Origin of the sequence: Variovorax sp. VRV01 (assembly GCF_014852545.1) — a bacterium.
Classification (GTDB): Bacteria; Pseudomonadota; Gammaproteobacteria; order Burkholderiales; family Burkholderiaceae_C; genus Variovorax; species Variovorax beijingensis_A.
Map to the genome: position 1 here is coordinate 1 of NZ_JACVBS010000002.1, position 111,559 is coordinate 111,559.

Here is a 111,559-nt window from a genome sequence, read left to right on the forward strand (position 1 = left end):
CCTCGAGCTTTGCGCTCGGCGTAGCCACGCAAGGCGGCGACTCCGGGCTCAAGAGCGATGGCGCCACCATCTACCTGTACCTGGTGGCCGGCAAGGTCATCGGTTCGACTTCTGCCAGCGAGGCCGGCATCACGGCGGGCAACACCATCTTCGACCTGTCCGTGAGCGCCGCCGGCTCGGTGACGCTGCAGCAGTTCGCCGAGATCGATCATGCGCTGCCGGGTGATTCGTCCAACTACGCGGACCAGGAGGCCACGCTGGCCGACACGCTGATCACCCTGACCAACACGGTGACGGTCACCGACGGGGATGGCGACACCGCGACCGATTCCGAGGTGCTCAACATCGGTGCCAACATCCGCTTCGACGACGACGGCCCGACGGTGACCGCCATCTCCGACCTCACCGGAGCGAACGACGGCCTGCCCATTGCCGGAACGTACAACTTCTTCGTGGGCGCCGACGACGTGGACAACGCGTCGACCGACGGCATCGTGCTGAACACCTTGACCGGCACGACCGGCGGCGGGCGGCCCATCACCGATGCCGTCGTCTCGCACTTTGCCGAAGACGCCACGACGGTTACCTACAACTTCAGCTTCAACTACTACCCCGGGCCCACGTCGACCACCACGCAGGCGGCAACCGGCACGGTCGTCTTCAACAAGACGGACGGTACCTTCGCCTTTGATCTGGACCAGCTCATCGGTGGACAAACGACGTTCTCCACGAGTGCGCCGCTGGCCTCCTTCAACTACGACACCGAAGGCAACAACTCGCCGGAGATCGTGGTCCAGCAGTACAGCAGCGACTTCTTCGGCGTGCTGTCCGCCAGTTCCGCCAGGCCTCCAAGCGACACCGGCGACTTGATGTCGGGCAACGATCACGCGTTTGCGACGGGCGAAATCTTCACCAGCGAGAGTAAGGCTTTCGTCAATGTCGCAACCAACACCCTTGGGGTCAACTCCGACACCGTCCAGGCTGGCGAGTTGCTGAACTTCGACTTCTACAGGTCGAATCCAGTGAGCAACCCCACTTCGACGAGTCCGCCGCAACGGCCTGGCGCGGCCATTGTGGGTACGGACAAGGCCTATGCTGACGCAATCAACATCACGATCGATCAGATCACGGACGGCGAAGACGTGGCGATCCTGCTGAAGTTGTTCGATGCATCAACCAACACCACCACGACCCGGCTGCTGATCGCCAACTCTGCGACGGACTATCAATCGGCCGGAGGAGGCACGAAGATCGTCAGCATCGGCGAGGACGACTACGACAGCGCCACCTACCAGATCGCGGGCGTGCAGGTCCTGAGCAGCACCGAGGACCTTACCGGCACGGGCATCAGCCTGAGTACCCACGACACGGTGAACTTGACCGCGGCCGGAATGAACTATGCCGATACGTCGGACAATGACGTGTTCAAGATCATCAAGATCGATGTGATCACACAAACCACCATCAACTCGGACGTGGACCTGAACTTTGCAGGCCAGCTGGTCGACGGCGATGCCGACTACGCGAACTTCGACTTCGACGTCCACTTGGAGATCGATGGCATCGCCAACCTGATCGCCACAACCAACCAGCCAGAAGCGATCGCGTAGCGCGCTCTGGAACAAGGGGCGGCAGGAATGCCGTCCCCCTTTCCCATCTGGCCTGCGCCAGATGTACAAACACGGGAGTTGCCCATCGGGCACCTGCCGGCCTATCGCTTGCAATTGGATCGCATGCGATATATCATCCGGCCCATGCCTTCCAAGCAACTCCCCCCCAAGTCCGTCGATGCCCCCGAGGGCTATTCGCTGGCGCTGGACGAGCAACTCTGCTTCGCGCTCTATTCGACGATGCTGAGCCTCAACAAGGTGTACCGCGGGCTGCTGCGCGACCTGGACCTGACGTACCTCCAATACCTCGTCATGCTCGTGCTGTGGGAACAGGACGGCGTCAACGTATCTGAAATCTGCACGCGGCTCGCGCTCGAAACGACCACCCTCACCCCGCTTCTCAAGCGGCTCGAAGCGCGCGGCCTCATCCAGCGCGTGCGGTCGGCAACGGACGAACGGCAGGTGATCGTGTCGCTCACCGCCGAAGGCCGCGCGCTTCGCGGCAAGGCCAAGGCTCTTCCTTCATGCGTCGCGCAGGCCATGGAGTTGCCGCCAAAGGACATCGTCAAGCTGCGCTCGCAGTTGCGAACGTTGCGTTCCAACCTCGACAGGAACGCGTGATGGCCTGCCGCATCCGCCTTCCTGCTTCTTTTTCCCCTTTACATCGCACGCGATATTAATACGAACGATAGTTCTAATCCGCATCAACCAAGACGTCAAAAAAGGAACGCACCATGTCCGCAAACAGCAAGAATCTCACCGCCACCCCGACTCGCCGCAGCCTGCTGGCCGGCGGCGCGTCCATTGCAGCCGGAGCCCTCGTGGCGACCGGCTTCTCCAGGGCGGCATCCGCCGCTTCCACCGCCGCGCCGAAAGCCGGCGCGGTTCACGCCTCTTCGAAAGGAAAGCAGACCATGAGCAACACCATCGTGACCAAGGACGGCACCCAGCTTTACTTCAAGGACTGGGGTTCCGGCCAGCCTGTCGTGTTCAGCCACGGCTGGCCGCTCAACTCCGACAGCTGGGAATCGCAGATGCTGTTCCTGGCATCGCAGGGCTACCGCGCCGTGGCGCATGACCGCCGCGGCCACGGCCGCTCGAGCCAGCCCTGGAACGGCAACGACATGGACACCTATGCCGACGACCTGGCGACGGTGATCGAAACGCTGGATCTGAAGAACGTCGTGCTGGTCGGCTTCTCGACGGGCGGCGGCGAGGTGGCGCGCTACATCGGCCGCCACGGCACCAAGCGCGTGGCCAAGGCTGCGCTGATCTCGGCCGTGCCGCCGCAGATGCTGAAGACGGCCGCCAACCCCGGCGGGCTGCCGATGGAAGTGTTCGACGGCCTGCGCGCAGCGCAGCTCGCCAACCGCTCGCAGTTCTATAAAGATGTGCCCTCGGGCCCCTTCTTCGGCTTCAACCGGCCGGGCGCCAAGGTCTCGCAGGGACTGATCGACTCGTGGTGGGCGCAGGGCATGCTCGGCGGCCACAAGAACACCTATGACTCGATCAAGGCGTTCTCGGAAACCGACTTCACCGAAGACCTGAAGAAGTTCGACGTGCCCACGCTCATCATCCACGGCGACGACGACCAGATCGTGCCGATCGGCGCCTCGGGCCTGGCCTCAGCCAAGCTGGTGAAGAACAGCAAGCTCATCGTCTACCCCGGCGCGCCGCACGGCCTGACCGACACGCACAAGGACAAGTTCAACGCCGACCTGCTGGCGTTCATCAAGTCCTGAGCGTACCTCAGGCCTCTTCGTACCACCGGTCCTTCGAGAGCATCACCCGGTGGTGCCCACACCCGGCCGGCATCATCGGAAAGCAGTTCTCCTGCGCCGCGACCTGCACGTCGAGGAAGAACGGGCCTTCGCTGGCCAGGCATTCGGCCAGCGCAGCCTCAAGCGCGGCCGGGTCCGACACGCGGCGCGCTCCCCAGCCGAAGGCCTTGGCCAGCGCCACGAAGTCGGGCAGCGCCTCGTTCCAGCTGTGGCTCAGCCGGTTGCCATGGTTGAGCTCCTGCCACTGCCGCACCATGCCCATGTAGCCGTTGTTGCACAGCACCAGCTTCACCGGCGCGCGATGCTGCACGGCGGTCGAAAGCTCCTGGATGTTCATGAGCACCGAGGCATCGCCGCTCACGCAGACTGTGAGCGCATCGGGGTGGCCGATCTGGGCGCCGATGGCCGCGGGCAGCCCATAGCCCATGGTGCCGGCGCCGCCCGAGGTGAGCCAGCGGCGCGGGCGGTCGAAGCGCAGGTACTGCGCGGCCCACATCTGGTGCTGGCCCACGTCGGTGGACACGATCGCGTCGCGCCCCGCGATGGCGCGCTGCAGCGACGCCATCAGCTGCTGCGGCAGGATCGCATCGCCGCGCGGCGCAAAGCGCAGGCACTGCTCGGCGCGCCAGCGCTGGATGCGTTCCCACCAGGGTGCAAGCCGCCCGGGCGCAAGGCCTTCGGCCGGCAGCAGCGCGAGCACGGCCTCGAGGATCGCGGCGCAGTCGCCCACCATGGGCACATCGACCTTCACCACCTTGTTGATGCTGCCGGGGTCGATGTCGATGTGGATCTTGCGCGCGTGCGGGCAGAACTCGTCGAACTTGCCCGTCACGCGGTCGTCGAAGCGCGCACCGACGCACACCACCAGGTCGGCCTCGTGCATTGCAAGGTTGGCTTCGAGCATGCCGTGCATGCCCAGCATGCCGATGAATTTCGGATCGGACGCGGGGAAGGCGCCGAGCCCCATCAGCGTGAGCGTGCACGGTGCATGCAGGCGCTGCACCAGCTGCGCGAAAGCCTCGCAGGCGGCCGGCCCCGAGTTGATCAGCCCGCCGCCGCCATAGAGCACAGGCCGCCGTGCGGTGGAGAGCAGGTCGGCTGCGCGCTGCAGCATCGCCTTCGGCGGCAGCGCCGCCCTGCCCGTGCGCAACGCGCGCAGCGGCCTCGACGCGGTGCCGTGTGCGAGGCGCGCGAGCTGGATGTCCTTCGGCACGTCGAGCAGCACCGGCCCCGGCCGGCCCGAGGCAGCGATCTCGAGCGCGCGGCGCACCAGCGCCGGCACATCGTCCGCCGCCCGCACCTGCTGGTTCCACTTGGTGACAGGGCGAGACATGCCCAGCGCATCGCTCTCCTGGAAGGCCTGCGTGCCGATCACCGCCGTCGCGACCTGCCCGCTGATGCAGAGCACCGGCACCGAATCGCTCAGGGCGTCGAGCAGCCCCGTGATGGTGTTGCCCACGCCCGGCCCCGAGGTGACCAGCACCACGCCCACGCGCCCCGTGCTGCGCGCATAGCCCTCGGCCGCATGCACTGCGGCCTGCTCATGGCGCACCAGCACATGGCGCAGCCGCGGTTCGCCGTGCAGCGCGTCATACAGCGGCAGCGCGGCGCCGCCCGGGTAGCCGAAGATGGTGTCGACGCCGCACGCGACCAGCGTGTCGAGCAGGGCCTCAGCGCCGTTGCGCACGCGCGCGGCGGGATTGGGAGCCTCATGGGCCGCGGCGTGGAGGGCCAGGGAGGACGGAAGGGGAAGGTCGAGCAGTCGCATGCCGTCGATTCTTCCGGTTCTGATGCAGAATTTGCTTCTTTCTTTTGGCTCTTTCGGTCCAATTCATGAAAACCCTTCGGAAAACAGCCTCCAACGAAGAAGGATCTTTCGACAAGATCGACATGGCGATCCTGCGGGTGCTGCTGCTCGACTCGCGCAAGACCCTGCAGGAGATCGGCAGCGAGGTCGGCCTGTCGCCCACCAGCTGCTGGACGCGCATCAAGAAGCTCGAGGCCCACGGGGTGATCAAGCGCTACACCATCGACGTGGACCCGGCCAAGCTCGGCTACCACGACTCGGTGATCGTTCAGGTCACGCTCGAAAGCCACACCGACGAAACGCTCTACGACTTCGGCCGCGTGCTCGCGACCATTCCGGAGATCCAGGAGGCCTACCTGGTGTCGGGCGACTACGACTACTACATCCGCATCGCGGTGCGCGACACGCGCGACTACGAACGGCTGCTGCGCGAAAAGCTCTACAAGATCCCGGGCATCCGCCACAGCAAGTCGCACTTCGTGCTGCGCGTGCTGAAAGAGACCAGCGTGCCCGTCATCTGAGGCGGCCGGGGCGCGCACGCGGGGCCGGATTGCTGCAGGCGTCAGCGTACGAGCCAGCCGTTGACCTCGTCGATGACCTCGGCTTTGGCACCGCCCGCGAGCGCCTGCAAGCGTATCCGCGACATCAGGTAGACGAAGCGGGCCTGCGCCAGGTCACGCTGGGCGGAGACCTTCTGCTGCTCTGCGTTCAGCACGTCGGGCAAGGTGCGGCTGCCGGCCTCGAACGAGCGGCGATTCGAGATGACGACCTGCTCTGCGGAACGCACTGCCTGTTCGAGGGCCCTGACCCTCAATACGCCTTCCGTCACGCCGCGAAACTCCCGATGCAGCCGTACCCCCAGGTCGCGGCGCAGGGCCTCGAGCGCCTCTTCCGCACGCTGCTGCCCTGCGATTGCCTGCCTCACGGTCGAACTCACATGGCCGCCCGAATAAAGAGGAATGCTGAGCTGCAAGCCGATGGACTTGTTGCTGTAGCGGGTCTTGATGTTGTTGATCGTGTCGCTGTCGTTGCGGGACCACTGGGCAATGGCGTCCAGGGTCGGGTAGTGGCCGGCTTGTGCCTTCTCCAACTCGTATCTGGCCGCTTCCACCTGCGCGACGAGCGACTGGAGTTCCGGGCTGTTGATCTCGGCCTGTTCGACCCAGTCTTCCAGCCGGTCGGGCGACGGCCGAACGAGCCGCATCCTGGACGAATCCAGCGGCGCCAGCCTGTCGATAGGGCGATTGACCAGGCTCTGGATCTGCCTGCGCGTGAAGTCCAGGTTCTGGCGTGCCTCGAGTTCCTGCGCCAGGTTGAGGTCCAGCGCCGCACGTGCTTCGTCGATGTCGGTGCGCGTGCCGAACCCTGCGCCAAGCCGCTTCTGCGCGGCATCGAACTGGGTCGTGTAGGCGGTCTTTTGCGCCAGCACCAGCGCAAGATGTTCCTCGGCCAGGAGCGCCTCGAAATAGGCGCCGCTCACCCGAACGCCGACGTTCTGCGTTTCGCGTTCGAGCGTTGCCTCGGCATCGTCGACCTGGGCCTGCGCCTGGCGGTAGTCGGCCATCTGGTACATGCGGAAGAGGGGTTGCCTCAAGGTCAGCGCCTCGCTGCTGCTGGTGTAGCGCAGGTTGGCCGTGACGAGTTGCCCGGAGGCATCCGGCGACGTTCTTTCCAGCCAGTTCCGGTAGCGCGAGACGCTCGCCGACAAATTGGGAAGCAGTTGCGCGCGGGCCTGCGGCAGGCGTTCGCGCCGGGCGTCCGTGGCCGCCCGAACCGCGCGGATCGTCGAGTCCTGTGCCAGTGCTTCCCCATAGGCCTGCGACAAGTCGAGCGACCAGGCCGGCCCGCAGAGAAGGCCGGCGGCAGCAGCGAACGCCAGCAGGTGCTTCTTCACCTTCATTCTTCCGTCATCGAGGCGGCGATGCGCTTGGTGAGCGGATGCAAGAGGTAGACGAGCAGCGAGCGTTCCCCCGTCTTGAAGACCACCTCGACCGGCATGCCCGGCTGCAGCGAACGCTTGCCGAGCTTCTTCAGGCCCTCCTGCGTCACGGCCACCCGTGCAAGAAAGTAGCTCGCGTTGGTCTGCGGGTCGGTCAACAAGTCGCCGGAGACCGAAACCAGCCTGCCCTGCACCACGAGCTGCGGAGAATGGGCAAAGCTCGAGAAGCGCACATCCACCGGTATGCCGGCGCGGATGCGGTCGATCAGGTGAGGCGGCACCCGGGTCTCGAGCAGCAAGGGCTCGTTGGCAGGAACCACGTCCATCAGCTTTTGCCCCGGCGCGACCACGCCGCCAACGGTCTGCGCCACCAGCGCCACCACCTGGCCCGAAGCGGGCGAGCGGATCTCGGTGCGGCCCAGCTCATCGCGCAAGGCGACGAACTTCTCGAAATCTCCAAGCACTTCGCGGCTGACTTCGGCCTGCTGGGTTTCCACCTCCTTGTGGTACTCCTGCTGCCTCGCAATGGCACGCTGGCGAAGCTCCGCGATCGATCGCCGCGCCCGGCCCATGTTGCCGATGAGTTCGGCGATGGCGGTGTTCGATTCCGCAACCTGGCGTTCCATCTCCAGCTGGCGATTGCGCGGGGCAAAGCCTTCGCCGACCATCTTGCGCGTCTGGCCCAGTTCTTCGTTGAGAAGCGACAGCTGGGTTCGGCGGCTGCCCAACATGCTTGAGTAGGCTTGCGACAGCTCTTGCTGGCCCTGGATGTTCTCCTCGATCGATTGCAGGTCGGCGCGCAAGGCGGCACGGCGTGACCTGAGCAGTTGCTCCTGGTTGAACATCTGCTGCCGGATCAGCGGGTCCGAGGCCGCCGCCTGCAGGTCCGGATGAAAGTCGATGGTGTTCTGGCCGGCCTGTTCCGCCAGCAGCCGGCTCTGTATGGCGCGAAAGCCCAGATACCGCTGCCGCACGGTCTCGAAGCTCGCCCGGGCCGCGGCGTCGTCGAGCTTGAACAGCAACTGGCCCTCCTGGACCTGATCGCCCTCGCCCACCCGCACCTCCTTGAGGATGCCGCCGATCTGGTGCTGGACAGCCTTGCGCTTGGTGTCGATGGCCACCTGCCCCTGGCTCGGCACGCCCTCGTCCAGCGGCGCAAATGCAGCCCACAGCAGAAAGCCGCCGAATCCGGCAGCCAGTGCCCACGCGCCGATGCGCCCTGCACGGCCGAACTCGTTCCTGAGGCCATTTGCATCGTACTGCGACGGGTCGTTGTCCTCGTACGGCGCGGGCTTGGAAGTGACGTCCCTGAGAAGATTCGGTTTGGCCATTTGAAGCTCCCGGAGATGAATCGATGGCTGGAGGAAGGCGCCGGCTCAAGCCGACTGCACTACCAGGGCCGCCGTTCGCACCGCAGGCTGCGGGCGACGAAAAGACGCGAGCACGGCATCGCGCGGCCCGTCTGCGGCCAGCACGCCATCGCTCAGGACCATGAGGCGGTCGGCCACGGAAACCGCGCCTTGGCGATGCGTCACCAGGAACACCGTTTTTCCCTTGGCCTTCAACTGCCGTATGGCGCACACCAGTGCGGCCTCCCCGGCGTCGTCGAGGTTGGCATTCGGCTCATCCAGGACAATGAGCGAAGGGTCGCCATAGATCGCACGCGCCAGCCCGATGCGCTGCCTCTGCCCGCCGGAAAGCAGGCTGCCCGCGTCGCCGATGGGGGTGTCGTAGCCTTTGGGGAAACGCAGGATCGTCTCGTGCATGCCGGCGCTGCTTGCGGCCTCGATCACCTTGCGCGAGTCGGTCTCGCCGAGCCGCGCGATGTTTTCCGCAATGGTGCCGCCGAACAGCTCCACGTCCTGCGGCAGATAGCCGATATGCGGCCCCAGCTCCTGGCGGTTCCAGCCACCGATCGGCACCCCGTCGAGCAGTACCGAGCCGGAAGATGCGCCCCAGATGCCCACCATCACCTTTGCCAGCGTCGACTTGCCCGAGCCCGAGGGGCCCAGCACCGCGACCACGGTTCCTGCGGGAACCACAAACGAAATATTCTTGAGGATCGGTGTCGCTCGCCCCGCCGCCCCCGCAGAGACAGCTTGCAAGCTGATGGTGCCGGTCGGTCCGGCCCGGGAAGGGACACGGTCCCGCTCGGGGAATTCGTCCAGCAGTCTTTCGAGGCGCTGGAATGCGCTGCGGCAAGAGACAAAGCCACGCCACGTGCCGACCAGCTGGTCGATCGGCGCCAGTGCGCGGCTCATCAGCACGTTCGCCGCAATCATGGCACCTGGCGACAACTGGCCATCGATCACCAGCAGCGCGCCTGCCCCCAATGCGAGCGACTGCTGGCTGTAGCGTATGAATTTGCTCCAGCCGGCAACGCGGTTGATGAAGCCCTGCGCCAGGGCGCCCTTGTCCATGAAGGCCGCATGCTGGCGATTCCAGCGCTTCTGCAGATTGGCGACCATGCCCATCGATTCGAGCACCTCGATGTTTCGAAGCTTGCTCTGCAGGTCGCCCATCGTCTCGCCCGCGGCTTTCAGGACCTCTTCCGATGGCGCGACGGTCTGCCTCTGTCCGAACCAGGCCAGTGCCGCCTGGACCAGCGCGAACCCCAGCGCGAGGAGCCCGAGCCAGGGATGAAGAAAGAAGATCACCGCGATGTAGATCGGCGTCCAGGGCGCATCGAAGAGCGCAAAGACACCCGGGCCGGTGAGAAACTGGCGGATCTGGTTGAGGTCTGCGAAGGGCCTGGACTTGCTGGAGGCCGGCTGGCCGAGATAGGCCTGGAAGCTTCCGTTGAACACCCGGGTGCTCAGTTGCCGGTCGAAACGCAGGCTGGCCCGCACCAGGAGGCGCGAGCGCAGCCATTCCGACAGGGCCAGCGCCACGAAGAGGAGCAGCGTGATCAAGGACAGCGCGAGCAAGGTCAGTTCGCTTTGGCTGGACAGCACGCGATCGAATACCTGCAGCATGTAGAGCGTCGGCGCGAGCATGAGCAGGTTGGCCAGGAAGCTCAGCGAGCCGACCAGCAGGAACTCTCTTCGGAACCCCCAAAGAGCGCGCGCCAGTTCGCTGCGGTCGAAGAACGAAGCCTTGTTCATGGCTATGGGCTCGCCTCTGGCGCCACGCTCGCGGCGTTTGCCGCCTTGCGCACGCGGTCCATCGCCTGCTCGCCGGCTTTGCGCAGCGCGGCCAATACCTCGTCGCGTGCGCCGAAGCCCTGCATCGCGCCATCGCACAGCACCAGCATCTTGTCGGCCACCGCCAGCACGCTGGTGCGGTGCGTCATGACGACGAACGTGGTGCCGCGCGCCTTGAGTTTCAGGATGGCGGCCGTCAATGCGGCGTCGCCGGCGTCGTCGAGGCTCGAATTCGGTTCGTCGAGCACCACCAGCGCGGGCTCGCCGTAAAGAGCGCGCGCCAATGCAACCCGCTGCCGCTGCCCGCCCGACAGCACCGCGCCATCGGCTCCGACGGGGCTGTCATATCCCAGCGGAAGGCTCGTGATGTAGGCATGCAGGTCGACGGCCGACGCGGCTTCCCTGACCTTCGAAGGCCGCACCTCCCCAAAGCGCGCAATGTTCTCGGCCAGGGTGCCTTCGAGCAACTCCACGTCCTGGGGCAGATAGCCGATGTGCGGGCCGAGCTCGGCCTTGTCCCACGCGAACACGTCCGCGCCGTCCAGCCGTACCTTGCCGCTCGCGGCCGGCCAAAGTCCGACGATGAGGCGTGCCAGTGTCGTCTTTCCCGCGGCAGAGGGCCCCACGACGGCAAGCACCTCTCCAGGCAACAGGCTGAAGGCCACGTTCTTCAGGATGGCCGAGCCTCCGCCTGGAGCGCCTGCGACGAGGCTTTCGACCTGCAGCGCGCCCTTGGGCGGCGGCAAGGACATCGTCTCGGGCCGCGGCGCGATGGCGCTCAACAGGCTGCCCAGCCGCTGCCATGCATCGCCCGCGTGGACCACCATGCGCCATTGCGCCACCAGCAGCACCAACGGCGCCAAGGCCCGGCCGCCCAGGATCGAGCCGACCACCATCATTCCAGCGTCGCCGTTGAGCTGGTTCTTCAACAGCAGCCAGGCACCCAGGCCGAGCAACAGGGAACCCATGGTGACCTGCATGAACTTGCTGACGGCCTGGTAGGCGCCGGCGTTGTCCGAGGCCAAGGCCTCGCGCTGCAGGAAATCGCGCCGCTTGCCCATCCAGCGGCGATGGACGTCCCGCAGCATGCCCATCGACTCGATCACCTGCGAGTTCCGGAGCGCAGCATCCGCGTACTGCTGCGCTTCGATCGCGCATCGATTGGCCGACACCAACGGCGGCCGCGTGTTCCGGTCGTTGAGCCAGCCCACGAACACCTGCAACAGCGAGCCCACCACGGCCGACCAGCCCAGCACGGGGCTGATGGCAAACATCAGCCCCATGAAGACCAGCGCAACCGGCGCTTCCATCAGCGCCAGCAACGGCGGTGAATACAGGAACTCCCGCAAGGTGCGAAGGTCGTTGAGCGGCTGCACGGTGCCGCCCGGCAAGCGCTTGAGACCGGCTTCGAAAATGGCGGCGAAGACCCGGTTGCGCAGCTTCTGATCGAGCTTCTGCCCGGCCCGGTACATCACTTCGGCGCGCGCCCAGTCGAGCACTTCCATCAGGCCGTAGGCGGCCAGAACCAGCAAGGTCAGCATGGCCAGCGTGAGCGGGCTGCGGCTGCTCACGACCCGGCCATACACCTCGAGCATGTACGCGCTCGGAGCCAGCAAGAGAAGACCCGAGCACACACTGAACCAGGCCGCCCGTACGAAGTAGGCGTTGAGCGCTGTCACCGCCTGGCGCAGTTCGCCAGACTTTTCCTGAGGTTTCATGGCACCTCGCAGGTTCGACAATTGATACGCCTGGGCACAGGCCGGGTGGCAAGGGGGCGCATTCCTGCCGCCCCCTTGCCCGAGAGCTCGCTAGACAGCCTCCGTCTGCTGGGTGGCTGTGCCGATCAGGTTGGCCACGCCATCGATCTCAAGGTGGACATCGAAGTCGAAGTTCGCGTAGTCGGCGTCGCCGTCGATCAACTGGCCTGTGAAGTTCAGATCCACGTCCGAATTGATGGTCGTCGATGTGATCACGTCGATCTTGATGATCTTGAACACGTCGTTGTCCGACGTATCGGCATAGTTCGAGCCGGCCGCGGTCAGGTTCACCGAGCCGTGGGTACTCAGGCTGACGCCCGTGCCGGTGACGTCTTCGGTGCTGCTCATGACCTGCACGCCCGCGATCTGGTAGTGGGCGCTGTCGTAGTCGTCCACACCGATGCTGACGATCTTCATGCCTCCTCCGGCGGACTGATAGTCCGATGCGGAATTGGCGATCAGGAGCGTGGTCGTGGGGGTGCCGGTCGTCTTGTTGACCAACTTCAGCAGGACGGCCACGTCTTCGCCATCCGTGATCTGGTCGATCGTGATGTTGATCGCGTCGGCATAGGCCCTGTCCGTCCCGACGATCGTCGCATCGGGCCGTGGCGGCGGGCTCGTCACAGTGGGGTTGCTCACCGGATTCGACCTGTAGTAGTCGAAGTTCAGCAACTCGCCAGCCTGGACGGTGTCGGAGTTCACGCCGAGGGTGTTGGTCGCGACATTGACAAAACCCGCACTTGCGCTGTTGAAGGTTTCGCCCACCGTGAAAGCGTGATCGTTGCCCGACACCAGGTCGCTGGTGTCGCTCGGAGGCGTGGCCGCCCTCGCGGACAGCACGCCGAAGAAGTCGCTGCTGTACTGCTGGACCACGATCTCGGGCGAATTGTTGCCTTCCGTGTCGTAGTTGAAGGAGGCCAGCGGCGCACTCGTGGAGAACGTCGTTTGTCCTCCGAAGACCTGGTCCAGGTCGAAGCTGTAAGTACCGTCCGTCTTGTTGAAGATGACCGTGCCGGTTGCCGCCTGCGTGGTGGTCGACGTGGGCCCGGGGTAGTAGTTGAAGCTGAAGTGGTAGGTGACCGTGGTGGCGTCTTCCGCAAAGTGCGCGACGGCCGCATCGGTGATGGCCCGGCCGCCGGCGGTCGTTCCGGTCAGGCCGGTCAGCACGATGCCGTCGGTCGACGCGTTGTCCACGTCGTCCGCGCCCACGGAGAAGTTGTAGGTTCCGGCAATGGGCTGGGCGTCGTTCGCGCCGGTGAGGTCGGAGATGGCGGTCACCGTCGGGCCGTGGTCGTCGAACTTGATGTTGGCGCCGATGTTGAGCACCTTGGAATCGGTCGCGGTGTCGCCATCCCCGTCGGTGAGCGTCACCGTGTTGGTGAGGGTGATCAAGGTGTCGACCAGCGTGGCCTGCTGGGCCGCGTAGTTGGACCCCTCGCCCGGTAGCGCGTGGTCGATTTCCGCAAACTGCCGCAAGGTCACCGACCCGGTTGCGCTCACGGACAGGTCGAAGATGGTGTTGCCAGCCGTGATGGTGCCCGCGGTGGCGGCCGTCGAACCGATGACACTCCCGCCCACCAGGTACAGCTTGATGGACGCGCCGTCGCTCGTGAGTCCGGACGCGCCGCCCGGCGTGGACAGGCCGAGCGCGAAGGCCGAGGCGGTGGTGCCCGCCCCGTCGGCGCCATAGCTGCTCGAGGTCACGCCGAAGGCGGTCGAGAAGTCCTGCGTGGCGGAGTCGGTGGCGGCGCCGATGGTGTCGGCGTCCTGCGTGTTGACCAGCGCCGTGTCGGTGGGCGCTGCCAGCACGACGGACGGGCCGTCGTCGTCGAACCTGATGTTGGCGCCGATGTTGAGCAGCTTGGCGTCGCTCGCGGTATCGCCGTCCTGGTCGGTGATCGTCACCGTATCGCTGAGCGTGACCAGGTCGTCGGCCATCGTGGCCTCCTGGTCCGCGTAGTTCGACGATGACCCTGGAAGTGCGTGGTCGATCTCGGCGAACTGCTGCAGCGTCACCGAGCCGCTTGCGCTCACGGCCAGGTCGAAAATGGTGTTGGTGGCAAGAATTCCGGCTTCGGTGGCGGAGGTCGAACCAATGACCTTGCCGCTCACCAGATACAGGTAGATGGTGGCGCCATCGCTCTTGAGCCCCGAGTCGCCACCTTGCGTTTTCACGCCGAGCGCAAAGGCCGGGTTGGTGGTTCCTGCTCCGTCGGCGCCATAGCTGCTCGACGTCGTGCCGAAGGCGGTTGCGAAGTTCGTGGTGGCGGAGTCGGTCGCGGCGCCGATGGTGTCGGCGTCCTGCGTGTTGACCAGCGCGGTGTCGGTGGGCGTCGCCAGCACGATGGACGGCCCGTCGTCCTCGAAGTTCATCTGCGAGCCGACCTCTGCCGTCGCACTGGAAACCTGCAGCAGCCGGAAGCCGCCGATGTCGAAGTCCGCGTGGGTGTTGCCCGAGGCATTGGTGGCCGCCCCGTTTTCGATGAGTACGCGGTTGTGGTCCGCCGACGTCGTGTATTCGATCGAGTAGCCGGCCTTGACGCCGGTGATTGTCGCGACGCCGCCCGTGATGGATATGCCGATGGTCGAACTCGCGCCGCCCTCGGCGCCACCCGAAAAGCTTTCAAGAACCGCTCCGGTGACGGAGTCGAGCACGCGCACGCTCGTGATCGCAACCGTCGTGTCGTTCGCATAGCCGTCGATGAAGCTGTTGCCGGACTCGACCGCCGTGCTGTATGCGGTGACCTTGACCTGGGCAGTCTTTCCGCTTTGCAGCTGCACGACGTCGAAATCGGCAGTCCTCGCTCCGAACATGCCTGTGAAGTCGATGTTCGACTCCAGGTCGGCTTCGTTCTGGTCCAGGTTCGGAATGGTGACGTCCGCCCTGGCGCCGGTCACGAAGGTGAAGCGGACGCCCTCCTGCTCGGTGATCATCTGGCTGTTGGTGCCGAACGTGGTCGGCCCGCCAGCCTTGCTGGTGTTGATCGTGTCACCGGTGGTGATGCTGATGTCGTCCTTGAGGTCGATGGGATCGGGCCCGGACTGGTTTGCCGGGTCCTTGCCCGTCGCGATGATCGTCACGTCGGAAATCCGGCCGTCCACGATCGTCGGATCGGTCTTCGTGAACATCAGGAACAGGTTCTGGCCAGCTGGCGCACCTTCGAGATTGAACTCCGTATCCTGGCTGACACTGACGAAGACCTTGTTGAGCAGGTTGACTGCATCGTCGGGGTTGGCCGCATCGGGGTTCGATATCGCTTCATACTGGACCATCCAGATCTTCGCGCCCGTCACCGGGGTTCCCGTCTCCTCCAGGTAGGCCGCGAACACGACGACACCGGCGGTGGTCTTCCCGTAGACGACGTTGTTGTTGGTCGTGTCGGTGAACAGGAAGATGTCGTCGCCGTCGGCGGTATTGAGGCCGCTGTCCAAGCCAGCGAGCGGAGCGCCGCCCGCGTCCGTGAATGCCATGCCGGAGAAGGCGCCGGTCCCGCTGAGCGTGATTGCGTTGGTGCCGGTGTTGCTCCCGGTATAGCCACTCAAGGCGACTTTGGTCGGGGTTCCCGCACCCTGGGTGGTCAGGCGGCTGGTGAAGGCGGCCGGCAGCGCAAGCGCGGTGTCATTGTCGTTACTGTCTTCCGTTGGGGCAGGGGTAACAAAAAGGTTCTGCAACCCGTCGGATTCGTCCAGGGTCACGGTCGAACCGGGTGTCAAAGTCAGCGGCATAAACGCTCCTTGTTATTAGGAAAAATACGGCCGACGGAGAACAGCGCAACTCGAGAGGAACTGCGTTCACTGGCAATTGACCAGGTTCACTTGTCGGCAGAGGGGAGACGATGCTGAACCGCGGGCCCGCGCACTGTCCATAGGTCGAAAGTTGTCACCCAAAGGATGACGCGCGGCGCCGGCCGTCGCGCTTTGACCCGCCATACATCTCGATACCTTGCAACGCCAGGAATCAATCCTGACAACCATGTACCGCTTTATCATTAATTTGAAGGTGCATTCAACACGCATGCCGGGGGAAACATGGAACAAGTCCCACGCTCGTCTGCGGGGCTGGCTTCTGCGTGGAACGTAGATCCGCGGCCATCGACGCAAGACGCTCGCGCACTGTCGCCATTCGCGTTGCCCGCGCTTCGCACAGCGCACTGCTTTCAACCCGCCCGGCTCGAAACCCCGCCTCCCGGGCCCCACCCTGTACTCGACACCGATGTTTCGGTCCTGATCGCAACCTGCCCAGGCCGCTCATCGACGCTGTGCGGACTGGGCCTGTTGGCATCGAGACACCGGGCTGACCGGACATACCGGGTCGAGCGCTCGGAAATGAGGAGCCTCTCTGACCTGGAATCCTGCTGCCGGCAGCACGCACCTCGTTTGCTGCTCGTGGACATCGCGTTGATTTCGCCAGAGGGTGTCGGCAGATTGGACGATCTGCGCCGCCACTTTCCCGCCACCGACTGGCTGCTCGGCTGGGAGCGGCCCTCGACCCAGGGCCTGGATGCAGCGATCCGAATCCAGGCCCGCGGCTGCATCGAGTGGGCCGCGGGCGCGGAGCAACTCGCACAATCGCTGGATGCCGTACTGGCGGGCGCCTTGGGTTTTCCGGATCCGGTATTGCAGGCGCTGTATCTGGCCGTGCTGCGGTTGATGGCAGCCGGCGGACGGTCGGCATCCGGTGCAACATCGTCTGCAGCCAGGCTGACCGCGCGTGAGGACGAGGTGCTGTCGCTGATGCACCGGGACATGTCCAACAAGCAGATCGCCGAACGGCTCGGGATCAGTGTCAACACAGTCAAGAAGCACCTTGCCCATGTATCCGCGAAGCAGGGGCAGCACAGTCGGCGCTGGCATCTCGCCCGGCCCGGGCTCGTCGGACCGGTTCCGGAAAGATCCATCCCGCATCTCGAACCGGCGCCCTCGCCGCTCCCCATGGGGAAACCCAGGATGGCGACCGCATCGAGTGTCCTGCGCGATGCGGACTGCTTCAAGAACGTGAAGGCAGGCCAGTTTCCGCGGATCTCCTATCACCTGGGCGGGGCCACGGACAACGAACTGCTTGAAGCTGCTGCGTCGAAGATCGACTCGCATCTTTGCTGCTACGCCGGATGGCCCAATGCCTTTTCGACAGTGCCCGCGATGAAGAGCCTCTTCGAGCTTCGGGGCAAGTAGCCATCCGGACCGTCGAGGATCCGCACGCGTCTAGAGGCTCGCCGCAATCCGCTCCCGCAGCCAGCGATGGCCCGGATCGCGATGGCGCCGCTCATGCCACAGCATCGCCATCTCGTAGCCCGGCACTTCCAGCGGCGCCTCCACCACGCGCAGCCCCGGCGCGCCGCGCGCCAGCCGCTCGGGCAGCATCGCGACCATGTCGGTGCCGGCCAGCACCGACATCATGAAAAGGAAATGCGGCACCGACAGCACCACCCGCCGCGCGAGCCCCTGCTGTGCCAGTGCATCGTCCGTGGGGCCGGCAAAGCCGCCACCGCCCAACGACACCACCACATGCTCCAGCGCGCAGAACTGCGCCAGCGTGGGCCGGCGCTTCAGGCGCGGATGGCCGCTGCGTCCGGCCAGCACGTAGCGCTCATGGAACAGCACGCGCCGGTGCAGCCCGGGCGGTGCGCCCACGCTGGTATGGAAGAACAGGTCGATCTCCCCCTGCTCGAGCTGCCGAGCCATGCGCGATGGCACCGCCTCCACCACGGCCAGCCGCGTGTGGGGCGCGGCCGCACGAAGACCGGCGAGTGCCGGCAGCAGGATCGCCGATTCGGCATAGTCGGCCGCGGCCACGCGCCAGGTGGTGGTCGCCTCGGCGGGGTCGAAAGGTTTTGTGGGCGCCACCGCGCGAGCCAATGATTCCAGCGCTTCGCGCAGCGGCTCGCGCAGTTCGTCGGCCCGCGCGGTGGGCCGCATGCCGCGCTGCGCGGGCACCAGCAGCGGATCGTTGAACACCTCGCGCAGCCGGGCGAGCTGCACGCTCACCGAGGGCTGGGAGAGGTTCAGGCGCTCGGCAGCACGGGTCACGCTGCGTTCGGCCAGCAGCACATCGAGCGTCAGCAGCAGGTTGAGGTCGATCCGCTTGAAATTGTCCATCGCTATTCCTGGAATTCCGAATATTCATTTCCAATATAGCTCGGCAACTCCTAACCTGCCTGCATGTTCATCCGACGAATCATGCAGCCATGAAAATCCTTCTTGTCCATGCCCACCCCGAAGCCCGCTCGCTCAACGGCTCTCTGAAGCAGTTCATCGTGGATCGCCTCGTGCAGTCCGGGCACGAAGTGCAGGTGTCCGACCTGTACGCCATGCAATGGAAGGCCACGCTGGCGGCCGACGACTTCGCGCACCTCGAACCCGGCGCGCCCTTCGATCCCATCACCGATTCCCAGCACGCCTTCGAGGCCGGCACCCAGCGCGAGGAAGTCGCTGCCGAGCAGGCCAAGCTGCTCTGGGCCGACACCGTGATCTTCCAGTTCCCGCTGTGGTGGTACACGATGCCGGCCATCCTCAAGGGCTGGGTCGACCGTGTCTACGCCTATGGCTTTGCCTACGGCGTGGGCGAGCACTCCGACAGGCACTGGGGCGACCGCTTCGGCCAGGGCGTGATGGCCGACAAGCGCGCCATGCTCGTGGTCACGACCGGCGGCTGGGCCTCGCACTACAGTGCCCGGGGCATCAACGGCCCGATGGACGACCTGCTGTTCCCGATCCACCACGGCATCCTCTACTACCCCGGCTTCGAGGTGCTGCCGCCTTTCGTGGTGTACCGCACCGGCAAGGTCGATGCCGCGGCCTATGCGCGCATCACCGAAGAGCTGGGCCGCCGGCTCGACACGCTGGCAACCACCGAGCCGATCCCGTTCCGCCCGCAGAACGCCGGCGACTACGAGATCCCTGCGCTCACCCTGCGCGACGACATCGCGCCGGGCGAGGCCGGCTTTGCAGTGCACGCCGCGCCGGCCGGCAGGAACGCGCGCTAAGGCAGCACCGGCTTCGCCGCCGCGCTGGCAATGGCCGCATCCGCATCGGCGCGCAGCATGAAGCGCCTGGCGACCAGGTCGTTGGCCGCGGTGGCCACGGCCGCGACGTAGCCGGCCTGGTCGATGTAGCGCTCCTGCAGCGAGGGCCGCGGATCGCCGCTGCCCGAACGCTCGGCCGCCGTCTTCGCAAAGGGAAAGTACGAACCGAACAAGCCCGCCAAGTCGATGGTGCCCGGCTTGCTGGTGTAGTTCCAGCCGGTGTTGGTGCCCACGGGCACCGCCACGTCGAGGCTGCGGATGCCCGCGATGTCGTTGCCGTCGGCATCCACCTGCGGCACGAGGATGGCGTAGTCGCGGCCAAGGTAGGCGGGCGGCACCTGCGTGGCGATGCCGCTCTCGTCCTGCGGCCGGTAGTTCGGCCCCCAGTCGAGCAGCGAATAGGTGTTGACCAGGCCCGTGTAGTTCGCGCCCGGAATGGACGGGAACTTCAGCTGCTGCGGGCGCACCAGCGTGGCGTCGGCCAGCTTGGGCACCTGGCTGTCGGGCGGCGCCGTGCCCTTGACGACCCAGTCCTCCAGGTTCTGGTAGAGCGCGCGCACCACCGGCACCACGCCGGCGTTCGCGTTGGTGGCGTAGAGCGCCCCCGCGGTCGCGCCCGGCAGCGAGGGCAGGCCCAGCAGGTGGTGCGTGCTCGCGTAGTAGTAGATGCGCGCGTTGTCCGGCTGCACGAGGTCGGCCGTGCCCCAGGCGTCGGTCAGCAGCGGCGAGCCCTGCAGCACATAGAACTCCGTGCCGCTGAAGCCGATGAAGAGCTTGGGGCAGGTGCCGCTCGCCTCGCAGCGCGACAGGATGCCGCCGCGGCGCTGCGCCACGTCGTCCACGTAGTCCTTCGAAAGGCCGCGCGTGCCGGCCTGGCCGAAGGCCGTGTGGTCGGTGCGCACGCCTCCGCCGCCGCCCGGAATCGCGAAGCGCATGTTGATGTTGGTCTGGCGCGCCGCAATCTGCGCGAACACGCCGTCGAACACCTTGCGTCCCGCGAGGTCCTGGTTGAAGCCGAGGTGCACGAAGGTCTTCATGAAGTTGCCGCATTGCGACACGCCCGAGGCAATGGTGTTCTTGATGGCGGCCGCCACCGGGTTGGCGGTGCCCGCGGCGTCGCTCGCCTCGCGATGGAAGAAGGCGATCATGTCGCGCACGGCCGCGAGCCCCAGGCCCATGACCTTGGGGTCCTTCGCGACGTAGACCAGCTCGTACATGTAGGCCGGATCCCATTTGTCCCGGAGGCACACGTTCGTCTCGTCGGGCGTGCCGGGGAACGGTGCGGCGGCGCTGCACCTGGCAAACTTCCAGTCGCTCGCGGGAATGAGCTGGCGCGCATCGGCTTCGTTGATGCGCCGCGTGAGCACGTAGCCGGGCTGCGTGTTGTCCAGGCTCGCCGTCGCGTAGGCCTGCATGGCCGCATTGAACGGGCCGCCGGGCAGCGGCAGCGAATCGTTGGTGGCCGCCGTGGGCAACAGCTCGGCCCGGTAGGTGCCGGTGATGCTGCTGCCGTCCGCATTCCGGGCCACGGGCACCTGGAGCGTGAGCTTGCCCGCCGCGGCCGGCACGTCGCCCTGCCAGGCGGCCGTGAGGAACACGTAGCCGCGCGACGCAAAGTACGGATCGAGGTTGACGATGTTGCCGCGGTTCGGCGCGTCGTAGCGCAGCACGCCGCTGGCCTTGCTCATGTCCTTGGGCTTGAAGAGCACGAAGTCGGAGCTGTACTCGACCTTGCCATTGGCATTGAGCGGCGCGAGCGGCAGGTCCTGGATGATGGCGTTGCGCGCGTCCTTCGGATCGACCTCGCCCGTGAAGGTGCCGGTGATCTTCTCGTAGGTGCCGACGCTGCCGAAGCTGCCCGCAACGTCCTCGGTCTTCGAGATGGCGAGCTTGAACTTCGGCGCTTCGGCAGTTGCCGGCGGGGGCGTGGTTGCGGCCGGCGGCGGCAGCACGAAGCCACCGCCTCCTCCACCACCGCTTCCGCCGCATGCGCTCAGGAAAAGGGCGGCCGAAGCCACCGTGGCAGCCAACAGGCTCCAGCGTTTCATGGTTTGTCTCCTTCGTTGTGTGTCTGCGCGGCGCCGATCCCCGCTGCGGCCGGCGCGCGCCCTACTCGGCTTCGATGCCGGCGGCCTTGACGATGCGGCCCCACTTCTGCGACTCGGCCGTCTGGAACCTGGCGAGCTCTTCGGGCGAGGTGGTGAACACCTCGGTGCCGGTGGGTTCGTAGAAGGCCGTCTTCGCGGACTCGCTCTTCGCGGCCTTCACCAACAGTTCGTTGAGCCGCTTGACCACAGCCGGCGGCGTCTTCGCGGGCGCATAGGCGGCGAACCAGTAGCCCATTTCATAGCCCTTCACGCCGGCCTCCGAAATGGTCGGCACGTCGGGCGCGAGCGGCGAACGCGCCGCGCTCGAAACGCCCAGCGCGCGCAGCTTGCCGCCCTTGACCTGCGGCAGGCCGGTGGCCGCGTCGGTGATCATCATGTGGATCTGCCCGCCCAGCAGGTCGGTGACGGCGAGCGTGTTGCTCTTGTAGGGCACGTGCAGCAGCTTGATGTCAGCCATCTGCTGCAGCAGCTCGCCCGCCATGCGGCTGGACGAACTGCCGCTGCCGAAGCTGTACTTGCCCGGCTCCTTCTTCGCGAGCGCCACGAACTCGGCCACGCTCTTGGCGGGGAACGACGGATTCACCACCATGATCTGCCCGCCCTTGCCGAGTGCGGTGATGGGCACGTAGTCCTTCACAGGGTCGTAGGGCAGCTTCTTGAACAGGTGCTCGTTGGCGGCATGCGTGGTGTTGGTGGTGATCAGCACGGTGTAGCCGTCGGCCGCGGCCTTGGCCACCTGCTGCGAGGCGATGAAGCCGCTGGCGCCGGCCTTGTTGTCGATCACGACGGGCTGCTTCGTTTCGGCCGTGATGCTGTTGCCCAGCGCACGCGCGATCTGGTCGGTGGCGGTGCCGGCCGCAAAGGGCACGACGAAGGTGATGGGCTTTTCTGGAAAGGCCTGCGGCTGCGCGTGGCCCAGCAGCGGCACCAGTGCCAGCGCGGCGGCCGAAAGGGTCAGGGAACGTCGTTTCATTGTTTTGTCTCCGAATGGATGGCTGAGGAAAAAATGGATGGCTGCTACGGCCCTGCCAGCAGCGGCGCCAGCGCGCGCGGCACGCGGATGGGCATGTCGAGCAACAGGAAGGACAGCGCCTTGCCGTGCGCATCGAGGTTCAGTGCATCGTTGACGCCGCCGTCGAGCACGGCATCGAGCACGAAGTTCATCGCATGCAGCCGCGGCAGCAGGAAACGCTGCACCCGTGCCGGTGCGCGGTGGCGGAACTGCATCGACACGCGCTCGGGCGTGAGCTGCTCGGCCAGCACCGGGTAGAGGTCCGCGTGCCAGGCGATCACGCTGATGTTGGAGCGGTCGCCCTTGTCGCCGGTGCGGCCGTGGGCCGCGCGGTAGAGCGGCACTTCGATCATGTCTGCTGTCGTGTTCATGCCAGTTTTCCTCCACGCTGGCGCGTGAGCAGTTCGAAGCGCACCGGCACCGCTTCCCGCGGCAGCAGGCATGACAGGGTGTTGAGCCGCGGCGTGAGCGCCGTGCGCACACCGCCGCCGCCCGCAGGCCCGCAGGTGTAGAGCGCCATGACCTCGCGCGCCAGGCGCTCGGCCTCGGCGCGCTCCGCATGCGTGGTTGCCACGCGCAGGCGCACGTCGCGCAGGCCGGCGTCGGGCGTGTCCGCCAGCATGCGGCCGGCGTCGTCGCCCAGGATGCTCAGCGCGCCGATCAGGTCCACACGCAGCGCAAGCCCGTCGAGCCGCTGGCGCAGCACCTCGGCCGCGAGCCGCGCACGCGCTTCGGCCCGCGGTCCCGCATAGGAGATTTCGCCCTCGGCGAGCCAGCCGCCTTCATGGCAGACGTTGACCTTGTAGTGGCTCGGCCGCGCATGGCCGCGCACGCCGGAGAGTTCGACCCGGTCCCTGCCGGGCAGCGCGCGCACCTCGGCTTCGGCGATGTCGGCCACCACGTCGGGCGTGAGGTAGGCGCTCGGGTCGTGCACCTCGTAGAGCAGTTGCTCCTTCACGGTGGCTTCGCTCACGAGGCCGCCGGTGCCGTCGGCCTTGCCGATGGTGCAGTGGCCGTCGGCATCGATCTCGGCAATCGGGAAGCCCACTGCGTCGAGCCCCGGAACGTCCTTGTAGCCGGGGTCGGCAAAGTAGCCGCCGCACACCTGCGCGCCGCATTCGAGCAGGTGGCCCGCCATGGTGGCGCGGCCCAGCCGGTGCCAGTCGTCGGCGCGCCAGCCGAAGTGCGACATGGCCGGGCCGACCGCAAGAGAAGGATCGGCCACGCGGCCGCACACCACGATCTGCGCGCCGGCGTCGAGCGCGGCGGCAATCGGCTCGGCGCCGATGTAGGCATTGGCGCTGACGATGCGCAGGCCCTCCATCTGCGCGCCCAGCGTTTCATGCAGCAGCGCGCGGTGCGCGGGGCCGGAAAGGTCGTCACCCTCCACCACCGCGATGCGCGGCGCGTCGGCGCCGAGCTCGCGCGCCATGCGGGCGATGTGGCGGGCCGCGGCGCGCGGGTTGGCCGCGCCGAAGTTGCTCACGATGCGGATGCCGTGCGCGAGGCAGCGCGCCAGCACGGGCCGCAGCATGGCGTCGAGCAAGGGCTCGTAGCCGGCCTCAGGGTTGTCGCGGCGGCGCAGCTGGGCGAGCGCGAGCGTGCGTTCGGCCAGGGTTTCGAAGATCAGGAAAGCGCGCTGCCCCGCCGGGCCGCTGGCAAGCCGCGCGATCAGCGTATCAACCACCGGCCCGGCCGCATCGGTGCGATCGCCGGAAAAGCCGGCCGCGCAGCCGATCAGCAGTGGGGGCGGTGCATTGGCATTCATCGAGGCGGACTTTAGGCAGGCCGCCGTCATCCGTAAAATCGAAAATTCGGATCAATTGATCTGAATTTCAGATCGTCCGAGAAATCTCACTGGTCGAGCCGGATGCCGCGCCTGGCGATGATCGCGCCCCACTTGCGGCCTTCGCTGTCGATGAACGAGCTGAACTCCTCGGCGGAACCGCCGCCCGCCACCAGGCCCTGGCTGGCCAACAATTCGCGCACGGCAGGCTCCCGCAGCACGGTGTTCACGTCGGCGTTGATGCGGCGAACGACGTCGGGCGGCGTGCCGCTCGCGGTGAACAGGCCGTTCCACGCCAGCGACTCGAAGCCCGGATAGCCCGACTCCGCCACCGTGGGCAGATCCTTCATGAGCTCGGAGCGCTTCGCGCTCGTGACCGCGAGCAGCTTGAGGCGCTTGCCCTGGATGAGCGGCAGCAGCGCCGGTGCCACGGTGAAAAGCGCCTGCGTGTCGCCGGCTGCCACCGAGAGGCCCGCGGGCGGCGATCCGGCATAAGGCACGTGCACCGCCTCGATGCCCGCAACGCTGCGAAACAGCTCCATCGTCAGGTGCGACGAACTCCCCGCGCCCACCGAGGCATAGCTGAACTGGCGGCCCTGCGTCTTCGCCCACGCCACGAACTCAGGCAGCGTGTTGGCCGGGTTGCCGGCCTGCACGGCCAGCACGTTCGGCTGCGAGGTCGTGAGCACGATCGGCAGCAGGTCGCGCGCGGGCGCGTACGGCATGCGGCTGTACATGTGGGGCCCGAAGGCGATCGGACCGTTGAAGCCGATGCCCAGGGTGTGGCCGTCGTTCGGCGCCTTGGCCACGGCGTCCATGCCGATCAGGCCGCCCGCGCCGGCCCGGGTCTCGATGACGATGGGCTGCTTCCACATGGGCCGCAGCCGGTCGGCCAGCGTGCGCGCAATCAGGTCGAGTGAACTGCCGGCGGGCGCGGGAACGATCACGCGCACGGGCTTCGTCGGCCACTCCTGGGCGGAGGCGGCCATCGCCGATGCGCAGGCAAGGAGGAATGCGGCGAGCCTGATCTTCTTGTTCATGTTCGATCTGTGCTTGGGGCCGCAACCTTACATCGGCGCAAAAAAACCAGGCCCGCTTTCGCAGGCCCGGCCTTCTTTCTCGTACCCGCATCCTTGCGGACGGGTTGCTTGCAACTACAGCGGCAGCGCATTGCCGCGTGCGGCGGCATAGGCTTCGGCCCGCACCGTCGCGCGGTCCACCGCACCGGCGACGACCGGCGCCGTGCCCGACGAGGCACCTTCGGCGTACGGGTCGGGCGCGCGGGCAGCGGCCACCGCTTCGGCACGCACGGCATCGCGGCTGTTCATGGCAACCGGCGGATAGATCGGGCCGGCATCCGCACCCGTGGCATAGGGATCGCCCGTGTGCGCGGCCACCACGGCCCCGGCGGCCACATTGGCGCGGCTCTCGGCGGAGGTCGGGGGATGGACGCCTTCATAGGTTTCGGCATGGGCGGCGCCGGCGGCGGCCGCGAGGGCCACTGCGGCGGCGCAGAGAAGCCTGGCGCCGTGTCTGGAGCTGGAGAGGGTCATTCGGGTTTCCTTCGATTCAATGAATGGATGGAGGGAGGCTGCGAACCGTTCTTGCTTTTTTTGGGCCGGTCCGTGAAATCAATTTTGCGACGGCATCCAGGTACAACCTCATGCCGCACGCAATCCCGGCAATCGCGACGTGGAAACAGCCGGCCGCGCTTTGAAGCGATGCGCGAAAGCTGCTAGCGGCCGGCTTGCGCTGCGCACCACTTCACGGAGCACGGCAAGGCCCTTTGCGCAACGCAGGCATGATCGGGGTCTACCAGATCGGCCCGGAAAGCCTGAGGGCCTTCCTCTCGACCCGCCCGCTGGACCCGACGGAGCGGTACCAATGAAAGCACCACCACGACTGCAGTCGCTGGTCGACGAAGGCCTGATCGACACGGTGGTCCGCCAGCTGATGAGCGGCAAGGAAGCCATGGTCTACGTGGTGCGCTGCGGCGAGGAGACGCGCTGCGCCAAGGTCTACAAGGAAGCCGACAAGCGCAGCTTCCGCCAGGCCGTCGACTACACCGAGAATCGCCGCGTGCGCAATTCGCGCGAGACGCGCGCCATGGCCAAGGGCACGCGCTTCGGCCGCCAGGTGACCGAGGCCATCTGGCAAAGCGCCGAGGTCGATGCGCTCTATCGCCTGGCGGCGGCCGGCGTGCGGGTGCCCGTTCCCTATAACTTCCTCGAGGGCGTGCTGCTGATGGAGCTGGTGACCGATGCCAACGGCGATGCGGCGCCGCGGCTCAACGACGTGGCGTTCACGCAGGGCGAAGCCGTGCAGCACCACGCCAGCCTGCTGAAGGAAGTGGTGCGCATGCTGTGCGCGGGCGTGGTGCACGGCGACCTGTCGGAGTTCAACGTGCTGCTCGCGGCCGACGGCCCGGTGGTGATCGACCTGCCGCAGGCGGTGGATGCGGCCGGCAACAACCATGCGAAGCGCATGCTGCTGCGCGACGTGGAGAACCTGCGCAACTTCTTCGGCCAGTTCGCGCCGCAGCTGCTGGACACGCACTACGGCGACGAGATCTGGCACCTGTACGAGCGCGGCCTGCTGCGCGTCGAATCGGTGCTGAGCGGCACGCATGCGCGCGACACCGGCCCCGTCGACCTGGGCAACGTGCTGCGCGAGGTGGACGATGCGCGCGAAGAGGAAGCGGCGCGGCGCCTGCGCATGCAGCTGCCCAGGCTCTGACGCGCACCGGCGCGGCTGTCAGGGCCGCTCGTTCTTCAGCTCGCGCAGCTGCGCCTCGGCATGCTCGAGTTCGGCCCGCAGCGCGCGGATGTCGTGCTCCAGCTTGTCGATGCGCGCCGCGCGGCTTTGCGGCGGTTCGGACGCCCGGCAGCGCGCCCGCAGCGCGTCCAGGTTCTCGGCGAGCTGCCGGCGGCGCAGCATCTGGCCCCTGGAGCGGGCCAGGTCCATGTCGCGCTCCAGTGCGGCTTCTTCCGCTTCGCAGGATGAAGAAGCGGAAGATGCGCCCTCTCCCGTCTGCGCGGGTTGTGCGAATGCAGGCGAGGCCAGCGCCAGCATGACGAGCCAGCGCCAGGGCTTCATGTGCAGCTCCCGCCGTGCCCTCGACGGCAGCCATGCCAGGCGAAATCCATTGCAGCAACTCCCGTTCCATCGGCCGCGCCAACGCACGCCGTGCCGCATTCTGTCTCAGGCCAGCGTCTCCACGCACAAGGCGGTGAGCTTTCCCGCGACCGAAGGATGTGCCTGCAGGGCCTGCAGCGCCAAGTCCATCGTGCCCTGCCGCACCGGCTGCGTCAGCACCAGCAGCTGCGCGCCCATGCCGGGCTGCGCAGCCGCCAGCGCCACCTGCCGCACCGGCACCTGCTGCCCCGCCAGCCAGCCCGACACCGCCTCGACATGGCTCGCGGCACGCACGGGAATGCGCAGGTAGTGCGCGCAGCATGCCTCGGCGCGGGGCAGCACCGGCAATGCGCTCATCGCATGCGCATGAAAGCCCAGGTGCGGCACCCGCTGCGCGGCATGGGTGCCATCGAGCCGCGCCACGTCGACCAGGTCGGCAATCACCGCCGATGCGGTCTCTTCGGAGCCGGCGCCCGCGCCGTAGTACATCGTCACGCCGGACGCATCGCCCTTGACCATGACGGCATTCATCGACCCGTTCACATGCGCCATCAGGTGCGACGCGGGCACCAGCGCGGGCTGCACGCGCAGTTCCACGCCCTCCTCCCGGCGCCGCGCCAGGCCCAGCAGCTTGATGCGGTAGCCCAGCTGCTCGGCGCAGGCCACGTCCACCCGCTCGAGCGCCGTGATGCCTTGCACCTGCACGTCGGCAAGCCGCACGGCGGTGCCGAAGGCATTGGCGGCCAGCAGCGTGAGCTTGTGCGCAGCATCGATGCCCTCGATATCGAAGGCCGGATCGGCTTCGGCATAGCCGAGTGCCTGGGCCTGCGCGAGCGCCGCGGCGAAGTCCAGGCCTTCATCGCGCATCTTGCTCAGGATGAAGTTGGTGGTGCCGTTGATGATGCCCGCCACCCATTCGATGCGGTTGGCCGCGAGGCCCTCCCGCAGCGCCTTGACGATGGGAATGCTCACCGCCACCGCGCCCTCGTAGGCCACGGCCACGCCATGCCGCCGGGCCGCGGCAAAGATCTCGGCACCATGCACCGCGAGCAGGGCCTTGTTGGCCGTGACCACATGCTTGCCGTGCGCGATGGCGGCCAGCACCCATTCGCGCGCCGGACCGGTGCCGCCGGCCACTTCCACCACCACGTCGACGTCGGGCTGGGTGGCCACGCGCAGCGGGTCGTCCGTCAAGGGAATATCCCCGCCCACGACGGCGGCGGCGCGCACCAGGTTGCGCGCAGCCACCATCGCCAACTCGATGGGGCGGCCCGCCCGTCCCGCGATCTCGGCCTGGTTGCGCGCCAGCACCCGCAGCGTGCCGGAGCCGACGGTGCCGATGCCGATCATCCCCACGCGCAGCGCACGAATGGCCGCAGGAGGGCTGGGCAGGGGTTCGAGGGACTGGACAGGATCGCGGTACATGGACATCTCCGGATGAAAAACAAGAAACCCAGCTGCCAGAGCTGGGTTTCATTCATTCGGAGAAGAAGAGCGATACACCAGGTGGCTGCCGAAACGGCCACCTGCGCGTGCTCAGGTGACCGCGGTGGTAATGGTGGTAATCATTCGTGCAACCAATGACCCCTCCGCCCGCGCGCAGGCAGGCGGCATCATGCGGGCCATGGAGGCTGCGCAGACGGTGGCGGGGAAGAGATGGCACGGCATGAGGATGGGAGTGTACAAGAGCCCGGCCGGCCGGCGCCGCGACTGCCGCGCCAAACCTGCGGGAATACGGGGAGCAGGCCTACAGCGCCCCGCCGGCAGCAGGCCTAGTGTTGTGGGCAAAGAACTGCATCACCAGGAGGCAGCATCATGAAGAGTTTCGTCCTAGAGCCCCGCATGCGCTCGAGCATCGGCGGTGCCTTCTACCCCACAGGCTATTCGATGGTGATGTTTCCAAGCGCGGAAGACGCCAACCGCATTGGTCACAAACTGATTGAAAACGGCGTGAGCGGCGACGAGATCTACCTGCTTCCCGCGGCCACGATCCTGGAAGAAATCACCCCCACCGTGCGGGAAGCCGACGAGCCGCTGCCGTCGGCCGGAACCGACGCGGCCACCGTACGCGCCTACACCAAGCTCGCGCGCGAAGGCCACACCGGCCTCCTGGTCAGGACGAAGAACGAAGAGGCAGCCAACCACCTGATGGAGGTGGTGCGCACCGTGCCCTATTCGATCGCACAGCGCTATCGCACGCTGGTCATCGAAGACCTCTGAGACTTTTCTTCGGCCGAGGACGGCTCAGGCGGCCGCCGCCGCTGCGCGCCGCACCACGTCGCGCGCCATGGCCTGCGCCAGCTCCTGTTCGCCCAGGAAGACCGTGGCGGCCATCTCGCGCGTCAACAGCTGCGCTTCCTCTTCGTTGTGGCTGCGGATCACGGTTTCGATGGCCGGATTGAGGGTGCGGGCGGTCTCCATCATCTGCCGCACGTTCATGGTGTCTGGTATGGCCACCACCAGCACGCGGGCGCGCGCGATGTGCGCCTGGATCAGCACGGCCGGATCGGCCGCATCGCCCCAGACGGCCGCAACGCCGGCCTCGCGCAGCTTCTCCACCATTTCGCGGTTCTGCTCCGCCACCACGTAGGGAATGTCGTGCGCCTCCAGCTCGGACGCGATGCGGCGCCCGACGCGGCCGTAGCCCACGAGCACCACCTGGCTGGAGAGGTACCGGGCTGCGGTGGTGGTCGGCAGCTCGGCCAGCGGATGGTCGTGCGATTCGAGGCTGCGCGCCAGGGGGAAACGGCCGTGCAGCCATTTCTGCAGCGGCGCGATCAGGCTGAACCACAGCGGATTGGTGGCAATGGAAATCAGCGCGCCGGCCAGGATCAGGCTCTGGCCTTCCACCGGCAGCAGGCCGAGCGAGACGCCAAGGCCCGCAAGAATGAACGAGAACTCCCCGATCTGCGCGAGGCTCGCGCTCACGGTGAGCGCCGTGCCCAGCGGATAGCGGAACGCCAGCACCAGCGCGCAGGCGGCCAGCGACTTGCCCAGCACGATCACGCCCACCACTGCCAGCACCTGCAGCGGCCGTTCGATGAGCACCGAGGGATCGAAGAGCATGCCCACCGACACGAAGAACAGCACCGCGAAGGCATCGCGCAGCGGCAGCGACTCCTGCGCCGCGCGGTGGCTGAATTCCGATTCGCGCATCACCATGCCCGCAAAGAATGCACCGAGGGCGAACGACACGCCGAACAGCGCCGCCGAGGCGAAGGCGATGCTGACCGCGGCCGCGATCACGCACAGCGTAAACAGCTCGCGCGAGCCGGTGCGCGTGACCTGCCAGAGAATCCACGGGAACGCGCGCCGCCCCACCACCAGCATCAGCGCCACGAACCCGCCCACCTGCAGCAGCGTGACGCCGAGCGTCTGCCACAGCGGGTCGGCGGGGTTGGCCGAATTGCCGGCATGGCCGCCCAGGGCCCCTGCGAGCGGCGGCATCAGCACCAGGACCAGCACCATGGCCAGGTCCTCGACCACCAGCCAGCCGACCGCGATGCGCCCGGTGAACGAATCGAGAATGCCCAGGCTCTCGAGCGCGCGCAGCAGCACGACCGTGCTTGCCACCGACAGCGCCAGGCCGAAGACCAGCGCCTCGCCCCATGACCAGCCCCACCAGAGCGCCAGCACACCGCCCAGCAGTGTGGCCACCGCGATCTGCGCCAATGCGCCCGGCAGCGCGATCTTGCGCACCGCCAGCAGGTCGTCGAGCGAAAAATGCAGGCCCACGCCGAACATCAGCAGCATCACGCCGATCTCGGCCAGCTGTGCCGCAATGCCCGCGTCCGCCACGAAGCCCGGCGTGAAGGGCCCGATGATCACGCCCGCGAGCAGGTAGCCCACCAGGGCCGGCAGCCGCAGCCGCAGCGCCAGGAAACCCAGCACGAGCGCCAGTCCCAGGCCGGCGGCAATCGTGTTGATCAGGGAAACGCTGTGGGGCATTGCTCCATTTTGCAGGAACGATGCGCCCCTCTGGTTTCACACGGGCATCGTCAGTCGGCCATCTTGCTGATGCGCGCGGCTTCGAGCACTTCGGGCTCCTGCGACTCCACCCAGCTCTCGTTGTTGAGCCCGGCGTGCAGCCGCTCGGTGTCGAGCTCGTTGGTCCACTTGGCCACCACGATGGTGGCCACGCCGTTGCCGATCAGGTTGGTCAGCGCGCGGGCTTCCGACATGAAGCGGTCGATGCCCAGGATCAGCGCCAGGCCCGCCACCGGCACGTGGCCCACGGCCGAGAGCGTGGCCGCCAGCACGATGAAGCCGCTGCCCGTGACGCCCGCCGCGCCCTTGGAGGTGAGCAGCAGCACGGCCAGCAGCGTGATCTCCTGGGTCAGCGTCATCGGCGTGTTGGTGGCCTGCGCAATGAACACGGCCGCCATCGTCAGGTAGATGGAGGTGCCGTCGAGGTTGAACGAATAGCCGGTGGGAATCACCAGGCCCACGCAGGTCTTGTTGGCGCCCAGGTTCTCCATCTTCTCCATCATGCGCGGCAGCACCGATTCGCTCGACGAGGTGCCCAGCACGATCAGCAGCTCTTCCTTGATGTACTTGATGAACTTCCAGATGCTGAAGCCATGGAAGCGCGCTATGAGCCCGAGCACCACGAAGATGAACAGCAGGCAGGTCAGGTAGAAGGTGCCCATCAGCTTGCCGAGCGAGAACAGGCTGCCCAGCCCGTACTTGCCGATGGTGAAGGCCATGGCGCCGAAGGCGCCGATGGGCGCCAGCTTCATGATGTAGCCCACGATCACGAAGAGCACGTGAGAGCCCTTCTCGATCACGTCGAACACCAGCGTGCCGCGCCCGCCGAAACGGTGCAGCGCAAAGCCGAACAGCACCGCGATCAGCAGCACCTGAAGGATCTCGCCCTTGGCGAAGGCGTCGACCAGCGTGCTCGGGATCACATTGAGCAGGAAGTCGACCGTGCCCGTCATCTTGCCCGGACCGGTATAGGACGCGAGCGCCTTGGTGTCGAGCGTCGACGGGTCGATGTTCATGCCCGCGCCGGGCTTGAGCAGGTTGACCAGCACGAGCCCCACCACCAGCGCGATGGAGCTCACGATCTCGAAGTACAAAAGCGCCAGGCCGCCGGTCTTGCCGACCTTCTTCATGTCTTCCATGCCGGCGATGCCCACCACCACCGTGCAGAAGATGATCGGCGCGATGATCATCTTGATGAGCTTGATGAAGCCGTCGCCCAGCGGCTTCATGGCCTCGCCGAGCGCGGGCTGGAAGTGGCCGAGCAGCACGCCGATGATCACCGCCGCGATCACCTGCACGTAGAGCGAACGATAGAGCGGGAGCTTTCTGGTGGGTGTGATTGTTGTGTCTGCCATGTTGCCTCCGGAGGGGTTGGAAACTGTAGAACCGAATCGAAAGCTTCTCATACGTAGAAGCCACATCGCAGAAATGAAAAAACCCGCCTCGGCGGGTCTTTTCGATCAGCTTCCCGTCAGCATGATCAGTGCATGTGCAGGCCGCCGTTGACCGAGAAGTCGGCCCCTGTGCTGTAGCCGCCCTCGTCCGTAGCGAGCCACGAGATGATGGAGGCAATTTCGCTCGGCTCGCCCAGGCGCTTGACCGGGATGGTGGCCACGATCTTGTCGAGCACTTCCTGGCGGATGGCCCTGACCATGTCGGTGCCGATGTAGCCCGGGCTCACGGTGTTGACCGTGACGCCCTTGCTCGCCAGTTCCTGCGCCAGCGCCATCGTGAAGCCGTGCATGCCGGCCTTGGCCGCCGAATAGTTGGTCTGCCCCGCCTGGCCCTTGGCGCCGTTGACCGAGCTGATGTTGATGATGCGGCCCCAGCCCTTCTCGACCATGTCGCCCACCACCTGCTTGGTGACGTTGAACATGCTGTTGAGATTGGTCTCGATGACCGCGCTCCAGTCCTCGGGCGTCATTTTCAGGAACATGCGGTCCCGCGTGATGCCGGCGTTGTTGACCAGCACGTCGATCGGGCCGTGCGCTGCCTTGGCGGCGGAAAAGGCCTCGACGGTGGATTGCCAGTCGCCGACATTGCCGACCGAGGCGTGGAACTCGAAGCCCAGGGCCTTCTGCTCGGCCAGCCATTTGGCATGGTCGCGCGTGGGGCCGCAGCCTGCGACGACAGTGAAGCCGTCCTTGTGAAGGCGCTGGCAGATGGCTGTTCCGATGCCACCCATGCCTCCGGTGACATATGCAACTTTCTTGCTCATGAATTTTTCCTTGATGTATGCGAAAAGCCTGAACGGCCGCCTTCACTCTAGCGAGTTTCAAGCCGTCGAACTCTGAGGAAAACACTGAGCCGAGCTTGCAACCAGCTGTCACGGCACGGCCGCATGTGCAACCATATTGCATAAGTCCGTACCGTCCCCACACACCCCTATTGCTTCCAAGGAGTTCGAAAGTATGAATTTCGGAATCGCCAGGCGGCGTCCCCATGTCTGACGGCGCCGGCCTCGAGCCGCTTTCCATCCTCGCCGGCCGTGTCGGCGCCGTCCTCCGCGAGCGGCGCCAGACGGTGGCGGTGGCCGAATCCTCGGCCGGCGGCCTCGTGTCGGCTGCCCTGCTCGCCATCCCGGGCGCGTCGGCTTTTTTTCTCGGCGGCGCGGTCGTCTACTCGCGCCGGGCCGCAAAAGCGCTGCTGGGCCTGGGGGCCGAAGACATGGCGGGCATGCGCGCGGAAACCGAACCCTATGCCAGCTTCATTGCAGGCAGGATCCGGGACAGCCACCGCGCCACCTGGGGCATTGCCGAGAGCGGCGCGGCCGGCCCTTCCGGCAGCCCCTACGGCGACGCGCCAGGGCATGTGTGCCTGGCCATCGCCGGAGAGGCTGCGGCGAGCAGGACGATCGAAACCGCCCATGCGGACCGCGCGTCGAACATGGACGCCTTTGCGCGGCAGCTGCTCCTGCTGTTCGATGAGACGCTGCGGGCCCATTCAGGAACGTCTGGCTGAACCACGAGGCGCCGATGAAGAAACCGACCACCCAACCTCATGTGCAATACCACAAGGACGGCAGCGTCTGGGCGCGCGGGCAGAAGACGCCCGAGGGTGTCCTGACGGGCTATTGGGAATGGTTCCGCAGCGACGGAACCCGGATGCGCTCCGGCCATTTCGAGAACGGCGAACAGACCGGCGAATGGACGACGTACGACAAGGAAGGCGCCGTGTACAAGGTCACGCGCATGAAGCCGAAGAAGCCGCCGACCGGCGCTTGAGCCTCCGTCTGCGGCCGGCGTGTCTGGTCAGCGGTATCCGGCCCGCCGTGGGCCAGGGAGCCCGGGCGGACCGAGGATCGCTCAGCCGTGCTAATCCGCCTGCACCCCCGCCGCCTTGATCACCTTCCCCCACTTCTCGGTCTCGGCCGCCAGGTGGGTGCGCAGCGCTTCGGGGGTCACCTTGTCCATGGGGACCGCCTCGGTGCTCAGTTCGGCGAAGCGGTGCTTGACCATGTCGTCCTGCAGCGCAGCGCGCAGGGCCTTGTTGAGCTTCTCCATCACGGCCGGCGGCGTGCCCTTGGGCGCGTAGATGCCGTGCCACACCTTCACGTCGAAACCCTTCAGGCCCTGCTCGTCGAGCGTGGGGATGTCCGGCATGCTGGACAGGCGCTTGGACGTGGTCACGCCGAACACCTTGACGCGGTTGCCGTCCTTGATGACCGGTGCGGTCTGGGTGGTCTGGTCGCACAGCAGATCGACCTGCCCGCCCATCAGATCGTTGAGCGCCGGGCCGGCGCCCTTGTAGGGCACGGTGGTGAGCTGCACCCCGATCTGGTGCGCCAGCAGCATGCCGCACAGCTGCGACACCGCGCCGATGCCGGCGTTGGCGAGCGTCACCTTGTCCTTGTTGGCCTTCACGTAGGCCAGCAGTTCCTGAAAATTGTTGGCCGGAAAATCCTTGCGCGAGAGCAGGGTCATGGGCACGTCCATCACCTGGCCCACGTATTCGAAGTCCTTCAGCGGGTCGTAGCTGAGCTTCTTGTAGAGCGCGGGCGCGGTGGCCATGCCCATGTGGTGGATCAGGATGGTGTAGCCGTTTGGCGCCGCCTTGGCCACGCGCGCGGGCGCAATGGTGCCGCCCGCGCCCACGGTGTTCTCGACGATCACGGTCTGGCCGAGCGACTTGCCCATGGGAATCGCGAGCATGCGCGCGACCACGTCGGTGGGGCCGCCGGCCGAATACGGCACCACCATGGTGATGGGCTTTTCCGGCCAGGGCGCCTGTGCGGCGGCCGGCGTTTGCGCGGCCAGCAGGCCTGCGCCCAATGCCGCGGCCAGCAGGGTGCGGGCCTTCCAGTTCTTCTTCAGATTCATCGGGTTGTCTCCTGGGTTGTTGGATGTGTGTCTTGTTCTGCGGCGAGCGCCAGCAGCCGTTCGGCCAGGCGAACCACCGGCGCATCGACCATGCGTCCGTCGAGGCTGGCCACGCCGCCGCCGGCCGACCGCACGGCCTCGATCACGCGGCGCGCCCATGCGAGCTCGCCGGCGCTCGGCCCGAGCGCCGCCTGCACCGGCGCGACCTGGTCGGGGTGGATGCACAGCTTGGCGCCGAAGCCGCCGCGCCGTGCGCGCGCCGTGTCGGCGGCCAGGCGCTGCGTGTCGCGCCAGTCGGCCGTCACGCCGTCGACGGGCGCGGGCAGGCCGGCGCGGCGCGAGGCCAACAGCAGCGCGAGGCGCACCGGCACGAGTTCAGCCTCGTCCGCATCGCAGGCCAGCCCGACATCAGCCTGGAAATCCAGGTTGCCGAAGGCGAGCCGCAGCACCTGTGGCACTGCCGCGAGTTCATCGACTGCCGCAAGCCCGGCGGCCGATTCGACGAGCGGCACGAGCAATCCGTTCGGGCCGACGACTTCGGCCAGCCGCCGCAGGTCGCTGTCCCGCTCCGCCTTGGGCAGCACCACGCCCACGGCCAGCCCTTGCGAGACCAGCCCGGCCACGGCCGCGCGGTCGTCCTCGTGCCAGGGGGTGCCTGCGGCATTGATGCGCACCAGCAGGCGCTGCCGGCCGGCCGCGGGCAGCGCGGCGAACGAGGCCGCGAGGCCTTCGCGCGCCGCAGCCTTTCGTTCGGGCGCCACCGCGTCCTCCAGGTCCACGATCACCGCGCCCGCACCGGTGGCCAGCGCGCGCGCATGGCGTTCAGGCCGGTCGGCCGGCACGAAGAGAAAGGCGCGGGCCAGCGCGAGCGCTGCCGTGCTCACACCGCGCCCGCCTCGCGCAGCGCCGCAATGTCCGCCTCGCTGCGGCCGAGGCTGCGCAGGATGGCGTCGGTGTGCTGGCCGACCGCCGGTATCGCGTCCATGCGGTAGTCGAAGGCGCTCTGGCGGCCGGCCGGCAGCAGCGCCGGAATGTCGCCGGCCGGCGAGCCCACCTGCCGCCAGCGCTCGCGCGCCTGCAGCTGCGGATGCGCCCACAGCCCGGCCATGTCGTTCATGCGTGCGTTGGCGATCTGCGCCGCATCGAGGCGCTCGACCACCTGCGCAGTGCCGATCGCGGCAAAGGTCTCCACGATGATCGCGCGCAGCGCGTCCCGGTGCTCGTTGCGCCGTGCGTTGCTGTCGAAGCGCACGTCGGTCGCGAGCCCCGCCTGCAACAGCACCTTCTCGCAGAACACGCGCCATTCGCGCTCGTTCTGCAGGCCCAGCATCACCGTGCCGCCGTCGCCCGCGGGAAACGGACCGTAGGGATAGATGGTGGCGTGCGATGCGGCGCTGCGCGGCGGCGGCGGCGCGCCGTCGTAGGCGTAGTACATCGGGTAGCCCATCCACTCGGCGAGCGATTCGAGCATCGACACATCGATGTGCGAGCCCTTGCCGGTCTTGCCGCGCTGGAGCAGCGCCGCAAGGATGCCGGTGTAGGCGTACATGCCCGCCGCGATGTCGGCAATGGAATTGCCCGACTTGCACGGATCGTCCGGCGTGCCCGTGACCGAGAGAAAACCCGCCTCGCTCTGGATCAGCAGGTCGTAGGCCTTCTTGTCGCGGTACGGGCCGTCGTCGCCATAGCCCGAGATGTCGCAGACGATGAGCCGCGGATGCATTGCCTGCAGCGCCTCGGCGCCCAGGCCCATGCGCGCGGCGGCGCCCGGCGCGAGGTTCTGCACCAGCACGTCGGCATCGGCCACCAGCTCCTGCAGCACCGCGAGCGCGGCGGGCTGCTTGAGGTCGAGCGTGAGGCTTTCCTTGGAGCGGTTCACCCACACGAAGTGCGAGGCCTCGCCGCCCACGCGTGCATCGTAGGCGCGCGCGAAATCGCCGGCGCCGGGGCGCTCCACCTTGATGACGCGGGCGCCGAGGTCGGCCAGCTGCCGGGTGCAGAAAGGCGCGGCGATCGCGTGTTCGAGCGAAACCACGGTGATGCCGTCGAGAGGTCTTGTCATGGGCTTGTTTTCCAGTTTTTCATGCGAGCACGGCCGTGGCCTGCATCGTGAGCCAGCCGTCGGCGTCCTCGCCCCAGAGGCTGAAGGTCTTGCCGTCCGTGCTGCCTTCGGCCGGCTTGCCATGCACGCGGAACGGCGCGGTGTCGAAGGTCGGCCGCACGGCACGGAACTCGAAGCGCGCGAGTTGCGCGCCCGGCACGTTGCGGCGCAGCAGGTCGACCAGCAGCGTGGCGATCAGCGGCCCGTGCACGATCAGGCCCGGATAGCCCTCGACCTGCGTCACGTAGCGGCGGTCGTAGTGGATGCGGTGGCCGTTGAAGGTCAGCGCCGAATAGCGGAACAGCAGCACGTCGTCGGGCACGATCTCGCGGCTGAAGGCGGCGTCCTTCGGCGCCGGCGTGGGCGGCGGCGCCTTCTCGCCGGGCGCGGCCGCGGCGCGGTAGACGATGTCGTGCTCCTCGGTCAGCGCGAGGCCGCGTTCGTTGCGCACTTCATGGCGCACCAGCACGAACATCAGCTCGCCGGTGCGGCCGGCCTTGTGGGTGACCGAAGCGATGGTCGAGGTGCGCTCGGCCCTGTCGCCGACCTGCAGCGGGTTGCCCTGCTCCCACCTCAGCCGTCCGCCGGCCCACATGCGGCGCGGCAGCGGCACGGGCGGCAGGAAGCCGCCGCGCTTCGCATGGCCGTCCTCGCCGATCTCGGACTGCCGATGGTGCGGCAGGAAGTAGAGCCAGTGCCAGAGCTCGGGCAGGCGCGTGCCGGCGGCGGGCGGCGCGTCGTCGCGGTCGAGCGTGGCCGAGAGCGCGCGCACGGGGGCCGCGGTGATGTCGTCGGCCAGCGTCTCGCTGCGGCCCTGCCAGGCCTGCAGCCTTGCCAGCATGCCGGCATCGATCGCGCCGGAGGGTTTTTCCTGCTCGGTGTTGGTCATGGGTTCCTTCAGTCGACCGCTGCGCCGGAGGCCTTGACGATGCGCGCCCACTTGGCGAGGTCGTCCTGCAGCAGTTTCGAGAATTGATCGGGCGTGGTGGGCGCCGCGATCTCGACGCCCTGCTGTTCGAGCTTGTCGCGCAGCTCCTTCGCGGCCAGCGCCTTGCGCGTGGCGTCCTGCAGCATGGCCAGCACCTCGAGAGGCACGCCCGCGGGCGCGAACAGGCCGATCCAGAGCGTGCCGTTGTAGCCCGGCACCGCCTCGGCAATGGCGGGTACGTCGGGCAGCACCGGCGAGCGCTTCTCGCCGCTCACGGCCAGCGCGCGCAGCTTGCCGGCCTTGATGTGCGAGAGCGCCGAGGGCAGGCTCGCGAACACGATCGGCAGCTGCCCGCCCAACACGTCGTTGAGCGCGGGCGCCACGCCCTTGTACGGCACGTGCTGCATCGAGATGCCGGCCATGCTGTTGAGCATTTCACCCAGCAGGTGGTTGAGCGTGCCGTTGCCGGCCGAGGCGTACTGGTAGTTGGCGCCCTTCTGCCGCGCGAGCTTCAGGAATTCGTTGAAGTCCCTGGCGGGAAACGAGGGATGCACCAGCAGCACGTTGGGCACCGCGCCGACCAGGCCGACGGGCTTGAAGTCCTTCACCGGATCGAAGCCCGGGTTCTTGTAGAGCGCCGGGTTGATGGCCTGGCTGCTGCTGATGGTCATGAGCAGCGTGTAGCCGTCCTTCGGCCCCTTGGCGACCAGCTGCGTGCCGATGTTGCCACCCGCGCCCGGCCGGTTGTCGACCACCACGCTGGCATTCATCAGCTCACCGAGCTTCTGGCCCACGAGGCGGCCCACGATGTCGTTGGTGCCGCCCGCGGCCTGCGGCACGACCAGCGTGACGGGGCGCGAGGGGTAGGGCTGCGCGGCAGCCGGAACCGCAGTGCAGAGCGCTGCCGCGGCAAGGGAAAGAAGCGCCAGTGCGCGGAATTTCATTGTCTTTGTCTCCATGTCCGCATGGTGTTCTGCCGTGGCAGTGCGCGCAATCTGCGATTTCGGAAGCCAGCCTTCTGAGATACCGAAGGCTTGGGCTTTCGGCTTTACGATGGCGCCATGCTTTTCGACTTGACGGATCTGCGCCTCTTCGTTGCCACGGCCGAGCTCGGCAACCTCACGCGCGCGGCCGAACGGCAGCATCTGTCGCTTGCGGCGGCCAGCGCGCGGATCAAGGCGCTCGAAAACCAGGCCGGGCTGCAGCTGCTGCAGCGCGAAGCCCGCGGCGTGCGCCTGCTGCCGCCGGGAGAAGCCTTCCTGCACCACGCGCGCCTCGTGCTGCACCAGACCGAGCAGCTGCGCGCCGACCTGCTCGAATACGGCGGCGGGCTGCGCGGCCATCTGCGCGTGTTCGCCAACACCACGGCCGTGACCGATTTCCTGCCTGAAATCCTGCCGGGCTTTCTTGCACGCAACCCGCGCATCAATGTCGACCTTCAGGAAAAACCGAATGCTCAGATCCCGCGCGGCGTGCTCGACGGCCGCGCCGACATCGGCATCGTGGCGGGCCGCGTCGACACGCTGGGCCTGGAGGCGATCCACTTCAGCACCGACCGGCTGGTGCTCGTCACCTCGCGCCAGCACCGCTTTGCGAAGCGCCGCAGGATTTCATTCGCGGAAACGCTCGACGAAGACGCGATCGGCATGCAGCAAGGCAGCACCTTGCAGACCTTTCTGGCGCAGATCACCGACAACCTCGGCAAGCGGCAGAAGCTGCGCATCCAGCTCGGCAGCTTCGACGCCATGTGCCGGATGATCGGCAGCGGCGTGGGCATCGGCGTGGTGCCGGAGTCGGCCGCGCGGCGCAACCAGGAAAGCATGCAGCTCGCGCTGATCGATCTCGGCGATGCGTGGTGCGTACGGGAGCGCTACCTGCTGGTGCGCGACCGGGCCGCCCTGCCGATCTACGCACAGGCGCTGGTCGAGACGCTGTGCCAGCACTACGCGGGCGAGCAGGCCGCCGTCGATTGAGCGCCCAAAAACAAGGACTTGCGGGCGAATTGTGAAGAAGTCGCCGCCGTCCCCAGTTTCCGTGGACAACTTTGGGGATAACTGATGTTCTTCCTTGTAAAGGTGATCTAACTCATTGTTTTACAAGGGGAATAATCAGTTTGCTCAAAATTTGAGCGGTGAACAAAGTGGCCCGTCGGCGGGAGCGCGCTCTGAAGGCGCGCCCCCAGTGGAACCTATCGCTCGATCGTCAGCGCCACGCCCATGCCGCCGCCGATGCACAGCGACGCAATGCCCTTCTTCGCGTTCTGGCGCTGCATCTCGTGCAGCAGCGTCACGAGGATGCGGCAGCCCGACGCGCCGATCGGGTGGCCGATGGCAATGGCGCCGCCGTTCACGTTGACCTTGTTCACGTCCCAGCCCATTTCCTTGTTCACGGCGCAGGCCTGCGCCGCAAAGGCTTCGTTGATCTCGAGCAGGTCAAGGTCGGCGGCCTTCCAGCCGGCGCGCTGCAGCGCCTTGGTCGACGCGGGCACCGGGCCCATGCCCATGATGGCCGGATCGAGGCCGGCCGTGGCGTAGCTCGCGATGCGGCCCAGCGGCTTGAGGCCGAGCGCGGCGGCCTTCTTGGCCGTCATCACCATCACGGCGGCAGCGCCGTCGTTCAGGCCCGAGGCATTGCCCGCGGTCACGCCGCCGGCCTTGTCGAAGGCGGGGCGCAGGCCGGCCAGGCCTTCGGCGCTGGTCTTGCGGTTGATGAACTCGTCCTTGTCGAAGACGATCGGGTCGCCCTTCTTCTGCGCAATGCTCACGGGCACGATCTCGTCCTTGAACTTGCCGGCGTCCTGCGCGGCCGCGGCCTTGGTCTGGCTGCCGAGTGCGAGCTCGTCCTGCGCGGAGCGGTCGATGCCGTACTTCTTGGCCACGTTCTCGGCCGTGATGCCCATGTGGTACTGGTTGTAGACGTCCCACAGGCCGTCCACGATCATGGTGTCGACCAGCTTCCAGTCGCCCATGCGCTGGCCGTTGCGCGAATTGGGCAGCACGTGCGGCGCGGCGCTCATGTTCTCCTGGCCGCCGGCAATCACGATCTCGCTGTCGCCCGTGGCCACGGCCTGCGCCGCGAGCATCACGGCCTTCAGGCCCGAGCCGCAGACGGCGTTGATGGTGAGCGCCGGCGTTTCCTTGGTGCCGCCGCTCTTGAGCCATGCCTGGCGCGCGGGGTTCTGGCCCGCACCGGCGGCCAGCACCTGGCCCATGATGGCTTCGCCGACCTGGTCGGCCGTGAGATTGGCGCGCGCAATCACTTCCTTGATCACGAGGGCGCCCAGCTCGGTGGCTGCAATGCCCGCGAGCGAGCCGCCGAACTTGCCGACCGCCGTGCGTGCAGCCGAAACGATGACGATGTCTTCCATGAGGTTCTCCGTTGAAGTGATTTGAAGTCAGGGTTGTGAAGGATCGGGGATCAGGCTCTTGCCTTGACGTAGCGTCCGGGCGCCGGCTCGATCGCCTTGTAGGCCTTGCCGTTGCCGTAGGCCTTGGGCGCCAAAACCTGCTTGCCCGCATGGCCCTTGAGCCATTGGGCCCAGTCGGTCCACCAGCTGCCGGGGTGCTCGGTGGCGCCGGCCAGCCATTCGGCATGGGTCTTGGGGAACTTGCCGTCTTCGCGTATCCAGTGGCTGCGCTTTTTCTTGGCGGGCGGGTTGATCACGCCTGCGATGTGGCCGGAGGCGCCCATGACGAAGCGCTTCTTGCCCGGCAGCAGCTGCGTGGACGCATAGGCGCCGCCGATCGGCACGATGTGGTCTTCGCGCGAGCCGTAGATGTAGGCCGGGATGTCGATCTTTCCGAGGTCGATTTTCTCGCCGCAGACCGTGAGCGCATTGGGCTTGGCGAGCTTGTTCTCGTGGTACGTGTTGCGCAGGTACCAGGCATAGAACGGGCCCGGCAGGTTGGTGGCGTCGCTGTTCCAGTAGAGCAGGTCGAAGGGCGGCGGGGTTTCGCCCTTCAGGTAGTTGCCGACCACGTAGTTCCAGACCAGGTCGTTGGGCCGCAGGAAGCTGAAGGTCGAGGCCAGGTCCATGCCCGGCAGCAAGCCGCCCTTGCCCAGCTGCATTTCGCGGTACGCCACCATCGCCTCGTCGACGAAGATGTCGAGGATGCCGGTATCGCTGAAGTCGAGGAAGGTGGTGAGCAGCGTGACCGAGGCGGCCGGCTTTTCGCCGCGCGCCGCGAGCACGGCCAGCGCGGTGCTCAGGATGGTGCCGCCCACGCAGAAGCCCAGCGCGTTGATCTGCTTGCTGCCGCCGATCTCCTGCACGAGGTGGATCGCCTTGATGGCGGCGTTCTCGATGTAGTCGTCCCAGGTGGCGTTGGCCAGCGACTCGTCGGGGTTGCGCCAGCTCACCACGAACACGCGGTGGCCCTGCTCGTTGGCATAGCGGATCAGCGAGTTCTCGGGCTGCAGGTCGAGGATGTAGAACTTGTTGATGCACGGCGGCACCAGCAGGAACGGCCGTTCGTACACCTTGGTCGTGAGCGGCTTGTATTCGAGCAGCTGGAACAGCTCGTTCTCGAACACCACGGCGCCCTCGGTGGTGGCCACGTTGCGCCCCACTTCGAAGGCGCTTTCGTCGGTCATGCTGAGGTGGCCCTGCTTCACGTCGTGCAGCAGGTTCTGGATGCCCTTGGCGATGCTCTCGCCCTGCGTGTCGATGGCCTTTTTCTGTGCCTCGGCATTGAAGGCGAGCGAATTGCTGGGCGACGCCGCCGCCATCCACTGCTCGACTGCGAAGCGCATGCGCGCCTTGGTCTTTTCGTCAGCGTCGATGGCCTCGGCCATGCTGAGCAGGGTGCGGCCGTTGAGCAGGTAGACGGCCGCGGAGAAGGCCGCGAGCGGATTGCTGCCCCAGGCTTCGCCGGCGAAGCGCCTGTCGCCCTCGGGCCTGGCATCGAGGCCGCGGCGCCAGAGCTCTGTGGCTTCGGCCATGTATTGCTGCTGGATCGCTTGCAGCTTCTCGGGCGCAATGGAGACTTTGGGCAATTCAGGCAGCTTCGCCCCCGGCGGCAATTGCCACAGCGGCGTGCCGCCGCCGTTGAAGGCCGAGGCCCCCTGTACGGCGGACTGCTGGAGCGATTCCAGCGCCTGGGTCCATCCCTCTGAAAGAGCCTGCTGGAAGGGCGCGAACGCATCGGCCCCCGTGGCTTGTTGCTTCATCATGTCTCCTGGTCCTCGCCTGAATCGGTACGGATGGCTTGCGTATTTTGAGTATCCTGCATTTCGCAAGGCGCCCACAACGCTCCCCGCTCACTTACCGACTGAAACTTCTTGTGTTTATCCACCTGATCGTGATTGGCTGGCTCTACGTCGCCCTGATGATGGCCGTGGCCGAAGCCACCAACACCACCGGCACCGTATTGGGTGCCATCTTCACATTTCTTTTGTACGGATTGGCGCCTGTCGCACTGGTGGTTTACCTGATGGGCACCCCGGGGCGTCGCCGCGCGATCAGGCAGCGCGAGGAAAAGGCGCAGGAAGAAGCGCGCCGCGCCGCAAGCGAGGCGGCCGCGGCGGCAGGCACGGACTCAGACCTTCCAGACCAGCGCGGCGAAACGCCCGCTGACCTCGTCCCGCCGGTGCGAAAAGAACCGTGACGGGTTGGCGACGGTGCACCACGCGTCGCTGCCGTCGTTGCCGTGCACCGACGCCACGCCGGCCGCGCCGAGGCGCTGGCGCGCGAGCGCAGGCAGGTCGGCCAGCCACTTGCCGGGGGCCGGCGCGGGCCGGAAGCAGCGTGCGGCCTCGCTCGCATGCGCCTCGAACGCGGCCTTGACCTCGGGCCCGACCTCGAAGGCCCGGGGGCCGATGCAGGGGCCGAGCCAGGCCATGACCTTGCCGGCCGCCTGCGCGGGCTCGAAGCAGCGGACCGCCGCCTCGAGCACGCCGCCGGCCAGGCCGCGCCAGCCGGCGTGCGCGGCTGCCACCCGCTGGCCCGATTCGTCGGTGAAGAGCACGGGCAGGCAGTCGGCCACCATGATCGTGCATGCCACGCCGACGGCCGTGGCGGTGCAGGCGTCGGCCGGCGTGCCATCGCCCACGATGCCGGCTTCGGCATCGAGCGCCACGAGTCCTGTGCCGTGCACCTGCTGCAGGAAGACCGGGCGCGCGCCGCCGATGGCCTGCGCCAGGCGATGGCGGTTTTCGGCAACGTGGGCGGCCAGGTCGCCCACGTGGTCGCCAAGGTTGAGGCTCCGGTAGCGGCCCTGCGAAACACCGCCGTGGCGCGTGGTGCACACGGCCCGCACGTTGGGCGGCGCCGGCCAGCGGGGCACGAGCCATTGCGCGTCGTCCATGGCGGCGGGCTCGCTCAGGCTTCCGCGTCGGGGCACTGCGAAGGCTGGGCGCGCTGGAAGGCGTCGAGCTCCATGCAGGCCTCGAAGGCGGCCATGGTGCGCGGCAGCCCGCTGAAGTCGCAGTCGAAGCGGCGGCCGTTGAAGATCTGCGGCACCAGGCAGCAGTCGGCCAGCGTGGGCGTGTCGCCATAGCAGAACCGGCCGCCTGGATGCTGCGCGAGCTGGCGCTCGAAGGCCAGCATGCCTTCGCGCACCCAGTGGCGGTACCAGGCGTTCTTGGCCTCGTCGTCGAGCTTGAGTTCCTTCACCAGGTACTTGAGCACGCGCAGGTTGTTGAGCGGATGGATCTCGCAGGCGATGGAGTCCGCGAGTGCGCGCACATGGGCCCGGCCCACCGGATCGTGCGGCAGCAGCGCCGGCTCGGGATAGGTCTCGTCCAGGTATTCGATGATGGCCATCGACTGCGAGAAGCGCTCGCCCTCGTCCTCGAGCAGCGGCACCAGCATGTCGGCCGAAATGGCCGAGAACGGTCCCGTGCGGTGCTCGCCGCGGGCGATGTGCACCGGGATGTAGTCGAACTCCAGGCCCTTCAGGTGGAGCGCGATGCGCACGCGGAACGAGGCGGACGATCGGAAGTAGTTGTGCAGCTTCATCATCCCGCAAGCATAGCGCCGCACCGGCAGCCCGCGCCTGCCTCTGGCACACTGCCGTTTTTTCTCCGTTCCGCTGAAAAGGACAGACGCAATGGCTTCCGAGTTTGTTTTCGCCCCGCCCGCGACCGTTTCGATCCCCGTGGTCGGCCAGGCCGCCCGTTTTCCGGTGCACCGCATCTACTGCGTGGGCCGCAACTACGAGGATCACGCCAAGGAAATGGGTTTTACCGGCCGCGAACCGCCTTTCTTCTTCATGAAGCCGGCCGACGCGCTGGTGGTGGTCGATGCGGACCAGACCGGCACCATGGCCTACCCCACGCTCACCAAGAACCTGCACCACGAGATCGAGCTCGTGGTGGCGATCGGCACCGGCGGCAAGAACATTGCGGCGGCCGATGCGCACAAGCACATCTACGGCTATGCGGTGGGCCTGGACATGACGCGGCGCGACCTGCAGAACGACATGAAGAAGCAGGGCCGCCCCTGGGACATCGGCAAGGGCTTCGAGCAGAGCGCGCCCATCGGCCCGATCGTGCCGGTGGCCGAGGCCGGCGACGCCGAGAACGCCGAGATCTCGCTGCAGGTGAACGGCACCGACCGCCAGCGCAGCACCGTGAGCAAGCTGATCTGGAACGTGGCCGAAACCATCGAACACCTGTCGGCCGCATGGGAGCTGCAGCCCGGCGACCTGATCTACAGCGGCACGCCCGAAGGCGTGGCGGCGGTGGTGGCGGGCGACACGCTGGTGGGCGAAGTGGCCGGCCTGCCGAAGCTCACGATCAAGATCGCCTGATGCCGCGGTTTCCCGCTCCATGATCCTGCGCGTACCCATCAAGCACTGCAAGAACTGCGGCACCGCAGTGGTCTACCGCGTTCCCGACGACGGCGACACCAAGGAGCGCGCCGTCTGCCCGGCCTGCAGCACCATCCATTACGAGAACCCGCTGAACGTGGTGGGCACCATTCCCGTGCTCGGCGACAAGGTGCTGCTGTGCAAGCGCAACATCGAGCCGCGCTGGGGCAAGTGGACGCTGCCCGCGGGCTTCATGGAGCTGGGCGAGACCGCGGCCCAAGGCGCGGCCCGCGAGACCGACGAAGAGGCCGGCGCCCACTACGAGATGCAAGGCCTGTTCGCGGTGATCAGCGTGGTGCGCGTGGGCCAGGTGCACCTGTTCTACCGCGCCCGCCTGCTCGACGACCGCTTCGACCCCGGCCACGAAACCATCGAGGCCCGGCTCTTCACCGAGGAAGAGATTCCCTGGGAAGAGATCGCCTTTCGCACGGTGCGCGAGGCGCTGGAACACTTCTTCGAGGACCGGCGGCGCGGCAGCTTCGACCGCGTGCACGAGCTCAGCATCGTTTGAAACAACACCCATGACCCAGGCCCCCCGCGCTCCCCTCCTCCTTCGCGGCGCCTTCGCATGCGGCATGGCGCTGCTGGGCCTTGCGCTGGCCTCGGCCTCGCATGCGGAAACGGTGGGCGACGTGGACACCGCGTTCAAGCTCATCGGCCCCGACCACAAGATCGTGGTGGAGGCCTACGACGACCCCAAGGTCAATGGCGTGACCTGCTACGTCTCGCGCGCCAAGACGGGCGGACTGGCGGGTGCCTTCGGCGTGGCGGAGGACAAGTCAGAAGCCTCCATTGCCTGCCGCCAGGTCGGGCCGGTCAGCATCACGCAGCCCCTGCCCAAGCGCGAAGAGGTCTACAGCGAGCGGCTGTCCATCCTGTTCAAGCGGCTGCGCGTGGTGCGCATGGTCGACGCCAGGCGCAACACGCTGGTCTATCTCACGTACTCCGACCTGCTGATCGAAGGTTCGCCGAAGAACAGCGTGACGGCGGTGCCGATCGACCGCGGCACGCCGATCCCGCTCAAGTAGATCCGGGTCCGGCCGAGTTTGCTAGCATGGGCAGGGCCTGTTCACACTACTAACGGAGTCGCGAAGGCATGCCAAAGCGGACAAATCAAGGCGCACGACGCCGCGTGTGCGTCGGCACACGCAAGAAGTGCAACGCGGAGTTGGCCGCTTTGGCATGCCTTCCCTTCGGGTTGTTCGGCAAAGGGGCCGTCTGCGGCGTTGCCTGCGCTTGCAAGGAGTGAGCCTTGCTGCGCACAGGCGCCTTGCAGCCCGCCCCTTTGCCGAACAACGCGATCTCCGTTAGTAGTGTGAACAGGCCCTAGGTGGCTCGCCCGGCGCGCCGACCGCGGGAACCCTCAGCAACGAATTCGTTCCAAAAGAGCCATGCACCTCCAGACTTTTGCCTTTCGTACCGGCGCCGCGCTTCTGCTGGCCGCCGGCCTGGCCGCCTGCACCACGCCGCAGCCGCCGGCGCGGCCCGGCGTGACCATTCCGCCGCCCGTGCAGCAGCCCCAGGCCATGTTCATCCGGCCCGCCGCCGGCACCACCATTGCCCGCTTCGACGGCGTGCGCAACAAGGGGCTCGACATTGCCGGCAACCTGGGCGACCCCATCGTGGCCTCGGCGGACGGCCGCGTGGTGTACGTGGGCGGCGAGCTGCGCAGCTACGGCAACATGGTCATCATCAAGCACAACGAGACTTTTCTTACCGCCTACGCCCATGCGCAGACCATCCTCGTGAAGGAAAACGCGGTGGTCCGGCAAGGCCAGAAGATCGCCGAAATGGGCAAGAGCGAAGCCGACCGCGTGAAGCTGCATTTCGAGATCCGCAAGAACGGCACCGCCGTCGACCCCGAGCCCTATTTGAGCGGTCGCCTGCAGCAATAGCACCTGCACGGGCCGCCGACGCGCGGCCTACAGCAGGCTCTCGGGCACCAGCGGCGCGAATAGCTCCAGCTTCCAGCGCGACCAGAAATCCGTTTCCGGCTCCACATGCAGGATGGTGTCGGCGCCGTCGCCCGTCGCCGGGCTCACCCATTCGATGCCGCCGCGCGGCCCCAGCTGCAGCTGGTAGGCACCGTCCAGCCGGATGAAGCCGATCAGGCTGGTGAGCTGCTGGGCAATCTGCGGGCTGAAGATGAACAGGCCGATCTCGGTGTTGTGCAGCATCGAGCGCGGATCGAAATTCATCGAGCCGATGAACACCATGCTGCGGTCGACCACGGCCGACTTTCCATGCAGCCGGCCGCTGGCCGAGCCGTAGATGCCGAAGCGCCTGGTCTGCTCGACGCGCTTGGGGCTCAGCTCGTAGAGCTCCACGCCCAGCGCAAGCATCTCGGGCCGGTAGCGGCGGTAGCCGATGTGCACCAGCGATTCGTCGGTGGCGGCCAGCGAATTGGTGACGATGGTGTAGCTCACGCCGCGCTGCCGCACGAGGCGGATCGTCTCCATGCCGCCGCGGCCCGGAATCAGGTAGGGCGTGGTCTGCAGGATCTCCTGTTGCGCGCCGCGCAGGTAGCGCCGCACGTTGTAGAGCACGCTGTCGGTCGATTCGTCGGCCGGCAGTCCGCGGGCTTCCGGGGGGCCCAGTGCCTTGGCGGGCGCGTCGGCATAGGCTTCGGCGCGCGCCCAGACGAGCGACAGTGCGCCCTCGCCCAGGTCCTTGCCGAGCGCGTTGTTGCCCAGCAGGTCGGTGGAGGTCAGCGGCTCGGGATGCAGCGTGTCCGGTCCGGCGGTCATCTGCTCGAAGCGCTCGCGCAGCTGCTGCGGCGTGGCCCCGCCATTGGAGACCAGCGACTCGATCGGATAGACGTACGGGCTGTTCCAGTACATATCGAACAGCGACGACAACCGCGGCACGACCGTGCCGGCTACCAGCGTATCGATGTCGATGAAGTTGGAGCCGCCATCGCGCAGGAAGTATTCGTTGGCGATGTTGCGCCCGCCCATGACCGCCATCGAGTTGTCCACCACGAAGAGCTTGTTGTGCATGCGCCGGTGCACGCGGTCGAAGTCGAGCAGCGACGCCGCCCAGCGCGTGCCCAGCAGGCCGCGGCCGGCCGGAAACGGATTGAAGAAGCGCACCTCCACGTTCGGATGCGCCGCGAAGCCCGCGAACAGCGGATCGGCGCCCGCGGTGTAGAGGTCGTCCACCAGCAGGCGCACGCGCACGCCGCGGTCGGCCGCGTCGCCCAGCGTGCGCAGCAGGTAGTGGCCGGTTTCGTCGTTCTGCACCAGGTAGTACTGCACGTCGATCGAGCGCTGGGCGCGCCGCGCGAGCTCGACGCGCGCATGCAGCGAATACTGCGGCATCGGCAGCAGACGGAAGCCGCTCAGCCCCTGCCCCGGCGGCGAGGCCGCCGCCACCAGGCGCCCGAGCATGGTGTCGGCGCCATCGGTGATGGCCACCGATGGCTTGCGCTCCACGCCGGCCGGCAGCCCCGCGCAGCCGCCCATGAACAGCAGGGCCAGGCCGAGCAGCAGCAGCCAGGACGCACGCGCCAGGCGGGAGCCGGGGCCGGTCGGCATGACGTGATGTCGTGGATTGAGGGAAAAGTCTTCTGCCATCGGTTCGATGCAATGCGCGACGTGCGCAGGGTGGCCGGTTTCTACCACGGCTCCGGGCGAAAACTCCGCTCATGGAGTCCTCCTACACCATCGGCAAAGGCGAGCTGACGCATCCGCCGGCGCGAGCGCGCCACATTCCCGCGAGGAACCGACGAGGCCGGCCCGTCGGGCGCGACTCAGAGAGGTGACGGATGACGAAGAAGAATGAACCGCTGGCTCGCCTGGACGGCAGGCTCACGATGATCGGCTTCGGCTCCATCGGCCAGGCGCTGCTGCCTTTGCTGTTCCGCCATTTCGCACTCAAGCCGGCCGACGTCAGGATCGTGAAGCCGGGCGAGGACCGCAGCGGCCTGGCGAGGGAGCTGGGCGTCGAGGTCATTCCGGTGCGGCTCGAGGAAGGCAACTTCGCCGCCGTGCTGGAGCCCCTGGTGGACAAGGGCGACTTCCTGGTCAACCTTTCGGTCGAGGTGTCGAGCCTGGCGCTCATCAAGCTCTGCCGCGAACGCAGCGCGCTCTACCTGGACACCTGCAACGAGCCCTGGGGCGGCCGCTACGACGACCCCGGCCTTCCGCCTTCGCGCCGCTCGAACTACAGCCTGCGCGAGGAGGTGCTGGCCTGGCGCCTCGACAAGCGCGGCGGGCCGACGGCGGTGATCACACAGGGTGCGAACCCGGGACTGGTCTCGGCGCTGCTCAAGCAGGCACTGCTGAACATCGCGGCCGACACGCATGCCGAGCTCGAAGCCATGCCCGCGAGCTACGAAGACTGGGCGGCACTCGCGCAGCAGCTCGGCATCAAGGTGGTGCACATCGCCGAACGCGACACCCAGGTTGCGAAACAGCGAAAGCAACGCGGCGAATTCGTCAACACCTGGTCGGTGCAGGGCTTCGTCGACGAGGGCCTGCAGCCCGCCGAGCTGGGCTGGGGAACGCACGAGCGGCACTGGCCGGCCGATGCCGCGCGGCACGGCTTCGGCAGCGACGCGGCCATCTACCTTGAGCGCCCCGGCGTCGGCACGCGGGTGCGCAGCTGGACGCCGCTGGAGGGTCCGTACCACGGCTTCCTGGTGACGCATGCCGAATCGATTTCCATTGCCGACCACCTGACGCTGCGCAAGGACGGCGAGGTGGTGTACCGCCCCACGGTGCACTATGCCTACCACCCCTGCGACGATGCCGTGCTCTCGCTGCACGAGATGGCGGGAAAGAACTGGCGGCTGCAGCACCGCCAGAGGATCGTGCGCGACGAGATCGTCGAAGGCATGGACGAACTCGGCGTGCTGCTGATGGGCAATCCCAAGGGCGCCTACTGGTACGGCTCGCGGCTCACCATCGCGCAGGCGCGCGAGCTGGCGCCCGCCAACAGCGCCACCAGCCTGCAGGTGGTGGCCGGCATCCTGGGCGGGATGTCGTGGGCGCTGCGCCATCCCGATGCCGGCCTGGTGGAGCCGGACGACCTGGATCACCGCGTGGTGCTGGAAGCCGCCATGCCCTACCTCGGCGAAGTGGCGGGCGTGTATGGCGACTGGACGCCGCTGAAGGAACGGTGCCCGCTCTTCAATGAGGAGAAGGATGAAGACGACCCCTGGCAGTTCATCAACTTCCGGGTGGCCTGATTGCTGCTGCGCAAAGAACTCGGCGTCGTCGAGAACTCCTACTACGAAGCCAGCGTGCAGCGGGCGGCGCGCTTCGAGCCTGCGCGCCCGCTCGAAGGCATTGCCACCGCCGATGTCTGCGTGGTGGGCGGCGGGCTCGCGGGGCTGTCGGCCGCGCTCGAGCTCGCCTTGCGCGGCTACGCGGTGGTGCTGCTCGAGGCGCAGCGCGTGGGCTGGGGCGCCTCGGGCCGCAACGGCGGCCAGGTGATCGTGGGCTTCGGCGCCGACGGCGAAGAGGCCCTCGAAAAGCAGTTCACGCCCGAGGACGCGCACCGCGCCTGGAACATCTCGGTCGAGGGCCTGGACCTGCTGCAGGACCGCATCGCGAGCCACGCGATCGACTGCGACTGGCAGGCCGGCTACCTGAACCTGTCGGTCAAGCCCGCGAAGTCGCGCGCGCTGCGCGAATGGATGGAGCATGTGGGCCGCGTGCACGGCTATCCGCTGCAGTGGCTCGGGCCCGGCGAGGTGGCGCAATGGGTGGACAGCAAGCGCTTCGACGGCGGCACCTTCGATGCCCGCTCGGGCCATCTGCATCCGCTGAAGTATTCGCTGGGCCTCGCCTCCGCGGCGCGCGCGGCCGGCGCGCAGCTGCACGAGAACTCGGCCGCGCAGGTGATCGAGCGCGGCGCGCGGCCCGTCGTCAAGACCGCGCAGGGCGAGGTGCGCTGCAGCTTCGTGGTGCTGGCGGGCAACGTCTACCTGGCGGAGTACGGCGACGACGTGGCGCCCGAGGTGTCGTCTCGCATCATGCCCGTGGGCACCTACATGATCGCGACCGAGCCGATGGAGCCGGCGCGCGCCGATGCGCTCATGCGCGGCAGGCCGGCCGCGTCGGACACGAACTTCGTGCTCGACTACTTCCGGCTGAGCGCCGACCACCGGCTGCTGTTCGGCTCGGGCGACAGCTACAGCGCGCGGACGCCGCGCAACCTCATCGAGAAGATCCGCAAGAGCATGCTCGCGGTGTTTCCGCAGCTTGCCGACCTGGGCATCGACCACGCCTGGGGCGGCTTCGTCGACATCACGATGAACAAGGCCCCCGACTTCGGGCGCATCGGAACCAACATCTACTACCTGCAGGGCTTCTCGGGCCACGGCCTGGCCCTCACGGGCATGGCGGGCAAGCTGGCGGCGGAGGCCATCGCGGGCCAGGCGGAACGCTTCGACCTGTTCGCGCGCATCGGCCACCACGCCTTTCCGGGCGGCACCCTGCTGCGCACACCCGCGCTGGTGCTGGGGATGATGTACTACCGGCTGCGGGACCTGCTGTAGCGGTCTTGGCCCCACCGGGGCCATCGCCGCCTCAGGCGGGCGGATCCGGCGCCTGGAATGCGGCGCGCGCGGATTCGGGCGCGGCGGGCAAGCGAATGCGGGTGTCTTCGGGCATGGGACGGTGTCTCCTTCCTCCTGGCACCGCTGTCGCATGGCAGGCACCGGCGCGCTCAGGCGCGCGCCTGATGCCAGCGCAGATGGCCGGAACGCCGCGCGAGCAGCAGCCCGGCCGCAGCCAGCCCGACCCCTGCGATCGCAGCCGTGTTGCCGGATGCCGCACGGCCCATGTCGAGCGCGATCTCGCCGGTGCGCGGCCTGGCAACCGGTCGCCCCGGCAAAGCCGGTTCCACGGGTGCGCCGGGCTGGGCCGTCGCAGGTTGCGTGCGGTCGGTCAGGCGGCTGCGGTGAGTTCTTCCATGAGCTCTTCCTTGCGCGCGGCGAGTTGCTCGCGCATGGCCATCAGGTCGAGCCCCCTGGCGGCGCGTGCCTTGACGAAGATCTCGTTGCGCTCTTCCTTCACATGGTGGTCGATGTATTCGCCCAGCACGATGACCTTGGCATCGAACTTGTCGTCCACCTCGGTGGCGGCCTCGATCTGCGCGATCAGTTCCTTGGCGCTGGCGTGCTCGACCTCGGCTTCGTCGAGAAGATCGGTTTCGCTGATCGCCTCGCGCACGGCCGGGTAGAAGATTTCTTCCTCGATCTGCGCATGAACGGTCAGCTCGGTACAGATCTGGTTGGCGAGTTCGCGCTTCTTCTGCTGCACGTCGGCAGCGCGCGAATGGGTCAGTTCCTCGTACTCCTTGAACATCTTCTTGACGTTGCGGTGGTCGGTATCGAGAAGGCTGCATGCATCGGGTGCTGCGCGCTTGGTGGAGTTGGGCATCGTGGGCTCCGGTTGGGTTGATGGAAGCCGAACGATGAAAGGGCCGCCGGCGCGGCGGCGTAGGAAAGCTGCCTGAGTGCGCGTAGCAAGGCGCACTACTCGTGCGCGGTACGGCACTACTCGTGCGCGGTACGGCGCTGGGTCAGCAGGCATCCGGCCGCCAGGCCCACGGCGAAGAGTCCGTAGACCAGCCCCATCGAGCCTTTGGACAGGTGGTGTTCGAAGCCCGGCCTGAGCCGGTGCGGAGTGATCGTGTAGTCCACCGCGCAGGCCAGCGCAGTGGCGGCGCCGGCGCTCGCGAGCGCCGCGGGAGCCGACTGCGCGGGATGCCGGCTGGCATGCAGCCAGCCATAGATCAGCGCCCAGAAGATGGCGCTCGCATGGTGCGTGGCGTAGCCCAGCGCGGTGTGCTTCAGCGTGGGGCCGCGCACATCGAAGGCCTGGTCGCCCCAGAGCCAGTGGCTGGTGGCGTTGGTCGGCGCCACCATGCTACCGGCCTCGCGCCGGCCGCACAGCATCAGCGCGGCGGTGGAGGCAATGCTTGCGAGCGTTCCCGCGACGAGGCCGGTCCGCAGCGTCGAGCGTTGTCTTTCGCTCAGGGTCAGGGCGAGGGTCTGCATGGGAAACCTGTCTTTCTATGCGGGACTCGCGGAAACGGGCCGCGTCATGGTGCCGGTCGCCCGGGCACCCAGCGTCATTTCCGTCATCCAGGAGACCAGGAGTTGTCCATAGGCCTGGCGGTGCGCCTGCTTCGACAGTGCATGGTCGGCACCGGAGAGGACCCGGTAGGTCGCGGAGCGCACGCGCTTGAAGGCACCCAGGTAGTTCTCGATGACCGGGTGCGGCACGATCTGGTCGTGCTCGGACTCCACGATCAGCACGTCGCCCGTGAATGCCTCGCAGGCCGCGAGCGCCCGGTTGTCACGCGGGCCCACCAGGGTGCGGCGATAGGCCACGAGGTCGGGCCTGCTCAGCTGGCCCTTGGGCGCGAGCCACTCGCGGTCGCGGTAGAGCGCCGGCGCCCGCAGCGCGAGCCAGCGCACCGGCCGCATGGTGCTGACCAGCGCCGCCAGGTAGCCGCCGTAGCTGCTGCCGACGATGGCAATGGCCTGCGGGTCGACGGTCGGATGGCTGATGAGCGTGTCGTAGGCCGCGAGCACGTCGCGCAGGTTGTCCTCGCGCGTGACCTCCTGGCGCAATGAGGCATGGCGCGCATGGCCGCGCAGGTCGAAGGTGAGGCAGACGCAGCCGAGCGCGGCAATCTCGTGCGCGCGCGCGATGTACTGCTCCTGGCTGCCATCCCAGCCATGGACCAGGAGAACGCCGGGCACCATCGTGGAGGCGGCAACCAGCGTTCCGGCGATGTGCTGGCCGTCTACGGAGATGTCTATGAAGTTATGTCGTGTCGCTGTCATATGGCTGGAACAATGCGTATTTGGCGAGCGGCCCGATCTGCGAATCGACGCCGCGATAGTGCACCGTTGCGCCCGCCGGGATCGCCGGCGCCTCACCATACGCCTCGAAGCAGGAGATGCGCACGCGCTCGAGCGCCGGGTCGCGCCAGAAGCATTCGAGCGCGACCATTTCGGCCCCGGTGGCGCCGCCCACGCGCCACGACTGCTCGAGCACGCCCGAGCGCCAGGCGCCGTCCGCGCCCAGCCCCTGCGCCACGTCGTAGTTCACGCGGGAGGCAAAGAAACCGGGGTAGCAGTCGATCACCGCATGGTGGTAGCGCCGCGCCTGGTCGATGGCCAGGCAAAGCGCGGGCGGCGGGCTGGTCATGGCCAGCAGCGCATCGAAGTTGCCGCGCACGAGCGTCAGGTCGGAGCCGCCGTAGACGTTCTGGCCGGTGTTGTCGCGCGTCATCCGCTGGCGGCCGAAGTAGCTCAGGATCATCTGGTCGACCAGCACCTGCCCGACGCTGTAGGTCTCCGGCCTGGCGAGGTTTTCTTCGAGCACCACGCCGTGCAGCGCAATCTCGCCCTCGTCCATGGCCGCGAGGCAGCGGTCCAGGGCATCGGCATCGGCGGCCACGGCCTGGCCACGCCCGCCGGTGGCGCACACCGGCTTGATGCGCACCGCGCCGCTTTCCAGCAGGTGGCGCCCAGCCCATCGCGCGTCTTCGAGCGAGAACGCCGAAAAGCCGCCGAGCACCGCCTGCGACACGGCAGGGGCGAAGGCCGGCTCCCATCCTTCGGGGCAGACCGCCGCCCTGCCCACCAGCGGGTGCGTGATCGCCTTGGTGGCGACGAAGGGGTGCGGAACCACGCCGCCGAACAGGTCGTGCAGCGTCGAGATGCCGAGCGAGCGCGCCAGCTGCGTGCTGGCGATGGTGTCGCTCGGCACGAAGTACAGCGGCGTGTTCTCGTGCGCGCGCGAGGCGTCGTATTCGCCCGCGTAGCGGAACTGCTTCAGCGCCGCGAGCCGCTGCGCGAAATTGCTGCGCGTGGCCCGTTCGTGATCGCTGCCGTAGGCCTGCGGATCCGCGCTCCAGACCACGACGCTGCCGCCAGTGCTCTTGAGGACCGTGTCCACGAGGGCGACTCCCGAGCTGAAAAGTGTGTCCATGGCATGGGCCCGGGCTTAGCGGTGCGCCTCCAGGCGGATGCCGGAGGAAGCGCCGGTGACAAGGGCAAGAGGCCGGGTGAAAGCGGATCTGTTCATCGGGAGCACTCCTTGTGAACGGTTGGCTGGGTGCATGGGGGCTATCCGTGCATCTCGATGAGGCCGGCTCCTACAGAAGGCCCTCCTGCACGGGCCTAGCTTGTGGCTTCTTTGCAGCAGGCCCCAAGCGGGCGTCGTCCTCGCAGCAATGGTCGGACAGGTTTCGGCCCGGCGGGGCGGGATAACGCGCGTCGTCGTGAAAGAGGCCTCCTACGCGGCCTGCTAAACCGCCCTTCTTCCGCCGGCGCATACTCCGTTTCGTCGCAACCGAGGACGAACATGCCCGCTCCTTCCAACCCGGAGTCCCGTGCGCTCGCCAAGCTGGCCTGGGAGGCCGCCTGGGAACGGCTGGGCAATGCGCTGCAGCCGCCGGCCGGCTATCCGCCGGCCACGCCGGAGCAATTGGCCGAATGCTTCGAGGTCGCGCAAGCACGGCTCGACGAGGTGCGCGCGGCCTACGGCGTGCCGCAAGCCTGCTGAGCAACGGCCCCGGCCGGCCCCGACCAGCGCGCGTGGCACCGACTTTCGCCGCCACGCGGGACTTTCCTACGGCCGCGGCGCCGGCCATTGGGAATGGTGGGACGCCATGGCGCCTCCCCGCTCCCGCTCGCAGCCCCCCGCCCTCGCACCGGCTCCCGCCGCGGGCCACACGGCCCTCCTGATCATCGACATGATCAGCTGCTGGGATTTTCCCGACGCCGAAAAGCTGTTGCCCGGCGCCCATGCCATTGCGGGGCGCATCGCGGCGCTGAAGGCGCGCTGCACGCGCGCCGCGGTGCCCGCCATCTACGTCAACGACAACCGCGGACGCTGGCGCTCGGACTTTCCCAGGCTGGTGGAACTGTCGCTGGCGTCCGGGGGCGCCGGTGCGGAGATCACCTCGGCGCTGCTGCCCCAGGAGACCGACTACTTCGTGCTCAAGCCCAAGCAGTCCGCCTTCTTCGCGACGCCGCTCGAACTGCTGCTCGCGTACCTGAAGGCCAGGCGGCTGATCGTGACCGGCGTGGCGAGCGACCAGTGCATCTGGGCCACCGTGGCCGACGCGGGCATGCGCGACCTGCAGGCCATTGTTCCGCGCGATTGCGTCGCCTCGCAGACGAGCGCACGCAACCAACGCTTCCTGCGCCAGGCGCAGGAGGCGCTGCGCGTCTCCACCACGCCCGGGCCGCGCATTCGCCTGCCCGTGAAGCGCTGATGCGGCCCGAGGACGACCGTTGATGTTTGCGCACATCCAGCTCGGCGTGCAGGACCTTCCCCGCATGACAGACTTCTACGACGAAGTGCTGCGCCACTTCGGCATGGTGCGCTTCACCGATCTCGCGCGCGTCGGGCCGGCGGGCGTGCTGTGGCGGCACCCGGGCGCGCGTTGGCCGCAGTTCGTGATCGACCGTCCGTTCAACAGCGAACCGGCCACCGCCGCCAATGGCTCGCAGGTGAGCTTTCTGGCCGCCTCGCGAGAGGCGGTCGATGTCGCCTGGAAAAGTGCCCTGGCCCATGGCGCCACGGACGCCGGCCCGCCCGGCTTGCGGCCGCGCTATGCCGAAGACTTCTACGCCGCCTACTGCCTGGATCCCGAAGGGCACAAGCTGTGCTTCGTGCACACGCCGTAGGCGGGCGGAACCCGCCGCGGATCATCAGTTCGGGGACATCAGTTCGGAGACCCGCGTCATCGCATGTTTTGCCGGGGATCAGCCGCTGCGCCGCTCGGCGTTGCGCTTGCGCGTGGCCGCAGCCTTCTTCGCCGATGCCGATCGTTCGGCGGCCGTGCGGGACGCTGCCGCGGCGCCGCCCTTGTGGCCGCCGCTGCGCGAGGGCGCGTGGTTCTCCGCCTTGCCGCGGCCGCTGCCGCTCTTCTTGCCGCCGCCGGTCTCGGCATTGACGGTGGCCCAGGCGCGCCTTTCGGCTTCGCCCTTGCCCACGCCGCGATGCTCGTAGCCTTCCTCGATGTGCTCGGCCTTGCGTTTCTGCTTGTCCGTATAGGACGATTTGTCACCTCTTGGCATTGCTTTCTCCTGGTCGTGAAGGAGCGTTTCATGCTGCGCGATCCGTCCTCGCTGCGGGTCGGAGGACACAGGCCTTGTGCGTGGGAGCAGTCTGGCGAGGGCCATTGTGGGATTGCGCCGACGGTGCCTGAGGCCGATTGAACGACATCCGCAGGCGCGACGCGCGCGGAACATCGCGCGGCAGGTGGCCGCCCTCGCCGCCGAAGGGCACATATGAACCTGGCCGACTTGTTCTCCCCCGACCAGCCGCTGCTGGAGATGGTGATCCGCGGCAGCGCCGTCTACTGGTTCCTGCTGATCGTCTTCCGTTTCGTCCTGCGGCGCGACATCGGCTCGATGAGCATGGCCGACCTGCTGTTCATCGTGCTCGTGGCCGATGCGTCGAGCAGCGCGATGCAGGGCGAATACAAGTCCATCACCAATGGCGTGGCGCTGCTGGGCACGCTGATCGCCTGGAACTACCTGCTCGACGTGCTCGCCTACCGCTACGAACTCGTCGCGCGGCTCCTGGAGCCACCGCCCGAGCCGCTGGTGCGGCACGGCAGGCTGGTCGCGCGCACGCTCAGGAAAGAACGCATCACGGTCGACGAGCTGATGGGAAAGCTGCGCGAAGAAGGCGTTGACGATCTCGGCAAGGTCCGCATCGCCCGGCTCGAGAGCGACGGCAAGGTCAGCGTCATCCGCAACGAATGAAACAACAGCCGCCGGCACCCCCCGGCAACGGATTGGAGCCTCGATGAAGAAGACAGTCAGCGATTTCGTGGTCCAGCGCCTGCACGACTGGGGCGTGCGGCGCGTCTACGGCTACCCCGGCGACGGCATCAACGGCCTCATGGGCGCGCTCGACCGGGCGGACGGCGCCATCGAATTCATACAAAGCCGGCATGAGGAACTGGCTGCCTTCATGGCCTGCGCGCATGCCAAGTTCTCGGGCGAGGTGGGCGTCTGCCTGGCCACCTCGGGACCGGGCGCGATCCACCTGCTGAATGGCCTCTACGACGCGAAGCTCGACCGCCAGCCGGTGGTCGCCATCGTCGGCCAGCAGCAGCGCAGCGCGCTCGGCGGCGACTACCAGCAGGAGGTGGACCTGGTTTCGCTGTTCAAGGACGTGGCGCACGAGTTCGTGCAGATGGCCACCAGCGCGGAGCAGGTTCGCCACCTGATCGATCGCGCGATGCGCATCGCGCGCGACCGCCGCGCCGTCACCTGCGTGATCGTGCCCAACGACGTGCAGGAGCTGCCGGCGGTGCCGGTGCCGCCGCGCAGGCACGGCACCGTGCACAGCGGCATCGGCAGCACGGCCAGCGCCACGGTGCCGAACGCCGCGGCGCTGGGGCAGGCGGCGGACATCATCAACGCGGGCGGCAAGGTGGCCATCCTGGCGGGCGCAGGCGCCCTGCATGCCACGGACGAACTGATCCATACAGCCGAGCGGCTCGGGGCCGGCATTGCCAAGGCCCTCCTCGGCAAGGCGGCGGTACCCGACGACCTGCCCTTCGTGACCGGCGCCATCGGCGTGCTCGGCACGCGGCCCAGCTCGCGCATGATGGAGGACTGCGACACCTTGCTGATGGTGGGCTCGTCGTTTCCGTACGCCGAATTCCTGCCGCCCGAGGGCCAGGCCCGCTGCGTGCAGATCGACACCGACCCGCGCGCCATCGGGCTGCGCTACCCCGCGGAACTGGGCCTGGTCGGCGACAGCCGTGCCACGCTCGCGGCGCTGCTCCCGCTGCTCGATCACAAGGAACACGGCGCCTGGCGCCAGGGCATCGAGGCCGACGTGGCGCGCTGGTGGCGGGTGCTCGAGGCGCGCGCCCATGTGGAGGCCTCGCCGGTCAATCCGCAGCGCGTGTTCTGGGAGCTGTCGCCGCGCCTGCCCGAAGAAGCGGTGCTCACCTGCGACAGCGGCACGGCCGCCAACTGGTACGCACGCGACGTCAAGCTGCGCCGCGGCATGAAGGCCAGCCTGTCCGGCGGCCTCGCCACCATGGGCCCGGCGCTTCCCTATGCGATTGCGGCCAAGCTGGTGCATCCCGACCGGCCCGTGGTCGCGATGCTGGGCGACGGCGCCATGCAGATGAACGGCCTCAATGCGCTCATCACCCTGGCGCGCATGTGGCGCGGCTGGGCCGACCCGCGCCTCGTGGTCATGGTGCTGAACAACCGCGACCTCAACCTCGTGAGCTGGGAGCAGCGCGTGCTCGGCGGGGATCCGAAGTTCAACGCCTCGCAGGAGCTGCCCGACTTTCCCTATGCGCGCTTCGCCGGGATGCTCGGGCTTGCGGCCCTGCGCGTCGACACGCCCGAAGCCGTCGGCCCGGCATGGGACGCCGCCTTTGCGGCCGACCGCCCGATGCTGCTGGAGATGGTCACCGATTCCGCCGTGCCGCCGCTGCCGCCCGATGTCTCGCTCGCCCAGGCCAAGGCCTACCTGCTGGCCCTGTGGCAGGGGGATCCCGAAGCCATGCGGACCATCAGGGCCACCATGCGGGAATACTGGGCCAGCGCGACAGCGTGACGAGCCTTCTCTCCTGCTACTGCCCGGTCTTGATGCCCGCCCTGGCCTTCGATTCTTCCTCGCTCGCGCGCGACAGGCATGCGGCCTTGTCGCCGTCCTGCCGCTCGTTGCACTTCTCCCTGGCAATCTCGTAGTTCACCGCCACCCGCGTTTCGGCGAGCCTGCGGGCATTGGCGTCGCTGGGGCTGCGCTGGTGGTCGAGTTCGGCAAGTGCAATCCTCTGGCGGCCCTGCGCTTCCTTGATGCAGACCGCCCTGGCGGGCTCGACCTGTTTCTCGCACTGTTCCAGCGCGGCCTTCAGGTTGGCGCCGATCCGCTCCCGCGCAGCGCCGTATTCGACGATGGCCGGATCGATCTCGGCCGGATGCGGCGGCGAAGTCTGCGCACCCGCCGGAATGATCATCGCCGCCCACAGCAGCGCGGCGGCGAACAACGCGTGAAGCCTTTGCATGGCGATCTCCTGTCAGTCGCTCTTGCCGCAGTGTGGGCGCCGCATCGTCCGCGCCGGTAGGACGTGCGCCCAAGCCCGCCGGAGGCACCGCCGACGCCCCCGCCGATGCATGCCCGCACGCGCGGGCAGCGTCAGCATGTGCTTACGACCGCTTCGCAAGGCGTCCTACCGCTTCGCAGCGGCCGACTTCTATATTGGCCTCGGACGCCGGATCTTCCCCCTGCAAGAAAAACCACCGGTGTCAAGGAGTTCAACCATGAAGAAACTGCTATTGATGTGTGCCGCAGCCTCCTGCATGGCGGTGGTCCAGGTGCATGCGCAAGTGAACACGCCTCCTGCGGCGGCCACCGATCCGGCCATGGCCGAATACAAGGCCGCGCGCGACAAAATCGCGGCCGACTACAAGGCCGACAAGGCGGCATGCGATGCCATGAAGGACAACGCCAAGGACGTCTGCATCGAAGAAGCCAAGGGCAAGGAAAAGATTGCCAAGGCCGAACTCGACCAGAAGCAGAAGCCCAGCGACAGCAACGCGCGCAAGGTGGCCGAAGCCAAGGTGGAAGCGGCCTATGCGATCGCCAAGGAAAAGTGCGACGACCAGAAGGGCGACGCCAAGAACGCCTGCGTGAAGGAAGCCAAGGCCACCGAGGCCAAGGGCAAGGCCGACATCAAGGCGATGAAGAAGTAAGCAGTGGCGCACAGCCCCCGGCACCGGACCCGAGAAGCGGTGAAGCCCTTGCAGACGCTCGCCATCTCCGAAGCCCTGCGCGCCCAGCTGTCGGCCGACAACCTCCTGGCCATCAATTCGCATGGCCAGGAGGTTCTTCATGGGCTCGACTTCGACGAGTCGCAGCTTCTCGTGGATTGCAGCGAGCAGCAGCCTACGGATCCTTCCATGCGCGAGCGGTGCGCGCAGCTCGTCATCAAGCACGAGCGGGCCCGGCTGCGCATTGCCACGGTCGACGACGAACGCAACGCGGCCAAATTCTAGAAAGGCTCAGCGCAGCGCCGCCAGGTAGGCGGCGATGTCGCGCGCGTCCTGCTCGGACACGCCCATCTCCGGCATGGCCGTGAGCGGATCCACCTCGCGCGTATGGCGCAGCCAGCGCACCATGTTGTCCGGCGTGTTGGAGAGCTTTCCCGCGATCAGCGAACGGCCGCCCATGCCCGCGAGCGGAGGCCCCACGTTCGGCGACGAGCCCGTGATGCCCGGGATCGTGTGGCAGGCGCTGCATGCGTACTGGTACAGCGCGCGCGCGCCGCGCTGCGCATCGGCCACCCGCAGCGGTGCGGCGCTCTCTGCCGGCCCGCATGCCGGCCGCGCCACTGCGCCCTGCGCGCGGGAGGGCTCCGCGCGCGTTGCTTCGGCGTACTGCTGCGGCGTGAGCTCGGGCAGGCGCGCCATGAACGCCACCACCGACCACAGGTCTTCCTCGGACAACCTGAACTCCCAGGCCGGCATGCCGCTCATGCGGATGCCGTGCTTGGTCAGCCAGTAGAGTTCGCGCGGCTTCCAGTGGTGCCGCGCATCCACCAGCGGTCCCGGCAGCGGCTGCATGCTCTTCCCGATGTCGCCCTGCGCGACGCCCGGCGCGCCATGGCATTGCACGCACTTGTCGCGAAAGCAGGCCGCGCCGCGCATCACCAGCCGCTCGTCGTCGAGCCGCGGCGGCTCGATGTTGCGCGCGCGCATCCTCACCGACTGGTGCATGGCGGTTTCCAGCAGCGAATAGACCGGCTGGAAATGCTGCTGCGTGGCCGCCACGTCGTACAGGCCGCCATACACCACCAGCGCGCCCGCTGCCGCGCCCGCGAGGCCCAGCGCGGCGACAGTCAGCAGGACGGTCTTGGGTGCACCCATCGGCAGCATTCAATTGGCGGCATTGTCCGACGCGCACCAGCGCCGCCGTGTCGGCGCAAGCCGCATTCCAATCCGCAGAATCGCGGCATGGTGGCCGCCCCCTCATGCCCTGCCGTGTGTCCGCTCGCCCTGCTGTTGCTGACGATGCTCGCGGCCGGATGCACGCCGGGAGAAAGCGGCCCCGTCTTCGAGCGCGCGCCGCCCGCGCAGCGCGAGCGCGGAAGGCTGCTGCTGGCGCAATACCAGTGCGGAAGCTGCCACACCATTCCCGATGTGCAGGCCGCGCGCGGCCGCACCGGCCCCACGCTCGCCGCCTTCGGCCGCCGCAGCTACATTGCCGGCCAGGTGCCGAACGGCCCCGACGCTTTGGGGCGCTGGATCGTGGCGCCGGCCGCCATGGTGCCGGGCACCACCATGCCCGCGATGGGCGTCTCGCCCCAGGACGCGCGCGACATGGCGGCCTACCTGCTCGCGCTCGAGAAATGAACGCGGCGAGCGAGGGCGCATCCCAATCCGCCCTGCGGGCCGCCGGCCCCGTTGCGCAATCGCTGCTCGAAGTGAGCGGCGTGCTGGCGGTGGGCGGCGCGGTGATCTTCGCCGGGGTCATGCTGCTGCTCGTGCTCGCCGTTGCCCGCCCGGGGGGCGACGGGGTGAGCACGCGCCGGTGGCTGCTCGGCGGGGGTCTCGCGTTTCCGACGGTAGTGCTCTCGGCGCTCTTCGCCTACAGCGAATTCCACCGGCCGCCGTGGCGGCCCATTCCACCGCCCGGTGCGCTGATCGTCGGCGTCACGGGCCACATGTGGTGGTGGGAGGTGCGCTATCGCGACGCCGCCAGCGGCGCCGAGGTCGTCACCGCGAACGAGATCCGCATTCCCGTCGGCCGGCCAATCTATTTCGGCCTTGGCAGCGCCGACGTGATCCACAGTTTCTGGGTGCCTTCGCTCGGCGGCAAGATGGACATGCTGCCCGGCCGCGTGCAGCACCTGCTGCTGCAGGCCGACCGGCCCGGCACCTGGCGCGGACAGTGCGCCGAATACTGCGGCGAGCAGCATGCGCGCATGGCGCTGCATGTGGTGGCCGAGGAACCCGCGGCCTTCGATGCCTGGCTCGCAGCGCAGGCCAGGCCGGCGGCCGCGGCGTCGCGCGAGATCGAACGCGGCCGCGAGGCCTTCCTCGCGCACCGCTGCAACGCCTGCCATACGGTGCGCGGCGTGAGCGAGCAAAGCCGCCTCGGACCCGATCTCACGCACGTGGGCAGCCGGCTGCATCTGGGTGCCGGCACCGTGGCGAACGATGCCGCGCAACTCGCCGCATGGGTGGCCCATACGCAGCAGCTGAAGCCAGGCGCGCGCATGCCCTCCGCCGGCGATCGCATCGGCGAGGCCGACCTGCAATCCATCGCGGCCTGGCTCGCGCAACTGAAATGACGGCGCAGGTTCCCGAGGAAGGCCGTACCAGCGCGCAGCCGCGCCCCGCAGGCGAGCGCGAGGCGCTCGAGCGCGCGTGGCGCCCGCCCGTCGGCTGGCGGCAGCTCTCGGCGGTGAACAACACGCGCATCGGCGTGTTCTACATCGCCACCGCCATGCTCTTCTTCGTGCTGGCCGGCATCCTCGCGCTGATGATGCGCACGCAGCTCGCGGTGCCCGACAACCACCTGATCGACGCGGGCACCTACAACCAGCTCTTCACGATGCACGGCACCGTGATGATGTTCCTGTTCGCGGTACCCATCGTCGAGGCCGTGGCCATCTACCTGCTGCCGGGCATGCTGGGTGCGCGCGACCTGCCCTTTCCGCTGCTCTCGGCCTATGCGTTCTGGGCCTATGCCATCGGCGGCATCGCCTTCTTCTGCACGCTGTTCTTCGGCGTATCGCCCGATGGCGGCTGGTTCATGTATCCGCCGCTGACCGGCAAGGAGTTCTCGCCGGGGCGCGGCGCCGACTGGTGGCTGCTGGGCATCGGGTTCATCGAGATCTCGGCCATTGCGGGCGCCATCGAGCTGATCGTGGGCGTGCTGTTCACGCGCGCGCCCGGCATGACGCTGATGCGCATGCCGATCTTCGCCTGGGCCATGCTGGTCACCGCGCTGATGATCGTGATCGCGTTTCCCGCCGTGATCGCGGCCACCATGCTGCTGGAGCTGGAGCGCGCGTTCGACTGGCCCTTCTTCATTCCCGCGCGCGGCGGCGATCCGCTGCTGTGGCAGCACCTGTTCTGGTTCTTCGGCCACCCGGAGGTCTACATCATCTTCCTGCCCGCGGCCGGCATGGTGTCGATGATGGTCGCCACGCTCGCGGGCACCCCGCTGGTGGGCCACCGCGCGGTGGTGCTCGCGCTCATCGGCGTGGGCGTGGTGAGCTTCGCGCTGTGGGTGCACCACATGTTCACTGCGGGCCTTGGCAACCTCTCGCTGCTGGTGGTGTCGGCCGCGAGCTTCATCGTGGCCATACCGAGCGGCGTGCAGATGTTCGCATGGATTGCCACCTTCTGGCGCGGCCGCGTCACGCTCAATGCGCCCACGCTGTTCCTGCTCGGCTTTCATTTCATCTTCGTGCTGGGCGGCCTCACCGGCGTGATGGTGGCGGTGCTGCCCTTCGACTGGCAGGCGCACGACAGCTACTTCATCGTCGCGCACCTGCACTACGTGCTCATCGGCGGCATGGTGTTTCCGGTGTTCGCGGGCTTCTACTACTGGGCGCCGGTCTTCAACGGCCATCGGCTTTCCGAGCGCTGGGGCCGCTGGGTTTTCGGGCTGATGTTCGGCGGCTTCAATCTGGCGTTCTTCCCGATGCACATCGCGGGCATGCTCGGCATGCCGCGGCGCGTGTACACCTATGCCGGCGATCTGGGCTGGAACGCGCTCAACATGCTGTCGACCGTTGGCGCCTACACGCTCGCGGCCGGCGTGCTGCTCTTCATGGTGGACGCGGCGCGCATGCTGCGCCGGCCCCGGCAGGACCACGGCAATCCCTGGCGCGCGGGCACGCTCGAATGGCTGCCGCCGCGTGAATACGCCGTGCGCAGCATTCCGCAGGTGGATTCACGCTATCCGCTGTGGCGGCAACCCGCGCTGCCGCAAGAAGTGGAGGCCGGTCGCCACTGGCTGCCGGGCACGGTGTTCGGCGGCCGCGAGACGCTGGTGACCAGCCCGCGCGACGCGCGGCCGATGCACCTGCTGCGCCTGCCGACCGACAGCTGGTGGCCGCTGGCGGCGGCGGCCGGCACCGCGGGCTTCTTCCTGCTCCTCACGGTGTCGCAGACGCTGCCTGCGTTGACCTGCGGCGTGATCGCGGTCGCATGCATCCTGCGCTGGCTGTGGGACTCCGACCGTCCGCCGCCGGTGGCGACGGTCGACGTCGGCCATGGCGTGCACCTGCCGGTCGGTGCGCATGGCCGGGCATCGCACTCGTGGTGGGCCATGATCGTGCTCATTGCAGTGGACATGACGATTTTCGTGTCGCTGCTCTACACCCACGTGCACCTGTCGATGGCCAGCGACGTGTGCCCGCCGCCCGGTGCCGCGCTGCCGCCCCTGCGCTGGCCGCTGGGCGCGGCGCTCCTGCTTGCGGCCGGCTCGACCGCCATGGCACTGGCCGCACGCAGGCTGCACGCGGCCGATGTGCGCCGCCAGCGCGGGCTGCGCCTGCTTGCTGCGCTGGCCATGGCCTGCGCTGCCGGCGCGGCGGCGCTCGACATCGGCGGCCATCAGCTCGCCGGGCTCGATCCGCGCGCGCAGGGCTGGAGCGCATCGGTCGGCATGCTGCTGGGCTACCAGGCCTTCCACATCGCGGTGCTGATGCTGATGGGCGGCTATGTGCTGGTGCGTTCGTGGTCGGGCCGGCTGCAGCCTGCGGCTCGCGCGACCATCGACAACACCGCGCTGATGTGGCACTGCGTGACTGCGCAGGGAATCATCGGGGCGCTTGCGGTGCAGGGCGTGCCGCGGCTTTTGGGCTGAGCTGCCGCTACGCAGCCGGCGCCCGGGCACCGATCATCCAGCAGGCGGCGGTGAAGCGAACTTCGCTGCCGTGCACATAAGGCTCGAACGCCGCGCGCACGGCCTCGATGACCCGTGTGCGCGTTCGCTCGTCCGCATCCTGCAGAACCAGGCCGACCGGCCCGAGCCGCGTGAGATAGCCATGCAGCGCCTTCTCGGGCAATGTGCACGCCACATCGATCGGCCGGATGTCGATGCCGGCCCAGCCGCTCTCCTCCAGGATGGACACAACCCGATCGCGGTCCGCAAGGGAGAACTGTCCCGGCGCGCCCGGCTTGCGTGCCGGCAGGTTCGGCAGCAGCGGCGCGGCGGCGCGCTCGGCCGTGGTCATGAACGGGTTCTCCGCGGCGCTGCGCCATGCGATGGCCCGGAGCGCGGCGCCGTCCTTCGCGGCATGCCGCAGGTTGGCGAAAGCCTGCACCGGGCTGTCGAAGAACATCACGCCGAAGCGCGAAACGATCAGGTCGAAGCTTGCGGGCTCGAAGGCCTGCCTCTGCACGTCGCCGCAGATGAAGCTTGCCGGCGCGCCCGCCTGTTCGGCACGCGCGCGGGCCGCGGCGATCATCGGCTCGGAGATGTCGGCACCGACGCAATGCCCTGCCGCGCCGAGCACCCGTGCAATGGCCAGCGTGGTGGCGCCCGTACCGCAGCCGACGTCGAGCACCCGGCGCGCGGACGCGGCGCGCGCCTCGTCCACGAGCAGGTTCTCGAACGGCGCGAACAGCTGGTCGAGCGACTCCTGCGCGTCGACCCAGGCGCGGCCGCCGCGGCCATTCCAGAGGGCGGCTTGTTCGTTGTGTTGCTGTTGCGTGATGTCCATGATGGTTTGTCCTTGGCTTGTCTGTCCGGCGAAAGCTAGACTGTGCAACTTCAAGTCGACTTGAGGTCAAGAGGTGGCGGCACAACATTTGGACATCGCCCAAGTGGCACGGCAATCGGGCGTTCCCGCATCGACGCTGCGGTTCTACGAAGACAAGGGACTGATCGCCTCGAGCGGCCGGCGCGGCCTGCGCCGCCTGTTCGATGCCGGCGTGCTGGAACGCCTGGCGCTGATCGCCGTGGGACGCGCCGCGGGCTTCTCGCTCGACGAGATCGCGCGCATGTTCGCGCCCGAGGGCGGGCCGCGCATCGACCGGCAGATGCTCGCGGCCAAGGCGGACGAGCTCGACCGCACCATCCGCAAACTGAGCGCCATGCGCGACGGCCTGCGGCACGCGGCCGCCTGCCCCGCGCCCAGCCACATGGAATGCCCGACCTTCAGGCGCATCGTGCGCGCCGCGGCCTCCGGGGCCATTGGCGCACGCGAAAAAAAGGCGCGGCAGTTGCCGAATTAGGCGGCGCCTCACGCCGTGCGAGGTGCCAGACAGCCTCCTACAACACGACGGTCTCCCGGCCGATGCGGCAGAAATTTTCTAGATCGAAAGTTGCAATCCTGGGCACTGCAATCTATGCCGCCATTGCCCAGAAATGGCGGCCGGAGACTTTTCCATGGTGAGCGCCAATCCAGTTATTTCGTCAGAGCGTGTCGAGGGGACATCCGTCTACAACACATCGGGAGACAAGCTCGGCAGCATCGATGAACTCATGATCGACAAGATCTCGGGCCAGGTCCGCTATGCCGTGCTGGAGTTCGGCGGCTTCCTGGGCATGGGCACGGACCGCTATCCGATCCCCTGGTCCATGCTGAAGTACGACACCTCGCAGGACGGCTACGTGGTGCCGTTGACCAAGGCGCAGATCGAGGGTGCGCCGAAGTACGCGAGCGACCGCGTGCCCGAGTACGACGATGCGTACAGCGGGACGGTGGACAAGTACTACGGGCTTTGAAAGCACACGGCCGCAGGCCCCGGACACGGCGGCCGCGGCCATCGCCGCCGCGCGATGATCATTCGCCGAACCAGAACACGAGCCAGGACGACAGTGCCATCAAGGTGGTCATCAGGAGGAGCGCATCCTTCTGCCGCAACAGGCCGCGGCGGCACAGTTGGCTCAAGCTGAACATCATCTTGGTCTCCTCGCGGGTTTGGCCCTTTCCGGCAGTGTCGATCGCTGGGTTGATATTCGTCAATTAGGGCGATAGTTCAAAGGCCCGCGCTCGAAGGGCGAGGCGGCCGGCCTAGCGAATCGGATTCTCCGGTCTCAATGCCGCCCAAGGCACGCAGCCGAACACCTCTTCGAGCGGCACGGCGCCGCCATGGATCCTGAGGGATTCCCCGCTCAGCAGGCTCTCCCACTCCCTGCCTGCGACACCCTCAGGCAGCACCACCCTCGTCCCTCGCCACGCATCCGCATCGGGGAGTGCCGGCACACCATCCGACCCCATGCGCGCAATCCCGGCAAACAACCGCCCGGCCATCACCACCAGCGTCTCCCCTTCGTGCCTGCGCGCAAAGGCCACCACGTGCCGCGCCAGCGGTCCTTCGACCGCGAGCCCTTCATAGCTGCCTTCGCGGAACAGCTCCGCATGCTCGCGCCGCATCGACAGCAGCCGCCAGATGAACCAGAGCTTCGCGCGGCCATCGTGCGGCGCCTTTGCCAGCGACTGCACACGCGCGGCAAGATCGGGCCCGCCCGCCATCGCCTGGAGTTCGTCGAGCCGCCGGCTGCGCAGTTCATAGTCCACCGGGCGGCGGTTGTCGGGATCGACCAGGCTCAGGTCGATGAGTTCGCTGCCCTGATAGAGATCGGGCACGCCCGGCGAGGCGTACTTCAGCAGCGTGAGCGTCAAGCCGTTCCACGCGCCGAACCATGAGAGGCGATTGGCCATGCGCTGGATGTCCGCAAGGCAGCCGCCCTCCGACAAGTCCGACAGGATCCGTTGCACCAGGCCCTCGAGCGCCGCCTCGTACGGTGCGTCGGGCTGGGTCCAGCGCGTGTGGAGCTTGGCTTCGCGCGCGGCCTTCTGCATGTACTGCCACACGCGCGCGGCGTAGGCCGGCGCGGAGGCGGCATCCAGGCCGCCGAAGGGCAAGGTGCCGAGCAGGGTCTGGTAGAGCAGGTATTCGTCGGCGCGCGAAGGCGCCGCGTCCGCCGGCTCGCCGCCGCGGCACAGCGCGTGCCAGCGCGCGAGCGCGTCGCGCCACTCGCCCGGCATTTCGGAGAGCACGTCGATGCGGTTGCGTACTTCCTCCGAACGCTTGTTGTCGTGCGTGGAGGTCGCGAGCATGGTGTGCGGCCAGTGCCGTGCGCGGTCGGCGCTCAATGCATGGAACTCTGGCACGTCGAAACCGAATTGGTCGGGCTCGCCGCCGACCTCGTTGAGCGAACTGAGCGGAAAGTAGCGGTAGAACGAAGTGTCCTCCACGCCCTTGGCCGCGACCGGCGCGCTGAACTGCTGGAAGCGCATCGCGAACCGGCGCACGCGCTCGGCCAGCGCCGGTGGCGCATGTGCGGCCGCGGCCTCGCCGCGCAGCGAGCGGCGCACGAAGGCGAAGACGGAGCGGTCGGCATCGACGCTCTGGCGCTCGGCGGCCTCGGTGGCGGCGTCGATGAAATGCGCATCCTGCGCGGAAGGCGCGTCGACGATGTAGGTGCGGTAGACCGGCATGCAGGCTGCCACTTCCGCGAGCGCGCGGCGCAGCGCGTTGAGCGTGTAGTCGCGCGTGCCGCGGTCGGCCCGCGCGATGCGCAGCAGTTCGGCGGAGAGCACGTTGAGTTCCGACGACAGCGCGCTGCGCATGACCTCGCGCTTGCCGGACCTTGCCACCGAATCGAAGTCCTGCGCCTCGCCCGTGAAGCCGTGCCAGGCCTGCCGCAAGGCGTCGGCTGCGGCGGTGTCCACGAGCACGCCGTTGGCCACGTTGGCAAAGCGGTAGCCGGTGGTGCCGTGCACATGCCATTCGACCGGCACCTCTTCTTCCGAGGCCGCGATCTTCTCGGCCACCACATACAGCGGGCGCGGCGGCCGGCCGTCGGGTCCGGTGGCCGGCAGCACGATGCCCGCGCGGCGCGCATAGCCCTCCTGCAACTGCCGGAAGTAGCGCGCGGGGTCGTACAGACCGTCGGGATGGTCGATGCGCAAGCCGTCCACCACGCCGGCCGCAGCAAGGTCGAGCGCGAAGGACTGCGTGGCCTCGAACACCTCGTCGCGCTCCATGCGCACCGCCGCCAGGTCGTTGATGTCGAAGAAGCGCCGGTAGTTGATTTCGTCGGCCGCCACGCGCCAGTAGGCGAGCCGGTAGGCCTGCAGGTCGATGAGCCGGTGAAGCTGGTCGCGCGCCTCGTCCGAGGCCAGATTGAACTCCGCCACCGCCGCCAGCACGGCGCGTGCGAGCGACGGATGCGCCTCGGCCAGATGCGCGAGGCGGGCCTTGAAGAGCTCCTTGTCGCGCACGCGCTCGGTGCACTCCGAAGGTGTCTGCGCGCGGCGGCCCGGCAGATGGCCGAAGGCCGCCGACAAGCTGGCGAGCTGCGCCGCGAGCGCGGGGTCCTTCAGATGCTGCAGCGCTTGCCCGAGAACCACGGGATAGCTTTCGGGTACCAGCGGAAACCGGTGGTCGAAATAGCGCAGCGCGAAGCTGCCCTGCGCCGCTTCGAAGTGCAGCACCAGCTCCCCGCCAGCAAGCACTTCGCCATAGTGCCCGCCGAGCACCGGCAGCAGCACCTTGCCGGCCAGCTCCTTGTTGAGCGGCTGCCAGTCGATGTCGAAGTGATGCGCGAACAGCGAAGCCGGGCCGTTCTCCAGCACATCCATCCACCAGGCGTTGTCGGCACCGAGCACACCCATGTGGTTGGGCACCATGTCGAGCAGCTGCCCCAGGCCGTGCGCCTGCAGCGCCGCGACGAAGCGCGCAAAGCCTTCGGCGCCGCCGAGCTCGGGGTTGACCTCGGCATGGGCCACCACGTCGTAGCCGTGCGTACTGCCCGCGCGCGCGCGCTGGATGGGCGAGCAATACACATGGCTCACGCCGAGCTGCGCCAGATAAGGCAGCACGCGGATGGCATCGTCGAAGCCGAAGCCCTGGTGGAACTGCAGCCGGTAGGTGGCCCTCGGCACGCGCGCCTGCAGCAAGGGCGGCGCCGCTTCCGCGCCCACGCTGCGGCGCGGGCGCGCCGCGCGCAGCTGTTCCGTGAGCCGCCGCATCGCATCGCCCGCCGCGAGCTCCTGCACGGTGGGCGCCAGCTTGCGCCGCCAGTTGGGATGCGTGTCGGTGGTGCCGGGCATGTTGGCCTGCTCCACCTCGCCGGCCACGTCCTCGAGCTGGAACACCATCAGCGCCGACGGCGCCGCGGCAAGAAAGGCATGGACCGCCTGCATGACGCGCGGCGAAGGCACTGCGAGCGACAGCGCCTGTGCCGCCTCGTCGGCGGAGAGCAGCCCCGCCTCTCGCACCGCCAGCATCAGCCGGATGCGTTCCTGCGCGCGGTCCAGCAGCTGCGCATCGAGCAGCCGGGGTTCGGGGAAGAGCCCGAGCGCCAGCCGCAGCCGCAGGTCGTGGCCCGACCACCAGCCCGCGAGCGTGGCGAGATCGTGCGTGCTGATGGCCACCAGCGCGGCCGCCGGATAGTCCGCAGGCGGCGTGAACCCGCCGCCCTGCTGCTTCTCGAAATAGAGCAGCCGGTAGGAGAGCACGTCGGCGCGTGCGAGCGCTTCGCGCATGGCGTCTTCCACCGTACCCAGGTCTTCGCCCACCACCATGCAGCGATGCCGGTGGCTCTCGACCGCCACGATGGCCAGCATCTCCTCGACCGGGTAGCGCACGTAGGCGCCGTCGTGCGGCGAGCGGCCCGGCGGAATCCAGAACAGGCGCATCAGCCCCATCACGTGGTCGATGCGCAGCGCGCCGGCGTGCCGCATGTTGGCGCGCAGCATCTGCACGAAGGGCTGGTAGTGGTGCGTGCGCAGGTGGTCGGGGCGCAGCGGCGGCAGGCCCCAGTTCTGCCCGGCCGGATTGAACTCGTCGGGCGGCGCGCCAATGCTCGCGCCGACCGCGAAGCAGTGCCGCGCGGCCCAGGCGTCGGAGCCGCCGCGGTCCACCGAAACAGCCAGGTCCAGGTAGAGCCCGATGCCCATGCCCAGCGCCTTGCAGCGTTCGCCCGCGCGCGCAAGCTGGCGTTCGGCCACCCATTGCAGGTACTGGTGGTATTGCAGCCGCTCGGCCTGCTCGGCCGCGAAGGCCTGCACCTCGGGCGAATCCGCCTGCCTGTAGGCTTCAGGCCAGGCGAGCCAACCCCAGCATTGCGGATCGGCGGCGGCGAAGTGGGCTTGCAGCGTCTCGAACAAGGCGTGCTGGTGCAACGGCTCGCCCTGCGCCGAGACAAAGGCCAGGAAGGCCTCGCCGCGCGCATCGGGAGCGCCGGCCGGCGAAAGATGCCGCGCGCGGAAATGCTCGAACAGCAGCTCCAGCACCTCGAACTTGGCGGCGGCCACGCCGGCATGGTCGACCAGCGGCGCGGCCCGCAGCGCCGCGAGCCGGCCCTGGAACCCGGGCGATTCGACGTGCCGGCGCGCGGCCTCGCAGGCGGCGAAGTCTTCGACCGCCTCGACGTCGACGTACAGCACGTTGATCCATTGCCGCGACGAGGGGCTGTAGGGGCTGGCGCGCGGCGGATCGGTCGGGAACAGCGCATGCAGCGGATTCAGGCCGATCAGGTCGGCGCCCTGCCCGGCCATGCGGTCGACGAGCGCCTCCAGGTCGCCGAAATCGCCGATGCCCCAGTTGCGTGCCGAGCGCAGCGCATAGAGCTGCAGCGCCGGCCCCCAGACGCGGCCGCCATCCTGCACGGCGGCTGGGCGGTAGCAGCGGCCGGGGGAAGCGATGAGCATGGTCTCGCCGGCCAGCCCGTCGATATGCAGCCAGTGGTAGCCGGGCGCGAGCGGCTCGGCCAGCTGCAGCGTGCAGCTGCCGTGTGGCCAAGGCTGCGCATCGGCTTCGCCCTGGCGCACAAGCCCCTGCTCGTCGCGCAGCCGCCAGCGCAGGCTGCCTGAGCGCTGCGGCAGCTGCAGCGACCAGTGCGATGCATGCGCCTGCACCACCTGCGCCGCCGGCATGGCGGACGCGGAGGACGCATCGGCCTCTTCGCCGACTGCGGCACCGGGCTGCACGCCGAACTCGGCCAGCAGCGCGGCCAGGTTCTCAGGCGTTGCATGGCGCAGCGTTCCAAAGGCGTCGTGGTAGGCCGCCGAGATGCCGTAGTGCCGGCACAGGCGCTCCAGCACATCGTGAGCCCAATGACCCGGATCAGCCACCGGCCATGTCCTCCAGCGTGGCATGCACGGCGCCGCGCTCGAGCCGCAGGCCCGCGGCAACGGCCGCGGCGCCCCGGCTGTGGAGCACCATGCCCGCAGGCGCGGCGGCTTCCACCGCAGGCTGCGCGCCAAGGTTCGCAAGCAGATGAAGACGCTTGCCCGAGAGCTTCCACTGAACCCGGACCAGCCCCTCTTCGCAGCCATGGCTTCCCGCGCCGTGCGTACCGGCCAGGTGCGGCACCAGCAGGCGATGGCGCGCATCGAGCAATTGCTGCACCTCGCACAGCTGCGCGAAATGCGCCCGCGTGCCGCGCTCGCGCCAGCGCAGCTTCGAGGCCTGGAAGGTCTGCTCCGCATTGGGGTCGGGAATGCGCGCGCGTGCGGCTTTGTCGGCAAAGGCCGCGAAGCGACCGAACTCCGCGCGGCGCCCTTCGGCCACGGCCGAGGCCAGCTCGGGGCCGAAATCGCAGAAGTACAGGAATGGCGACGACGCCGCGAATTCGTCGCCCATGAAGAACATGGGCACATGCGGCGACAGCAGCACGCAGGCCAGCGCGGCGCGCACCAGCGCCGGATCGCCCAGCGCATGGATGCGCTCGCCGAACGCGCGGTTGCCGACCTGGTCGTGGGTCTGCAGGTAGGACACGAACGCCACCGGCGGCAGCTGCGTGCTGGGCTCGCCGCGCGGCTCCCCGCCGCGGAAGGCCGAGGGCTGCCCCTGGTAGATGAAGCCTTCGGCCAGCGCGCGCGCGAAGCGGGCCGCGGCGTCGTCTGCATAGTCGGCGTAGTAGCCGTCGCGCTCGCCGGTGGCCAGCACGTGCGCGGCGTGGTGCAGGTCGTCGTTCCACTGCGCCGTGCCCGCCACGGGCAGGCCGTTGCCGTCGCGCGCCAGCAGCGAGGCCTGGTTGGCGTCGTTCTCCAGCACCAGGTGCACCTGGCGCTCGCGTGCCGGCCCGGCGTTCAGCGCCTCGCGGATCTCCTGCACGATGTGCCTGGGCGATGAATCGCGAATGGCGTGGATCGCATCCATGCGCAGGCCGTCGAAATGGAACTCCTCCACCCAGTACAGCGCGTTGTGGATGAAGAAGTCGCGCACGGTGCGCGAGCCCGGTCCGTCGAAGTTGATGGCCGCGCCCCATGGCGTGTGCTCGCTCGCATCGAAGAACTCGGGACAGCATGCATGCAGGTAGTTGCCCTCCGGCCCGAAGTGGTTGTAGACCACGTCGAGCAGCATCATCAGGCCCAGCGCATGCGCAGCGTCGACAAGGGCCTTGAGCTCATCGGGCGTGCCGTAGCTGGCATCGGGCGCGAACTGCAGCACGCCGTCGTAGCCCCAGTTGCGCGCACCGGGAAAATCCGCGAGCGGCATGAGCTCGACCGCGGTGATGCCCAGCTCCGCCAGCTCGCCGAGCCGTTCGCGCGCGGCCCGGAACGTGCCTTCCTCGGTGAAGGTGCCCACGTGCAGTTCGTAGACCACGGCCTCGTGCCACGGGCGGCCGCGCCAGGCGGTGTCGGCCCATGCGTAGCGGGCCGGATTGACCACCTGGCTCGGGCCGTGCACGTCCTGCGGATTGAAGCGCGAGGCCGGGTCGGGCATGGTGGTGCCGTCGGGCAGCCGATAGGCGTAGAGGTCGCCAGCGCGCGCTTCGGCGAGCGTGAGGCGGTGCCAGCCGTCCGCGTCCTGCGCCATGGCGTGCAGGGCCTCCTTCCCGCCGGCCGGCGTGTGCACCAGCGTGACGCCGTGCATGGCCGGCGCCCACAGCGCAAAGTCCACGCCGCCATCGGCGCGCAGCGTGGCGCCGAACGGCATGCGGTGGATGCGGCTGCACGTCATGGCCGCACGTCCGGCCGGCTCAGCACCACCAGCGAGCGGCACTGCAGCGGATAGGCGGGCTCGGACCAGGCGGGCGCGAGCGCGGCCACGTCCTCCGTGGCGGGCGGCGGGGTGCCGCTGGCGGTGTCGAGCAGCAGCCGCCATGCGCCGTAGGGTGCGGGCGGCAGGGTGAATGAAATCTCGTCGTGGTGCGCGTTGAACAGCACCAGGAAATCATCGTCGTGCAGCGCCTCGCCGCGCGGCCCGCGGTCGGCAATGCCGCCGCCGGACATGTACATCGCCAGGCAGCGCGCGTTGGCGTCGCTCCAGTCCTCGGGGCGCATTTCGGCGCCGTCGGGCCGGAGCCAGACCACGTCGGTCACGCTCTCGGCCTCCGAGGGCTTGCCGGCAAAGAAGCTGCGGCGCCGGAACGAAGGATGGGCGCGCCGGAGCGCGATGGTGCGTTCCACGAAGGTGATCAGCGCCTGCCGCTCGGGCGTGGGCGTCCAGTCGATCCAGCTGATGTCGTTGTCCTGGCAGTAGGCGTTGTTGTTGCCGTTCTGCGTGTGGCCGCGCTCGTCGCCGGCCAGGAGCATCGGCACGCCCTGCGACAGCAGCAGCGTGGCCAGCAGGTTGCGCTTCTGGCGCTCGCGCAGCGCCGCGATCTCGGAGTCCTCCGCCGGCCCTTCGGCGCCGCAGTTCCAGGAGATGTTGTGGTTGCTGCCGTCGCGGTTGTCCTCGCCGTTGGCCTCGTTGTGCTTGTCGTTGTAGGAGACCAGGTCGTTGAGCGTGAAGCCGTCGTGCGCGGTGATGAAGTTGATGCTCGCGTTGGGCCGCTTGCCCGACCAGCCGTAGAGGTCTTCCGAGCCGGTGAGCCGCTTGCCGACCTCGCCGATCACGCCCGGATCGCCTTTCCAGAACCCGCGCATGCCGTCGCGGTAGCGGTCGTTCCATTCGGCCCAGCCGAGCGGGAAGTTGCCCACCTGGTAGCCGCCGTGGCCCAGGTCCCAGGGCTCGGCGATGAGCTTGACGCGGTTGAGGGTCGGGTCCTGGCGGATGGCGTCGAAGAAGCCGCCCAGGTTCTCGACCTTGCCGGCCTCGCGTGCCAATGCCGATGCCAGGTCGAAGCGGAAGCCGTCGACATGCATTTCCTCGGCCCAGTAGCGCAGCGAATCCATCACCAGCTGCAGCGCATGCGGATGCTCCAGGTTGACGGTGTTGCCGCAGCCGGTGAAGTCGTCGTAGTAGCGCCGGTGCTCGGCGTTGATGATGTAGTAGGAGGCGTTGTCCACGCCGCGCATCGAGAGCGTGGGCCCGAGCTGGTTGCCTTCGCAGGTGTGGTTGTAGACCACGTCCAGGATCACCTCGATGCCGGCCGAGTGCAGCGTCTTCACCATGGTCTTGAATTCCTTCACCTTGCCCGAAGCGCTGTAGCGCGTCTCGGGAGCGAAGTAGGCCAGCGAGTTGTAGCCCCAGTAGTTCTGCAGCCCCTTCTCCGCCAGGTGCCGGTCATTGAGGAAGCTGTGCACCGGCAGCAGCTCGATGGTGGTCACGCCCAGGCGCTTGAGGTAGTCGACCACGGGCGCGCAGCACAGGCCGCCGTAGGTGCCGCGCAGTTCGGGCGGCACGTCGGGGTGGCGCATGGTGAAGCCGCGCACGTGCAGCTCGTAGATCACCATGTCCTGCCAGGGCACCGAGGGCCGGCGGTCGTCGCCCCAGGTGAAGGCCGGCTCCAGCACGCGGCCCTTGGGCACGAGCGGTGCGCTGTCGCGGCGGTCGAACGAGAGATCTTCGCGCTTGCTGCCGACCGTGTAGCCGTAGAGCGCATCGCCCCAGCGCAGCTCGCCCACCAGGTCTTTCGCGTAGGGATCGACCAGCAGCTTGTGCGGATTGAAGCGATGGCCCTCTTCCGGCTTGTAGGGGCCGTGCACGCGATAGCCGTAGGCCTGGCCAGGGCGGGCCTCGGGCAGGTAGCAGTGCCACACGCCGTCGGTGCGCTCCCGGATCGGGATGCGCTGGATTTCATGGCGGCCCTTGTCGTCGAACAGGCACAGGTCCACCCCTTGTGCATGCTGGGAGAAAAGCGCGAAGTTCACGCCCTCCCCGTCCCAGTTGGCGCCCCTCGGATAGGGGCGCCCCGGCCAGACGGCAGAGATCGGATTGCGTTGGCTGCTGCGTGTCATCAAATGGGATGTGGGAGATAAAAATTTCAGCGCGGCGGGCGCTCGTCGAGCGGATTCGGTTTGGGCCTGGCCGCGCCGCTGTTGTTGCTGTCCTTCGGCAGGCGCGGCCACCAGCGCTCGATCTGCTCGGCCGCCCAGTCCTTGCCGGCCAGGCCGAAGGCCAGCGCCAGCGCGAACACCACGCCCGCCAGGATCACCAGGAAGCTTTCGCGCACGATGTCACCGCCCACCTTGACCTGGTCCAGCGCGATCAGGATGACGAAGGCCATGACCGCATAGCGCGCGATCTGCCCCAGCAGCATGGCGTCGCGCATCTGCGCGCCCCGGAAGTAGCTCGACACCGCCTCTCCCACGAAGCGGGCAAAGTAGGAACCGAAGGCCAGCACCAGGAGGGCCACGAAGAGGTTCGGCACGAACCACACCACGCGCCCGAGCAGGTCGGCGATGTAGCTCAGGCCCATGCCGTTGAAGGCCAGCAGCAGCGCCGCAAAGATCACCAGCCAATAGGCCAGCACGCCGAAGAGGCTGCAGGTGTCGCCCGGCCATCCGCCCTGGCGCAGGAAGTTGTCCAGGCCCGCGCGCTCGGTCAGCACGTTGAAGTTGATCGCGCGCAGCGCCTTGGTGACCGCAAAGCGCGCGGTCTTGGCGATGAGCCAGCCGGCAAGCACCACCACCAATGCAATTGCGAGGCGGGGCACGAAGGCCCCGACCTGGTAAAGCATTGCGTTCAGCGGCTCCAGGTGAATGCCAAATCGGTCCATGTGTCTCTCCGGTAGGTGGTTGCGGTGGCGGACGAAGGCGGTGGATGCGGTGCAAGCATCAACCGGGCCGCTCCACCTGCAGCAGGGCGAGCACGCCGTTCAGCGGCACCTGCGCCCAGTCGATGCGGTTGTTGAGCTCGTAGCGCAGTTCGTACAGCGCCTTCTCGGTCTCGAACAGCGCGAGCAGGTCGGCGTCGATGCGGATGGCCTGCTCTCCCGCGCCGGCCTCCATGTAGCCGTCCAGGAAGGCCTGGCGTGCCGACTGCTCCCAGGCGGCCGCCGGCGGCCCCAGGTAGGCGGCCTCCTCCACGCTCTGCGCCACGCGCCGCAGCGCGGCCCAGCGCGCATAGTTGAACGAGCGCAGCATGCCGGCCACGTCGCGCAGCGGCGAGCCCTTGGCGCGGCGCTCATCGAAGCTGCGCGCGGGCTCGCCTTCGAAGTCGATGATGACGAAGTCGTTGTCCCGCAGCAGCACCTGCCCGAGGTGGAAGTCGCCGTGGTAGCGGCTCTTGATGCCGCCCTGGGCCTGCGGCCGGCGCGCCGCGATGGCGCCCTGCAGCGCGTCCTCCATGGCGAGCAGGGCCTGGGCGTCGGGCTGCGCCGGTGCCGGCAGCTGGGCCAGCCTTTCGCGCAGCAGTGCCAGTGTGGCGGCGGCGTCGGCGCGGGCTTGCTCCGCGTAGCGCACGATGTCGCTGTCCAGCAGCGGCTCGGGGTCGAAGGCGGCCGCGCCGGTGCGCAGCGCCAGCGCCTTGTGCAGCTCGGCGGTGCGCCGGCCCAGCGTGGCCATGAGCGCGAGAAAGCCGCCGTGCACGGCCATCGGGTCCGGCAGCGCGCCGTCGGTGGTGGCGAAGTCGCGCAGGAAGCGCTCCAGGTAGCCCAGCGTGTGGTCCCAGCCGTCGCCCTGGTTCGACACATAGGACTGCACCATGGCGAGCGTCATGGTGCGTCCGTCGTTGCCGGTGTATTCGAGCGCGCCCAACACCGGAACGCAGTGCGGATATCTGGCCACCTCGGTCAGGAAGCGGCCCATCTCCAGTTCGGGGTTCAGGCCCTCGCGCAGGTGGCGGTAGCCCTTGAGGAACAGGGTCTCGTCGAGCGTGACCACGGTGTTGCTGCTCACGCCGCTGGGCCGGCCGACCGGCAGGCTCGCGATGTCGGCCTCCACCTCGGCGAAAGCGGCCGTCGCGCGGAACCTGAGCCGTCCCTGCGCGGTTTCCAGATCCAGGCCGCTGCGGATGGCCAGCACCAGCTCGCGGCAGAAGGCCTCGTCATAGAACGCATCGCCCATCAGGCCCACCTGCGCCTGCTGCCGCACCTTGGCGAGCGCGGCCTGCGCGACGCCGGCCATGCGCTCCTCGTCGCGTTCTTCCCAGGCCAATGCCAGCGGCATGAAGTAGGTGGCGCCGCCGGGCGGGCCGTCGAGCTCGAGCAGCGGCAGCATCCAGCTGAGCGGGCCTGCCTCCCAGATGACGTGGTCGGCCAGACGCGCGCGCTCGATAGCGGTGCCCTTCGATGCATACCAGCGCTGGATCTCGATGTGGCGCGGCAGCGTCTCCAGTTCGAACTGGTTGCGCATGCGCTCCGACATGCCGATGCGCCAGGGCATCACGCGGTCGCGGAAGAAGCTGGTCCAGCCGTCGAACAGCACCAGCGTGGGCCATTCCTGCAGCGCCACGCCCTCCTGGTGCCAGCTGGGCATCTCGGCATCGGAGGTGAGCCTGAACCAGTAGAAGCCATACGAGGCCAGCGTGAGCAGGTAGGGAAGCTCGCCGATCGGCGGGAACGGCGCGCGGCCCAGCATCTCGATGGGCACGCGGCCCTTGAAGGCCGAGAGGTCCAGCTCCACCGGCTGCGCGGCGCGCGACAGGTTGAACACCGTGAGGATGATGTCCTCGTCGTATTCGCTCAGGTAGGCCAGGATCTTGCGGTTGCCCGGCTTCAGGAAGCGCCGCTTGCCGCGGCCGAAGGCATGGCTGGTCTTGCGCACGGCCAGCATGCGCTTGGTCCAGTTGAGCAGCGAGCTGCTGTCGCGCGCCTGCGCCTCCACGTTGAGCGCCTCGTAGCCGAACATCGGGTCCATGATGGGCTGCAGGTACAGCCGCTGCGGGTCGGCGCGCGAGAAGCCGGCATTGCGGTCGGGGCTCCACTGCATGGGCGTGCGCACGCCGTTGCGGTCGCCCACGAACACGTTGTCGCCCATGCCGATCTCGTCGCCGTAGTAGATGATGGGCGAGCCCGGCATCGACAGCAGCATGCCGTTCATGAGCTTCACGCGGTCGATGTCGTTCTCCATCAGCGGCGCGAGGCGCCGGCGAATACCCAGGTTGATGCGCGCGCGCAGGTCGGCCGCGTACATGGTGTACATGTAGTCGCGCTCCTTGCTGGTCACCATCTCGAGCGTGAGCTCGTCGTGGTTGCGCAGGAAAATGGCCCACTGGCAGCCCTCCGGGATGTCGGGCGTCTGCGCCATGATCTCGACGATGGGGTGCCGGTCCTCCTGCGCGATGGCCATGTACATGCGCGGCATCAGCGGAAAGTGGTACGCCATGTGGCACTCGTCGCCATCGCCGAAATACTCGCGCACGTCTTCCGGCCACATGTTGGCCTCGGCCAGCAGGAAGCGGTTCTTGTACTGTGCATCGATGGCGGCGCGCACCTTCTTGATCACCGCATGGGTCTCGGGCAGGTTCTCGTTGCTGGTGCCGTCGCGCTCCACCAGGTAGGGAATGGCGTCGAGCCGGAAGCCGTCCACGCCCATGTCGAGCCAGAAGCGCATCACCTTGAAGATGGCTTCGAGCACGGCCGGGTTGTCGAAGTTGAGGTCCGGCTGGTGGCTGAAGAAGCGGTGCCAGTAGTAGGCCTTGGCCACCGGGTCCCAGGCCCAGTTGGAAGTCTCGGTGTCGGTGAAGATGATGCGCGTGCCCTGGTAGAGCTGGTCGGTGTCGCTCCACACGTAGAAGTCGCGTTCGGGCGAGCCGGGCGGTGCGCGGCGCGCGGCCTGGAACCAGGGGTGGTCGCTCGAGGTGTGGTTGATGACCAGCTCGGTGATCACCCGCAGCCCGCGCTCGTGCGCGGCGTCGAGCATTTCGCGGAAGTCGTCCAGCGTGCCGTACTGCGGGTTCACGTCCTCGTAGGCCGAGATGTCGTAGCCGTCGTCGCGCAGCGGCGACGGATAGAAGGGCATCAGCCAGATGGTGTTGACGCCCAGCTCCTTCACGTAGTCGAGCTTGGCCGTCACGCCCTTGAAGTCCCCCATGCCGTCGTTGTTGGAGTCGAAGAACGCCTTGACGTTGAGCTGGTAGATCACCGCGTCGCGGTACCACAGCGGGTCGTCGCTGATGTCGATCTCTACCGTTTCGAGCGCAATGTGGGAGACAGGGGCGTTCATCGTTGCGGCCTCACAGGAAGTAGTCGAAGTCGCGCTCGTCGCCGTGGCGCCGGCGCACGACGAAGATGTGCGCGGGCACGCTGTGCGGATCGAGCTTGACGTAGTGCCAGCCGCCCTGCCAGATGAAGCGCTGCCCGCTCAGCAGGTCGTGCATCTGGAACGGGCGCGAACGCTCGACGTTCACGCTTTCGGGGTCGAGCTCGAGCCAGCCCGACTGCACGTTGTGCGGATCGAGGTTGACCACGGTCACGACCACGTTGTCGCCGCCCTCCGAGACCTTGGCATAGGCCAGCAGCTGGTCGTTGTCGATGCGCAGGAAGCGCAGGCCGCGGTCCCGGTGCAGCGCCGGGTTCTCGCGGCGGATGTGGTTCACGCGGGTGATGAACGGCGCCAGGCTGCCCGGGTCGTCGTGGTTCCAGTGGCGCAGCTGGTATTTTTCGGAGTCGAGGTATTCCTCGCTGCCGGGCGAGCGCGGCCGGTGGTCGCGCAGCTCGTAGGCCGGCCCGTAGATGCCGTAGTTGGCCGCGAGCGTGGCGGCAAGCACCAGCCGCGCCATGTACACCGAGGCTTCGCCGCCCTGCAGCTGCTCGTGCAGGATGTCGGGCGTGTTGGGCCACACGTTGGGCCGGAAGTAGTCCACGCCGGGCGGCGTGGAAAGCTCGGTGAAGTATTCGACCAGCTCCTGCTTGGTGTTGCGCCAGGTGAAGTAGGTGTAGGACTGCGAGAAGCCCAGCTTCGCAAGCCGGTGCATCACCTTGGGCCGCGTGAAGGCCTCGGCCAGGAAGATCACTTCCGGATGCGCGCGCCGGATCTCGCCGATCACCCACTCCCAGAATGCGAAGGCCTTGGTGTGCGGGTTGTCGACGCGGAAGATGCGCACGCCCTCGCCGATCCAGTGCTCGATCACGCTGCGCAGCTCGGCCCACAGGCCGCGCCAGTCCTCGCTCTCGAAGTTGAAGGGATAGATGTCCTGGTACTTCTTGGGCGGGTTCTCCGCGTACTGCACGCTGCCGTCGGGGCGCCAGCGGAACCAGTCGGGATGCGCCTTCACGTAGGGATGGTCGGGCGCGCACTGGAAGGCGATGTCCAGCGCGATCTCCAGCCCGTGCGAGGCGGCCTCTGCGCAGAGGTGGCGAAAGTCTTCCGCCGTGCCCAGCGCCGGAAGAATGGACTTGTGGCCGCCCTCGGCCGCGCCAATGGCCCAGGGGCTGCCGACATCGTCGGGGCCGCTGGCCAATGCATTGTTGGGACCCTTGCGCTGGAGCCGGCCGATCGGGTGGATCGGCGGAAAGTACAGCACGTCGAAGCCCATGGCCGCGATGGCGGGCAGCCGCGCCTCCACGTCCTTGAAGGTGCCGTGCACGCCGGGCGTGGTGCCGGCCGAACGCGGGAACAGCTCGTACCAGGTGCTGAAGCGCGCACGCTCGCGCTCGGCCTCCAGCGGCAGCTCGAGGGAAAAGCGCACCTCGTGCCGGCGGTCGGGGTGCCGGCGCGCCAGCATGGCCAGCTCTTCGTCCAGCGCCAGCGCCTTGAGCGCTGACACGTCCGCGCCGGGGTCGGCTGCCACGGCATCGAGCTCGGTGGCCCAGTTGGCCAGCGCCTGCCGGTCCGCGCCCTCGGCCCGCTCGGCCGCGCCCGCCACCTCCAGCGCGCCCACCTGCGAGGCGATGCGCACGTCGTCGGGGTCCACGCGGCGCGTCATTTCATGGCGCCACGACTCGAAGGGATCGACCCAGGCCACCACGGTGTAGAAGTAGCGTCCGAGCGCGGGCGGCGCAAACGAGGCCTCCCACACGTCGTTGACGAGCGGCTTCATCGGCACCTCGCGGAACTCGGCCTTGCCCTGCGGACGCCAGCACAGCTGCACGCGCAGCACGTCGTGGCCGTCGGTGAAGCAGTGCGCCTTCACCTGCACCCTTTCGCCGACGATGCACTTCACGGCGAAGCGGCCGTGGTCCACCGACGGCAGCACGGCATCGATGACCGCGCGGCGGTTGCCGTCGCGCACATCGGGCGCCACGGAAGCCGCGGGCGCCTGCGGGTTTGCGAACAGTTTCATCATGATGGCCGGTGTTCGAGAATCAGCGTGGACAGAGGCGGCAGGGTCATGCACACCGAGTGCATGCGGCCATGCGAACGCACGGGGGCGGCCTCGACGCCGCCAAGGTTGCCCCACCCCGAGCCGCCGAACTCGACGGCGTCGGTGTTGATGAGCTCGCTCCAGAAGCCGGGCAGCGGCACGCCCAAGAGGTAGTTGGTGCGCGGCACCGGCGTCATGTTGCTGACGACCAGCAGCGGCGGATGGCCGTCGCGCGGCTTGCGCAGGAAGGCGAACACGCTGGCGTCGGCATCGTCGGCCGCCACCCATTCGAAACCCGATGCGGAGAAATCCTGCTGGTAGAGCGCGGGCGCGCCGCGGTACACGCGGTTGAGCTGCGCCACCAGCCGCTGCAGGCCGCCATGGTCTTCGAGCTCGCAGACCCACCATTCGAGCTCGCCGTCGTGCGTCCACTCGCGCCGCTGCCCGAACTCGCCCCCCATGAACAGCAGCTTCTTGCCAGGATGCGCCCACATGAAGCCGAACAGCGCGCGCAGGTTGGCGAACTGCTGCCATTGGTCGCCGGGCATCTTGCCGAGCAGCGAACCCTTGCCGTGCACCACCTCGTCGTGCGACAGCGGCAGCACGAAGTTCTCGTGGAAGGCATACACCAGCGAGAAGGTCATCTTGTGGTGGTGGTACTTGCGGTGGATGGGCTCTTGCTTCATGTAGGCGAGCACGTCGTGCATCCAGCCCATGTTCCATTTCTCGCCGAAGCCCAGCCCGTCCATGTCGGTCGGCCGCGAGACGCGAGGCCAGGCGGTGGATTCCTCGGCCACCGTGATCGCGTCGGGGAACTCGCGGTAGACCGCGCGGTTCAGCGTCCGCAGGAAGTCGATCGCCTCCAGGTTCTCGCGGCCGCCATGGCGGTTGGGAATCCATTCGCCGTGCTGGCGCGCGTAGTCCAGGTAGAGCATGGACGCGACCGCATCGACGCGCAGCCCGTCCACGTGGTACCGGTCGAGCCAGAACAGGCCCGACGACACCAGGAAGCTGCGCACCTCCGCGCGGCCGTAGTTGAAGATGCTGGAGTTCCACTCCGGGTGGAAGCCCTGGCGCGGATCGGCATGCTCGTAGAGGTGCGTGCCGTCGAAGAACGCAAGGCCGTGCTCGTCGGTCGGAAAGTGCGAAGGCACCCAGTCCAGCAGCACGCCGATGCCGTTCTGGTGCAGCTGATCGACCAGGTACATGAAGTCCTGCGGCGAGCCGTAGCGCGCCGTGGGCGCGAAGTAGCCGGTGGTCTGGTAGCCCCAGGAGCCGTAGAACGGATGCTCCGTCACGGGCATGAGCTCCACGTGCGTGAAGCCCATCTCCTTCACGTAGGCCGCGAGTTCATTCGCGATCTCGCGGTAGCCCATGAAGCGGCCTTCGCGGCGGCGCCACGAGCCCAGGTGCACCTCGTAGACCGACATCGGCGCATCGAGCGCATTGCGCGCGCCCCGCGTGGCCATCCAGTCGGCGTCCTTCCAGTCATAAGAAAGTTCGCAGATGCGCGAGGCCGTGGCGGGCGGCAGCTCTGCGCAGAACGCGACCGGGTCGGCCTTGTCGACCGTGTAGCCGCCGAAGCGCGAGCGGATGCGGTACTTGTAGGCCTGCCCCGGCGCGGCATGGGGCGCGCGGCCCAGCCAGATGCCGGTGCCGTCCGCGGACGGCGCCAGCGGATCGGCGTCGCCGGACCAATGGTTCCAGTCGCCGACCACCGCCACCGATTCCGCGTTGGGCGCCCACACCGCGAAGCGCGCGCCGCCCTCCTTCAGAAGATGGCAACCCAGGAGGTCGTACAGGCGGGAATGCGTTCCTTCGCGGAACAGGTAGGCGTCTTGCGCCTCAGGCTCTGAAAGCAGTTGGGTCACTGGCACCGGTGTTCCTTGCTTGCATGAAGGCCAGCGACCGGGTGTCCAACGGAACACGCTTTCGGCATCTACAAGGCCTGATCACACAATTTGCAAAGAATCCGGGCGCAGCGGGTAAGGCTGAAACCTCCTTGCCGTGTCGGAGAGTTGCCCATCGCGCGATGGGGGTGAAAACCGGCCGCGCACCGGGCGCGGCGTTTTTCAGGCAGCGAGCGGCGTGGCCTGCGGTGCGGTTTGCGAGCCCCCGGACCGGGGAGAAAGGCGCCGCGGAAAATCGTCCACGGTCAGCACGATCGGCTGGTTCGGGTTGGCGCGGTAGCGCTTGAGCGCCGCGGCGCCAATGACATCGAAGTGCGCCTTGCAGGTTTCCAGCAGGCGGTCGCCCAGGTTCTTGGTGCCGAACACGTCGTGCAGGGTTTCCTCCGAAATCTGCCCGATGATGCGTGCACCATCATGGCCGTCCGGGTAGATCGCGAAGCGGACGGCCGCCGTGTCAAAGCAGTAGATGCCTTCGAAGTCCATGTCTGTCTCCTGATGAATTTCTCGCTTGCATGAGCGAATCGGATTCAGCGCGGAACCACGCAGACGGCGGCATGGTTTTGCGCGCATGTTCAGGAAGGATGCGGCCTACAAGCCCTGCGAGGGGCGCGAATCGCGGCTTCGCACCGGTAAGACTTGCTGCAATGCATGTCCGAAGCGCCTTGCGGCGAGCCAGTTCCTCCGGCCCCGGGAGCCGGTTTCATGCTGCGGCAGCTCGCCCGGGTAGCGGATCCGCGCGAGCTCCTCGCGTCCTTTCTCGGTGAGGGCCAGCACCTGCGCCGCGGGCTCGCTGCCCGCGAGCTTCAGAGGGTCGGCTGGCGCCGGAATCAGTGCAATCACGAGCCCCGCCTGGCGCAGGATCCTGACCTCGTCGATCTCCTTGGGCGTGCGGAAAGACACGGGCAGGCGGGATGCGGCAATCTGCTTGAGCAGGTCCATCGGCATGGCAAATCTCCTTCAGGTTTGGAATGACGATTGACGATTTCGACGAGGATCGATTTAGGTCCGCGCGGCGCACGTTCAAGAGGCCTCGGACCGGGTTTTTTCAATGGCGGCACCAGCCTTCATAGCACCCGGGCGATCGGGGTACCACCCCCCGGACATCCCCTCTTGAAAACCTGCCGCCAGCGCCTATTTCGCTGATCGGAAGCGCCTGGAGACACACGCTCCGGCGCGCCGTTCAACCTGTTCTTGAATGGAGGTTTTCGCCATGTACCGATCCTTGTTTCCGCGCGACATGTTCGCAGAGATGGATCGCCTGCAGCGCGAGATGCAGCAGGCCTTCGATCTGTCCCCCACCATCCGGGGCTTCGGCCGCAACGGCTTCCCGGCCCTGAACATCGGCGGCACGCCGAAGACCGTGGAGATCTACGCGTTCGCGCCCGGCGTCGACCCGTCCAGCCTCGAGGTGAACCTGGAGCGCGGCCTGCTCACCATTGCCGGCCAGCGCGCCAACAACCTGCCCGAATCCGATGCCAAGGCAGCCGTGCACATTAACGAGCGCTTCGAGGGTTCGTTCCGCCGCGTGCTCACCCTGCCCGACGATGCCGACCCCGACGCCGTGAGCGCCAAGTACCGCGACGGCGTGCTGCACATCACCGTGCAGCGCCAGGCCTCGTCGCAGCCGCGGCGCATCACCGTCCAGTGATGACGGTGATGCGACCATGAAATGAAGAAAGGAGAGACGATCATGGACAACAGCAACACCCCCACCACTTCGTCCCGCGCGGCTGGATCGAAGGAGCTCGCGCGCAAGGAAGACAGCACGCGCTACAGCGACGCGGCGCTGACGCCGCCGGTGGACGTGGTCGAGGACAGCGGCGGCATCACGCTCTTTGCCGACCTGCCGGGCGTCTCGCGCGACAAGCTCAGCCTGCAGGTCGCGTCCGACACGCTGACCATCGAGGCCGAGTCGGGGCTCTCGGTGCCCGAGGGGCTGGAATCGAGCCATACGGAGGTGGGCCTGGGCCGCTTCCGCCGCGTCTTCACGCTCAGCAAGGAGCTCGACACCAACGCCATCTCGGCCGAGCTTTCGCAGGGCGTGCTGAAGCTGCGCATTCCCAAGGCCCAGCATGCGCAGCCGCGGCGCATCGAGATCCAGACAGCCTGAGCGAGGGATGCCGCATGCCATGCTCCGGAGGTGAGAGAAAAGAGACGGCGAGCGGCACCGAGTGCCTGGCGCGCCTGCGCGCCGACGCCGCAGCCCTGAGCCCGCGCGCCGCGCACATCGCGCTGGCGCTCCTGCCCGCTGTCGATCACCTGCCGGATGCATGGAAGGCGGGCCTGCGCAAGACGCTGACCCACCGCGCCAGCGCGGCCGCGCCGCTCTCCCCCATCGAGTTCGACGCGATCCGCGTGACCGCGGCCAGCCTTCCGCATGCGTATCCGGAATGGGTGGTTAGCGACCCCGAGCATCCGAAGGCGCGGGCGCTGATCGTGAATGCATGGCGGGAGGCGCAGCGACATCGGCGGGGTGGGTTGGGGGCCGGCGCCTAGCTGTGATGTTTCAGTAGGTTGTTCATAGCCGGGATGCGGCTCATGGGCGGCTGGTGGTTCAAGGCCAGCCTCCATTGCCGCCCATGGACACATAGGCCGAGCTGCATTGCGCCCTGTAGGGCGCCGATCTGCCGTCGCACTCGGCGGCGAACACCACGCGCTTCCAGCGTGGCGCGTTGCGGATCGCTTCGAGGGTGCGCACGCGGTCCAGCACGCCCACCGGCGGCGCAAAGACCATCAGCGACTCAGGTGCAAGGCCCTGCGCATAGGCAGGCTGCCATCCACCCAGAAGGTACGTTCGAGTTCCCACCGTTCTTTCTCTTGCTTCGGCGGCTCCGCCGCACGCCCCGGTGGCAGTGCACACCTACGCCAATGTGGGCATCGCCCTACAACATCCATGCGCCGGCAAAAATAAGGTGGCCGCAAGGACATTCGAGAAATGGCGTTCCAGTCTTTCAGAAACCGGCAGCAGGCGGGCCGGGCGCTCGCCCGGAGCTTGGCAAGCTATGCCAACCGGCCGGATGTGATCGTGCTGGCCCTGCCGCGCGGCGGGACGCCGGTGGCCTACGAAGTGGCCAAGGCATTGAACGCGCCGCTCGACGTGCTCGTGGTGCGCAAGCTCGGCGTGCCGGGGCACGAGGAGTACGCGATGGGTGCCATCGCGGGCGGCGGCGAGCGGGTGCTGGATGAAGACCTCGTGCGCGAACTCGGCATCGGCGCAAAGGAGGTCGACGAAGTCGTGCGCAATGAGCAATACGAACTCGAGCGGCGCGAGCGCGCCTACCGCGGCGACCGGCCCGCGCCCGACCTGCATGGCCGCACCGCCATCCTGGTGGACGATGGCCTGGCCACCGGCTCGACCATGCGCGTGGCCATTCGCGCGGTGCGCCGGCAGGCGCCGGCTCGCGTGGTGGTTGCAGCGCCCGTGGCGTCGCGCGAAGCCTGCGCGCTGCTGCTCGGCGAAGCGGATGACGTGATCTGCGCCGAGACGCCGGAGCCCTTCCTCGGCGTGGGGCGCTGGTACCTCGACTTCTCGCAGACCAGCGACGAGGAGGTCTGCCATCTGATCGAAGACGCCAACCCTCATGGCGCGCTTCCTGCCTGAGGACCGTGGACGATGAATCCCTCACGCATTTCGGACGAGGCGCAGGCGCTGCGTGCCGTGGCGCATCCGATGGATGGATCTTCCAGCGATCATGACGCGCTGCTCGAACTGATCGGCGATGCGCACTACGTGCTGCTCGGCGAGGCTTCGCACGGCACGCACGAGTTCTATGCGGCGCGCGCGGACATCACGCGGCGCCTGCTGGCCGAAAAAGGCTTCAACGCCGTGGCCATCGAAGGCGACTGGCCCGATGCCTATCGCGTGAACCGCTACGTGAGGGGCGCCAGCGACGACGCCAATGCGCGCGATGCGCTCGCGGGCTTCCGGCGCTTTCCGACCTGGATGTGGCGCAACGAGGACGTCGCAAGCTTCGTCGAATGGCAGCGCGCCTTCAACGACGCAGGCCCGCCGCAGGGAAAGACCGGCTTCTACGGCCTGGACCTCTACAGCCTGCACGCCTCCATCGAAGCCGTGCTCGACTATTTCGACCGCACCGATCCGGTGGCGGCGCGCAGCGCCCGCGAACGCTACGGTTGCTTCGACCGCTTCGGCGACGGCGGACAGGTCTATGGCCTGATGGCCGGGCTCGGCAACACGCCCTCGTGCCAGCGCGAAGTGGTCGAGATGCTCGTCGAGATGCGCCGCGCCGCCGGCGACGCATGGCGCAGCGGCAGCGCAGCCAATGAGGAAGAAGCCTTCGACGCCGAGCAGAACGCGCGCCTGATCAAGAACGCCGAGGCCTACTACCGCTCGATGTACCTGAGCGACGTGTCCTCCTGGAACCTGCGCGACCGGCACATGGTGGAGACGCTGGGCGAGATCGAGCGCCACCTGTGGCGCGCGAGCGATCGGCCGAAGCTCGTGGTGTGGGCGCACAACTCGCACCTGGGCGATGCGCGCGCCACCGAGATGGGCGAACGCCGCGGCGAGCTCAACGTCGGCCAGCTGGTGCGCGAACGCCAGGGCCGCGATGCGGTGCTGGTGGGCTTCACCACGCACACCGGCAGCGTGATGGCAGCCTCCGACTGGGGCGCAGCGGCCGAGCGCAAGCAGGTACTTCCATCACGCGCGGACAGCTACGAGGGCCTCATGCACGAGACCGAGCTCGAGCGCTTCATGCTGCCGCTGCGCGGCGAGGGAAGCCATTTCTTCGCGCTGCGCGAGGCGCGGCTCGAGCGCGCCATCGGCGTGATCTACCGGCCCGAGACCGAACGGCAGAGCCACTATTTCTTCGCGCGGCTGCCGGTGCAGTTCGATGCGCTGCTGCACTTCGACCGCAGCCGCGCGGTCGCGCCGCTGGAACGCGATGCGGTGGCCATGGACGCGGAAGTTCCCGAAACCTACCCCTCGGGCCAGTAGCCGCGTCTTTCCCCGCACCGTCTTTCGCGCACCGATCAGTGCGTGACGATCACGCCTTCGAGCGGCTGCAGCACCAGTTCGCCGGCCACCGCGCCGGTGCAGTCCGCATGGGTGGAAGCCAGCACGACCACTTCCGCCGGCAGCAGGTCTGCAGCCACCCGGGTTTCGGTGGTGGCGAAGTTCAGCAGCACGACCAGCCGCCTGTCTCCGGAGGTTCTTGCATAGGCCAGCACGTCGGCGCCGGCATCGAGCTGCTCATGACTTCCTTCGTGCAGCGCGGACTCGTTGCGCCGCAGCGCGATGAGCCGCTTGTAGAGCTGCAGCATCGAGGCCGGATCGGCCAGCTGCGACTCCACGTTGCGCATGCCCCAGTCGCCGCCAAGGCGCAGCCATGGCGTGCCATCGGTGAAGCCGGCCGCATGTGCCCGGCTCCACTGCATGGGCGTGCGCTGCGGATCGCGCCCGAGGCCCTTGCCCGGCTCGTTCTTCTCGAACGGGTCCTGCACCTCATCGGGCGGAATGGGAACGTCGGTCAGGCCGATCTCGTCGCCGTAGTAGAGCGTGGGCGTGCCGCGCAGCGTCAGCAGCAGCATTGCCGCGAGCCGCGCCCGCTCCTGCCCCACGCGGCTCGCGATGCGCGGCTTGTCGTGGTTGCCGAGCACCCAGTTGGGCGCCGCGCCGTGCGGCAACGCCGCCTCGTAGTTGCGCACGATGCGGTCGATTTCGGCCGCATGCCAAGGCGCCGCGATGAGCTGGAAATTGAACGGCAGCTGCACGCCCTGCAACAGGCCTTCGGAGGTGCGCCCGTAGTAAGCCATGAGCCGCTCGAGCGGAAGATAGAGCTCGCCGATCAGCACCCGCGCCGAAGCCTCGTCGCTGAACGCGTCGACCACGCGGCGCATCTCGACCACGATGTCCTGCATCTCCGGCCGGTCCGTCGTGTAGAGCGCCAGCAGCCGGTGCGAGGGGTCCTGCCCCGGCTGGAACGACGGGTTGGGCGGGTTGTCGCGGAACTGGTCGTCCTTGACGAGGTGGTAGAGCACGTCGACGCGGAAACCGTCCACCCCGCGCCGCAGCCAGAAGCGCAGCACCTCGTACATCGCCTCGCGCACCTCGCGGTTGCGCCAGTTGAGGTCGGGCTGCTGCTTCAGGAAGGAGTGGCAGTAGTACTGGCCGCTGGCTTCGTCGAAGGTCCATGCCGGACCGCCGAAATTGCTGAGCCAGTTGTTGGGTGGGCCGCCATCAGGCGCAGGATCGCGCCACAGGTACCAGTCGCGCCTGGGGCTCGTGCGCGAGGCGCGGCTCTGCACGAACCAGGGGTGCTGGTCGGAGGTGTGGTTGGGCACGAAGTCCAGCACCAGCTTGAGGCCGCGCGCCCTGCATTCCGCCGCGAGCGCATCGAAGTCCTCGAGCGTGCCGAAGCGCGGATCGATGTTGCAGTAGTCGGATATGTCGTACCCGAAGTCGGCCATTGGTGAGGGGTAGATCGGCGATATCCAGATGGCATCCACGCCGAGCTCGACCAGATAATCGAGCCGCTTGCGGATGCCTCGCAGGTCGCCGATGCCGTCTCCATCGCTGTCCTGGAATGAACGCGGATAAATCTGGTAGACGATTCCGTTCTTCCACCAAGCATCGGCCGACATCGGGTTTCCTTTCGTGTGTTCCGGGTTTGCGAGGTTCCGATCTTCAGGAGGTTCCCCGCCATGATCAACGACCTTTGGTACAAAAACGCCGTGGTGTATTGCCTCTCCGTGGGAACCTTCATGGACTCCAACGGCGATGGCTGCGGCGACTTCGAGGGGCTGACGCGGCGGCTGGAGTACCTCCACGGCCTGGGTGTCACGACCCTGTGGCTGATGCCCTTCCATCCGTCGCCGAGGCAGGACGATGGCTACGATGTTTCTGACTTTTACAACGTCGATCCCCGGTTCGGCACGCTCGGCGATTTCGTCGAATTCACGCATTCGGCTTCGCGCCTCGGCATGCGCGTGCTGATGGACCTGGTGGTGAACCACACCTCGGACCAGCACCCGTGGTTCCAGCAGGCGCGCAGGGACCGCAAGTCAAAGTATCACAACTGGTATGTGTGGTCCGACAAGAAACCGCCTCGCTACACCGATGGTGTGGTCTTCGCCGGCGTGCAGAAATCGACCTGGACCTTCGACAAGCTCGCAAGGCGCTGGTACTTCCACCGCTTCTATGAATTCCAGCCCGACCTGAACACCGCCAACCCCGAGGTGCAGGCCGAGATCCTGAAGATCATGGGCTTCTGGACCCAGATGGGCGTGTCCGGCTTCCGCATGGACGCCGTGCCCTTCGTGATCGGCGCAAAGGGCCCGAGGGTCGTGCGCCCGACCGAGAAATTCGACATGCTGCGGCAGTTCCGCGAACTGCTCCAGTGGCGCCGGGGCGATGCGATCATCCTTGCCGAGGCCAACGTGCTGCCCAGCAGCAACATGGCCTACTTCGGCGAGGAAGGCGAGCGGCTGCACATGATGTTCAACTTCCAGGTCAACCAGCACCTCTTCTATGCAATGGCCGCGGGCAACTCGCGGCCGCTGGCCAAGGCGCTGGAGGCGACCCGGGCGCGTCCCGCCACCTCGCAATGGGGCATCTTCCTGCGCAACCACGACGAGCTCGACCTGGGCCGCCTGCGGCCCGCGCAGCGCCAGCGCGTGTTCGCCGCCTTCGGCCCCGAAAAAGACATGCAGCTGTACGACCGCGGCATACGGCGCAGGCTGGCACCGATGCTCGGCGGCAACCGGCGGCGCCTCGAGCTGGCCTACAGCCTGATGCTCACCCTGCCCGGCACGCCGGTGATCCGCTACGGCGACGAGATCGGCATGGGCGACGACCTGAGCCTGCCGGAACGCAACTGCGCGCGCACGCCGATGCAGTGGTCCACCGAACGCCAGGGCGGATTCACCACCTCCTCGAAGCCGGTGCTGCCCGTGATCACGGGCGGTGCCTATGGCTTCGAGCACGTGAACGTGGCGGCGCAGCGGCGCGATCCCGAGTCGCTGCTCAACTGGATGGAGCGCGTGTTCCGCATGCGAAAAGAAGTGCCCGAGATCGGCTGGGGCGATTTCGAGGTGATTCCGAACGAGGAGCGGGCCGTGCTCGTCATGCGCTACGAATGGCGCGGCAACGCGGCGGTCTTCGTGCACAACCTCAGCGAAAGCCCGCTGGAAATAAAGCTCGCAGCCACGGCGCTCGGCAGGCATGGCGGGCAGTTGGTCAACCTGCTCTCCAACGCGCACAGCCGCGCCGATTCGAGGGGAAAGCACTGCATGCTGCTGGAGCCCTACGGCTACCGCTGGTTCCGCGTCGGCCCGCTCGACTATCTTCTCAAGCGCGAGGAAATGTGAGGGTGCGGCGTGGGCGAGCGGCATATGGGGGATTGCGCGCAGCGGCCCGGTTCCCGGTTCTGACACACTACGTGCAGGCGCAGCGCGGACCTCATCGCGGTGCACGTCCATGCCAATGAACTTACCCGGTCTTCGGAACATCCGCATCAGCCTGAACACACGCCTCGGCCTGGGCATTGCCGCGGTCGTCCTGGCAGCCACCCTCGCCATTGCGACGGTCGCCCTGCAGCTGGTCAAGACCAGCATAAAGGCCTCCATCGAAAGCGAAGCCTTCGCCCGCCTGTCGGCCATTGCGAACACCATCGACCAAAAGTTCGTGAGCCGCCGCACGCTGCTGGAGACCTTCGCCGACAGCGTGGCACTCAGCGAGTTCCCCGACACGCCGGCGCTGCAGGCCTTCCTCGAAAAGCACCCGTCGCTTCGCAAGGCGTTCAGCAACGTCGCCTTCTTCACGGCCGAAGGCGACCTGGTCGCGAGCCTGAGCGGCCCGCAGCAGCCCGGCAAGGTCAACATCAAGGACCGTGCGTACTTCCAGCAAACGCTCGCGGCCCGCGCCGGCGTGATCTCCGAGCCCTACCTCAACCGGCTCACCGGCCTGGCGCAGATCGCCATGACCGAGCCGGTGCTCGACGCCGCCGGCAACGTCAGATACGTGATCTCGGGCGCCATCAACCTGAAGGACCGGAACATCCTGGGCGAGCTCGCCGACGTGAAATTCGGCGAAACGGGCTACCTGTTCATCACCAGCACGGAAGGCGTGGTGATCGACCATCCGCGCACCGAGCGCATCATCAACCAGACGGGCCTGAAGGGGGTCGGCAATCCCGAGATCGAGCGCCCGGTCGAAGGCTACGAAGGCGCGACCGAAGGCTTCAACCATGCGGGCGTGCACGGCCTCTACGCCTTCAAGCGCATCCCGCAGACCAACTGGGTGCTCGGGTCCATGTACCCGAGCACGGAAGCCTTCGCCCGGGTCGACGCCATCGAGCGCTCGGCATGGATCGGCGCGGTGGTGCTCGCCATGCTCGCGGGTGCCGCGGTGCTGGGCTTCGTGCGCCAGCAGCTCACGCCGCTCAGGCACCTGCACCGGCACATGCTGGACGTGGACAACCCGGCCCTGCAGACGGCCGTGCCGCGCACCTACCGGCACGACGAGATCGGCGATCTCGCGCGCACCTTCGACACGCTGATGCAGCAGCGCAAATCGAGCGAGAAGTTCCTGCGCGACATCACCGACAACCTTCCCGCGCTGGTGTCGCACGTGGATGCGCAGGGCCGCTACACCTTCGTGAACGCCCCGCTGTGCAGGAAGTTCGACCGCGGTGCGGCCCAGCTGATCGGGCGCACGGCGCAGAACATCGGCGAGGACGAGACGGTGGATGCCGCCGTGCGGCGCGTGCTGGCCGGCGAGGCCGTCAGCTTCGAAAGCCGGGGCGAGGCGAAGCGCGGCGAGGAAGACCGCTACTTCCAGACCGAACTCATCCCCGACCGCGACCAGGCCGGCCAGGTCCGCGGCTACTACGCCATGACCTCCGACGTGACCGAGCGCAAGCGCATCGAATTCAGCCTTGCCCACAGCGAAGCGCAGGTCCGCGTCATTGCCGACAACATCCCCGCGCTGGTCTCGCACGTCGATTCCTCGCTGAGATACACCTTCGTCAATGCCCAGGTGAAGGCCCTGCACCAGGACCGGGCCATGGTGGGGCAATCGATGCCGGAGGTTCGCGGCCCGTCGGACTTTGCCATCGTGGCGCCGGCCTACGAGCGCGCGCTGGCCGGTGAAACGGTGGTGGTCGAGAAATCCGGCGATCCGGCGCTGGGCATCGGCGACCGCACCTTCAAGGCCCACTACATTCCCGACCGGGACGCGAGCGGCGTGGTGCAGGGCGTGTTCGCGATGACCTTCGACATCACCGACGAGGTGAACATACGCAAGGCCCTGACCGAACAGCAGAAGCGGCTGCGCGACGTGACCGACAGCATCCCGGCGCTGGTGGGCTATTTCGACAGCGCGGAGAACTGCCTCTTCGCCAACAGCCGCGCGCGGCAGATGGCGGGGCTGGGCAGCGGCCCGCTCGAGAACGTCACGCTGCGCTCGGCGCTGGGCAAGGCGGTGCACCGGCAGATCCGGCCCTACCTTCCGCTGGTGCGCGAGGGCAAGTCGGTGCGCTTTCCGGTGCAGGCGCCGCTGGGCGGGAAGGACGGCTTTTTCCAGGTCAACCTGGTGGCCGACATGGACCCGCAGGGCGGGCTCGTGGGTTTCTATCTCATGACTTTCAACATCACCGCGCTTAAGCGCGCGGAGCTGCGGCAAGCCGAAAGCGAAAGGCGCCTGCGCACCATCACCGACAACCTGCCGGCACTCATCACCTACATCGACCGCGAGGAGAAGATCACCTTCGCCAATGCCACCTACCGCGAATGGTTCGGCGTGGAGCCCGACGCCGTCCTGGGCCGCCACGTGAGCGACGTCGTGGGGCCCGACGTGTATCTTTCGCGCAAGCCCATGATCGCGCGCGCGCTGGCGGGCGAGCGCGTGGAGTTCGAGGCGCAGACCAGGACCACCGGCGCCGAGCGCACCACGCGCGTGAGCTACGTGCCCGACATCGGCCCCGACGGCATCACGCGCGGCATCTTCTCGCTGAGCCTGGACATCAGCGCCCTGAAGGCGGTGGAGCGCAAGCTGATCGACCTGGCGCGCATCGACACGCTCACCGGCCTGGCGAACCGGCTCGCCTTCAACGAGTTCCTGCCCGGCGCCATCGCGCGCGCGCAGCGTTCGGGCAACGCGCTGGCGGTGCTGTTTCTCGACATCGACTACTTCAAGACCATCAACGACACGCTCGGCCATGCGACCGGCGACGGCGTGCTGGTGGAATATGCGCAGCGCCTGCTGGCCAGCGTGCGAAGCACCGACACCGTGGCGCGCCTGGCGGGCGACGAGTTCGTGGTCGTGCTGGAGAACGTGCACACGCGGGAAGCCGCGGTGGCGGTCGCGCGAAAGATCGTCGAGCGGGTAGGCACCGTCCCCTTCGAACTGGACGGCCGCAGCCTGAACGTCACGACCAGCATCGGCATCGCCTTCCACCAGGCCGCGGACGCCTCGGCCGGTGCCGCCGACCTGCTGGCACGCGCCGATGCCGCGCTCTATCGCGCCAAGGCCGCGGGACGCAACACCTTCGGCTTCTCCGATTGAGAACTTTGGTAGTGGTTGCGCATCACCCTTGCCGCTGGCGGGGGGCGCATTCCTGCTGACAAGCCCGCCCTGGCGGCCTCAGAATCCCCTTCACAGGAGAAACCATTTCATGTCCCCCACCGAAGTCGTCACGCCCGAGCAATTGCTGCACGCACTGGAAGTCCAGAGCCGCATGCCCATCCTGCGCATTGGCCAGGCCCTGATGGCGCTGGGCATGCTCACGGAAGAGCAGCTGCGCGCCGGCCTTGCGCAGCAGCAGCTCGACCGCAGCGTGCCGCTGGGCGAGACCCTGGTGCGCATGGGCGTGGTGACGCGGGCCCAGCTGCAGGCCGCGCTGGTGCGCAAGATGGGCTATCCGCTCGTGAACCTGCACGAGTTCCCGGTGGCCGTGGACGCCCTGCGCACCATCAGCCATGCCGTGGCCCGCCGCCTGCAGGTGATGCCGCTCATGATCCACGAGGGGCGCCTCATCCTGGCGCTCGACGATCCGGCCAGCCGCCACTCGGCCATCGACGAGGTGGAGTTCATCTCCCAGAGGAAGGTGGTGCCGGTGATCGGCGAATGCCTGGTGCTGGACACCGTGCTCTACAAGGCCTACGGCAAGATCGGCACCGATTCGGCCGACCCGACCATCGTGCACGATCCCTCGCGGCCGCTGGACTTCGACATGGGCGGCGGCGCGGGCCCCGGCGGCAGCGCCGGTCCCGGCACCAGCCTGGGCACCAGCGACCTCCTGGTCACGCTCGAGAAGGAGGGTCCCGCGCCGGCCGTCGAGGAGACGGCCATCGAGCAATCGGACAACTCGCTGGTGCGGATGATCAACAGCATGATCGTGGACGCGCACCGCGAAGGCGTGTCGGACATCCACATCGAGAGCTATCCGGGCAAGGAAAAGACCCGCATCCGGTTCCGCCGCGACGGCCGGCTGCACACGCACCTGGAGCTGCCGGCCAGCTACCGCAACGCGGTGGTCGCGCGCGTGAAGATCATGTGCGACCTGGACATCAGCGAAAAGCGCAAGCCCCAGGACGGCAAGATCAATTTCGCCAAGTACTCGCCGCAGCACCGCATCGAGCTGCGCGTGGCCACCATCCCCACGGCCAACGGCCTGGAAGACGTGGTGATGCGCATCCTGGCCTCGGCCAGGCCGATTGCGCTGGACAAGCTCGGGCTCTCGCCGCGCAACCTCTCCGAGCTCACCAAGGCGGTGGAGCGCCCCTACGGCATGGTGCTGTGCGTGGGGCCCACGGGCTCGGGCAAGACCACCACGCTGCACTCGGCCCTGATGCACATCAACACGCCGGAGCGAAAGATCTGGACCGCCGAAGACCCGATCGAGATCACCCAGCCCGGCCTGCGCCAGGTGCAGGTGAATCCGCGCATCGACTGGACCTTTGCCAAGGCGCTGCGGGCCTTCGTGCGCGCCGATCCGGACGTGATCATGGTCGGCGAGATCCGCGACGAGGAAACGGCCAAGACGGCGATCGAGGCCTCGCTCACGGGCCATCTGGTGCTTTCCACGCTGCACACCAACAGCGCGCCCGAAACCGTGACGCGGCTGCTGGACATGGGCATGGACCCCTTCAACTTCGCGGACTCGCTGCTCGCGGTGCTGGCGCAGCGCCTGGTGCGGCGCCTGTGCAGCCACTGCATCCAGAGCCGCCCCATGCGCCCCGATGAAACCGAGGAGCTGCTGGCCGACTACATGCACGCGTTCGCGGGAAAGGAGACACCGGACGAACGCGAAGCCGTACGCAGCGGCTGGCTCGGCCAGCACGGCCGCGACGGCCAGCTGCAGGCCTTTTCGAGCCCCGGATGCGTGCATTGCGACAACACCGGCTTCAGCGGCCGCGTCGGCATCCACGAGCTGATGGTGATCTCCAGGACGCTGCGCCGCCTGGTGCAAGGCGGCGCGCGCGCCGAGGAACTGCAGGAAGCCGCCCTGCGCGAGGGCATGCGCACGCTGCGCCAGGACGGCATCGGCAAGGTCCTGTCGGGGCAGACCACCATCGAGGAGGTCCGCGCCACCAGCAACGCCTGAGCTGGCTCTTCAGGCGGCGTCCCACGCCACGGCCGGCAACGTGGCGATGCCGGGCCTGGCGAACAGGTAGCCCTGGAACAGGTCCACGCCCAGCGCCCGCAGCGCGTGCACCTCTTGCGAAGCCTCGACGCCTTCGGCCACCACCCGGATGCCGAGTTCGCTGCAGGTGCCCACGAAGCCCTTCACGATGCTGAGCCGGACCGCGTCGTTGTGGATGTTGCGCACCAGGCCCATGTCGATCTTCACCACGTCGGGCTGGAAGCCCGCCAGCAGCTCGAAGCCCGCATAGGCGGCGCCGAAGTCGTCGATGGCGGAGGTGAAGCCATAGCCCTTGTAGGTGCGGAAGGTCGCCGCCAGCGCCGGCAGGTCCGCCACGCGTTCGCCTTCGGTGATCTCGAACATCAGGTGGTCCACCGGAAAATTGCAGCGCTGCGCGGCCACCATGGCGGTATGGAAGCACTCGTCCTGATGTCCCGCCACGTCGTTGGGCAGGATGTTGAGGCTCAGCCGCGTTTCCATGCCCAGCGCCGAGGCGGTCTCGATGGCCTTCACGCGGCAGGCCTCGTGGAACGCGAAGCGGTGCCGCGGGTTCACGCGCGAGAGCACCTCGAAGGCGCCCTCTCCCGAGGTGCCGCGCACCAGGGCTTCGTGCGCGAACACTTCGCGCCGCTGGAAATCCACGATCGGCTGGAAAGCCATGACGAACCCGTCATCGAAGCCGGGAAAGCAGGCATCCGCCGTTGTTCCGATGGTCACTGGAGTGGATCTCGCGGGAAAGGGGACGCGTCGTTCAGGCGGCTTGATAGGTAGTTAAATGTAACCTCTTTGTTCACGGCCCCTCCTTCGATCAACCCGCGGGCAGGTCCAGCAGGGCCCAGACCGGCGCGTGGTCGCTCGCGCCGGGCCGCCCGCGCACCTCGCGGTCCACGTTCGCATCGGCCAGCAAGGGTGCGAGTTCGCGGTTGAGCAACAGGTGGTCGATGCGCAGGCCCGCATTGCGCGGCCAGCGGTTGCGCCAGTAATCCCAATAGGTGTAGATCGCCTCATCGGGATGGCGCGTGCGGATCGCGTCGGTCCATCCCTGCTTCAGCAGGCGGGCGAAGGCCGCGCGGCTTTCGGGCTGCAGCAGCGCATCGTCCTGCCAGGAAGCCGGGTTGTAGATGTCCGCATCGGTGGGCACCACATTGAAGTCGCCGGCCAGCACGGCCGGCATGCCGCAGCCATAGAGAAGGCGCGCATGGGCGTTGAGCCGCTCGAACCATTCGAGCTTGTAGTCGAACTTGGGGCCGGGCTGCGGATTGCCGTTGGGCAGGTACAGGCAGCCGACGATCACGCCGTTCACCACCGCTTCGAGATAGCGGCTCTGGCTGTCCTCGGCGTTGCCGTCGAGCCCGCGGCCGGTTTCGATCGGCTCCCTGCCGCGCGCCAGAATGGCCACGCCGTTCCACGCGCGCTGGCCATGGAACAGCACGCCGTAGCCCGCGTCGCGGATCGCCGCCGCCGGAAAATTCTCGTCCGGGGATTTCAGCTCCTGCAGGCAGGCCACGTCCGGGCGGGCCTCGGCCAGCCATGCGAGCAGCAGCGCAAGCCGGCTGTTGATGCCATTGACGTTGAAGGTCGCGATCTTCATGGGCGCTGCGTCGAACACAAGCAGATGCGCCGGATCATGGCCCCAAAGCCCACCGGCCCATGTCGGAGAACACGCCCTGCGGACCGTCAGGCGGCCCGCACGCCTTTTTCATACCAGCCCTGCGACCGGTTGACCACCGCCACCACCAGCAGCATCACCGGCACCTCGATCAGCACGCCCACCACCGTGGCCAGCGCGGCGCCCGACTGGAAGCCGAACAGGCTGATCGCCGTGGCCACCGCGAGCTCGAAGAAATTGCTCGCGCCGATCAGCGCCGACGGCCCGGCCACGCAGTGCGCCACGCCCAGTTTGCGATTGAGCACATAGGCCAGGCCCGAATTCAGGAACACCTGGATCAGGATCGGCACCGCGAGCAGCGCGATCACCAGCGGCTGCCGCAGGATGGCTTCGCCCTGGAAGGCGAACAGCAGCACCAGCGTCAGCAGCAGCGCCGAGATCGACCAGGGCCCGAGCCGCGCCGCCACCGCCTGGAAGTGCGCCGTTCCGCGCTTGAGCAGCTGCCTGCGCAGCAGTTGCGCAATGGCCACCGGCACCACGATGTACAGGCCCACCGAGGTCAAGAGCGTGTCCCAGGGCACCGTGATCGACGACAGCCCGAGCAGCAGTGCGACCACCGGCGCGAAGGCCACCACCATGATCGCGTCGTTCAGCGCCACCTGCGACAGCGTGAAGTACGGGTCGCCCCTGCACAGCTGGCTCCACACGAACACCATCGCCGTGCAGGGCGCCGCGGCCAAGAGGATCAAGCCCGCGATGTAGCTGTCGAGTTGCGAGGGCGGAAGCAGCGGCGCGAACACGTGGCGGATGAAGATCCAGCCCAAGAGCGCCATCGAGAACGGCTTCACGGCCCAGTTGATGAAGAGCGTGACGCCGATGCCGCGCCAGTGCGCCTTCACCTGCCCGAGCGCCGCGAAGTCGATCTTCAGCAGCATCGGGATGATCATCACCCAGATCAGCACGCCGACCGGCACGTTGACCCTGGCCACCTCCAGCGAGGCAATGCCGCGGAACACGCCCGGCAGCCACTGGCCCAGCGCAACGCCCGCCACGATGCACAGCGCCACCCACACCGTGAGGTAGCGCTCGAAGAAGCCGATGGCGGGCGGCGGTGCGGAAGACGCCACGGCGGCGGCGGTGTTGGAGCTCATGGAAAGATCAGCTTTCGGAAATCGCGGCCAGCGCCGCCTGGAGTTCGGCGTCCGCCATCGATTCGATCGGCAGCGCCAGCAGTTGCAGGAGACGGTAGGCCAGGGCCTGGCGCGTCAGCTCGAAGGCCACCCGCCGGCCTTCGTCGCCGCCGGGCGCGTTCGACGGGTCGGGGTAGCCCCAATGCACCTGCACCGGGCTGCCGGGCCAGTAGGGGCAGGCTTCCTGCGCGGCACTGTCGCACACGGTGATGACGATGCGCATGGCCGGCTTGCCTTCGCCCACGAACTCGTCCCAGCTCTTGCTGCGGAAGGCCGACACGTCGACGCCCGCATTGGCGAGCGCCTCGAGCGCGAAAGGGTTCAGCCGGCCGCTCGGCGCGCTGCCGGCGCTGTAGGCCCGCACGTCCCTGCCCGCCTTTTGCGCCAGGTGGTTGAGCATGCCTTCGGCGAGCACGCTGCGCGCCGAGTTGTGCGTGCACAGGATCAGCACGTTGACCGTCATCGCGCGGCCTGCTGGACCTTGCCGATGTCGTGGAGCCGCGGATGAATGGTCACGGCTTCGCTGCGCGGTGCGCAGCATGCGGTGCCCTGGCTCGCAACCGCCCTCGTCTCCCCATATACCGGCACATTGCCCAGCGTGTGGAAGTGCTCCCAGGCAATGCCCTGCGGATCGGTGATCCAGTGCTTTTCGCTGCGTGCGTAGCAGCAGGTGGTCGCGCCTTCGTCGAAGGTCTCGATCTCGGCCTGGGCGGCGCGGGCCTTGAGTTCCGCGAGTTCTTCCTCGTTCTCGGCCTGCAGCCCCAGATGGTCGATGCCCGTCGCGCCGGCGCGCGTGGACACCGCAAAATTCACCGGCGGATCGTCGAGCATCCACTTGGCGTAGTCGCTTTCCACCCGCGCCGGCTCCGAGGCGAAAAGCCTGGAGTAGAAGGCGATGCTCGCCGGCAGATCCTGGACGTTCAGATGCACATGGAATCGCTTCATGGCTGTTTCTCCTTCAGCATGGACAAGCCTGCGCCGCCTGGGGCAGGCAAGCCTCGCCCTGGCAGCAGTTTTCGGTGAGGTAGCCGATGAGCGCGTTCATTTGCCCGAAGGCCGCGCGGTAGATCAGGTTGCGGCCGCTGCGCTCCTGCGTCACCAGCCCCGAATGGGTCAGCTCCTTCAGGTGGAACGAGAGGCTGGTGGCCGGCACGTCGAGCGCCTCCACCAGCGCACCGGGCGTGAGCCCCGCCGGGCCCGCCACCACCAGCGCGCGGAACACCTGCAGGCGCACCGGCTGGGCCAGCGCGGCCAGGGATCTGACGATGACTTGTTCTTCCATATTTCAATAATAGTTGCATAATCGTAAGAATGCAATCGACCAGCCCCTCCATCACCATCTTTCACAACCCCGCGTGCGGCACCTCGCGCAACACGCTGGCGCTGATCCGCAACAGCGGCGAAGAGCCCCGCGTCATTGAATACCTGAAGACCCCGCCCACCAGGGAAACGCTGCGCGAGCTGCTCGCCGCCATGGCCATGGCGCCGCGCGCGCTGCTGCGCCGCAAGGGCACGCCCTGCGACGAACTCGGGCTCGACGATCCGAAGTGGTCGGACGAACAGCTGCTCGATTTCATGCTCGCGCATCCGATCCTCATCAACCGCCCGATCGTCGTCACGCCGCTCGGCACTCGGCTGTGCCGGCCTTCGGAAGAGGTGCTCGACATCCTGCCCTCGCCGCAAAAAGGCCCGTTCACCAAGGAAGACGGCGAGCAGGTCATCGACGCGGAGGGCCGCCGTGTCAGTCGCGCTGCCTGAGCTTCCGAACATCGACGCCGAGCTGTTCGACCGGCCCTCGCCCGAGCGTTTCTCCAGCGCCGCGCCGGCGCGCCACGCACCGCGCTTCCTGCTGCTGTACGGCTCGCTGCGCGAGCGCTCCTACAGCCGCCTGCTGACCGAGGAGGCCGCGCGGCTGCTGCAGGCCATGGGCGGCGAAACGCGCATCTTCGATCCGGCCGGCCTGCCGCTGCCCGACAGCGCGCCGGACGATCATCCGAAGGTGCAGGAACTGCGCGAACTCGCGCAATGGGCCGAAGGCATGGTGTGGTGCTCGCCCGAGCGCCACGGCGCCATGACCGGCATCATGAAGGCGCAGATCGACTGGATTCCGCTCAGCGTGGGCGCCGTGCGGCCCACGCAGGGCAAGACGCTGGCCGTCATGCAGGTGTCGGGCGGATCGCAGTCGTTCAACGCCGTGAACCAGCTGCGCGTGCTCGGGCGCTGGATGCGCATGCTGACCATTCCCAACCAGTCGTCGGTCGCCAAGGCCTTCCTGGAGTTCGACGAGGCCGGTCGGATGAAGCCCTCCGCCTATTACGAGCGGGTGGTCGACGTGATGGAGGAACTGATGAAGTTCACCTTGCTCACGCGCGATGCGGCCGCCTACCTGGTCGACCGCTACAGCGAGCGCAGGGAAAACGCCGAGCAGCTTTCCAGGCGCGTGAACCAGCGCGCGATCTGAAGCATTGCCGCGCGGCGTCCTACGCCCGCATGCAGGCTGTCCGACATCGGTGCGACGCGGCCGCGATAAGGTGATTCACGCAAGGAGGTCAGCATGAGCCCATCCAGGTCGAAAGAAGGCCGCGCCCCGCGGCTGGTGCGACCCGCACCGAGCCGGCGCGTGCCGGCGACCCCAAAATCCGAAGGCCCCGTCGCCACGCCCAAGGTCAACGAGGGCGCATCGCTCGGCAAGTCCGCCAACTCCAGCGCCGGCGGCGCCGCGGGGCAGCTGACGCCCAAGGACTGAAGCGCGGCTGCGCGGCACGGGCCCGCCAATCTGGCCCGACAATCGGCGCCCATGAATGCCAAGCCTTCGACGACAACGGCCCCGCCGGGCCCAGCGCCGTCCCTGCCGCGCCCCATCCGCGTCGCGGCCTCCCTGATCCTGCTGCGCGACGGCGCCGACGGCATGGAAGTGCTGCTGCTGCGCCGTGCCGAGAAGGCTGACGACCAGAACAGCGGCGCCAGCGTGTTTCCGGGCGGCGTGGTCGATGCGCACGACCGCCGCCTGCACCTGATGTGCAAGGGCCTGGACGACGCCGCGGCCAGCGCACGCCTGGGCCTGCCCGATGGCGGCCTCGACTACTACGCCGCCGCGGTGCGCGAATGCTTCGAGGAAGCGGGCGTCCTGTTCGCAAGCGACGCCGGCGACCGCCTGGCCGAACTCGACGGTCTGCCGCCGGGCCGGCTCGAATCCATGCGCCATGCCGCCGAGCAAGGCACCGATGCGCTACTCGCCATGTGCGAGGCGCAGGGCTGGCGCCTGGCGATGGACCGGCTCGCCTATTTCAGCCACTGGCTCACGCCGCCCGGCATGCCGCGCCGCTTCGACACCCGCTTCTTCATTGCGCAGATGCCACCGGGCCAGGCCGTGAAGCCCGACGGCCGCGAGACCGTGGCGCACATGTGGCTCAAGCCCGCGGAGGCGGCGGACCCGCGCCGCGGCCTCAAGCTGATGAACGTGACGCGGCGCACGCTCGAAGAACTCGCAGGCTTCGGCAGCGCCGCCGACTGCATGGCGCATGCGCGGGCGCTGACGCGGATCGTGCTGAACATGCCTCGCCTGGCCGACGGGCCCGCGGGCCGCCGCGCGGTGAACATCGACGAGGCCGCCTACCAGGAGATCGGCCACCTCGATCCCGAAGGCAAGGGCCATGCGCACTACGCGCTCGAGCCCGGCCTCGTCACGCGGCTGTCGGCGCGCGTGCAGCGCGTGGCCGGCGCAGCGGATTCGCCTCACGGCTATTTCGTCGGCGGCGAAGGCGGCCACTGGGCATTGATCGACCCCCTGCCGCACGGCCTGGCGCAGAACGCGGCGCCGGGCCAGGTGAAGTGGCTGCTCTGGACAGGGGCGGGTACACAGCCCTCGGCCGCGTCGCTCGAGGGGCTTCGATCGGCATGGCCCGATGCCGCCGCGCTGTGGCCGCAGCCCGGGGACACGCTGCGCCTTGCAGGCGCCACGCTGCATGTACAAGAGCCGGGCCCGGCCGGCCAGGGCGGGCCCGCGCGGCAATTCCTGCTGGCCGAGGAACGCATGCTCTTCACCGGCCGCGCCGCGGCGCACGCAGCGCACGCCACTGGCGAGGCCGAATGGATCGCGCCGGCCAGCGGTTTCATCTACCGCGCGCCACGCTAGCGCAAGCTCTCACAGCCGGCCGATGGCGGCCTTGAGTTCATCGAGCGAAGCGGGCTTCGGCAGGTGCGCGTTGAAGCCTGCCTCGAGCGCCCGGCGCGCATCGGCGCGGCGGCCGAAGCCGGACATCGCGATGGAAGGAAGCTCGCGCGTGGCCGGCCGCCGCCGCACCTCGGCAATGAACTGGTAGCCATCCATCTCGGGCATGCCGAGGTCCGACACCAGCAGGTCGTCCGCCCGCGGATGCGCCGATGCCGACCACCGGGAAGCCCAGCGCGCTGGGCGCAAGCTCGCCTTTGTCGGCGGCAGGTGACGGCGGGGGATTCGATGGGGGCATTGGAGTCAATGCGGGACCGGAGCCTCCGGTCCTGCGGTGCGCGGCGCGGTATCTTGCCGCGGCCGCTGGATGTAGTCTGCGCTGCCACCTCAGATGCGAAAGGTTCCTACGCAGCACCTTCGATTGCCATGCAGTACTTCTTCTCGCGCGGCCTGAACCATGCGGCCGGTGGCGCCGCTCAGCGATGCGGCGCTCGCGCGCAAGGCGCGCAAGGCGGGATGGGCGTGCCCGCGCCCAAGGAGCATTCGCAATGAACACGCAGGACGCAGCCGCCGGAAGCGGCACCGAAGAACCGGGCATCGACTTCATCTACCGGGGCTGGCACTTCAAGTACGGTGCGCAGCGCACGGGCCCGGGCGTGTACCGCCCCGTGGTCGTGTGCCTTGGCCGGGGGCATGGCCCGGAGCAAAAAGAGACGCTGCCCAGCGACACCGACGAGATCGCCTATGCCACCGAGGCGGAGGCGCTGCGGCACGCAGAGCAGCAGGCGATGCGCTGGGTGCACGACCGCACCGGCGATGGCCAGGGTCAACTCTGACGCGGCGCGCCCGGCCTCCGCCCGAATCTTCTTCGACACCACGCCGGGCCGAGGTCGTTCCGCGAAACAGTGAAGGAACATCCATGACCGCATTGGACCTGTTGAACCTGGATGTACTGCTCGCGCGCAGCGTGCTGCTGCGCGCCGACTACGTGCAGGTGCAGAGCCGCATCCGAGACGCGCTGTCGCGCCACCGGCTCGCTGCCGGCAGCGTCCCGGCGGACGAGGACTTCGGCGAGCTCATCCACGCCATGAGCCGCTCGCTCTCGGCCGACGCGCGCTACCTCTGCACGCTGTCGGCCATGGTGCGCGGCATCATCGAGCGGGCCAGGGCCGAGGCCTGAACGCCCGCCCGCTCCTGTTTTCTGCGACAGGAAGCCGAGCCGCCGTCCGACACTTCGCGCCGATCCACCGGCGCAGCGTTCCAAGCATGAAGCCCTCTAGACAAGTCAAGTCCGACGAACGCGACAACGCGCGCGTGTTCCGCTGGGGCATCGGCGCGGCCATCTTCGTTTTCATCCTGGCGCTGGCCTACAACTTCCTGACCCAGACGCGCGAGGAAGGGCCGGTCAAGCCGTCGACACCAACCCAGAGCGCGCCGCAGACGGCTCCGGCCAACCCGCCGCCGGGCAAATAGCGCATCGGCCGCCGCCGGCCCGCGCCTATCCCAGCCCGAGCTGCCCGCGCATGGCCCTCGTGCGCTCGATGGCCATGCCCAGCAGCTTCAGCGCCACCTGCGGGTGCTGCTCGCAGAGCCCGCGCATGGCCGCCACGGGAATCAGGTACACCGATGAAGCCTCGGCCGCCACCAGCGTGTGCTTCGCCTCGTAGCGGTCTTCGCTGAGCGAAGGGCCAAGGAAGAAGTCGTGCTGGCAGATCAGGTCGGTGACGACATCGGCGCCACCCGCGCGTCCGTGGCTCACCACCTGGAGCAGCCCGTTCGCCACGCAATAGACCCGGTCGGTCCACTCGCCCGAGGCAAGAACGGTTTCGTCGCACTGGTAGGAGCGCAGTTCGCTGGCCTCGTCCAATGCCGTGCGGTCCGGATGCGGCAGATCGGCGACCAGGGTATGCAAATACATGTCCGAATGGTCTCCGAAGGCACTGCAGAGTGCATACCCATGAATTGGGGATGCCGCGCCGCAAAGCCGCGGCGCCGCCTCAAGCCGTGGATCTGGCCCTGGCCGCACGCCGCAGGCAATCGATCAACTGCTGCGTGCTGGGCGTGCGCCGGCGCCCGCGCATGGTGATGAGGCCCACCGGCGGCAGCTCGATCGGCACCTTGAGCGCCAGCACCTTGAGCATGCCCTGCTGCTGGAAATGCCGCGCCACCGAACGCGCCATGAAGGCCACGGCATCGCGCTGCTGCAGGAAGCTGATCTGTGCGAGGAAGGAGGCCGATTCGATGATGTCCGCCGGCGGATGCACCCCATCGCGAAAGAACATCTGGTCGAGCTTCACGCGCAAGGAGGCCCAGGGCGGCGGCATCACGCAGCGCTCCCTGGCCAGGTCGGCCCAGCCCGGTCGGCGCTTCGCGGCCAGCGCATGCCCGGGCCGCACCACCACCTGCATGGGCTCGGCATGCAGCGCCTCGGTTTCGAGGTCGGGCGCCGCGTAGCCGGGCTCCAGCCGCCCCACGAACAGGTCGAGCTCGCCCAGGCGCAGCTTGGGCAAGAGGCGCGTGAGGTCGCCCTCTTCCACCAGCACCGTGGTCTGCGAGGAGTTGGCCTTGAGCATCTCGACCGCGCGCGCCAGCAGCACCGGCATGGCCACCACCATGGCGCCCACGCTGGTGCGGCCCGCAGCGCCGCTGGCCACGGCCGCGATCTCGTCGCGCGTGCGGTCGTAGTCGGCCAGCACCGAGCGCGCGAAGCGCACCACGCTCTCGCCATAGGGCGTGGGCTCGGTGCCGCGCGTGGAGCGCTCGAACAGCGCCAGGCCGAACATGCGTTCGATCTCCACCAGCGACTTGGACACCGCCGGCTGCGTGACCGACAGGAACTCGGCCGCACGGCCCAGGTGGCGGAACTGGTCGAGCGCCACCAGCATCTGCAGGTGGCGCAACTTGAGGTTGGAACGCAGGACGCGGTCGATCTGGCTCATCGTGGTGTGTGCGGCATTTTTCTCTTCATAACCTCCGGGCTATGAAGCGAGTCCGCTATTTCATTGGATTGCAATGATTGTCTACTGAAGAATGCGCCCAGCTTTCTCGAACAACAATCGTCGGAGACACACATGACCTTCTCTCGCACCCTGCAGCGGCGCCAATTGGTGCTGGGCGGCCTCGGCGCCGCCGCGCTCGCCACCGCCACCGGCCGCGCCTTCGCGGCCGACTATCCGGAACGCCCCATCACCTTCATCTGCCCGTGGCCCGCGGGCGGCACCGCCGACCGCTCGATGCGCACCATCTGTCAGATTGCCGCGCGCGAACTCGGCCAGCCGATTGCGCTGGAGAACCGTGCGGGCGCCTCGGGAATGATCGGCACCAAGGCGCTGGCCTCGGCCCGGCCGGACGGCTACACCATCGGCCAGATCCCCATCTCGGTGACGCGCTTCGCGCAGATCGGCACCGTGCAGATCGATCCGCTCAAGGACCTGAGCTACCTGGCGCGCACCTCGGGCCAGACCTTCGGCATCGCGGTGCCGGCCAGCTCGCCCTTCAAGTCGCTGCGCGACATGGTGGCGCAGGCCAAGGCCAAGCCCGGCGTCGTCAGCTACGCCCATGCCGGCGTGGGCGGCGCCACCCACGTGGGCATGGAGCAGTTCGCGCAGGCGGCCGGCGTCAAGTTCAATGCCATTGCCTACAAGGGCGGTTCGGCCGCGCTGCAGGACGTGCTGGGCGAACAGGTCGACATGCTGGCCGACAGCAGCTCCTGGGCGCCGCACGTCGAAAGCGGCAAGCTGCGCCTGCTCGCCACCTGGGGCGAGGCGCGCACGCCGCGCTTCAAGGACACGCCCACGCTCAAGGAGCTGGGCTACGACGTGGTGGTGGAAGCACCCAACGGCATCGGCGCGCCGCGCGGGCTGCCGCCGGCGGTGGAAAAGAAGCTGCGCGACGCGTTCCGCGTGGCCGTTGCCAGCGAAGAATTCAAGAAGGTGGCCGACAGCATCGACGCGCCGGTCATGTACCAGGACGGCCCCGACTACCGCAAGTACGTCGAAGCCGTCTACAGGCAGGAGACCGAGCTGATCCGCAAGCTCAATCTCAAGGAACTGATGGAGAAGGGTTGATGAACGACAGCCCCCTGCTTCGCCTGCACCCGCACGACAACGTGCTGGTTGCCAAGACGCCCATTGCCCTGGGCGAGACGATTGCCGAGTTCGGCGTGCGCGCACGCGCGCAGATTCCCGCGGGGCACAAGATCGCCTCGCGCGCCATTGCAGCCGGCGAGCAGGTGAAGAAGTACGACACCGTCATCGGCGTGGCCTCGCGCGACCTGGAGGCCGGCGACTACGTGCACAGCCACAACCTGACGCTGGTGGACTCCTACCGCGACCCCGCCTTCTGCCAGGACCTGCGGCCGGTGGCCTACGTGCCCGAGGCCGAGCGCGCCAGCTTCATGGGCTTTGTGCGGGCCGACGGCCGCGTGGGCACGCGCAACTTCATCGGCATCCTGTCGTCGGTCAACTGCTCGGCCACCGTCATCAAGCGCATTGCCGCGCACTTCACGCCCGAGCGGCTCGCGGCCTT

104 protein-coding genes and 1 pseudogene (1 of these 105 cut by a window edge) are annotated in these 111,559 nt (G+C 67.9%); 47 read left to right on the forward strand and 58 right to left on the reverse strand.

All coding sequences use genetic code 11. The annotated features are described in order from the left end of the window. The 3 genes and pseudogenes from IB278_RS03705 to IB278_RS03715 form a co-directional block, all read left to right on the forward strand. Positions 1-1,610, forward strand: a pseudogene (locus tag IB278_RS03705) (hypothetical protein); the annotation flags it as partial. A 144-nt stretch (positions 1,611-1,754) separates the two neighbouring features. Then, positions 1,755-2,231, forward strand: coding sequence for a MarR family winged helix-turn-helix transcriptional regulator (locus IB278_RS03710; RefSeq protein ID WP_192322651.1), 477 nt, complete (start codon positions 1,755-1,757; stop codon positions 2,229-2,231). 113 nt (positions 2,232-2,344) lie between these two features. Beyond that, positions 2,345-3,352, forward strand: coding sequence for an alpha/beta fold hydrolase (locus IB278_RS03715; protein ID WP_192322652.1), 1,008 nt, complete (start codon positions 2,345-2,347; stop codon positions 3,350-3,352). A 7-nt stretch (positions 3,353-3,359) separates the two neighbouring features. Here IB278_RS03715 and ilvB read toward each other — a convergent pair whose 3' ends face one another. Then, positions 3,360-5,159 (reverse strand): biosynthetic-type acetolactate synthase large subunit, encoded by a 1,800-nt coding sequence (gene ilvB, locus IB278_RS03720; protein WP_192322653.1) that lies wholly within the window; start codon positions 5,157-5,159, stop codon positions 3,360-3,362. 65 nt (positions 5,160-5,224) lie between these two features. Between ilvB and IB278_RS03725 the strand changes: the two genes are divergently transcribed. Then, positions 5,225-5,719 (forward strand): Lrp/AsnC family transcriptional regulator, encoded by a 495-nt coding sequence (locus IB278_RS03725; RefSeq protein WP_209535244.1) that lies wholly within the window; start codon positions 5,225-5,227, stop codon positions 5,717-5,719. Between the two features lie 41 nt (positions 5,720-5,760). Here IB278_RS03725 and IB278_RS03730 read toward each other — a convergent pair whose 3' ends face one another. The 5 genes from IB278_RS03730 to IB278_RS03750 all read right to left on the reverse strand — a co-directional run bounded on the left by IB278_RS03730 (position 5,761) and on the right by IB278_RS03750 (position 15,763). Then, entirely contained in the window at positions 5,761-7,098 is a 1,338-nt protein-coding gene (locus tag IB278_RS03730; RefSeq protein WP_192322654.1) for a TolC family outer membrane protein, read from the reverse strand. Next, positions 7,095-8,468, reverse strand: a complete 1,374-nt coding sequence (locus IB278_RS03735; RefSeq protein ID WP_192322655.1) for an HlyD family type I secretion periplasmic adaptor subunit — start codon at positions 8,466-8,468, stop codon at positions 7,095-7,097. The genes IB278_RS03730 and IB278_RS03735 overlap by 4 nt, the downstream gene beginning before the upstream one ends. A 45-nt stretch (positions 8,469-8,513) precedes the next feature. Continuing rightward, positions 8,514-10,241: a type I secretion system permease/ATPase gene (locus IB278_RS03740; protein WP_192322656.1), complete on the reverse strand. Its 1,728-nt coding sequence runs from the start codon at positions 10,239-10,241 to the stop codon at positions 8,514-8,516. Between the two features lie 2 nt (positions 10,242-10,243). Next, complete coding sequence (locus IB278_RS03745; protein ID WP_192322657.1) at positions 10,244-11,998, reverse strand: type I secretion system permease/ATPase; 1,755 nt, start codon at positions 11,996-11,998, stop codon at positions 10,244-10,246. A gap of 90 nt (positions 11,999-12,088) precedes the next feature. Further along, positions 12,089-15,763 (reverse strand): DUF5801 repeats-in-toxin domain-containing protein, encoded by a 3,675-nt coding sequence (locus IB278_RS03750; RefSeq protein WP_192322658.1) that lies wholly within the window; start codon positions 15,761-15,763, stop codon positions 12,089-12,091. A 660-nt stretch (positions 15,764-16,423) separates the two neighbouring features. Here IB278_RS03750 and IB278_RS03755 point away from each other — a divergent pair. After that, on the forward strand, positions 16,424-17,209 hold the full coding sequence (locus tag IB278_RS03755; RefSeq protein ID WP_318646673.1) for a LuxR C-terminal-related transcriptional regulator: 786 nt from the start codon (positions 16,424-16,426) through the stop codon (positions 17,207-17,209). 30 nt (positions 17,210-17,239) lie between these two features. Here IB278_RS03755 and IB278_RS03760 read toward each other — a convergent pair whose 3' ends face one another. Beyond that, positions 17,240-18,133, reverse strand: coding sequence for a LysR family transcriptional regulator (locus IB278_RS03760; protein ID WP_192322660.1), 894 nt, complete (start codon positions 18,131-18,133; stop codon positions 17,240-17,242). Positions 18,134-18,222: 89 nt separating this feature from the next. On the opposite strand from IB278_RS03760, the gene IB278_RS03765 reads away from it, so the two are divergent. Next, the gene (locus IB278_RS03765; RefSeq protein WP_192322661.1) at positions 18,223-19,020 is read left to right on the forward strand and encodes an NAD(P)H-dependent oxidoreductase; all 798 of its coding nucleotides are present in this window, start codon (positions 18,223-18,225) and stop codon (positions 19,018-19,020) included. Here the strand turns inward: IB278_RS03765 and IB278_RS03770 are convergent. The 6 genes from IB278_RS03770 to IB278_RS03795 all read right to left on the reverse strand — a co-directional run bounded on the left by IB278_RS03770 (position 19,017) and on the right by IB278_RS03795 (position 25,518). Continuing rightward, positions 19,017-21,107, reverse strand: coding sequence for an alpha/beta hydrolase domain-containing protein (locus IB278_RS03770; RefSeq protein ID WP_192322662.1), 2,091 nt, complete (start codon positions 21,105-21,107; stop codon positions 19,017-19,019). The genes IB278_RS03765 and IB278_RS03770 overlap by 4 nt on opposite strands. 61 nt (positions 21,108-21,168) lie before the next feature. Then, complete coding sequence (locus tag IB278_RS03775) at positions 21,169-22,140, reverse strand: Bug family tripartite tricarboxylate transporter substrate binding protein (RefSeq protein WP_192322663.1); 972 nt, start codon at positions 22,138-22,140, stop codon at positions 21,169-21,171. Positions 22,141-22,184: 44 nt separating this feature from the next. Next, on the reverse strand, positions 22,185-22,550 hold the full coding sequence (locus tag IB278_RS03780; RefSeq protein WP_145743275.1) for a hypothetical protein: 366 nt from the start codon (positions 22,548-22,550) through the stop codon (positions 22,185-22,187). Continuing rightward, entirely contained in the window at positions 22,547-23,947 is a 1,401-nt protein-coding gene (locus tag IB278_RS03785) for an acyclic terpene utilization AtuA family protein (RefSeq protein WP_192322664.1), read from the reverse strand. The genes IB278_RS03780 and IB278_RS03785 overlap by 4 nt, the downstream gene beginning before the upstream one ends. An 86-nt stretch (positions 23,948-24,033) precedes the next feature. Next, complete coding sequence (locus tag IB278_RS03790; protein ID WP_192322665.1) at positions 24,034-25,005, reverse strand: Bug family tripartite tricarboxylate transporter substrate binding protein; 972 nt, start codon at positions 25,003-25,005, stop codon at positions 24,034-24,036. 114 nt (positions 25,006-25,119) lie between these two features. Beyond that, positions 25,120-25,518, reverse strand: coding sequence for a helicase SNF2 (locus tag IB278_RS03795; RefSeq protein ID WP_192322666.1), 399 nt, complete (start codon positions 25,516-25,518; stop codon positions 25,120-25,122). Positions 25,519-25,849: 331 nt separating this feature from the next. Here IB278_RS03795 and IB278_RS03800 point away from each other — a divergent pair, with 331 nt between their 5' ends. Beyond that, the gene (locus tag IB278_RS03800) at positions 25,850-26,701 is read left to right on the forward strand and encodes a PA4780 family RIO1-like protein kinase (protein ID WP_192322667.1); all 852 of its coding nucleotides are present in this window, start codon (positions 25,850-25,852) and stop codon (positions 26,699-26,701) included. Between the two features lie 18 nt (positions 26,702-26,719). On the opposite strand, the gene IB278_RS03805 is transcribed toward IB278_RS03800, so the two are convergent. Both IB278_RS03805 and IB278_RS03810 read right to left on the reverse strand, forming a co-directional pair. Beyond that, positions 26,720-27,061, reverse strand: a complete 342-nt coding sequence (locus IB278_RS03805; protein WP_225612705.1) for a DUF1090 family protein — start codon at positions 27,059-27,061, stop codon at positions 26,720-26,722. A 105-nt stretch (positions 27,062-27,166) separates the two neighbouring features. Further along, positions 27,167-28,525, reverse strand: a complete 1,359-nt coding sequence (locus tag IB278_RS03810) for a homoserine dehydrogenase (protein ID WP_192322668.1) — start codon at positions 28,523-28,525, stop codon at positions 27,167-27,169. A gap of 390 nt (positions 28,526-28,915) precedes the next feature. On the opposite strand from IB278_RS03810, the gene IB278_RS03815 reads away from it, so the two are divergent. Next, positions 28,916-29,320: a hypothetical protein gene (locus IB278_RS03815; protein ID WP_047784726.1), complete on the forward strand. Its 405-nt coding sequence runs from the start codon at positions 28,916-28,918 to the stop codon at positions 29,318-29,320. Between the two features lie 24 nt (positions 29,321-29,344). Here the strand turns inward: IB278_RS03815 and ybaL are convergent, their stop codons facing one another. The 3 genes from ybaL to phbB all read right to left on the reverse strand — a co-directional run bounded on the left by ybaL (position 29,345) and on the right by phbB (position 33,305). Next, positions 29,345-31,048: a YbaL family putative K(+) efflux transporter gene (gene ybaL / locus IB278_RS03820; RefSeq protein ID WP_192322669.1), complete on the reverse strand. Its 1,704-nt coding sequence runs from the start codon at positions 31,046-31,048 to the stop codon at positions 29,345-29,347. A 50-nt stretch (positions 31,049-31,098) separates the two neighbouring features. After that, on the reverse strand, positions 31,099-32,442 hold the full coding sequence (locus IB278_RS03825) for a dicarboxylate/amino acid:cation symporter (protein ID WP_192322670.1): 1,344 nt from the start codon (positions 32,440-32,442) through the stop codon (positions 31,099-31,101). 125 nt (positions 32,443-32,567) lie between these two features. Further along, positions 32,568-33,305: an acetoacetyl-CoA reductase gene (gene phbB / locus IB278_RS03830; protein WP_145743262.1), complete on the reverse strand. Its 738-nt coding sequence runs from the start codon at positions 33,303-33,305 to the stop codon at positions 32,568-32,570. Between the two features lie 224 nt (positions 33,306-33,529). Between phbB and IB278_RS03835 the strand changes: the two genes are divergently transcribed. Further along, positions 33,530-34,048, forward strand: a complete 519-nt coding sequence (locus IB278_RS03835) for a CinA family protein (RefSeq protein ID WP_145743260.1) — start codon at positions 33,530-33,532, stop codon at positions 34,046-34,048. 14 nt (positions 34,049-34,062) lie between these two features. Beyond that, on the forward strand, positions 34,063-34,311 hold the full coding sequence (locus tag IB278_RS03840) for a toxin-antitoxin system YwqK family antitoxin (RefSeq protein ID WP_145743258.1): 249 nt from the start codon (positions 34,063-34,065) through the stop codon (positions 34,309-34,311). Positions 34,312-34,401: 90 nt separating this feature from the next. Here the strand turns inward: IB278_RS03840 and IB278_RS03845 are convergent, their stop codons facing one another. Genes IB278_RS03845 through IB278_RS03865 form a run of 5 tightly spaced genes read right to left on the reverse strand, consistent with a single transcriptional unit; the run spans position 34,402 to position 39,379 of the window. Further along, positions 34,402-35,406 (reverse strand): tripartite tricarboxylate transporter substrate binding protein BugD, encoded by a 1,005-nt coding sequence (locus IB278_RS03845; protein WP_192322671.1) that lies wholly within the window; start codon positions 35,404-35,406, stop codon positions 34,402-34,404. Next, the gene (locus tag IB278_RS03850; protein ID WP_192322672.1) at positions 35,403-36,290 is read right to left on the reverse strand and encodes an HpcH/HpaI aldolase/citrate lyase family protein; all 888 of its coding nucleotides are present in this window, start codon (positions 36,288-36,290) and stop codon (positions 35,403-35,405) included. Before IB278_RS03850 ends, IB278_RS03845 begins: the two co-directional genes overlap by 4 nt. Further along, entirely contained in the window at positions 36,287-37,468 is a 1,182-nt protein-coding gene (locus IB278_RS03855) for a CaiB/BaiF CoA transferase family protein (protein ID WP_145743254.1), read from the reverse strand. The genes IB278_RS03850 and IB278_RS03855 overlap by 4 nt, the downstream gene beginning before the upstream one ends. A gap of 19 nt (positions 37,469-37,487) precedes the next feature. Further along, positions 37,488-38,396, reverse strand: coding sequence for a MaoC family dehydratase N-terminal domain-containing protein (locus IB278_RS03860; protein WP_192322673.1), 909 nt, complete (start codon positions 38,394-38,396; stop codon positions 37,488-37,490). A gap of 8 nt (positions 38,397-38,404) precedes the next feature. Then, positions 38,405-39,379 (reverse strand): tripartite tricarboxylate transporter substrate binding protein, encoded by a 975-nt coding sequence (locus tag IB278_RS03865; protein WP_192322674.1) that lies wholly within the window; start codon positions 39,377-39,379, stop codon positions 38,405-38,407. Between the two features lie 117 nt (positions 39,380-39,496). On the opposite strand from IB278_RS03865, the gene IB278_RS03870 reads away from it, so the two are divergent. Continuing rightward, on the forward strand, positions 39,497-40,408 hold the full coding sequence (locus IB278_RS03870) for a LysR family transcriptional regulator (protein WP_192322675.1): 912 nt from the start codon (positions 39,497-39,499) through the stop codon (positions 40,406-40,408). A gap of 215 nt (positions 40,409-40,623) precedes the next feature. Here IB278_RS03870 and IB278_RS03875 read toward each other — a convergent pair whose 3' ends face one another. Together IB278_RS03875 and phaC are read right to left on the reverse strand one after the other, a co-directional pair. After that, positions 40,624-41,802, reverse strand: a complete 1,179-nt coding sequence (locus IB278_RS03875) for an acetyl-CoA C-acetyltransferase (RefSeq protein WP_124959488.1) — start codon at positions 41,800-41,802, stop codon at positions 40,624-40,626. Positions 41,803-41,852: 50 nt separating this feature from the next. Continuing rightward, a complete protein-coding gene (gene phaC / locus IB278_RS03880; protein ID WP_192322968.1) occupies positions 41,853-43,604 on the reverse strand; it encodes a class I poly(R)-hydroxyalkanoic acid synthase in 1,752 nt (583 codons plus the stop codon). Between the two features lie 113 nt (positions 43,605-43,717). On the opposite strand from phaC, the gene IB278_RS03885 reads away from it, so the two are divergent. Next, positions 43,718-44,041, forward strand: a complete 324-nt coding sequence (locus tag IB278_RS03885) for a hypothetical protein (RefSeq protein ID WP_192322676.1) — start codon at positions 43,718-43,720, stop codon at positions 44,039-44,041. Here the strand turns inward: IB278_RS03885 and pgeF are convergent. Then, a complete protein-coding gene (gene pgeF, locus IB278_RS03890; RefSeq protein ID WP_192322677.1) occupies positions 43,973-44,740 on the reverse strand; it encodes a peptidoglycan editing factor PgeF in 768 nt (255 codons plus the stop codon). The genes IB278_RS03885 and pgeF overlap by 69 nt on opposite strands. A gap of 14 nt (positions 44,741-44,754) precedes the next feature. After that, positions 44,755-45,393: a maleylacetoacetate isomerase gene (gene maiA / locus IB278_RS03895; protein ID WP_145743845.1), complete on the reverse strand. Its 639-nt coding sequence runs from the start codon at positions 45,391-45,393 to the stop codon at positions 44,755-44,757. 91 nt (positions 45,394-45,484) lie between these two features. Between maiA and IB278_RS03900 the strand changes: the two genes are divergently transcribed. The 4 genes from IB278_RS03900 (at position 45,485) to IB278_RS03915 (ending at position 48,141) form a co-directional block, all read left to right on the forward strand. Next, positions 45,485-46,186: a fumarylacetoacetate hydrolase family protein gene (locus IB278_RS03900; RefSeq protein WP_192322678.1), complete on the forward strand. Its 702-nt coding sequence runs from the start codon at positions 45,485-45,487 to the stop codon at positions 46,184-46,186. A 19-nt stretch (positions 46,187-46,205) separates the two neighbouring features. Further along, positions 46,206-46,757, forward strand: a complete 552-nt coding sequence (locus tag IB278_RS03905; protein ID WP_055804497.1) for an NUDIX hydrolase — start codon at positions 46,206-46,208, stop codon at positions 46,755-46,757. Between the two features lie 10 nt (positions 46,758-46,767). Beyond that, positions 46,768-47,274, forward strand: coding sequence for a CreA family protein (locus tag IB278_RS03910; RefSeq protein ID WP_192322679.1), 507 nt, complete (start codon positions 46,768-46,770; stop codon positions 47,272-47,274). A gap of 363 nt (positions 47,275-47,637) precedes the next feature. Continuing rightward, the gene (locus IB278_RS03915; RefSeq protein ID WP_192322680.1) at positions 47,638-48,141 is read left to right on the forward strand and encodes a murein hydrolase activator EnvC family protein; all 504 of its coding nucleotides are present in this window, start codon (positions 47,638-47,640) and stop codon (positions 48,139-48,141) included. Between the two features lie 27 nt (positions 48,142-48,168). Here IB278_RS03915 and IB278_RS03920 read toward each other — a convergent pair whose 3' ends face one another. Next, entirely contained in the window at positions 48,169-49,782 is a 1,614-nt protein-coding gene (locus IB278_RS03920) for a phospholipase D family protein (protein WP_225612706.1), read from the reverse strand. 230 nt (positions 49,783-50,012) lie between these two features. On the opposite strand from IB278_RS03920, the gene IB278_RS03925 reads away from it, so the two are divergent. Beyond that, positions 50,013-51,437 (forward strand): homospermidine synthase, encoded by a 1,425-nt coding sequence (locus IB278_RS03925; protein ID WP_192322682.1) that lies wholly within the window; start codon positions 50,013-50,015, stop codon positions 51,435-51,437. Then, on the forward strand, positions 51,438-52,751 hold the full coding sequence (locus IB278_RS03930) for an NAD(P)/FAD-dependent oxidoreductase (protein ID WP_192322683.1): 1,314 nt from the start codon (positions 51,438-51,440) through the stop codon (positions 52,749-52,751). 170 nt (positions 52,752-52,921) lie between these two features. Here IB278_RS03930 and IB278_RS03935 read toward each other — a convergent pair whose 3' ends face one another. From IB278_RS03935 to IB278_RS03955, 5 genes are all read right to left on the reverse strand, one after another. Next, positions 52,922-53,101: a hypothetical protein gene (locus IB278_RS03935; RefSeq protein ID WP_225612707.1), complete on the reverse strand. Its 180-nt coding sequence runs from the start codon at positions 53,099-53,101 to the stop codon at positions 52,922-52,924. Positions 53,102-53,142: 41 nt separating this feature from the next. Then, a complete protein-coding gene (locus IB278_RS03940) occupies positions 53,143-53,637 on the reverse strand; it encodes a hemerythrin domain-containing protein (RefSeq protein ID WP_192322685.1) in 495 nt (164 codons plus the stop codon). 116 nt (positions 53,638-53,753) lie between these two features. Next, positions 53,754-54,257 carry a hypothetical protein gene (locus IB278_RS03945; protein ID WP_192322686.1) on the reverse strand — a complete coding sequence of 168 codons (504 nt, stop codon included), beginning with the start codon at positions 54,255-54,257 and terminating at the stop codon, positions 53,754-53,756. Between the two features lie 15 nt (positions 54,258-54,272). Further along, the gene (locus IB278_RS03950) at positions 54,273-55,052 is read right to left on the reverse strand and encodes an alpha/beta hydrolase family protein (RefSeq protein WP_145743219.1); all 780 of its coding nucleotides are present in this window, start codon (positions 55,050-55,052) and stop codon (positions 54,273-54,275) included. After that, entirely contained in the window at positions 55,033-56,172 is a 1,140-nt protein-coding gene (locus tag IB278_RS03955) for a DUF3182 family protein (protein WP_307697495.1), read from the reverse strand. Before IB278_RS03955 ends, IB278_RS03950 begins: the two co-directional genes overlap by 20 nt. Before the next feature lie 408 nt (positions 56,173-56,580). Here IB278_RS03955 and IB278_RS03960 point away from each other — a divergent pair, with 408 nt between their 5' ends. The 3 genes from IB278_RS03960 to IB278_RS03970 all read left to right on the forward strand — a co-directional run bounded on the left by IB278_RS03960 (position 56,581) and on the right by IB278_RS03970 (position 57,911). Continuing rightward, positions 56,581-56,781 (forward strand): hypothetical protein, encoded by a 201-nt coding sequence (locus tag IB278_RS03960; protein WP_192322688.1) that lies wholly within the window; start codon positions 56,581-56,583, stop codon positions 56,779-56,781. Positions 56,782-56,887: 106 nt separating this feature from the next. Continuing rightward, positions 56,888-57,496 (forward strand): isochorismatase family cysteine hydrolase, encoded by a 609-nt coding sequence (locus tag IB278_RS03965; protein ID WP_192322689.1) that lies wholly within the window; start codon positions 56,888-56,890, stop codon positions 57,494-57,496. 22 nt (positions 57,497-57,518) lie between these two features. Further along, positions 57,519-57,911, forward strand: a complete 393-nt coding sequence (locus IB278_RS03970) for a VOC family protein (protein ID WP_192322690.1) — start codon at positions 57,519-57,521, stop codon at positions 57,909-57,911. Positions 57,912-57,989: 78 nt separating this feature from the next. Here the strand turns inward: IB278_RS03970 and IB278_RS03975 are convergent, their stop codons facing one another. Next, positions 57,990-58,304: a plasmid stabilization protein gene (locus IB278_RS03975; RefSeq protein WP_145743210.1), complete on the reverse strand. Its 315-nt coding sequence runs from the start codon at positions 58,302-58,304 to the stop codon at positions 57,990-57,992. A 213-nt stretch (positions 58,305-58,517) separates the two neighbouring features. Here IB278_RS03975 and IB278_RS03980 point away from each other — a divergent pair, with 213 nt between their 5' ends. Then, the gene (locus IB278_RS03980) at positions 58,518-58,997 is read left to right on the forward strand and encodes a DUF421 domain-containing protein (RefSeq protein WP_192322691.1); all 480 of its coding nucleotides are present in this window, start codon (positions 58,518-58,520) and stop codon (positions 58,995-58,997) included. Between the two features lie 43 nt (positions 58,998-59,040). Beyond that, positions 59,041-60,822 (forward strand): thiamine pyrophosphate-requiring protein, encoded by a 1,782-nt coding sequence (locus IB278_RS03985; RefSeq protein ID WP_192322692.1) that lies wholly within the window; start codon positions 59,041-59,043, stop codon positions 60,820-60,822. A gap of 16 nt (positions 60,823-60,838) precedes the next feature. Here the strand turns inward: IB278_RS03985 and IB278_RS03990 are convergent, their stop codons facing one another. Then, the gene (locus tag IB278_RS03990) at positions 60,839-61,273 is read right to left on the reverse strand and encodes a hypothetical protein (protein WP_145743204.1); all 435 of its coding nucleotides are present in this window, start codon (positions 61,271-61,273) and stop codon (positions 60,839-60,841) included. A gap of 256 nt (positions 61,274-61,529) precedes the next feature. Here IB278_RS03990 and IB278_RS03995 point away from each other — a divergent pair, with 256 nt between their 5' ends. Both IB278_RS03995 and IB278_RS04000 read left to right on the forward strand, forming a co-directional pair. Next, positions 61,530-61,961: a hypothetical protein gene (locus tag IB278_RS03995; RefSeq protein ID WP_145743202.1), complete on the forward strand. Its 432-nt coding sequence runs from the start codon at positions 61,530-61,532 to the stop codon at positions 61,959-61,961. A 39-nt stretch (positions 61,962-62,000) separates the two neighbouring features. Then, positions 62,001-62,264, forward strand: a complete 264-nt coding sequence (locus tag IB278_RS04000) for a hypothetical protein (protein WP_012747128.1) — start codon at positions 62,001-62,003, stop codon at positions 62,262-62,264. Positions 62,265-62,270: 6 nt separating this feature from the next. On the opposite strand, the gene IB278_RS04005 is transcribed toward IB278_RS04000, so the two are convergent. Next, on the reverse strand, positions 62,271-63,134 hold the full coding sequence (locus IB278_RS04005; protein ID WP_225612708.1) for a c-type cytochrome: 864 nt from the start codon (positions 63,132-63,134) through the stop codon (positions 62,271-62,273). Positions 63,135-63,221: 87 nt separating this feature from the next. Here IB278_RS04005 and IB278_RS04010 point away from each other — a divergent pair, with 87 nt between their 5' ends. The 3 genes from IB278_RS04010 to IB278_RS04020 are packed head-to-tail and all read left to right on the forward strand — an operon-like array spanning position 63,222 to position 67,092. Next, positions 63,222-63,620: a c-type cytochrome gene (locus tag IB278_RS04010; protein WP_192322694.1), complete on the forward strand. Its 399-nt coding sequence runs from the start codon at positions 63,222-63,224 to the stop codon at positions 63,618-63,620. Beyond that, the gene (locus IB278_RS04015) at positions 63,617-64,561 is read left to right on the forward strand and encodes a c-type cytochrome (protein ID WP_192322695.1); all 945 of its coding nucleotides are present in this window, start codon (positions 63,617-63,619) and stop codon (positions 64,559-64,561) included. Before IB278_RS04010 ends, IB278_RS04015 begins: the two co-directional genes overlap by 4 nt. Next, positions 64,558-67,092 (forward strand): cytochrome c oxidase subunit I, encoded by a 2,535-nt coding sequence (locus tag IB278_RS04020; protein WP_192322696.1) that lies wholly within the window; start codon positions 64,558-64,560, stop codon positions 67,090-67,092. The genes IB278_RS04015 and IB278_RS04020 overlap by 4 nt, the downstream gene beginning before the upstream one ends. Positions 67,093-67,099: 7 nt before the next feature. Here the strand turns inward: IB278_RS04020 and IB278_RS04025 are convergent, their stop codons facing one another. Continuing rightward, positions 67,100-67,951, reverse strand: a complete 852-nt coding sequence (locus tag IB278_RS04025) for a class I SAM-dependent methyltransferase (RefSeq protein ID WP_145743192.1) — start codon at positions 67,949-67,951, stop codon at positions 67,100-67,102. Between the two features lie 73 nt (positions 67,952-68,024). On the opposite strand from IB278_RS04025, the gene IB278_RS04030 reads away from it, so the two are divergent. Together IB278_RS04030 and IB278_RS04035 are read left to right on the forward strand one after the other, a co-directional pair. Next, positions 68,025-68,465: a helix-turn-helix domain-containing protein gene (locus IB278_RS04030; RefSeq protein ID WP_145743191.1), complete on the forward strand. Its 441-nt coding sequence runs from the start codon at positions 68,025-68,027 to the stop codon at positions 68,463-68,465. A 154-nt stretch (positions 68,466-68,619) separates the two neighbouring features. After that, entirely contained in the window at positions 68,620-68,958 is a 339-nt protein-coding gene (locus IB278_RS04035; RefSeq protein WP_145743189.1) for a PRC-barrel domain-containing protein, read from the forward strand. 58 nt (positions 68,959-69,016) lie between these two features. On the opposite strand, the gene IB278_RS04040 is transcribed toward IB278_RS04035, so the two are convergent. The 10 genes from IB278_RS04040 to IB278_RS04085 all read right to left on the reverse strand — a co-directional run bounded on the left by IB278_RS04040 (position 69,017) and on the right by IB278_RS04085 (position 87,394). Then, entirely contained in the window at positions 69,017-69,199 is a 183-nt protein-coding gene (locus IB278_RS04040; RefSeq protein WP_192322697.1) for a hypothetical protein, read from the reverse strand. 48 nt (positions 69,200-69,247) lie between these two features. Continuing rightward, positions 69,248-74,320, reverse strand: coding sequence for a malto-oligosyltrehalose synthase (locus tag IB278_RS04045; RefSeq protein WP_318646667.1), 5,073 nt, complete (start codon positions 74,318-74,320; stop codon positions 69,248-69,250). Then, complete coding sequence (gene treZ, locus IB278_RS04050; RefSeq protein ID WP_192322698.1) at positions 74,313-76,154, reverse strand: malto-oligosyltrehalose trehalohydrolase; 1,842 nt, start codon at positions 76,152-76,154, stop codon at positions 74,313-74,315. Before treZ ends, IB278_RS04045 begins: the two co-directional genes overlap by 8 nt. Continuing rightward, positions 76,151-78,316 carry a glycogen debranching protein GlgX gene (gene glgX / locus IB278_RS04055; RefSeq protein WP_192322699.1) on the reverse strand — a complete coding sequence of 722 codons (2,166 nt, stop codon included), beginning with the start codon at positions 78,314-78,316 and terminating at the stop codon, positions 76,151-76,153. The genes treZ and glgX overlap by 4 nt, the downstream gene beginning before the upstream one ends. 26 nt (positions 78,317-78,342) lie before the next feature. Then, positions 78,343-79,077, reverse strand: coding sequence for a mechanosensitive ion channel family protein (locus tag IB278_RS04060; RefSeq protein ID WP_192322700.1), 735 nt, complete (start codon positions 79,075-79,077; stop codon positions 78,343-78,345). A 58-nt stretch (positions 79,078-79,135) separates the two neighbouring features. After that, the gene (gene treS, locus IB278_RS04065; RefSeq protein ID WP_192322701.1) at positions 79,136-82,465 is read right to left on the reverse strand and encodes a maltose alpha-D-glucosyltransferase; all 3,330 of its coding nucleotides are present in this window, start codon (positions 82,463-82,465) and stop codon (positions 79,136-79,138) included. 10 nt (positions 82,466-82,475) lie between these two features. Continuing rightward, positions 82,476-84,527, reverse strand: a complete 2,052-nt coding sequence (locus tag IB278_RS04070; protein ID WP_192322702.1) for an alpha-1,4-glucan--maltose-1-phosphate maltosyltransferase — start codon at positions 84,525-84,527, stop codon at positions 82,476-82,478. Beyond that, the gene (gene glgB / locus IB278_RS04075; protein WP_192322703.1) at positions 84,524-86,422 is read right to left on the reverse strand and encodes a 1,4-alpha-glucan branching protein GlgB; all 1,899 of its coding nucleotides are present in this window, start codon (positions 86,420-86,422) and stop codon (positions 84,524-84,526) included. The genes IB278_RS04070 and glgB overlap by 4 nt, the downstream gene beginning before the upstream one ends. 195 nt (positions 86,423-86,617) lie before the next feature. Then, positions 86,618-86,938 (reverse strand): hypothetical protein, encoded by a 321-nt coding sequence (locus IB278_RS04080; protein ID WP_192322704.1) that lies wholly within the window; start codon positions 86,936-86,938, stop codon positions 86,618-86,620. A gap of 105 nt (positions 86,939-87,043) precedes the next feature. Beyond that, positions 87,044-87,394 carry a hypothetical protein gene (locus IB278_RS04085; protein ID WP_225612710.1) on the reverse strand — a complete coding sequence of 117 codons (351 nt, stop codon included), beginning with the start codon at positions 87,392-87,394 and terminating at the stop codon, positions 87,044-87,046. Between the two features lie 271 nt (positions 87,395-87,665). On the opposite strand from IB278_RS04085, the gene IB278_RS04090 reads away from it, so the two are divergent. The 3 genes from IB278_RS04090 to IB278_RS04100 are packed head-to-tail and all read left to right on the forward strand — an operon-like array spanning position 87,666 to position 88,951. Further along, the gene (locus IB278_RS04090) at positions 87,666-88,103 is read left to right on the forward strand and encodes an Hsp20/alpha crystallin family protein (RefSeq protein WP_145743167.1); all 438 of its coding nucleotides are present in this window, start codon (positions 87,666-87,668) and stop codon (positions 88,101-88,103) included. Between the two features lie 42 nt (positions 88,104-88,145). Next, positions 88,146-88,565 (forward strand): Hsp20/alpha crystallin family protein, encoded by a 420-nt coding sequence (locus tag IB278_RS04095; RefSeq protein ID WP_145743164.1) that lies wholly within the window; start codon positions 88,146-88,148, stop codon positions 88,563-88,565. A 14-nt stretch (positions 88,566-88,579) separates the two neighbouring features. Then, the gene (locus IB278_RS04100) at positions 88,580-88,951 is read left to right on the forward strand and encodes a hypothetical protein (RefSeq protein WP_145743162.1); all 372 of its coding nucleotides are present in this window, start codon (positions 88,580-88,582) and stop codon (positions 88,949-88,951) included. Positions 88,952-89,009: 58 nt separating this feature from the next. Here the strand turns inward: IB278_RS04100 and IB278_RS04105 are convergent, their stop codons facing one another. Further along, positions 89,010-89,261: a hypothetical protein gene (locus IB278_RS04105; RefSeq protein ID WP_192322706.1), complete on the reverse strand. Its 252-nt coding sequence runs from the start codon at positions 89,259-89,261 to the stop codon at positions 89,010-89,012. A gap of 129 nt (positions 89,262-89,390) precedes the next feature. Here IB278_RS04105 and IB278_RS04110 point away from each other — a divergent pair, with 129 nt between their 5' ends. Together IB278_RS04110 and IB278_RS04115 are read left to right on the forward strand one after the other, a co-directional pair. Next, a complete protein-coding gene (locus tag IB278_RS04110; RefSeq protein ID WP_192322707.1) occupies positions 89,391-90,056 on the forward strand; it encodes a phosphoribosyltransferase in 666 nt (221 codons plus the stop codon). A gap of 12 nt (positions 90,057-90,068) precedes the next feature. After that, a complete protein-coding gene (locus IB278_RS04115; protein WP_192322708.1) occupies positions 90,069-91,415 on the forward strand; it encodes an erythromycin esterase family protein in 1,347 nt (448 codons plus the stop codon). Positions 91,416-91,450: 35 nt separating this feature from the next. On the opposite strand, the gene IB278_RS04120 is transcribed toward IB278_RS04115, so the two are convergent. Beyond that, entirely contained in the window at positions 91,451-93,061 is a 1,611-nt protein-coding gene (locus IB278_RS04120; protein WP_192322709.1) for an alpha-amylase family glycosyl hydrolase, read from the reverse strand. Between the two features lie 60 nt (positions 93,062-93,121). On the opposite strand from IB278_RS04120, the gene IB278_RS04125 reads away from it, so the two are divergent. From IB278_RS04125 to IB278_RS04135, 3 genes are all read left to right on the forward strand, one after another. Beyond that, positions 93,122-94,786, forward strand: coding sequence for an alpha-amylase family protein (locus tag IB278_RS04125; RefSeq protein ID WP_192322710.1), 1,665 nt, complete (start codon positions 93,122-93,124; stop codon positions 94,784-94,786). Between the two features lie 109 nt (positions 94,787-94,895). Then, positions 94,896-97,982: a PAS domain-containing protein gene (locus IB278_RS04130; RefSeq protein WP_225612711.1), complete on the forward strand. Its 3,087-nt coding sequence runs from the start codon at positions 94,896-94,898 to the stop codon at positions 97,980-97,982. 109 nt (positions 97,983-98,091) lie between these two features. Next, positions 98,092-100,023 (forward strand): GspE/PulE family protein, encoded by a 1,932-nt coding sequence (locus tag IB278_RS04135; RefSeq protein ID WP_192322711.1) that lies wholly within the window; start codon positions 98,092-98,094, stop codon positions 100,021-100,023. Between the two features lie 9 nt (positions 100,024-100,032). Here the strand turns inward: IB278_RS04135 and IB278_RS04140 are convergent, their stop codons facing one another. From IB278_RS04140 to IB278_RS04165, 6 genes are all read right to left on the reverse strand, one after another. Continuing rightward, on the reverse strand, positions 100,033-100,779 hold the full coding sequence (locus IB278_RS04140) for an EAL domain-containing protein (protein WP_192322712.1): 747 nt from the start codon (positions 100,777-100,779) through the stop codon (positions 100,033-100,035). 91 nt (positions 100,780-100,870) lie between these two features. Beyond that, positions 100,871-101,653, reverse strand: a complete 783-nt coding sequence (locus IB278_RS04145) for an exodeoxyribonuclease III (protein WP_192322713.1) — start codon at positions 101,651-101,653, stop codon at positions 100,871-100,873. Between the two features lie 86 nt (positions 101,654-101,739). Then, positions 101,740-102,822 carry an ACR3 family arsenite efflux transporter gene (gene arsB / locus IB278_RS04150; RefSeq protein ID WP_192322714.1) on the reverse strand — a complete coding sequence of 361 codons (1,083 nt, stop codon included), beginning with the start codon at positions 102,820-102,822 and terminating at the stop codon, positions 101,740-101,742. A 7-nt stretch (positions 102,823-102,829) separates the two neighbouring features. Beyond that, positions 102,830-103,324 (reverse strand): arsenate reductase ArsC, encoded by a 495-nt coding sequence (locus tag IB278_RS04155; RefSeq protein ID WP_192322715.1) that lies wholly within the window; start codon positions 103,322-103,324, stop codon positions 102,830-102,832. Beyond that, positions 103,321-103,806 (reverse strand): ArsI/CadI family heavy metal resistance metalloenzyme, encoded by a 486-nt coding sequence (locus IB278_RS04160; RefSeq protein ID WP_192322716.1) that lies wholly within the window; start codon positions 103,804-103,806, stop codon positions 103,321-103,323. Before IB278_RS04160 ends, IB278_RS04155 begins: the two co-directional genes overlap by 4 nt. 13 nt (positions 103,807-103,819) lie before the next feature. Then, positions 103,820-104,143 (reverse strand): ArsR/SmtB family transcription factor, encoded by a 324-nt coding sequence (locus IB278_RS04165; RefSeq protein WP_192322717.1) that lies wholly within the window; start codon positions 104,141-104,143, stop codon positions 103,820-103,822. Between the two features lie 29 nt (positions 104,144-104,172). On the opposite strand from IB278_RS04165, the gene arsC reads away from it, so the two are divergent. The 4 genes from arsC to IB278_RS04185 all read left to right on the forward strand — a co-directional run bounded on the left by arsC (position 104,173) and on the right by IB278_RS04185 (position 106,996). Next, the gene (gene arsC / locus IB278_RS04170; protein WP_145743138.1) at positions 104,173-104,619 is read left to right on the forward strand and encodes an arsenate reductase (glutaredoxin); all 447 of its coding nucleotides are present in this window, start codon (positions 104,173-104,175) and stop codon (positions 104,617-104,619) included. Continuing rightward, positions 104,600-105,322: an arsenical resistance protein ArsH gene (gene arsH / locus IB278_RS04175; RefSeq protein ID WP_309929192.1), complete on the forward strand. Its 723-nt coding sequence runs from the start codon at positions 104,600-104,602 to the stop codon at positions 105,320-105,322. Before arsC ends, arsH begins: the two co-directional genes overlap by 20 nt. Before the next feature lie 93 nt (positions 105,323-105,415). Next, complete coding sequence (locus IB278_RS04180; protein ID WP_145743136.1) at positions 105,416-105,607, forward strand: hypothetical protein; 192 nt, start codon at positions 105,416-105,418, stop codon at positions 105,605-105,607. 51 nt (positions 105,608-105,658) lie between these two features. After that, on the forward strand, positions 105,659-106,996 hold the full coding sequence (locus IB278_RS04185; RefSeq protein ID WP_225612712.1) for an NUDIX hydrolase: 1,338 nt from the start codon (positions 105,659-105,661) through the stop codon (positions 106,994-106,996). Positions 106,997-107,005: 9 nt separating this feature from the next. Here the strand turns inward: IB278_RS04185 and IB278_RS04190 are convergent, their stop codons facing one another. Further along, complete coding sequence (locus tag IB278_RS04190) at positions 107,006-107,281, reverse strand: response regulator (protein WP_225612713.1); 276 nt, start codon at positions 107,279-107,281, stop codon at positions 107,006-107,008. A 299-nt stretch (positions 107,282-107,580) separates the two neighbouring features. Here IB278_RS04190 and IB278_RS04195 point away from each other — a divergent pair, with 299 nt between their 5' ends. The 3 genes from IB278_RS04195 to IB278_RS04205 all read left to right on the forward strand — a co-directional run bounded on the left by IB278_RS04195 (position 107,581) and on the right by IB278_RS04205 (position 108,505). Continuing rightward, on the forward strand, positions 107,581-107,868 hold the full coding sequence (locus tag IB278_RS04195; RefSeq protein ID WP_192322718.1) for a hypothetical protein: 288 nt from the start codon (positions 107,581-107,583) through the stop codon (positions 107,866-107,868). 83 nt (positions 107,869-107,951) lie between these two features. Then, entirely contained in the window at positions 107,952-108,212 is a 261-nt protein-coding gene (locus IB278_RS04200; RefSeq protein ID WP_192322719.1) for a hypothetical protein, read from the forward strand. 86 nt (positions 108,213-108,298) lie between these two features. After that, positions 108,299-108,505 carry a hypothetical protein gene (locus tag IB278_RS04205; protein ID WP_145743130.1) on the forward strand — a complete coding sequence of 69 codons (207 nt, stop codon included), beginning with the start codon at positions 108,299-108,301 and terminating at the stop codon, positions 108,503-108,505. A 25-nt stretch (positions 108,506-108,530) separates the two neighbouring features. On the opposite strand, the gene IB278_RS04210 is transcribed toward IB278_RS04205, so the two are convergent. After that, the gene (locus IB278_RS04210; protein WP_145743129.1) at positions 108,531-108,950 is read right to left on the reverse strand and encodes a Crp/Fnr family transcriptional regulator; all 420 of its coding nucleotides are present in this window, start codon (positions 108,948-108,950) and stop codon (positions 108,531-108,533) included. A gap of 79 nt (positions 108,951-109,029) precedes the next feature. After that, positions 109,030-109,971, reverse strand: coding sequence for a LysR substrate-binding domain-containing protein (locus IB278_RS04215; RefSeq protein ID WP_192322720.1), 942 nt, complete (start codon positions 109,969-109,971; stop codon positions 109,030-109,032). Positions 109,972-110,103: 132 nt separating this feature from the next. Here IB278_RS04215 and IB278_RS04220 point away from each other — a divergent pair, with 132 nt between their 5' ends. Both IB278_RS04220 and IB278_RS04225 read left to right on the forward strand, forming a co-directional pair. Continuing rightward, positions 110,104-111,099 carry a tripartite tricarboxylate transporter substrate binding protein gene (locus IB278_RS04220; protein WP_192322721.1) on the forward strand — a complete coding sequence of 332 codons (996 nt, stop codon included), beginning with the start codon at positions 110,104-110,106 and terminating at the stop codon, positions 111,097-111,099. After that, positions 111,099-111,559: the 5' portion of a UxaA family hydrolase gene (locus tag IB278_RS04225; protein ID WP_192322722.1), read on the forward strand. 1,063 nt of this gene lie beyond the right edge of the window; only the first 461 of its 1,524 coding nucleotides appear in the window; the start codon lies at positions 111,099-111,101; its stop codon lies off the right edge, out of view. Before IB278_RS04220 ends, IB278_RS04225 begins: the two co-directional genes overlap by 1 nt.

Excerpts from the sequence above, each read along its gene's own strand:
- IB278_RS03710 (WP_192322651.1), top strand. The coding sequence starts at position 1,755 with ATGCCTTCCAAGCAACTCCCCCCCAAGTCCGTCGATGCCCCCGAGGGC.
- IB278_RS03715 (WP_192322652.1), top strand. The coding sequence starts at position 2,345 with ATGTCCGCAAACAGCAAGAATCTCACCGCCACCCCGACTCGCCGCAGC.
- ilvB (WP_192322653.1), bottom strand. The coding sequence starts at position 5,159 with ATGCGACTGCTCGACCTTCCCCTTCCGTCCTCCCTGGCCCTCCACGCC.
- IB278_RS03725 (WP_209535244.1), top strand. The coding sequence starts at position 5,225 with ATGAAAACCCTTCGGAAAACAGCCTCCAACGAAGAAGGATCTTTCGAC.
- IB278_RS03730 (WP_192322654.1), bottom strand. The coding sequence starts at position 7,098 with ATGAAGGTGAAGAAGCACCTGCTGGCGTTCGCTGCTGCCGCCGGCCTT.
- IB278_RS03735 (WP_192322655.1), bottom strand. The coding sequence starts at position 8,468 with ATGGCCAAACCGAATCTTCTCAGGGACGTCACTTCCAAGCCCGCGCCG.
- IB278_RS03740 (WP_192322656.1), bottom strand. The coding sequence starts at position 10,241 with ATGAACAAGGCTTCGTTCTTCGACCGCAGCGAACTGGCGCGCGCTCTT.
- IB278_RS03745 (WP_192322657.1), bottom strand. The coding sequence starts at position 11,998 with ATGAAACCTCAGGAAAAGTCTGGCGAACTGCGCCAGGCGGTGACAGCG.
- IB278_RS03750 (WP_192322658.1), bottom strand. The coding sequence starts at position 15,763 with ATGCCGCTGACTTTGACACCCGGTTCGACCGTGACCCTGGACGAATCC.
- IB278_RS03760 (WP_192322660.1), bottom strand. The coding sequence starts at position 18,133 with ATGGACAATTTCAAGCGGATCGACCTCAACCTGCTGCTGACGCTCGAT.
- IB278_RS03765 (WP_192322661.1), top strand. The coding sequence starts at position 18,223 with ATGAAAATCCTTCTTGTCCATGCCCACCCCGAAGCCCGCTCGCTCAAC.
- IB278_RS03770 (WP_192322662.1), bottom strand. The coding sequence starts at position 21,107 with ATGAAACGCTGGAGCCTGTTGGCTGCCACGGTGGCTTCGGCCGCCCTT.
- IB278_RS03775 (WP_192322663.1), bottom strand. The coding sequence starts at position 22,140 with ATGAAACGACGTTCCCTGACCCTTTCGGCCGCCGCGCTGGCACTGGTG.
- IB278_RS03780 (WP_145743275.1), bottom strand. The coding sequence starts at position 22,550 with ATGAACACGACAGCAGACATGATCGAAGTGCCGCTCTACCGCGCGGCC.
- IB278_RS03785 (WP_192322664.1), bottom strand. The coding sequence starts at position 23,947 with ATGAATGCCAATGCACCGCCCCCACTGCTGATCGGCTGCGCGGCCGGC.
- IB278_RS03790 (WP_192322665.1), bottom strand. The coding sequence starts at position 25,005 with ATGAACAAGAAGATCAGGCTCGCCGCATTCCTCCTTGCCTGCGCATCG.
- IB278_RS03795 (WP_192322666.1), bottom strand. The coding sequence starts at position 25,518 with ATGACCCTCTCCAGCTCCAGACACGGCGCCAGGCTTCTCTGCGCCGCC.
- IB278_RS03800 (WP_192322667.1), top strand. The coding sequence starts at position 25,850 with ATGAAAGCACCACCACGACTGCAGTCGCTGGTCGACGAAGGCCTGATC.
- IB278_RS03805 (WP_225612705.1), bottom strand. The coding sequence starts at position 27,061 with ATGAAGCCCTGGCGCTGGCTCGTCATGCTGGCGCTGGCCTCGCCTGCA.
- IB278_RS03810 (WP_192322668.1), bottom strand. The coding sequence starts at position 28,525 with ATGTACCGCGATCCTGTCCAGTCCCTCGAACCCCTGCCCAGCCCTCCT.
- IB278_RS03815 (WP_047784726.1), top strand. The coding sequence starts at position 28,916 with ATGAAGAGTTTCGTCCTAGAGCCCCGCATGCGCTCGAGCATCGGCGGT.
- ybaL (WP_192322669.1), bottom strand. The coding sequence starts at position 31,048 with ATGCCCCACAGCGTTTCCCTGATCAACACGATTGCCGCCGGCCTGGGA.
- IB278_RS03825 (WP_192322670.1), bottom strand. The coding sequence starts at position 32,442 with ATGGCAGACACAACAATCACACCCACCAGAAAGCTCCCGCTCTATCGT.
- phbB (WP_145743262.1), bottom strand. The coding sequence starts at position 33,305 with ATGAGCAAGAAAGTTGCATATGTCACCGGAGGCATGGGTGGCATCGGA.
- IB278_RS03835 (WP_145743260.1), top strand. The coding sequence starts at position 33,530 with ATGTCTGACGGCGCCGGCCTCGAGCCGCTTTCCATCCTCGCCGGCCGT.
- IB278_RS03840 (WP_145743258.1), top strand. The coding sequence starts at position 34,063 with ATGAAGAAACCGACCACCCAACCTCATGTGCAATACCACAAGGACGGC.
- IB278_RS03845 (WP_192322671.1), bottom strand. The coding sequence starts at position 35,406 with ATGAATCTGAAGAAGAACTGGAAGGCCCGCACCCTGCTGGCCGCGGCA.
- IB278_RS03855 (WP_145743254.1), bottom strand. The coding sequence starts at position 37,468 with ATGACAAGACCTCTCGACGGCATCACCGTGGTTTCGCTCGAACACGCG.
- IB278_RS03860 (WP_192322673.1), bottom strand. The coding sequence starts at position 38,396 with ATGACCAACACCGAGCAGGAAAAACCCTCCGGCGCGATCGATGCCGGC.
- IB278_RS03865 (WP_192322674.1), bottom strand. The coding sequence starts at position 39,379 with ATGAAATTCCGCGCACTGGCGCTTCTTTCCCTTGCCGCGGCAGCGCTC.
- IB278_RS03870 (WP_192322675.1), top strand. The coding sequence starts at position 39,497 with ATGCTTTTCGACTTGACGGATCTGCGCCTCTTCGTTGCCACGGCCGAG.
- IB278_RS03875 (WP_124959488.1), bottom strand. The coding sequence starts at position 41,802 with ATGGAAGACATCGTCATCGTTTCGGCTGCACGCACGGCGGTCGGCAAG.
- phaC (WP_192322968.1), bottom strand. The coding sequence starts at position 43,604 with ATGAAGCAACAAGCCACGGGGGCCGATGCGTTCGCGCCCTTCCAGCAG.
- pgeF (WP_192322677.1), bottom strand. The coding sequence starts at position 44,740 with ATGGACGACGCGCAATGGCTCGTGCCCCGCTGGCCGGCGCCGCCCAAC.
- maiA (WP_145743845.1), bottom strand. The coding sequence starts at position 45,393 with ATGAAGCTGCACAACTACTTCCGATCGTCCGCCTCGTTCCGCGTGCGC.
- IB278_RS03900 (WP_192322678.1), top strand. The coding sequence starts at position 45,485 with ATGGCTTCCGAGTTTGTTTTCGCCCCGCCCGCGACCGTTTCGATCCCC.
- IB278_RS03905 (WP_055804497.1), top strand. The coding sequence starts at position 46,206 with ATGATCCTGCGCGTACCCATCAAGCACTGCAAGAACTGCGGCACCGCA.
- IB278_RS03910 (WP_192322679.1), top strand. The coding sequence starts at position 46,768 with ATGACCCAGGCCCCCCGCGCTCCCCTCCTCCTTCGCGGCGCCTTCGCA.
- IB278_RS03915 (WP_192322680.1), top strand. The coding sequence starts at position 47,638 with ATGCACCTCCAGACTTTTGCCTTTCGTACCGGCGCCGCGCTTCTGCTG.
- IB278_RS03920 (WP_225612706.1), bottom strand. The coding sequence starts at position 49,782 with ATGCCGACCGGCCCCGGCTCCCGCCTGGCGCGTGCGTCCTGGCTGCTG.
- IB278_RS03925 (WP_192322682.1), top strand. The coding sequence starts at position 50,013 with ATGACGAAGAAGAATGAACCGCTGGCTCGCCTGGACGGCAGGCTCACG.
- IB278_RS03940 (WP_192322685.1), bottom strand. The coding sequence starts at position 53,637 with ATGCCCAACTCCACCAAGCGCGCAGCACCCGATGCATGCAGCCTTCTC.
- IB278_RS03945 (WP_192322686.1), bottom strand. The coding sequence starts at position 54,257 with ATGCAGACCCTCGCCCTGACCCTGAGCGAAAGACAACGCTCGACGCTG.
- IB278_RS03950 (WP_145743219.1), bottom strand. The coding sequence starts at position 55,052 with ATGACAGCGACACGACATAACTTCATAGACATCTCCGTAGACGGCCAG.
- IB278_RS03960 (WP_192322688.1), top strand. The coding sequence starts at position 56,581 with ATGCCCGCTCCTTCCAACCCGGAGTCCCGTGCGCTCGCCAAGCTGGCC.
- IB278_RS03965 (WP_192322689.1), top strand. The coding sequence starts at position 56,888 with ATGGCGCCTCCCCGCTCCCGCTCGCAGCCCCCCGCCCTCGCACCGGCT.
- IB278_RS03970 (WP_192322690.1), top strand. The coding sequence starts at position 57,519 with ATGTTTGCGCACATCCAGCTCGGCGTGCAGGACCTTCCCCGCATGACA.
- IB278_RS03975 (WP_145743210.1), bottom strand. The coding sequence starts at position 58,304 with ATGCCAAGAGGTGACAAATCGTCCTATACGGACAAGCAGAAACGCAAG.
- IB278_RS03980 (WP_192322691.1), top strand. The coding sequence starts at position 58,518 with ATGAACCTGGCCGACTTGTTCTCCCCCGACCAGCCGCTGCTGGAGATG.
- IB278_RS03985 (WP_192322692.1), top strand. The coding sequence starts at position 59,041 with ATGAAGAAGACAGTCAGCGATTTCGTGGTCCAGCGCCTGCACGACTGG.
- IB278_RS03990 (WP_145743204.1), bottom strand. The coding sequence starts at position 61,273 with ATGCAAAGGCTTCACGCGTTGTTCGCCGCCGCGCTGCTGTGGGCGGCG.
- IB278_RS03995 (WP_145743202.1), top strand. The coding sequence starts at position 61,530 with ATGAAGAAACTGCTATTGATGTGTGCCGCAGCCTCCTGCATGGCGGTG.
- IB278_RS04005 (WP_225612708.1), bottom strand. The coding sequence starts at position 63,134 with ATGGGTGCACCCAAGACCGTCCTGCTGACTGTCGCCGCGCTGGGCCTC.
- IB278_RS04010 (WP_192322694.1), top strand. The coding sequence starts at position 63,222 with ATGGTGGCCGCCCCCTCATGCCCTGCCGTGTGTCCGCTCGCCCTGCTG.
- IB278_RS04015 (WP_192322695.1), top strand. The coding sequence starts at position 63,617 with ATGAACGCGGCGAGCGAGGGCGCATCCCAATCCGCCCTGCGGGCCGCC.
- IB278_RS04020 (WP_192322696.1), top strand. The coding sequence starts at position 64,558 with ATGACGGCGCAGGTTCCCGAGGAAGGCCGTACCAGCGCGCAGCCGCGC.
- IB278_RS04025 (WP_145743192.1), bottom strand. The coding sequence starts at position 67,951 with ATGGACATCACGCAACAGCAACACAACGAACAAGCCGCCCTCTGGAAT.
- IB278_RS04035 (WP_145743189.1), top strand. The coding sequence starts at position 68,620 with ATGGTGAGCGCCAATCCAGTTATTTCGTCAGAGCGTGTCGAGGGGACA.
- treZ (WP_192322698.1), bottom strand. The coding sequence starts at position 76,154 with ATGACGTGCAGCCGCATCCACCGCATGCCGTTCGGCGCCACGCTGCGC.
- glgX (WP_192322699.1), bottom strand. The coding sequence starts at position 78,316 with ATGACACGCAGCAGCCAACGCAATCCGATCTCTGCCGTCTGGCCGGGG.
- IB278_RS04060 (WP_192322700.1), bottom strand. The coding sequence starts at position 79,077 with ATGGACCGATTTGGCATTCACCTGGAGCCGCTGAACGCAATGCTTTAC.
- treS (WP_192322701.1), bottom strand. The coding sequence starts at position 82,465 with ATGAACGCCCCTGTCTCCCACATTGCGCTCGAAACGGTAGAGATCGAC.
- IB278_RS04070 (WP_192322702.1), bottom strand. The coding sequence starts at position 84,527 with ATGATGAAACTGTTCGCAAACCCGCAGGCGCCCGCGGCTTCCGTGGCG.
- IB278_RS04080 (WP_192322704.1), bottom strand. The coding sequence starts at position 86,938 with ATGGACTTCGAAGGCATCTACTGCTTTGACACGGCGGCCGTCCGCTTC.
- IB278_RS04085 (WP_225612710.1), bottom strand. The coding sequence starts at position 87,394 with ATGGACCTGCTCAAGCAGATTGCCGCATCCCGCCTGCCCGTGTCTTTC.
- IB278_RS04090 (WP_145743167.1), top strand. The coding sequence starts at position 87,666 with ATGTACCGATCCTTGTTTCCGCGCGACATGTTCGCAGAGATGGATCGC.
- IB278_RS04095 (WP_145743164.1), top strand. The coding sequence starts at position 88,146 with ATGGACAACAGCAACACCCCCACCACTTCGTCCCGCGCGGCTGGATCG.
- IB278_RS04100 (WP_145743162.1), top strand. The coding sequence starts at position 88,580 with ATGCCATGCTCCGGAGGTGAGAGAAAAGAGACGGCGAGCGGCACCGAG.
- IB278_RS04110 (WP_192322707.1), top strand. The coding sequence starts at position 89,391 with ATGGCGTTCCAGTCTTTCAGAAACCGGCAGCAGGCGGGCCGGGCGCTC.
- IB278_RS04115 (WP_192322708.1), top strand. The coding sequence starts at position 90,069 with ATGAATCCCTCACGCATTTCGGACGAGGCGCAGGCGCTGCGTGCCGTG.
- IB278_RS04120 (WP_192322709.1), bottom strand. The coding sequence starts at position 93,061 with ATGTCGGCCGATGCTTGGTGGAAGAACGGAATCGTCTACCAGATTTAT.
- IB278_RS04125 (WP_192322710.1), top strand. The coding sequence starts at position 93,122 with ATGATCAACGACCTTTGGTACAAAAACGCCGTGGTGTATTGCCTCTCC.
- IB278_RS04130 (WP_225612711.1), top strand. The coding sequence starts at position 94,896 with ATGCCAATGAACTTACCCGGTCTTCGGAACATCCGCATCAGCCTGAAC.
- IB278_RS04135 (WP_192322711.1), top strand. The coding sequence starts at position 98,092 with ATGTCCCCCACCGAAGTCGTCACGCCCGAGCAATTGCTGCACGCACTG.
- IB278_RS04145 (WP_192322713.1), bottom strand. The coding sequence starts at position 101,653 with ATGAAGATCGCGACCTTCAACGTCAATGGCATCAACAGCCGGCTTGCG.
- arsB (WP_192322714.1), bottom strand. The coding sequence starts at position 102,822 with ATGAGCTCCAACACCGCCGCCGCCGTGGCGTCTTCCGCACCGCCGCCC.
- IB278_RS04155 (WP_192322715.1), bottom strand. The coding sequence starts at position 103,324 with ATGACGGTCAACGTGCTGATCCTGTGCACGCACAACTCGGCGCGCAGC.
- IB278_RS04160 (WP_192322716.1), bottom strand. The coding sequence starts at position 103,806 with ATGAAGCGATTCCATGTGCATCTGAACGTCCAGGATCTGCCGGCGAGC.
- IB278_RS04165 (WP_192322717.1), bottom strand. The coding sequence starts at position 104,143 with ATGGAAGAACAAGTCATCGTCAGATCCCTGGCCGCGCTGGCCCAGCCG.
- arsC (WP_145743138.1), top strand. The coding sequence starts at position 104,173 with ATGCAATCGACCAGCCCCTCCATCACCATCTTTCACAACCCCGCGTGC.
- IB278_RS04180 (WP_145743136.1), top strand. The coding sequence starts at position 105,416 with ATGAGCCCATCCAGGTCGAAAGAAGGCCGCGCCCCGCGGCTGGTGCGA.
- IB278_RS04185 (WP_225612712.1), top strand. The coding sequence starts at position 105,659 with ATGAATGCCAAGCCTTCGACGACAACGGCCCCGCCGGGCCCAGCGCCG.
- IB278_RS04195 (WP_192322718.1), top strand. The coding sequence starts at position 107,581 with ATGAACACGCAGGACGCAGCCGCCGGAAGCGGCACCGAAGAACCGGGC.
- IB278_RS04200 (WP_192322719.1), top strand. The coding sequence starts at position 107,952 with ATGACCGCATTGGACCTGTTGAACCTGGATGTACTGCTCGCGCGCAGC.
- IB278_RS04205 (WP_145743130.1), top strand. The coding sequence starts at position 108,299 with ATGAAGCCCTCTAGACAAGTCAAGTCCGACGAACGCGACAACGCGCGC.
- IB278_RS04210 (WP_145743129.1), bottom strand. The coding sequence starts at position 108,950 with ATGTATTTGCATACCCTGGTCGCCGATCTGCCGCATCCGGACCGCACG.
- IB278_RS04215 (WP_192322720.1), bottom strand. The coding sequence starts at position 109,971 with ATGAGCCAGATCGACCGCGTCCTGCGTTCCAACCTCAAGTTGCGCCAC.
- IB278_RS04220 (WP_192322721.1), top strand. The coding sequence starts at position 110,104 with ATGACCTTCTCTCGCACCCTGCAGCGGCGCCAATTGGTGCTGGGCGGC.